At 64.5% G+C, this 112916-nt stretch carries 112 protein-coding genes, 5 pseudogenes and 1 riboswitch; of the genes and pseudogenes, 72 read left to right on the forward strand and 45 right to left on the reverse strand.

Annotated features, from left to right (window positions below; genetic code table 11):
- Together QN358_RS02655 and QN358_RS02660 are read left to right on the forward strand one after the other, a co-directional pair.
- The coding region (locus QN358_RS02655; protein ID WP_323511503.1) for a sortase at nt 1-868 on the forward strand (868 nt) is incomplete at its 5' end.
- 118 nt (nt 869-986) lie between these two features.
- The gene (locus QN358_RS02660) at nt 987-1793 is read left to right on the forward strand and encodes a phosphate ABC transporter ATP-binding protein (protein ID WP_201799265.1); all 807 of its coding nucleotides are present in this window, start codon (nt 987-989) and stop codon (nt 1791-1793) included.
- A 6-nt stretch (nt 1794-1799) separates the two neighbouring features.
- Here QN358_RS02660 and QN358_RS02665 read toward each other — a convergent pair whose 3' ends face one another.
- Nucleotides 1800-2843 carry an AI-2E family transporter gene (locus QN358_RS02665; RefSeq protein WP_323511504.1) on the reverse strand — a complete coding sequence of 348 codons (1044 nt, stop codon included), beginning with the start codon at nt 2841-2843 and terminating at the stop codon, nt 1800-1802.
- Between the two features lie 78 nt (nt 2844-2921).
- On the opposite strand from QN358_RS02665, the gene QN358_RS02670 reads away from it, so the two are divergent.
- The 6 genes from QN358_RS02670 (at nt 2922) to QN358_RS02695 (ending at nt 7247) form a co-directional block, all read left to right on the forward strand.
- Nucleotides 2922-3719: an alpha/beta hydrolase gene (locus QN358_RS02670; protein ID WP_323511505.1), complete on the forward strand. Its 798-nt coding sequence runs from the start codon at nt 2922-2924 to the stop codon at nt 3717-3719.
- 46 nt (nt 3720-3765) lie between these two features.
- Nucleotides 3766-3861, forward strand: a riboswitch (TPP riboswitch).
- Nucleotides 3853-4761 carry a hydroxyethylthiazole kinase gene (gene thiM, locus QN358_RS02675; protein WP_323511506.1) on the forward strand — a complete coding sequence of 303 codons (909 nt, stop codon included), beginning with the start codon at nt 3853-3855 and terminating at the stop codon, nt 4759-4761. It overlaps the preceding riboswitch by 9 nt.
- Complete coding sequence (gene thiE / locus QN358_RS02680) at nt 4758-5483, forward strand: thiamine phosphate synthase (protein ID WP_323511507.1); 726 nt, start codon at nt 4758-4760, stop codon at nt 5481-5483. The genes thiM and thiE overlap by 4 nt, the downstream gene beginning before the upstream one ends.
- A complete protein-coding gene (gene thiD, locus QN358_RS02685) occupies nt 5476-6384 on the forward strand; it encodes a bifunctional hydroxymethylpyrimidine kinase/phosphomethylpyrimidine kinase (protein WP_323511508.1) in 909 nt (302 codons plus the stop codon). The genes thiE and thiD overlap by 8 nt, the downstream gene beginning before the upstream one ends.
- Nucleotides 6385-6549: 165 nt before the next feature.
- On the forward strand, nt 6550-6903 hold the full coding sequence (locus tag QN358_RS02690) for a hypothetical protein (RefSeq protein ID WP_136641869.1): 354 nt from the start codon (nt 6550-6552) through the stop codon (nt 6901-6903).
- Between the two features lie 29 nt (nt 6904-6932).
- Nucleotides 6933-7247 carry an ATP-dependent DNA ligase gene (locus QN358_RS02695; protein ID WP_136641868.1) on the forward strand — a complete coding sequence of 105 codons (315 nt, stop codon included), beginning with the start codon at nt 6933-6935 and terminating at the stop codon, nt 7245-7247.
- A gap of 60 nt (nt 7248-7307) precedes the next feature.
- On the opposite strand, the gene QN358_RS02700 is transcribed toward QN358_RS02695, so the two are convergent.
- Both QN358_RS02700 and QN358_RS02705 read right to left on the reverse strand, forming a co-directional pair.
- Nucleotides 7308-7658, reverse strand: a complete 351-nt coding sequence (locus tag QN358_RS02700; RefSeq protein WP_136641867.1) for a hypothetical protein — start codon at nt 7656-7658, stop codon at nt 7308-7310.
- Between the two features lie 111 nt (nt 7659-7769).
- Nucleotides 7770-8732, reverse strand: a complete 963-nt coding sequence (locus tag QN358_RS02705; RefSeq protein WP_323511509.1) for a zinc-binding alcohol dehydrogenase family protein — start codon at nt 8730-8732, stop codon at nt 7770-7772.
- 76 nt (nt 8733-8808) lie between these two features.
- Between QN358_RS02705 and QN358_RS02710 the strand changes: the two genes are divergently transcribed.
- The gene (locus tag QN358_RS02710; RefSeq protein ID WP_323511510.1) at nt 8809-9267 is read left to right on the forward strand and encodes a MarR family winged helix-turn-helix transcriptional regulator; all 459 of its coding nucleotides are present in this window, start codon (nt 8809-8811) and stop codon (nt 9265-9267) included.
- Between the two features lie 28 nt (nt 9268-9295).
- Here QN358_RS02710 and QN358_RS02715 read toward each other — a convergent pair whose 3' ends face one another.
- Both QN358_RS02715 and QN358_RS02720 read right to left on the reverse strand, forming a co-directional pair.
- Nucleotides 9296-9838, reverse strand: coding sequence for a HEAT repeat domain-containing protein (locus tag QN358_RS02715; RefSeq protein ID WP_323511511.1), 543 nt, complete (start codon nt 9836-9838; stop codon nt 9296-9298).
- Between the two features lie 224 nt (nt 9839-10062).
- Entirely contained in the window at nt 10063-10488 is a 426-nt protein-coding gene (locus QN358_RS02720; protein ID WP_323511512.1) for a VOC family protein, read from the reverse strand.
- A 100-nt stretch (nt 10489-10588) separates the two neighbouring features.
- On the opposite strand from QN358_RS02720, the gene QN358_RS02725 reads away from it, so the two are divergent.
- From QN358_RS02725 to QN358_RS02780, 12 genes are all read left to right on the forward strand, one after another.
- Nucleotides 10589-11755, forward strand: a complete 1167-nt coding sequence (locus QN358_RS02725; protein ID WP_323511513.1) for a helix-turn-helix transcriptional regulator — start codon at nt 10589-10591, stop codon at nt 11753-11755.
- 113 nt (nt 11756-11868) lie between these two features.
- Entirely contained in the window at nt 11869-12258 is a 390-nt protein-coding gene (locus QN358_RS02730; RefSeq protein WP_323511514.1) for a VOC family protein, read from the forward strand.
- A gap of 12 nt (nt 12259-12270) precedes the next feature.
- The gene (locus QN358_RS02735) at nt 12271-12714 is read left to right on the forward strand and encodes a VOC family protein (RefSeq protein ID WP_323511515.1); all 444 of its coding nucleotides are present in this window, start codon (nt 12271-12273) and stop codon (nt 12712-12714) included.
- A gap of 130 nt (nt 12715-12844) precedes the next feature.
- A complete protein-coding gene (locus QN358_RS02740; RefSeq protein WP_323511516.1) occupies nt 12845-14182 on the forward strand; it encodes an MFS transporter in 1338 nt (445 codons plus the stop codon).
- An 11-nt stretch (nt 14183-14193) separates the two neighbouring features.
- Nucleotides 14194-15354, forward strand: coding sequence for an amidohydrolase family protein (locus QN358_RS02745; protein ID WP_323511517.1), 1161 nt, complete (start codon nt 14194-14196; stop codon nt 15352-15354).
- A complete protein-coding gene (locus tag QN358_RS02750) occupies nt 15354-16589 on the forward strand; it encodes an alpha-hydroxy acid oxidase (protein WP_323511518.1) in 1236 nt (411 codons plus the stop codon). Before QN358_RS02745 ends, QN358_RS02750 begins: the two co-directional genes overlap by 1 nt.
- Nucleotides 16590-16596: 7 nt before the next feature.
- The gene (locus QN358_RS02755) at nt 16597-17289 is read left to right on the forward strand and encodes a Rieske (2Fe-2S) protein (protein ID WP_323511519.1); all 693 of its coding nucleotides are present in this window, start codon (nt 16597-16599) and stop codon (nt 17287-17289) included.
- Nucleotides 17290-17296: 7 nt separating this feature from the next.
- Nucleotides 17297-18385, forward strand: a complete 1089-nt coding sequence (locus QN358_RS02760) for an amidohydrolase family protein (RefSeq protein WP_323511520.1) — start codon at nt 17297-17299, stop codon at nt 18383-18385.
- Nucleotides 18382-19215 (forward strand): HpcH/HpaI aldolase family protein, encoded by an 834-nt coding sequence (locus QN358_RS02765; protein WP_323511521.1) that lies wholly within the window; start codon nt 18382-18384, stop codon nt 19213-19215. The genes QN358_RS02760 and QN358_RS02765 overlap by 4 nt, the downstream gene beginning before the upstream one ends.
- Entirely contained in the window at nt 19212-20186 is a 975-nt protein-coding gene (locus QN358_RS02770; RefSeq protein ID WP_323511522.1) for a phosphotriesterase-related protein, read from the forward strand. The genes QN358_RS02765 and QN358_RS02770 overlap by 4 nt, the downstream gene beginning before the upstream one ends.
- 2 nt (nt 20187-20188) lie before the next feature.
- Nucleotides 20189-20521: a 2Fe-2S iron-sulfur cluster-binding protein gene (locus QN358_RS02775; protein WP_136641852.1), complete on the forward strand. Its 333-nt coding sequence runs from the start codon at nt 20189-20191 to the stop codon at nt 20519-20521.
- A 62-nt stretch (nt 20522-20583) separates the two neighbouring features.
- Nucleotides 20584-21819: an NAD(P)/FAD-dependent oxidoreductase gene (locus QN358_RS02780; RefSeq protein WP_323511523.1), complete on the forward strand. Its 1236-nt coding sequence runs from the start codon at nt 20584-20586 to the stop codon at nt 21817-21819.
- A gap of 61 nt (nt 21820-21880) precedes the next feature.
- Here the strand turns inward: QN358_RS02780 and QN358_RS02785 are convergent, their stop codons facing one another.
- Entirely contained in the window at nt 21881-22597 is a 717-nt protein-coding gene (locus QN358_RS02785) for a GntR family transcriptional regulator (RefSeq protein WP_161580397.1), read from the reverse strand.
- Nucleotides 22598-22769: 172 nt separating this feature from the next.
- Nucleotides 22770-24506, reverse strand: coding sequence for an L-aspartate oxidase (locus QN358_RS02790; RefSeq protein ID WP_136641849.1), 1737 nt, complete (start codon nt 24504-24506; stop codon nt 22770-22772).
- Nucleotides 24507-24582: 76 nt separating this feature from the next.
- Between QN358_RS02790 and QN358_RS02795 the strand changes: the two genes are divergently transcribed.
- Nucleotides 24583-25518, forward strand: a complete 936-nt coding sequence (locus QN358_RS02795; protein WP_136641848.1) for a LysR family transcriptional regulator — start codon at nt 24583-24585, stop codon at nt 25516-25518.
- 32 nt (nt 25519-25550) lie between these two features.
- Here QN358_RS02795 and ftsW (QN358_RS02800) read toward each other — a convergent pair whose 3' ends face one another.
- Nucleotides 25551-26774, reverse strand: a complete 1224-nt coding sequence (gene ftsW / locus QN358_RS02800; RefSeq protein ID WP_323511524.1) for a putative lipid II flippase FtsW — start codon at nt 26772-26774, stop codon at nt 25551-25553.
- Nucleotides 26775-26920: 146 nt separating this feature from the next.
- On the opposite strand from ftsW (QN358_RS02800), the gene QN358_RS02805 reads away from it, so the two are divergent.
- Nucleotides 26921-27925 (forward strand): sugar phosphate isomerase/epimerase family protein, encoded by a 1005-nt coding sequence (locus QN358_RS02805; protein WP_136641846.1) that lies wholly within the window; start codon nt 26921-26923, stop codon nt 27923-27925.
- Nucleotides 27926-28041: 116 nt separating this feature from the next.
- Complete coding sequence (gene fdhA, locus QN358_RS02810; protein ID WP_136641845.1) at nt 28042-29256, forward strand: formaldehyde dehydrogenase, glutathione-independent; 1215 nt, start codon at nt 28042-28044, stop codon at nt 29254-29256.
- A gap of 72 nt (nt 29257-29328) precedes the next feature.
- Here the strand turns inward: fdhA and QN358_RS02815 are convergent, their stop codons facing one another.
- Nucleotides 29329-29964 (reverse strand): TetR/AcrR family transcriptional regulator, encoded by a 636-nt coding sequence (locus QN358_RS02815; RefSeq protein ID WP_323511525.1) that lies wholly within the window; start codon nt 29962-29964, stop codon nt 29329-29331.
- Between the two features lie 69 nt (nt 29965-30033).
- On the opposite strand from QN358_RS02815, the gene QN358_RS02820 reads away from it, so the two are divergent.
- Nucleotides 30034-31485, forward strand: a complete 1452-nt coding sequence (locus tag QN358_RS02820) for an MDR family MFS transporter (protein WP_323511526.1) — start codon at nt 30034-30036, stop codon at nt 31483-31485.
- A gap of 55 nt (nt 31486-31540) precedes the next feature.
- Here the strand turns inward: QN358_RS02820 and QN358_RS02825 are convergent, their stop codons facing one another.
- From QN358_RS02825 to speB, 7 genes are all read right to left on the reverse strand, one after another.
- A complete protein-coding gene (locus tag QN358_RS02825) occupies nt 31541-32980 on the reverse strand; it encodes an MFS transporter (protein WP_136641842.1) in 1440 nt (479 codons plus the stop codon).
- 118 nt (nt 32981-33098) lie between these two features.
- Nucleotides 33099-33782 (reverse strand): TetR/AcrR family transcriptional regulator, encoded by a 684-nt coding sequence (locus QN358_RS02830; RefSeq protein WP_136641841.1) that lies wholly within the window; start codon nt 33780-33782, stop codon nt 33099-33101.
- A 56-nt stretch (nt 33783-33838) separates the two neighbouring features.
- Nucleotides 33839-34186: an SdpI family protein gene (locus tag QN358_RS02835; protein WP_136641840.1), complete on the reverse strand. Its 348-nt coding sequence runs from the start codon at nt 34184-34186 to the stop codon at nt 33839-33841.
- Nucleotides 34187-34242: 56 nt separating this feature from the next.
- Nucleotides 34243-35349 (reverse strand): alcohol dehydrogenase catalytic domain-containing protein, encoded by a 1107-nt coding sequence (locus tag QN358_RS02840; protein WP_323511527.1) that lies wholly within the window; start codon nt 35347-35349, stop codon nt 34243-34245.
- On the reverse strand, nt 35346-36827 hold the full coding sequence (locus QN358_RS02845; RefSeq protein WP_136641838.1) for a purine-cytosine permease family protein: 1482 nt from the start codon (nt 36825-36827) through the stop codon (nt 35346-35348). The genes QN358_RS02840 and QN358_RS02845 overlap by 4 nt, the downstream gene beginning before the upstream one ends.
- A 36-nt stretch (nt 36828-36863) precedes the next feature.
- Nucleotides 36864-37280: a nuclear transport factor 2 family protein gene (locus QN358_RS02850; RefSeq protein ID WP_237280320.1), complete on the reverse strand. Its 417-nt coding sequence runs from the start codon at nt 37278-37280 to the stop codon at nt 36864-36866.
- Nucleotides 37277-38227, reverse strand: a complete 951-nt coding sequence (gene speB, locus QN358_RS02855; protein ID WP_136641837.1) for an agmatinase — start codon at nt 38225-38227, stop codon at nt 37277-37279. Before speB ends, QN358_RS02850 begins: the two co-directional genes overlap by 4 nt.
- Before the next feature lie 142 nt (nt 38228-38369).
- Between speB and QN358_RS02860 the strand changes: the two genes are divergently transcribed.
- Nucleotides 38370-38954 carry a helix-turn-helix domain-containing protein gene (locus QN358_RS02860; RefSeq protein WP_136641836.1) on the forward strand — a complete coding sequence of 195 codons (585 nt, stop codon included), beginning with the start codon at nt 38370-38372 and terminating at the stop codon, nt 38952-38954.
- A 10-nt stretch (nt 38955-38964) separates the two neighbouring features.
- Here the strand turns inward: QN358_RS02860 and QN358_RS02865 are convergent, their stop codons facing one another.
- Both QN358_RS02865 and QN358_RS02870 read right to left on the reverse strand, forming a co-directional pair.
- Nucleotides 38965-39753 carry a nitrilase-related carbon-nitrogen hydrolase gene (locus QN358_RS02865; RefSeq protein WP_136641835.1) on the reverse strand — a complete coding sequence of 263 codons (789 nt, stop codon included), beginning with the start codon at nt 39751-39753 and terminating at the stop codon, nt 38965-38967.
- Nucleotides 39754-39979: 226 nt separating this feature from the next.
- Nucleotides 39980-41038, reverse strand: a complete 1059-nt coding sequence (locus QN358_RS02870; RefSeq protein ID WP_323511528.1) for a TDT family transporter — start codon at nt 41036-41038, stop codon at nt 39980-39982.
- An 86-nt stretch (nt 41039-41124) separates the two neighbouring features.
- Here QN358_RS02870 and QN358_RS02875 point away from each other — a divergent pair, with 86 nt between their 5' ends.
- Together QN358_RS02875 and QN358_RS02880 are read left to right on the forward strand one after the other, a co-directional pair.
- Nucleotides 41125-42045 (forward strand): LysR family transcriptional regulator, encoded by a 921-nt coding sequence (locus QN358_RS02875; RefSeq protein WP_323511529.1) that lies wholly within the window; start codon nt 41125-41127, stop codon nt 42043-42045.
- An 88-nt stretch (nt 42046-42133) separates the two neighbouring features.
- Nucleotides 42134-42274 carry a hypothetical protein gene (locus tag QN358_RS02880; RefSeq protein WP_161580396.1) on the forward strand — a complete coding sequence of 47 codons (141 nt, stop codon included), beginning with the start codon at nt 42134-42136 and terminating at the stop codon, nt 42272-42274.
- A 77-nt stretch (nt 42275-42351) separates the two neighbouring features.
- Here the strand turns inward: QN358_RS02880 and QN358_RS02885 are convergent, their stop codons facing one another.
- Nucleotides 42352-43944 (reverse strand): GMC oxidoreductase, encoded by a 1593-nt coding sequence (locus QN358_RS02885; protein ID WP_136641832.1) that lies wholly within the window; start codon nt 43942-43944, stop codon nt 42352-42354.
- Nucleotides 43941-44708, reverse strand: a complete 768-nt coding sequence (locus QN358_RS02890; protein ID WP_323511530.1) for a glucose 1-dehydrogenase — start codon at nt 44706-44708, stop codon at nt 43941-43943. Before QN358_RS02890 ends, QN358_RS02885 begins: the two co-directional genes overlap by 4 nt.
- Nucleotides 44709-44838: 130 nt before the next feature.
- On the opposite strand from QN358_RS02890, the gene ctaD reads away from it, so the two are divergent.
- Nucleotides 44839-46542, forward strand: a complete 1704-nt coding sequence (gene ctaD, locus QN358_RS02895; protein WP_136641830.1) for a cytochrome c oxidase subunit I — start codon at nt 44839-44841, stop codon at nt 46540-46542.
- Between the two features lie 23 nt (nt 46543-46565).
- Here ctaD and QN358_RS02900 read toward each other — a convergent pair whose 3' ends face one another.
- Together QN358_RS02900 and QN358_RS02905 are read right to left on the reverse strand one after the other, a co-directional pair.
- Nucleotides 46566-47747, reverse strand: a complete 1182-nt coding sequence (locus QN358_RS02900; RefSeq protein WP_323511531.1) for a permease — start codon at nt 47745-47747, stop codon at nt 46566-46568.
- Between the two features lie 2 nt (nt 47748-47749).
- Nucleotides 47750-47932 (reverse strand): hypothetical protein, encoded by a 183-nt coding sequence (locus QN358_RS02905; RefSeq protein ID WP_136641828.1) that lies wholly within the window; start codon nt 47930-47932, stop codon nt 47750-47752.
- Nucleotides 47933-48142: 210 nt separating this feature from the next.
- On the opposite strand from QN358_RS02905, the gene QN358_RS02910 reads away from it, so the two are divergent.
- The 9 genes and pseudogenes from QN358_RS02910 to lgt all read left to right on the forward strand — a co-directional run bounded on the left by QN358_RS02910 (nt 48143) and on the right by lgt (nt 52759).
- The gene (locus QN358_RS02910; RefSeq protein WP_323511589.1) at nt 48143-48415 is read left to right on the forward strand and encodes a hypothetical protein; all 273 of its coding nucleotides are present in this window, start codon (nt 48143-48145) and stop codon (nt 48413-48415) included.
- Nucleotides 48372-48533, forward strand: a complete 162-nt coding sequence (locus QN358_RS02915) for a hypothetical protein (protein WP_237280318.1) — start codon at nt 48372-48374, stop codon at nt 48531-48533. Before QN358_RS02910 ends, QN358_RS02915 begins: the two co-directional genes overlap by 44 nt.
- Nucleotides 48515-49015, forward strand: coding sequence for a 2,3-bisphosphoglycerate-dependent phosphoglycerate mutase (locus tag QN358_RS02920; RefSeq protein WP_323511532.1), 501 nt, complete (start codon nt 48515-48517; stop codon nt 49013-49015). Before QN358_RS02915 ends, QN358_RS02920 begins: the two co-directional genes overlap by 19 nt.
- Nucleotides 49008-49196, forward strand: coding sequence for a hypothetical protein (locus tag QN358_RS02925; RefSeq protein ID WP_323511533.1), 189 nt, complete (start codon nt 49008-49010; stop codon nt 49194-49196). The genes QN358_RS02920 and QN358_RS02925 overlap by 8 nt, the downstream gene beginning before the upstream one ends.
- Complete coding sequence (locus QN358_RS02930; protein ID WP_136641825.1) at nt 49196-50347, forward strand: phosphopyruvate hydratase; 1152 nt, start codon at nt 49196-49198, stop codon at nt 50345-50347. The genes QN358_RS02925 and QN358_RS02930 overlap by 1 nt, the downstream gene beginning before the upstream one ends.
- Complete coding sequence (locus QN358_RS18815) at nt 50344-50931, forward strand: fluoride efflux transporter FluC (RefSeq protein ID WP_136641824.1); 588 nt, start codon at nt 50344-50346, stop codon at nt 50929-50931. Before QN358_RS02930 ends, QN358_RS18815 begins: the two co-directional genes overlap by 4 nt.
- Nucleotides 50868-51005: pseudogene (locus QN358_RS02940) on the forward strand (chromosome condensation protein CrcB); the annotation flags it as partial. The gene QN358_RS18815 and the pseudogene QN358_RS02940, both read left to right, overlap by 64 nt.
- Nucleotides 51006-51148: 143 nt before the next feature.
- Nucleotides 51149-51607: a MarR family winged helix-turn-helix transcriptional regulator gene (locus tag QN358_RS02945; protein ID WP_161580395.1), complete on the forward strand. Its 459-nt coding sequence runs from the start codon at nt 51149-51151 to the stop codon at nt 51605-51607.
- Nucleotides 51608-51805: 198 nt separating this feature from the next.
- On the forward strand, nt 51806-52759 hold the full coding sequence (gene lgt / locus QN358_RS02950) for a prolipoprotein diacylglyceryl transferase (protein WP_136641822.1): 954 nt from the start codon (nt 51806-51808) through the stop codon (nt 52757-52759).
- Here the strand turns inward: lgt and QN358_RS02955 are convergent.
- Nucleotides 52710-53060, reverse strand: a complete 351-nt coding sequence (locus tag QN358_RS02955; protein ID WP_136641821.1) for an ArsR/SmtB family transcription factor — start codon at nt 53058-53060, stop codon at nt 52710-52712. The two genes, lgt and QN358_RS02955, sit on opposite strands and share 50 nt — an antisense overlap.
- An 86-nt stretch (nt 53061-53146) precedes the next feature.
- Here QN358_RS02955 and QN358_RS02960 point away from each other — a divergent pair, with 86 nt between their 5' ends.
- The 9 genes from QN358_RS02960 to QN358_RS03000 all read left to right on the forward strand — a co-directional run bounded on the left by QN358_RS02960 (nt 53147) and on the right by QN358_RS03000 (nt 61910).
- A complete protein-coding gene (locus QN358_RS02960; protein ID WP_136641820.1) occupies nt 53147-53572 on the forward strand; it encodes an arsenate reductase ArsC in 426 nt (141 codons plus the stop codon).
- A 2-nt stretch (nt 53573-53574) separates the two neighbouring features.
- The gene (locus QN358_RS02965; protein WP_162849201.1) at nt 53575-54876 is read left to right on the forward strand and encodes an FAD-dependent oxidoreductase; all 1302 of its coding nucleotides are present in this window, start codon (nt 53575-53577) and stop codon (nt 54874-54876) included.
- Nucleotides 54877-55349: 473 nt separating this feature from the next.
- Nucleotides 55350-57014: an FAD-dependent oxidoreductase gene (locus QN358_RS02970; RefSeq protein ID WP_323511534.1), complete on the forward strand. Its 1665-nt coding sequence runs from the start codon at nt 55350-55352 to the stop codon at nt 57012-57014.
- A complete protein-coding gene (locus QN358_RS02975) occupies nt 57011-57316 on the forward strand; it encodes a rhodanese-like domain-containing protein (RefSeq protein ID WP_323511535.1) in 306 nt (101 codons plus the stop codon). Before QN358_RS02970 ends, QN358_RS02975 begins: the two co-directional genes overlap by 4 nt.
- A complete protein-coding gene (locus QN358_RS02980) occupies nt 57313-57624 on the forward strand; it encodes a metal-sensitive transcriptional regulator (RefSeq protein ID WP_237280316.1) in 312 nt (103 codons plus the stop codon). The genes QN358_RS02975 and QN358_RS02980 overlap by 4 nt, the downstream gene beginning before the upstream one ends.
- 615 nt (nt 57625-58239) lie before the next feature.
- Complete coding sequence (locus QN358_RS02985) at nt 58240-59343, forward strand: ABC transporter substrate-binding protein (protein ID WP_416351951.1); 1104 nt, start codon at nt 58240-58242, stop codon at nt 59341-59343.
- An 80-nt stretch (nt 59344-59423) separates the two neighbouring features.
- Nucleotides 59424-60296, forward strand: coding sequence for a carbohydrate ABC transporter permease (locus tag QN358_RS02990; RefSeq protein WP_136641814.1), 873 nt, complete (start codon nt 59424-59426; stop codon nt 60294-60296).
- Entirely contained in the window at nt 60293-61198 is a 906-nt protein-coding gene (locus tag QN358_RS02995) for a carbohydrate ABC transporter permease (protein WP_323511537.1), read from the forward strand. Before QN358_RS02990 ends, QN358_RS02995 begins: the two co-directional genes overlap by 4 nt.
- A gap of 1 nt (nt 61199) precedes the next feature.
- Nucleotides 61200-61910, forward strand: a complete 711-nt coding sequence (locus tag QN358_RS03000) for an alpha/beta fold hydrolase (RefSeq protein WP_323511538.1) — start codon at nt 61200-61202, stop codon at nt 61908-61910.
- Here QN358_RS03000 and QN358_RS03005 read toward each other — a convergent pair.
- The 3 genes from QN358_RS03005 to hisD (QN358_RS03015) are packed head-to-tail and all read right to left on the reverse strand — an operon-like array spanning nt 61907 to nt 64733.
- Nucleotides 61907-62653: an HpcH/HpaI aldolase family protein gene (locus QN358_RS03005; RefSeq protein ID WP_323511539.1), complete on the reverse strand. Its 747-nt coding sequence runs from the start codon at nt 62651-62653 to the stop codon at nt 61907-61909. The two genes, QN358_RS03000 and QN358_RS03005, sit on opposite strands and share 4 nt — an antisense overlap.
- Nucleotides 62650-63408, reverse strand: coding sequence for an SDR family oxidoreductase (locus tag QN358_RS03010; RefSeq protein WP_323511540.1), 759 nt, complete (start codon nt 63406-63408; stop codon nt 62650-62652). Before QN358_RS03010 ends, QN358_RS03005 begins: the two co-directional genes overlap by 4 nt.
- Complete coding sequence (hisD, locus tag QN358_RS03015; RefSeq protein ID WP_323511541.1) at nt 63405-64733, reverse strand: histidinol dehydrogenase; 1329 nt, start codon at nt 64731-64733, stop codon at nt 63405-63407. Before hisD (QN358_RS03015) ends, QN358_RS03010 begins: the two co-directional genes overlap by 4 nt.
- A gap of 91 nt (nt 64734-64824) precedes the next feature.
- Between hisD (QN358_RS03015) and QN358_RS03020 the strand changes: the two genes are divergently transcribed.
- From QN358_RS03020 to QN358_RS03035, 4 genes are all read left to right on the forward strand, one after another.
- Nucleotides 64825-65829, forward strand: coding sequence for a LacI family DNA-binding transcriptional regulator (locus tag QN358_RS03020; protein WP_323511542.1), 1005 nt, complete (start codon nt 64825-64827; stop codon nt 65827-65829).
- A 116-nt stretch (nt 65830-65945) separates the two neighbouring features.
- Nucleotides 65946-66926 carry an ester cyclase gene (locus QN358_RS03025; RefSeq protein ID WP_323511543.1) on the forward strand — a complete coding sequence of 327 codons (981 nt, stop codon included), beginning with the start codon at nt 65946-65948 and terminating at the stop codon, nt 66924-66926.
- A 28-nt stretch (nt 66927-66954) separates the two neighbouring features.
- Nucleotides 66955-68106, forward strand: coding sequence for a hypothetical protein (locus QN358_RS03030; RefSeq protein WP_323511544.1), 1152 nt, complete (start codon nt 66955-66957; stop codon nt 68104-68106).
- A gap of 23 nt (nt 68107-68129) precedes the next feature.
- Entirely contained in the window at nt 68130-68933 is an 804-nt protein-coding gene (locus tag QN358_RS03035) for a nitrilase-related carbon-nitrogen hydrolase (protein WP_323511545.1), read from the forward strand.
- An 18-nt stretch (nt 68934-68951) separates the two neighbouring features.
- Here the strand turns inward: QN358_RS03035 and QN358_RS03040 are convergent, their stop codons facing one another.
- Nucleotides 68952-69878, reverse strand: a complete 927-nt coding sequence (locus tag QN358_RS03040) for a LysR family transcriptional regulator (protein WP_136641804.1) — start codon at nt 69876-69878, stop codon at nt 68952-68954.
- A gap of 78 nt (nt 69879-69956) precedes the next feature.
- On the opposite strand from QN358_RS03040, the gene hisD (QN358_RS03045) reads away from it, so the two are divergent.
- From hisD (QN358_RS03045) to QN358_RS03065, 5 genes and pseudogenes are all read left to right on the forward strand, one after another.
- Complete coding sequence (hisD, locus tag QN358_RS03045) at nt 69957-71288, forward strand: histidinol dehydrogenase (protein ID WP_323511546.1); 1332 nt, start codon at nt 69957-69959, stop codon at nt 71286-71288.
- Nucleotides 71289-71318: 30 nt separating this feature from the next.
- The gene (locus QN358_RS03050; RefSeq protein WP_323511587.1) at nt 71319-72992 is read left to right on the forward strand and encodes a glycoside hydrolase family 13 protein; all 1674 of its coding nucleotides are present in this window, start codon (nt 71319-71321) and stop codon (nt 72990-72992) included.
- Nucleotides 72993-73188: 196 nt separating this feature from the next.
- Nucleotides 73189-73434 (forward strand): CopG family transcriptional regulator, encoded by a 246-nt coding sequence (locus QN358_RS03055; protein ID WP_323511547.1) that lies wholly within the window; start codon nt 73189-73191, stop codon nt 73432-73434.
- On the forward strand, nt 73428-73775 hold the full coding sequence (locus QN358_RS03060; RefSeq protein ID WP_323511548.1) for a type II toxin-antitoxin system PemK/MazF family toxin: 348 nt from the start codon (nt 73428-73430) through the stop codon (nt 73773-73775). Before QN358_RS03055 ends, QN358_RS03060 begins: the two co-directional genes overlap by 7 nt.
- Nucleotides 73776-74602: 827 nt before the next feature.
- Nucleotides 74603-75118 (forward strand): annotated as a pseudogene (locus QN358_RS03065) (HupE/UreJ family protein); the annotation flags it as partial.
- Nucleotides 75119-75337: 219 nt separating this feature from the next.
- On the opposite strand, the gene QN358_RS03070 reads toward QN358_RS03065, so the two are convergent.
- The 3 genes from QN358_RS03070 to QN358_RS03080 are packed head-to-tail and all read right to left on the reverse strand — an operon-like array spanning nt 75338 to nt 77896.
- A complete protein-coding gene (locus tag QN358_RS03070) occupies nt 75338-76462 on the reverse strand; it encodes a PrpF domain-containing protein (RefSeq protein ID WP_323511549.1) in 1125 nt (374 codons plus the stop codon).
- Complete coding sequence (locus tag QN358_RS03075; protein WP_323511550.1) at nt 76459-77163, reverse strand: 4-carboxy-4-hydroxy-2-oxoadipate aldolase/oxaloacetate decarboxylase; 705 nt, start codon at nt 77161-77163, stop codon at nt 76459-76461. The genes QN358_RS03070 and QN358_RS03075 overlap by 4 nt, the downstream gene beginning before the upstream one ends.
- 1 nt (nt 77164) lies before the next feature.
- Complete coding sequence (locus QN358_RS03080) at nt 77165-77896, reverse strand: PIG-L deacetylase family protein (protein WP_323511551.1); 732 nt, start codon at nt 77894-77896, stop codon at nt 77165-77167.
- Nucleotides 77897-77988: 92 nt separating this feature from the next.
- On the opposite strand from QN358_RS03080, the gene QN358_RS03085 reads away from it, so the two are divergent.
- The 7 genes from QN358_RS03085 to QN358_RS03115 all read left to right on the forward strand — a co-directional run bounded on the left by QN358_RS03085 (nt 77989) and on the right by QN358_RS03115 (nt 85254).
- On the forward strand, nt 77989-78612 hold the full coding sequence (locus QN358_RS03085; protein ID WP_323511552.1) for a GntR family transcriptional regulator: 624 nt from the start codon (nt 77989-77991) through the stop codon (nt 78610-78612).
- Nucleotides 78613-78762: 150 nt separating this feature from the next.
- Nucleotides 78763-79545 (forward strand): NAD(P)-dependent oxidoreductase, encoded by a 783-nt coding sequence (locus QN358_RS03090; RefSeq protein ID WP_323511553.1) that lies wholly within the window; start codon nt 78763-78765, stop codon nt 79543-79545.
- The gene (locus QN358_RS03095; protein ID WP_323511554.1) at nt 79542-80669 is read left to right on the forward strand and encodes an ABC transporter ATP-binding protein; all 1128 of its coding nucleotides are present in this window, start codon (nt 79542-79544) and stop codon (nt 80667-80669) included. Before QN358_RS03090 ends, QN358_RS03095 begins: the two co-directional genes overlap by 4 nt.
- Entirely contained in the window at nt 80669-82441 is a 1773-nt protein-coding gene (locus QN358_RS03100; protein ID WP_416351950.1) for an ABC transporter permease, read from the forward strand. Before QN358_RS03095 ends, QN358_RS03100 begins: the two co-directional genes overlap by 1 nt.
- Nucleotides 82442-82464: 23 nt before the next feature.
- The gene (locus tag QN358_RS03105; protein ID WP_323511556.1) at nt 82465-83568 is read left to right on the forward strand and encodes an ABC transporter substrate-binding protein; all 1104 of its coding nucleotides are present in this window, start codon (nt 82465-82467) and stop codon (nt 83566-83568) included.
- A gap of 4 nt (nt 83569-83572) precedes the next feature.
- Nucleotides 83573-84814, forward strand: coding sequence for an MFS transporter (locus tag QN358_RS03110; protein ID WP_323511557.1), 1242 nt, complete (start codon nt 83573-83575; stop codon nt 84812-84814).
- A gap of 212 nt (nt 84815-85026) precedes the next feature.
- Nucleotides 85027-85254 (forward strand): twin-arginine translocase TatA/TatE family subunit, encoded by a 228-nt coding sequence (locus QN358_RS03115; RefSeq protein WP_323511558.1) that lies wholly within the window; start codon nt 85027-85029, stop codon nt 85252-85254.
- A 281-nt stretch (nt 85255-85535) separates the two neighbouring features.
- On the opposite strand, the gene QN358_RS03120 is transcribed toward QN358_RS03115, so the two are convergent.
- Genes QN358_RS03120 through QN358_RS03145 form a run of 6 tightly spaced genes read right to left on the reverse strand, consistent with a single transcriptional unit; the run spans nt 85536 to nt 94553 of the window.
- Complete coding sequence (locus QN358_RS03120) at nt 85536-86738, reverse strand: multidrug effflux MFS transporter (RefSeq protein WP_323511559.1); 1203 nt, start codon at nt 86736-86738, stop codon at nt 85536-85538.
- Nucleotides 86735-89152: a glycosyl hydrolase family 95 catalytic domain-containing protein gene (locus QN358_RS03125; RefSeq protein WP_323511560.1), complete on the reverse strand. Its 2418-nt coding sequence runs from the start codon at nt 89150-89152 to the stop codon at nt 86735-86737. Before QN358_RS03125 ends, QN358_RS03120 begins: the two co-directional genes overlap by 4 nt.
- Nucleotides 89145-91538: a beta-glucosidase family protein gene (locus tag QN358_RS03130; RefSeq protein ID WP_323511561.1), complete on the reverse strand. Its 2394-nt coding sequence runs from the start codon at nt 91536-91538 to the stop codon at nt 89145-89147. The genes QN358_RS03125 and QN358_RS03130 overlap by 8 nt, the downstream gene beginning before the upstream one ends.
- Nucleotides 91539-92357, reverse strand: coding sequence for a carbohydrate ABC transporter permease (locus QN358_RS03135; protein ID WP_323511562.1), 819 nt, complete (start codon nt 92355-92357; stop codon nt 91539-91541).
- Nucleotides 92354-93286: a sugar ABC transporter permease gene (locus tag QN358_RS03140; protein ID WP_323511563.1), complete on the reverse strand. Its 933-nt coding sequence runs from the start codon at nt 93284-93286 to the stop codon at nt 92354-92356. The genes QN358_RS03135 and QN358_RS03140 overlap by 4 nt, the downstream gene beginning before the upstream one ends.
- Nucleotides 93287-93302: 16 nt before the next feature.
- The gene (locus QN358_RS03145) at nt 93303-94553 is read right to left on the reverse strand and encodes an ABC transporter substrate-binding protein (protein ID WP_323511564.1); all 1251 of its coding nucleotides are present in this window, start codon (nt 94551-94553) and stop codon (nt 93303-93305) included.
- Between the two features lie 182 nt (nt 94554-94735).
- Here QN358_RS03145 and QN358_RS03150 point away from each other — a divergent pair, with 182 nt between their 5' ends.
- On the forward strand, nt 94736-95758 hold the full coding sequence (locus tag QN358_RS03150) for a LacI family DNA-binding transcriptional regulator (protein WP_323511565.1): 1023 nt from the start codon (nt 94736-94738) through the stop codon (nt 95756-95758).
- Here the strand turns inward: QN358_RS03150 and QN358_RS03155 are convergent.
- The gene (locus QN358_RS03155) at nt 95733-97448 is read right to left on the reverse strand and encodes a glycoside hydrolase family 43 protein (protein WP_323511566.1); all 1716 of its coding nucleotides are present in this window, start codon (nt 97446-97448) and stop codon (nt 95733-95735) included. The two genes, QN358_RS03150 and QN358_RS03155, sit on opposite strands and share 26 nt — an antisense overlap.
- On the opposite strand from QN358_RS03155, the gene QN358_RS03160 reads away from it, so the two are divergent.
- From QN358_RS03160 to QN358_RS03170, 3 genes are read left to right on the forward strand one after another with little or no spacing between them, the layout of a single operon-like run.
- Complete coding sequence (locus QN358_RS03160; protein ID WP_323511567.1) at nt 97351-98895, forward strand: alpha-L-fucosidase; 1545 nt, start codon at nt 97351-97353, stop codon at nt 98893-98895. The two genes, QN358_RS03155 and QN358_RS03160, sit on opposite strands and share 98 nt — an antisense overlap.
- Nucleotides 98896-98926: 31 nt before the next feature.
- On the forward strand, nt 98927-99994 hold the full coding sequence (locus tag QN358_RS03165; RefSeq protein ID WP_323511568.1) for an aldo/keto reductase: 1068 nt from the start codon (nt 98927-98929) through the stop codon (nt 99992-99994).
- Nucleotides 99991-101316 carry an L-fuconate dehydratase gene (locus tag QN358_RS03170; protein WP_323511569.1) on the forward strand — a complete coding sequence of 442 codons (1326 nt, stop codon included), beginning with the start codon at nt 99991-99993 and terminating at the stop codon, nt 101314-101316. Before QN358_RS03165 ends, QN358_RS03170 begins: the two co-directional genes overlap by 4 nt.
- On the opposite strand, the gene QN358_RS03175 is transcribed toward QN358_RS03170, so the two are convergent.
- Nucleotides 101271-102050, reverse strand: a complete 780-nt coding sequence (locus QN358_RS03175) for a FadR/GntR family transcriptional regulator (RefSeq protein WP_323511570.1) — start codon at nt 102048-102050, stop codon at nt 101271-101273. The genes QN358_RS03170 and QN358_RS03175 overlap by 46 nt on opposite strands.
- Nucleotides 102051-102154: 104 nt before the next feature.
- On the opposite strand from QN358_RS03175, the gene QN358_RS03180 reads away from it, so the two are divergent.
- The 3 genes and pseudogenes from QN358_RS03180 to QN358_RS18825 form a co-directional block, all read left to right on the forward strand.
- The gene (locus QN358_RS03180) at nt 102155-103018 is read left to right on the forward strand and encodes an amidohydrolase family protein (RefSeq protein ID WP_323511571.1); all 864 of its coding nucleotides are present in this window, start codon (nt 102155-102157) and stop codon (nt 103016-103018) included.
- Nucleotides 103019-103263: 245 nt separating this feature from the next.
- A pseudogene (locus QN358_RS18820) lies at nt 103264-103554 on the forward strand (fumarylacetoacetate hydrolase family protein); the annotation flags it as partial.
- Between the two features lie 133 nt (nt 103555-103687).
- A pseudogene (locus tag QN358_RS18825) lies at nt 103688-103927 on the forward strand (transposase); the annotation flags it as partial.
- A 184-nt stretch (nt 103928-104111) separates the two neighbouring features.
- On the opposite strand, the pseudogene QN358_RS03190 reads toward QN358_RS18825, so the two are convergent.
- Nucleotides 104112-105001: pseudogene (locus tag QN358_RS03190) on the reverse strand (IS3 family transposase); the annotation flags it as partial.
- 221 nt (nt 105002-105222) lie between these two features.
- Here QN358_RS03190 and QN358_RS03195 point away from each other — a divergent pair.
- A complete protein-coding gene (locus QN358_RS03195) occupies nt 105223-105396 on the forward strand; it encodes a CsbD family protein (RefSeq protein ID WP_323511573.1) in 174 nt (57 codons plus the stop codon).
- Nucleotides 105397-105527: 131 nt separating this feature from the next.
- Here QN358_RS03195 and QN358_RS03200 read toward each other — a convergent pair whose 3' ends face one another.
- From QN358_RS03200 to QN358_RS03215, 4 genes are all read right to left on the reverse strand, one after another.
- Nucleotides 105528-107258 (reverse strand): DUF4012 domain-containing protein, encoded by a 1731-nt coding sequence (locus tag QN358_RS03200; protein ID WP_323511574.1) that lies wholly within the window; start codon nt 107256-107258, stop codon nt 105528-105530.
- Nucleotides 107259-107661: 403 nt separating this feature from the next.
- Entirely contained in the window at nt 107662-108429 is a 768-nt protein-coding gene (locus QN358_RS03205) for a L,D-transpeptidase (protein WP_323511575.1), read from the reverse strand.
- A 25-nt stretch (nt 108430-108454) separates the two neighbouring features.
- Nucleotides 108455-109630, reverse strand: coding sequence for a hypothetical protein (locus tag QN358_RS03210; protein WP_323511576.1), 1176 nt, complete (start codon nt 109628-109630; stop codon nt 108455-108457).
- 190 nt (nt 109631-109820) lie between these two features.
- Entirely contained in the window at nt 109821-110423 is a 603-nt protein-coding gene (locus QN358_RS03215; RefSeq protein ID WP_323511577.1) for a DUF1003 domain-containing protein, read from the reverse strand.
- A 22-nt stretch (nt 110424-110445) separates the two neighbouring features.
- Between QN358_RS03215 and QN358_RS03220 the strand changes: the two genes are divergently transcribed.
- The gene (locus QN358_RS03220) at nt 110446-110832 is read left to right on the forward strand and encodes a hypothetical protein (RefSeq protein ID WP_323511578.1); all 387 of its coding nucleotides are present in this window, start codon (nt 110446-110448) and stop codon (nt 110830-110832) included.
- Here QN358_RS03220 and QN358_RS03225 read toward each other — a convergent pair whose 3' ends face one another.
- Both QN358_RS03225 and ftsW (QN358_RS03230) read right to left on the reverse strand, forming a co-directional pair.
- The gene (locus tag QN358_RS03225) at nt 110833-111672 is read right to left on the reverse strand and encodes an MIP/aquaporin family protein (RefSeq protein WP_323511579.1); all 840 of its coding nucleotides are present in this window, start codon (nt 111670-111672) and stop codon (nt 110833-110835) included.
- Complete coding sequence (gene ftsW, locus QN358_RS03230) at nt 111669-112898, reverse strand: putative lipid II flippase FtsW (RefSeq protein WP_323511588.1); 1230 nt, start codon at nt 112896-112898, stop codon at nt 111669-111671. Before ftsW (QN358_RS03230) ends, QN358_RS03225 begins: the two co-directional genes overlap by 4 nt.
- Between the last annotated feature and the right edge of the window lie 18 nt (nt 112899-112916).

Raw genomic sequence — 112916 nt, forward strand, 5'->3', positions numbered from 1 at the left:
AGATGTGTATAAGAGACAGCCGCTCACCCCCCTTCAGATCTTTCTCCGCGGTGTGCTGATTCTGGTCGCCGCCATGCTCTTCGCGTTTGCGGCCAACCTCATGGTTCTCAGCCACATTCAGCATGCCGTCTCGCAGCAGCAGGCCATGAACGAACTGAGGGTGTCGCTGGCGGCCGGTACCGCACCGGTCAGCGAGGCCACCTTCGACAACAGCCTTGTTGCTGACGCGACGCCGCTGGGCATCATCGATATTCCCTCGATCGGAGTGCACGAGGTCTTCAGCGAAGGCACCTCGGCCTCGGTGCTCGAAGGTGGCCCAGGCCACCGGCGTGACTCCGTGCTGCCCGGTCAGGCGGGAATCAGTACCGTGATGGCCCGCGCCGCGGCCTACGGCGGCCCGTTCTCGCGGATTCAAGAGCTGGCTCCGGGCGACCGGATGACCGTGCTCACCGGTCAGGGTTCGCAGACCTTTGCCGTGATCGGCGTTCGCTACGCCGGCGACCCGGTGCCCACCTACGCCCCGGGTACCAGTCGGCTGACGCTTGTGACGGCACGAGGGCCGGCCTTCATTCCCACAGCGATCGCCTATGTCGACACCCAGCTGACCAGCCTGGTGCAGCCCGCCGGCAAACGACAGACCACCTTCATCGCTCTACCGTCTGCCGAGCTGGCCATGTCGACCGACACATCAACCGCCTGGGCGCTCGTGTTCGCCCTGCAGTTTCTGCTCGTGGTCGAGATGGCGGCGGTGTGGGCATACCGCCGAATCGGTGCGCAGAAGACCTGGGTGGTATTCGTTCCGCTGTCGCTGCTCGCCGCGCTGTACGTGGCCAACCAGATGACACTGCTGCTGCCCAACCTGCTGTGACCACCGCGGGCCCACCCCGAAATGCCCCACCTCGCCGAACCGTAGAGAATCGACTGCCATGACCTCCCTGCCACCAAACGACATCACCGAGGTGCTGCCACCGCAGAGCCGGCGCAGCATGCGTGCTGCATCGGAGGCCGGGCAGCCATCGCTTGCCGCCCTCGAAGCGCGCAACATCTCTGCGTGGTTCGGCGACCACCAAGTGCTTGATCGGGTCTCGCTCACCATGCCCGCCGGCGTCATCACGTCGCTCATCGGCCCCTCCGGTTGCGGCAAGTCGACATTCCTGCGCATTCTGAACCGCATGCACGAGCTTGTGCCCTCGGCCAGCCTCGCCGGTGAAGTGCTCATCGACGGTAGTGACATCTACAACGCCGATCGAAAGTTGGTCGACGCTCGCAAGAGCATCGGCATGGTCTTTCAAAAGCCCAACCCGTTTCCGGCCATGTCGATCTACGACAACGTTCTGGCCGGGCTCAAACTCACCGGCACGCGTGCGTCGAAAGACGAACGCGACTTCCTGGTCGAGAACTGCCTCACCAAGGCGGGGCTCTGGAGGGAAGTGAACGACCGTCTCCGTTCGCCTGGTGGCGGACTGTCGGGTGGTCAACAGCAACGCCTGTGTATCGCACGTTCGCTGGCTGTGACGCCCGCCGTGCTGCTGATGGACGAGCCGTGCTCGGCACTCGATCCCACCTCGACGCGCGTGATCGAAGAGACCATGCTCGAGCTGGTGAACGACGTGACGATCGTGATCGTGACGCACAACATGCAGCAGGCGCAGCGGGTGTCGACGCAGTGTGCGTTCTTCCTCGCGGCGCAGGGGCAACCGGGGGGCATCGTCGAACACGGCGACACCGACGCGATGTTCTCCGACCCGATCGACTCGCGCACATACGACTACGTGAACGGCGTGTTCGGCTGACCCCGATCAGGCGAGCTGCTGGCGAGGAATCACGACCTGCTTGACGATGATCAGAATCGCAGCGGTGACCGGCACGGCCACCAGTGCCCCGAGTACCCCGAGCAGGGTTCCTCCGACAAGGGCCCCGATGACGACGAGGATGCCCGGAACATCCACAGCCCGGCTCATCACCTTCGGGCTGAAGTAATATGCCTCGACCTGCATATAGACCAGGAAGTAGATGCCGACGGCGAGAGCGGCCCACGGCGAGGCGGAGAGCGCGATGAGGGTGATGAGCACCGCGCTGATGATCGTGCCGATGAGCGGGATGAGCGCGAGCAGAAACGCGATCACCGCCAGCACACCGGCGAACGGTACCCCGATGATGCTCATCGCGATGAAGCCGAGCACTCCGTTCGATGCCGCGAGGATCACCTGGCCGATGGTGTACTTGCCCACCGACGAGATGATCTGCTCGGAGATGGTGATGACGCCACCGCGGCGGGAGGCCGGCACCATGAGGTAGAGCGCGTTCTTCGAGGCGTCGAGCGAACCGAGGAAGAAGAGCGAGAGAATCACGATGGTGATGGTTCCGAACACGCCGCCGATGACCGTGCTGCCCACCTTCACCAGGCCGCCGCCGAGGGTGAGCAGGTTCTGCGGATCGCTCAGAAAGGTTCCGAGCGAGGCCGAGATGGCTTTCAGGTCGATGACGCCGCCGAGTGAGGCATTCAGCGACACGAACCACGACTGCCCGGCGAGATCGGAGACCGACGTGGGCAGCGACGAGATGAGCGAGGCGCCCTCGGTGATGGCCACGGGCACGATGAGAAAGAGCATACCCACCAGCACAACGACGAAGCCCGCGAAGACGATGCTGATCGCCCAGATGCGTTTCAGACCCCGACGCTCGATGAGGCGCACGATGGGGTCGAGGCCGAGCCCGATGAACAGCGCCGCGGCGAGGTAGACGAGAACCGTCGCGATCGACGACACAGCCAGCCCCAGCACCAGGGCGATCAGACCGCCGAGTGTCGCCAGAAAACCCGCTCTGAACGCGTTCGATTTCACCGTGCATCCCCACCCCTCAGTCGAAGGAGCCTTCGACTGGTGCTGAGCCTAACGAATGCGCGCCGGTAAGTTGGTGCCATGAGTGCTCCCGTCGTGTCTGCGCGTTCGGCCGTTTCTGTGCAACTTCCCGTCACGTCGTGGGGCGACCCCCGCTCAGAGCGCCGAATTCTGCTCGTGCACGGTCTCACCTCGGCCGGGGCGGTGTGGTGGCAGGTCGCCAGCCTGCTCGCCGCCGAGGGGTTCTTCGTAGAAGCTCCAGACCTCCGCGGCCATGGGCTCGCACCGCGCACTCTCAGCTACACGCTGCCCGAATTCAGCGCCGACCTGCTGCGGTTGGCTGCTCCGGATGCCCGCCCCTACACCCTCGTCATCGGGCACTCGCTCGGCGGCGCCATCACGGGTCACACGCTCGCAGGCCACCCCGAGTGGGCCGTTGCAGCACTGCTGCTCGACCCGCTCTTCGCCGCGGCTGACGACGCGGTTCCGGGCATCGCCCACGAGATGGCGTCGGCTCTGCTCTCGGGCACTGTCGCCGACCATCTGGCCGAGAACCCCCGCTGGCACGCCGAAGACGCCCACCAGAAACTCATCGCGGCCCGCGCCATCAGCCCGTTCGTCGTCGAGCACTCCCTGCTCGACAATGTGCCGTGGAACGTCGGTGCGGTCGTCGCCAACACGACCCGGCGCATGCGGATTCTCGGCGCAGACCCGGCAATCGAACCTCCGGTGTTCTCCGAGGCCGAAGGCCTGTCACTCGCGACGGCCAACCCAGCGATCACGTTCGCCGTGGTCGAGGGCGCCGCACACTCCATTCAGCGCGACGACCCCGCCCGCGTGGTGAGCGAGGCTCTCGCCCTCATCGCCGCCACCTCCTGACCCTTCCCCGCTGAGTCGCCGGCGGGCGGTGCCCGCTAGAATCGTGCTGAGTGACACGGGGTGCCCCACACAGCGGGCTGAGATGAGACCCGTTGAACCTGATCTAGTTAGCACTAGCGAAGGGATGTCGCGAATGACCATTCGCCTGGCACCAGAAACGACCGCAGAAACGACCGCAGCGACGACCGCGCACGACATCGTCGAACGATCCATAGCGCTTCTCGACCGGGTGCGCGCGCAACCGCCGCTCGTGCAGTGCATCACCAACAGCGTGGTGGTGAACTTCACCGCAAACGTGCTGCTTGCCGTCGGGGCATCGGCCGCCATGGTCGACATCCCGGCAGAGGCCGGGCCGTTCGCCGCGGTGGCCTCCGGCCTGCTCATCAACCTTGGAACCCCGCACGCCGAACAGCGTGAAGCCATGCTCGAGGCGGCTCTGTCGGCCCTCGCGCACGGCACATCCTGGGTGCTCGACCCCGTCGCCATCGGGTCGCTGCCGGTGCGCACCGCGCTCGCCGCCGAGCTTGTTGCGCACCGGCCGACCCTCGTGCGCGGCAACCCCTCCGAGATCATTGCGCTTGCGGGCGGCGGCGCGGGTGGGCGGGGCGTCGACTCCACCGACACGGGTGACGATGCTCTGGATGCCGCACAGCACCTCGCGCGCACCTTCGGTTCGGTCGTGGCCATCTCCGGCCCCATCGACATCGTCACCGACGGCACTCGAACCCTGCGTCTGGCGAACGGAGACGCGTTGCTCACCCGCGTCACCGGTGGCGGGTGCGCGCTCGGCGCCGTCATGGCGGCGTTCCTCGGCGCGGCCGCCGACACGGCAAGTACCGATGCGGCCAGTACCGACGCGGCCGCCTCCGCAGGAAGCGCCGACGCGTTCGACGCGACGGTCGCGGCGATCACCGCGTACACGGTTGCGGCCGAGATCGCGGCGGAACGGGCATCCGGGCCCGGCTCGTTTGCGGCCGAATTCGTCGACGCTCTGGCGAAGCTGACCGGCGACCAGCTGCGCGAACGCTTCGTGCTCGCGTGACCGCTCTGAGTTCGGCTCCGCGCGGCTTCGACCCCGCGGTCTACTTCGTGACCGACACCGCGCTGTGTGGCGACCGGGGCGTCGTCGAGACCGTTCGGCAGGCCGTGCTCGGCGGGGTGCACACCGTTCAGGTGCGCGCGAAGAATGAGTCGGCCGCTGAGGCGTTCGAGCTGTTGGTTGCGGTGGGGCAGGTCTGCCAGGGGCATGCCACCGTGCTGATGAACGATCGAGTCGACGTGTATCTGGCGGCGAAGGCCGCGGGTGCGTGGGTTCAGGGGGTGCACGTGGGCCAGGGCGACCTGCCGGTGCGGTGGGTTCGCGAGCTGGTGGGCTCCGAGGCGATCGTGGGCCTGACGGCGAACACGGCGGCGCACTTCGACGCCATCGGCGCCCTGACGCCCGGCACCGTGAGCTACGCGGGCGTGGGGGTCATTCGCCCGACGAGCACGAAAGCCGATCATCCAGAACCCCTGGGAATCGACGGTTTCGCGGGCTTCGCTCTGGCCAGCTCAGTGCCGTGCGTTGCCATCGGGGGAGTGCGGCGGGATGACCTGCCGGCCATCCGTCAGGCCGGAGGCGTCGGCGCCGCGGTGGTCTCCCTTCTGTGCCTCGCCGCCGACCCTCGGCGCGAGGCCGAACTGCTCGTCGCCGCGTGGAACTCGCCCACCGCCGATACCACTGCCCCCGTCGCCCGCCGGGTCGGCGAGCGCGACGATGAGTAGCCCCACCGACCGCCCAGCCCCCTTCGCCCGAGCCGTGCCACGAGTGCTGAGCATCGCGGGCACCGACCCCACCGGTGGGGCGGGCATCCAGGCCGATCTGAAGAGCATCGCGGCGAACGGCGGCTACGGCATGGCCGTCGTGACCGCGCTCGTGGCCCAGAACACGCACGGGGTGCGTTCGGTGCACACGCCGCCGCCCGAGTTTCTGCGTGAACAGCTCGACGCGGTGAGCGACGACGTTGTCATCGACGCCGTCAAGATCGGAATGCTCGGGGAGGCCGTCACCGTGGCTGTCGTGCGAGGCTGGCTCGACACGGTGCGGCCGCCGATCGTGGTGCTCGACCCCGTGATGGTGTCGACGAGTGGTCACCGTCTGCTCGCCGCCGACGCCGAAGACGCCGTACGGCGTCTCGTGCCGTTCGCCGACCTCGTGACGCCCAACCTGCCTGAGCTTGCCGTGCTTGTCGGCGCACCCCTGGCACCCGACTGGGCCACGGCGCTCGAGCAGGCCCGGCGCCTGTCGGCCGACACCGGAGCGATCGTGCTCGCCAAAGGCGGCCACCTCGAGGGAGCCCTGAGCCCCGACGCCCTGGTCGACGCCTCGGGCAGGGTCGCCGCTGGGCTCTTCGAATCAACCGGTGAGAGGGTCGCCACGGTGAACACTCACGGCACCGGATGCTCGCTGTCGTCTGCGCTCGCAACCCGCCAGGCTCAGACCCTCGACTGGGTCCGCTCGCTGACGCTCTCGAAGCACTGGCTGCTCGACAGCCTTCGGCACGCCGACGCCCTCGAGGTGGGAACCGGCCGGGGCCCGATCAGCCACTTGCACGCGCTGTGGTCGGTCGCTGCGCAGAACTCGCCCGCACCGCCCGACCAGAAAGCGCCGCGGCCGCTCTGGTGACGGAGGCCGAGCGGTACCTCGGCGTCTGCAACTGATCTGCGCCGTATGCACAGCATGTCGCGCTCGTCAAGTGTCAAACCGATTCCGGTCGTCGGCTGAGACCCTTGGTATCGTCAAGTGTTGCCCAAGACCCTGGCAGCGATTCGCTGATCACAGGGGTAATTCATGAGCATTCACGACGCAGTAGCCGACGATCCACCTGTCTCCGGGCTGTCGTTCGCCGCCGACCTTCTGCGGCGTGTGGCGCAGGGTGATCACGACGCATTCGGTGATTTCTACGACGTCATGTCGGCCCGCGTGCACGGCATCGTGTGTGCCGGTATCGATGACAAACTTCTCGCTGAAGAACTGACAGGTGAGATCTTCCTCGAGTTCTGGCGAAGCGCACCGGCCCGTATCTCGGCCGCCGAGCCGCTGCGGTCGGTGCTGCTGTTCGCGCACCGCAGCGTCGAAGAGCGCCGGGCCTTGCTTCCTGGTGCATCCGCTTCGGTCGCCGGGCGGCACTCGTCGAGGCCGTAGCCACCAAAACGACCTGATATTCTGCTCGCATGGGCACTCTCACCTACGGTCCGGCGGCGAAGCCCATCTCGATCGACGATCGTGACCTTGCGCACCTGCAGGCCGTCATTCTCACCAAGCTGCGCCGGGGCGAAAGTTTCTCGTTCACCTGGGAACGCTCCTCCGACCTCAGCAGCGGTCACAACACGCTCTGGATGCACCCGCACATGTTCGTCGAATTCAGCTACTACGGTTCGAAGCGAATACCGCTGAACCGGGCCTGGATCGAGGCCATGATGAACCGCGCCAACAGCGCCGGCGGACTCGAACTCATCGCCGAGAAGCTGGCGCAGGCTCCGGCCTGACCCGAACGGCCGGGGCCTGGCCTGACGGTCTGGGTCGGAGCCCGCCGGGGCCCGGCCCGTTCAGTCCAGGTCGATGGTCTCGATGTCGAGTTCATGGTTCGACGCGACAAGTGGCGGGTTCTCGGCCAGTTCGGCGGTCTTTCGCGCGAGCGTCTCGATGAGCTCCGCGTCGTCGAGATCGACCGTACTGTCGGCCGCACTGACAGCAGCGCTGTCGGGTGAGGTGCAGTACAACTGCGTGGTCGGCCCGAGCAGCAGGTTTGAGAAGCCCCTCTCGCCGTCGACCAGCACGGGAACCGTGATGCGCTCGGTGCGCCCCGCATTCGCGAGTGCCACCGTGTAGTCGAACACGGCCGAGCACACGGCGAAGCTCACGGTGATGACGCCGGCGCCGTAATGTAGCTGTCTCATATTCCGAGTGAATCAGACAGGCCGACACTGACCTAGCCAGAATGTGACAGTTGGCGAAGCGGGGGTTCGGGAGGTATAAAGGGTCGGCCGTGCACGGCGCAGGCCGACCCGTCAGGGCACCAGCACGATTCGTTCACCCGAACTCTGGCTGCGCTCGCCCCATACCGCCTCGACGTCACGAAGCGGCCGGGTCACGGCATCGATCACAAAACTGCCCCGGCTGAGCTCTTCGACGAGAGCCGGCAGGCTGGCGAGGATGCCGGCGGTGCTCGCCGAGCCCTGCCCGCTGCCCAGAAAATGCACGTTGGCCTGACGCAGGGCGGCCGACGGCAGCGCAATGTCGGGGCCCGCAACCGATCCGATCTCGATCCAGGAGAGAAGGCGGCCACGGTCGCGTCGCGCTTGCAGAAGCGCGGGCAGCGCCAGCTCGGTCGGCGGCCCCCAGAGGTAGTCGAGCACCACGTCGACCTCGGCCGCTCGCGCGGCGTAGTCGGCGGCGACCTGCTCGAGGGGGCCTGCCAGGTCGATGGTTCTGTCAGCGCCGAGTGCCCTCAACAGATCGAGCCGCGCTTGGCCTCGTCCGGCCACGACGATCTCGCCGGCGCCGAGATGCTTCGCCACCTGCACGGCCAGCTGGCCGGCCGAGCCGGTGGCACCCATGATCAGCACCGACTCGCCGGTGGTGAACGAGAGGCGGTCGCGAAGAGCGATCCACGATGACATGGCGGGGTTCATCGCCGCCGCGAGTACGACCGGGTCAGAACTCGCGGGCAGGGTGACCAGGCGGCGGGCATCCACCACCGTCTGCTCTGCGAGAGCCCCCAAGTTCGTGTCGGGGAGAACGAAGTACACCAGCGTACCGTCGGCGCGGCGGCCGACGCCGTCGATGCCGGGGATGAGCGGCAGAGTGTCGGTCGAGGTGTAGTGCGAGCCCGCGGCCTGCGAACGCACGCGGGGGTGCAGGCCCGACGCCAGCACCTCGACCACCTCCTCGTGTTCGCCGAGCGTTATGGGGTCGGCGAACACTTCGTAGCGGGGCGCGGTGGCCCAGTCTCTGACAACGGCGGCGTGCATGGCGCCCTCCTTCGATTTAGTTGGTGTCGCCAATCATATACTTGGTGACACCAACTAAATCAACTATCATCGGAACATGCCCAGCGAACCCAGCGAAACGAGATCCGGCGTCGGCGAGACACCCCTGGTGGTCGACGCCTTGGTGCAACTCAGTTTCGCCGTTCAGCTCGTTCTCACGCGGGTCGCGTCGGTGCACGACCTCTCGGTCACCCAGCTGCGGCTGCTCGGAATTCTTCGCGACCGCACCCCGAGCATGGCGGCCATCGCCGACGTACTCGAACTCGACCGCTCGTCGGTCTCCGGCCTCATCGACCGGGCCGAGCGCAGAGGCCTCGTCGTGCGACGGGGTTCGCCGACGGATGCCAGGGTCACCCTCGTCGAGCTGACCGCTGCTGCGCATACCCTCGCAGCCGAGCTCGTCGAAGAGGTCTCGTTGGGCCTCGACGCGCTGCTGCGACCGTCGTCAGAGGCCGATCGTGCTGCCCTCGTGCGCCTCGCAGCCACGCTGTTCGCGGCCGTCGGCCCGGGGGCGTAGGCGGCGCGGCGGTCAGGCAGCGCTCGGGCTACGCCTCGTTCAGGCGCGTGTGCAGCGCTGTGAGCGACTGCTGTGCGGTGCGACGGGCTTCTTTGTCGTGGTCGCGCAGCATCACTTCGAGGGTACCGATGCTCGAGGCGTCGCCGATCGTCACCAGCGCACGGGCAGCGGCTTGGCGCACCCGGGACTGCTCGTCGGTCGTCAGCCGGGCAAGCTCCTTCGGTGTGCCGAGACCGTGGGCGGCACACACCTTCGCGCACATCTCGCGCACGCGCCACGACTGGTTGGCGAGATTCGCGATGACGACGGGCGTCGCAGCATCGTTCCAGATGTAGAGCAGAGCACGGGCTCCCCACAGCTCGGGCCAGTACAGGGCCGGAGCCCCGCCCAGAATGCCCTCGGCGTGCGCGCCGCCGACAACCCGCAAGAAGTCTTCACCCTCGTAACCGCCGGCGAGCAGCGCGGCGGCCCGGCGCGCAACAGTGTCGGCTCCGTCGAGTTCGACGGCGGCGTCGAGGCGTGCCTCGAGCGAGTCGGTGGGGGATACGTGTGATGCGTGGTTGTCTGCCATGAGTGACTCAAGGGTACCGTGTGCTCGGCATGCTGGTGCTGGTGCTGGTGCTGGTGCTGGTGCTGGTGCTGGTGCTGGTGCTGTCTCTTATACACATCTAAAAAAAGGGGGGGGGGGGGGGGGGGGGGGGGGGGGGGGGGGGGGGGGGGGGGGGGGGGGGGGGGGGGGGGGGGGGGGGGGGGGCGCCCCCCCCCCCCCCCCCCCCCCCCCCCGCTCTCACCGGGTCATGCGGGCTCGTACGCAACCGCCACATCGAGTACCCACACCACGCCGAAGCTGTCTTTCAGCATTCCGTAGGCAGGGGAGAAGAACGACGGCGCCAGATCTTCGATGACGGTCGACCCTGCCGAGAGCCGGCCCCAGAGTTCGATGATCTGCTCTGCCGAGGTGCCGCGCACCGACACGAAGAGCGACTTGTCGCCCTGCTCGTACGACACGCTCGCGGGAACGTCGTAGGCCATGATCTGAAAGCCGCTGTCGCCCACGACCTGGCCGAACTTGACCTGCTGGGCCTCGGCGGGCGTCTGGGTGCTGTGGGCCTGTTCGTTCGTCAGAACGACCAACTGGCCGCCGAAGACCGAGTGGTAGAACTCGAGCGCCGCACGAGCGTTGCCCCGAAAGTTGAGGTGAGGGGTGGTGGTGATCGTCATGGTTGCTCCTGCTGGGTGGTGCCGGGCTTGTCCCGACTGCGTCTACTCTCGCGCCAGTGCAGGACAGGTTCGGGCCTCTATTCGAATTAGCATGAGACCCATGATTTCGACGACCTCACGCCTGCTGCTGGTGCTCTCGCTGTTGCAGACGGGTCGCGACTGGCCGGGTCAGCTGTTGGCCGACCGGCTCGAGGTCAGCCAGCGAACCGTTCGCCGCGACGTCGATCGGTTGCGCGAGATGGGGTACCGCGTGCGCGCCACCAAGGGCCCCGGCGCAGGCTACCGACTCGAGGCGGGCAGCGAACTGCCGCCGTTGCTGTTCGATGACGAACAGGCTGTGGCGCTCGCGGTGGGGTTGCAGTCGGCGATCGTGGCGGGCGCCGGCGTGGGGGAGGCCGCGGTTCGTGCGCTGGCAACGGTGCGCCAGGTGATGCCGTCGCGGCTGCGGCACCGACTCGACGCGCTGCAGTTCACGGCGGTTCCCGAGCGGTCGACGGGGGTCGCGGCCGGCGCGGCGGCGACCACGGCGGCGGGCAGAAGCACCGGGGGAGGAGGCGGTCGCGAGACGGTGTCACCCTATGTGCTTGTGGCGCTGTCGCTGGCGATTCGAGCCCGTGAGGTGCTGCGCTTCGACTATGCGGAGGCGTCTGGGTCTTTGTATGAGCCTGGGTCTGCGTCTGTGTCTGAGTCTGAGTCTGAGTCTGGGTCTGGGTCTGCGTCTGTGCCTGAGCCGAGCGAGCAGCCCGTGCCTCGCGGGCCGCGCCGTGTCGAGCCGCACCACCTCGTCACCTCGCGGGCACGCTGGTACCTCGTGGCGTGGGATCTGGAGAAGGCCGACTGGCGCATCTTTCGCGTCGACCGCGTCGAGCCGAGGAGTGCCCCGGGGCCGCGGTTCTCTCGGCGCGAGTTGCCGGGAGGTGCCAGCGTGCAGGCGTTCGTGGCGGCGCGCTTCGCAGGGTCAGAGCAGGGTGGGGGCTGGCCGTGCGTGGCAACGGTCATCCTGAACCTGCCCGCCCGTGAGGTGCTGCCCTTCGCAGAGGGAGAGGCTGTCGAAGACCTCGGCCCCCATCGGTGCAGCCTGGTCGCCGGCTCGTGGTCGTGGGTGGCGCTCGCGGCGTCTCTGGGCCGGTTCGACACCGACATCGAGCTGGTGGGGCCGCCCGAATTGGCGGCCGCGTTCGGGGTGCTCGCCGCCCGCTATGCGGCCACAGCTGCGGCTGCGACCACTGAGCGGAGTCGGTCGGTGCCGGCCGTGATCGAACCTTAGAACAGGAGTTTCGGGGTGATGGTTGCCGTACGCACGCTGCCCAGCGAATCTCCTGTTCTCGTACGCTTCTGAGCGCGTATGATCAGGGAATTCAGTTCTGAATGGGAGGCCTGATGGCGTCGATCACCGCTTTCGGAGGCGCGTTCGTGCGCGCCCACGACCCCGAGGCCCTGTACGGCTGGTACGAGAAGCACCTCGGCCTCGGCCGGTCGGGTGGCTACTTCGCGTTTCCCGCCAGCGAGCAGCGCACCCAGGTGGTGTTCGCGCTGTTCGGCGCCGACGATGAGTACTTTCCGCGGTCGCAGAACGTGATGATCAACCTGCAGGTCGATGATCTCGATGCCATGCTAGACAGACTGGCCGAGCTCGGTGTCGAGGTCGACAACCACCGCGAGAGCTTCGACTTCGGCAGATTCGGCTGGTTCACCGACCCGGAGGGCAACCGCGTCGAGCTGTGGCAGCCCGCCGCTCACACGGAGCCCACCGCTGTCGGCGAGAGCTGAGACGATAGGGGCATGACGTCTCAGGTCTTTCAGCCGCGGGGGTTCTCGCACATCCGTCTCACGGTGACCGACATCGGCCGCAGCAAGGCCTTCTACGAGAGCCTGTTCGGCACTCCACCCGGCAACGATTTCAGCGACCAGATCGACGACCCGAGCATCCATGACGACCCCGCGCGTCTGTATGGCGGCTGCTCATTCACGTTCGCCGGCCAAATCATGGGGCTCCGCCCGGTGGCGCCGAAGGATGACCGGTTCAACCCGAACCGGGTGGGGCTCGATCATCTGAGCTTTGCCGTGGCGACGGTCGCCGAGCTGCACGCCGCGGCCGAACGGTTGACTGCCGCCGGGGTCGTTCACGGCGAGGTCACGCCGCTGCCCGACTTCAACCTTGTCATTGTGTCGTTGCAAGACCCCGACGACATCAATCTCGAGCTGGCGGCCCCGCTCGGCAGTTGACGCGCCAACGCGGGAGAGACTGATCTCGCGCCATGTTGTTCGCGTATCTTTAATATTTTATAAAAGATAAATGTGCTAGCGTAAACCCCACGCGACGACGCGGCAGTCACAGATGCGATGGAGGATCTTTGTGAACGAAACAGCAGGAACTACGACGGGTGTGATCGATCCTGAGGGAGCGACCGTCACCGTTTCGACGCCGAAGGAGATTCGACGCGTTCTCGTCTCGAGCTTCGTCGGGGCCCTCATCGAGTGGTACGACTTCTACGTCTTCGGCATTGCCTCGGCGATCGTGTTTCCGCTCGTCTTCTTTCCGGAGGTGGCCCCGGGCGTCGGCACGCTCGCCTCCTTCGCCACGCTTGCGGTGGGCTTCTTCGCCCGCCCCATCGGGGGAGCGATCTGGGGGCACTTCGGTGACCGAATCGGTCGCAAACGGATGCTCGTACTCTCGATCATCCTGATGGGAATCGGCACCACGATCATCGGCCTCCTCCCCACCTATGCCCAGATCGGCATGGGCGCACCGATCATCCTTGTCGTGCTGCGCTTTCTGCAGGGCATCGCAGCCGGCGGCGAGTGGGGCGGTGCCGTGCTGATCGCCATGGAGCACTCGCCGAAGCGGCGGGGGTTCTCGAGTAGTTTTCCCCAGATGGGGCTGACCGGGGGCATCCTGCTCGCGACGGGGGTGTTCGCGCTGGTGGCACTGCTGCCCAAAGACGAACTCCTCAGGTGGGGCTGGCGGCTGCCGTTCCTGTTCTCGGCAGTGCTGGTGATCGTCGGCCTGTGGATTCGTCTCGGCATCCACGAGAGCCCCATCTTTCTGGCGGCACAGAAGGCAGCGGTCACGGCGACTGTGAAACAGAAGGCACCGATTCTGGAGGTGCTGCGCCGCCCCAAGGCGCTGATCATCTCGATCTGTCTGGTTGTCGGGCCGTTCGCCATCAGCTCGGTGTATTCGACGTTCGCCGCCGCATACGGCCTGCAGGTGGGGTTCACCGCCTCGGAGATGTCGAATGTTGTGCTGTTCACGGCGGCCATCGGCTTTCTGGGCCAACCGATCTTCGGCACGCTCTCTGACTACTGGGGCCGAAAGCTCGTGGTCACGATCGGGCTCGTGATTCAGGCGGTGAGCGTGTTCTTCATGCTCGACCAACTGAACGCGCACGACCTCGGCGGCGTCTATGTGACCATGGGTCTCATCGGCATCGGCCACTCCATCTGCTACAGCCCGATGGCCGCGTGGCTCGGCGAGCTCTTCCCGACGCACCTGCGTTACACGGGTGCCTCGCTCGGCTACCAGATCGCCGGGTCGGTCGGCGGCCTCACCCCGCTCATCTGCGCGGCTCTGTTGCTCGCAGCGGGAGGCCCGCCGAACACCATCTACGTTGCGCTCTTCAGCGTGCTGGTGAATGTGATCGCCCTCGTGGCTGTCTTCTTCGCCAAAGAGACCTACAAAGACGTGCTCTAGAAAGGAAAGTCATGACCATCACAGAGACCACTCCCGCCGCGGTCACCTCGCCGCGCAAGCTCGGTGTTATCGACGTCGATTTTCACCCGATGCCGACGCCGACCGACAAACAGGTCGCCGAACACCTGCCGCAGAAGTGGCGTGACTACATCAGCCGCTACGGCCTCGGCGGTTTCGGCGGGGGAGTGTCGCCCGCCCAACGCGAGTTCACCCACCGGCTCGACGCCATCGACGAGAACGGCCGGGTGGGCGTCGACCCGCAGCTCGCGGTCGAGCAGGTCGTCGACATGTTCGACATGTCGGCCGTCGTGCTCACCTGCCCGCAGGCGTACATCATCACCAACGGCGGCGTGAACATGCCGCACGACATGGCGATCTCGCTCTACAGCGCGTACAACGATGCTCTCGCCTACACGTGGTGCGGCGCGGATGACCGCTTCAGGGCATCCATCTCTATCGCCCGCGACCTGCCGGGCGCCGTCGAAGAGATCGAGCGCTGCAAGGAGGGCCCGAACGGCGACAAGTTCGTTCAGGTGCTGATGTCGCCGGCGGGTGCCGACCCGATCGGAAAGCGCCGCTACTGGCCCATCTTCGAGGCCTGCGAGCGGTACAACATTCCGTTGGGCTTTCACGTGCCAGGAATGGGCCGCCAGCCCACGGGCGCCGGCCGCCAGAACTTCTACTCGGAGATGCACGCCGCGTTCGCCGTGCTGCCGCTCGCCATGGTGCCGAGCTTCGTCTTCGAGGGTGTCTTCGACCACTTTCCGAAGCTGAAGATCGCCGCGCTCGAACTCGGCTGGGACTGGGTGGTGCCCTACAGCTGGCGACTGGATGCCACGTACTCGAAGTTGCGCGACGAGGTGAGCCACCTGGCGCGAAAGCCCTCCGAGTACCTCAAGGAGCACTTCTGGTTCAGTACGCAGCCCCTCGAAGAGCCCGAGCATCCGGAACAGACCGAAGGGGTCTACCAGATGTTCGAGGAGGCCGGTTTTGCCGACCGCTTGATGTTCTCCTCTGACTACCCGCACTGGGATTTCGACTCACCGTACGAGTCGGTGCCCGAGAGCTTTCCCGAAGACCGCCGCCGCCGCATCCTGGGCGAGAACGCGTCGAAGCTCTACGGCCTGCCGCTGCTGCCAGACAGCGGGCTGCCCTCTCCGACGGAGTTCTGATGTCGCTGCTCTCCTCTTTCACTGACGCGCAGACCGACCGCCGCCTTCAGACGATCCGCAACTACACCGATGCCCGGGCGTCGGCGGCGAAGCGGCTGCCCAAGGCCATCTTCGACTACGTCGACGGCGGGGCCGAAGACGAAGTGACGCTGGGTCGCAACACAAAGGCGTTCTCCGACCTCTCGTTCGCTCCTCGCGGGGCGACGTGGGTGGCGGAGCCCGACCTCCGCACCCGCGTGCTCGGCTGTGACCTCTCGCTGCCGGTGATGACCGCGCCGTGCGGTGGCATGCGCCTGGTGCATCCCGAGGGCGATCTCGGAATCGCGCGGGCAGCCAGCCGTGCGGGCACCGTTCACGTGGCGACCTCGGCCTCGGGCTATTCGCTCGAAGAGATCGCCCAGACGCCTGGTCAGCAGTGGTTTCAGGCGTACCGGTTCTCGAACGAAGACGCGATGCAGTCGCTGGTGCGGCGGGCACAGACCGCCGGGTTCGGCGCCCTCGTCGCCACGATCGACACCGCGGTGGCCGGCAACCGCGAGAAAGACTTTCGCAACGGGTTCAGTTACAACATGCGCATCAACCTCGCCAACATCGCGCGCATGGCACCCCGCATGAGCACTCGACCCGGTTGGGTGTACCGGTTCATGCGCGACGGCATGCCGTTCGAGCTGCCCAACACCGCCGATCTCACAAGCGACGGCAAACCGATGGAGCTCACCGAGATGACGCGCACCGGCAAAGACTCGCACTCGCCCTCGTGGCAAGACATTCGCTGGATGCGTTCGAACTGGGACGGGCCGCTCGTCATCAAGGGCATTCTCACCGTGGCCGACGCCCGAAAGGCCGCCAGTCTCGGCGCCGACGGCATAATCGTGTCGAACCACGGCGGCCGCCAGCTCGACGGCGCCCCGGCCACGATGAACGTGCTCACGCGCATCGCCGACGCGGTGGGCGGCGACGTCGAGATTCTGCTCGACAGCGGCGTTCGGCGCGGCAGTGATGTCATCAAGGCCCTCTCGCTGGGCGCGAAAGCCGTGCTCGTGGGCCGTTATCCGGCCTACGGCTTGGCCGCGGGCGGCGAGGCCGGGGTCTCGCACGTGCTCGAGATTCTGCGCGCAGAGATGATTCGTACGATGCGGCTGCTCGGCTGCACCTCGGTGGGTGCACTGGATGCGTCGTGGTTGAACACCGAGGCGGCGGCTGCAGAGTTGCCCGACCTTCTGACCCGAAAGTGAGCTGCTCATGAACGCAGAAAACGCAACTCAGGCACCCGCGAAACCCTCGAAGCGCCTCCAACGCTACGTGGTCTGCCGGGTCGCCGAGTTTCCCGCCACCGGCCGGCTGATCGTCGAGATCAACGGCCGATCCATAGGCATCTTCAACATTCGCGGCGAGTTCTTCGCCATGCTGAACCGCTGCCCGCACCTGGGCGGCCCGCTCTGCGTCGGGCAGGTGCTGAACGAGATCCAGTCGACGGGTCCTGGCAACATGACCCTCAACACCGGTCAAGATCTGCTGGCATGCCCGTGGCACAACTGGGAGTTCGACATTCGCACCGGGCAGTCGTACTGGGATCCGAAGAACCTGCACGCCCGCCCGTTCGGTGTCGAGGTCGAGGCCGGCGAATCGGTCTCCGAGCAGGTGAGCGCCGGCAGTGTGGGCCGAATCGCTGGCCCCTACAAGGCCGAGACCATCGAGGTGGGAGTCGAGGCCGAGTACGTGGTGCTGTCGCTGAAAGCCCAGCCCCGGGCATCCGGAGCCGGAGTCGCAGCAGCCGGCGCCGCCTCAGGCGAAGGGACCCCAGACCACCCGGGCACCGCCGAACAGCAGGCACACGCGTGCGCCATACCCGCCGTCGTTCCCACCTCGGCCCGCACGCAGACGACCATCAACGATCGTGCGCCCCTCACGCGCGCACCCCAGACAGAGAAATGAGCCGACAATGACGACCGCACTGCTCTCAGGCACCAACCGCACCGACCTCTGGTCAGGGTCGATCATCGATTGCGACGTGCACGCCAACGTGCCCTCGATCGAATCGCTCTTCGACTACATGGAGCCGGTGTGGGTTCAGGGCACCCAGGAGAGAGGCTGGCGCGGCCCCACCGGCCCCCGCTACTCATACCCACCCGGTGCCACCACGACCGCCAGGCCCGAATGGCGTCACGACGGTGAAGAGCCCGCATCGAGGCTCCGGATGCTGCAGAGTGACATTCTCGACCCCTGGCAGGTCGACCGCGCCATCGTGAACTGCTACTACGGAATCGATTCGTTGCGGCACCCTGACTGGGCACCCGCACTGGCGCGTTCGGTCAATGACTGGATCATCGCCGAGTGGCTCGACAAAGACCCCCGACTGGCGGCGTCGCTCGTCATTCCGGCCCGTGACCCGATCGCGGCGGCGGCCGAGATCGACCGCGTGGGCTCGCACCCCGGCTTCGTGCAGGTGATGCTGCCGGTGCGGTCTGAGCGGCTCTATGGCCAGCGCATCTTCTACCCCATCTACGAGGCGGCGACCCGCAACAACCTCGTCGTGGGCCTGCAGTGGGGCGGCACCACAGAAGACGCCCCGTCGCCCACCGGCTACTCGTCGTACTACGCCGAGCAGTACGCCGCCGAGACGCAGGTGTACCTCGCCCAGCTCACGAGCATGGTGTTCGAGGGCACCTTTCAGAAGTTCCCCACCCTGCGTGTCGCCGTCATGGAGGGCGGCTTCAGCTGGGTGCCCATGTGGGGCTGGAGCATGAACAAGAAGTGGAAGGGCCTTCGCCGCGAAACCCCATGGGTCGACCGCCTGCCGCTCGAGATCGTGCGCGACCACATGCGGTTCTCGGTCGCACCGAGCGATCTCGGCACCGTTGAAGAGTCGAAGCGCATCGTCGACTGGCTCGGGTCAGAAGACCTGTTGATGTTCGCGACCGACTACCCCCACCTGCACGAAGACTCGCTCGAGAAGCTGCTCGAGGTGGTTCCCGAGTCGATGCGCCCGAAGCTGATGAGCGAGTCGGCGCGCGACTGGTACCGACTGTGAGTACCAACCATCTGCTCGAGGTGCTGGCGGCGGGCGAGACGGCCGTGGGTCTGTCGTGCATGCTGGGCAGCGCCCAGATCGCCGAAGAGTTCGCGCTCGCCGGGTTCGACTACGTGTACCTCGATCAGCAGCACGGCACCACCTCGGCCGACACTCTGCTCGAGATGCTCCGGGCGGTCGCCCGGTCGGAGACGACTCCGCTCGTACGGGTGGCGAAGAACGATGTCGCCCTCATCGGCCAGGCTCTGGATGCCGGGGCCGAAGGCGTCATCGTGCCCATGATCGAAGACGCCGCCGCGGCGGCGGGTGCAGCCGCCGCCTGCCGGTACCACCCTCTCGGCCAGCGCAGCTGGGGCCCGCTCCGGGCTGTCTACGGGCTCGGAAGCGACCCGGCCACAGTCAACGCCCAGGTCATCTGCCTGGTGATGATCGAGTCGGCGAAGGGCCTGGCGAACGTCGACGAGATACTCGCCACCCCGGGCGTCGACGGCGTGTACATCGGGCCGGCCGACCTCGCCGTGAGCCTCGGAGGCCTGCCCGTTGGCGTCGAACAGTCGGGCGACCAGATCCAGCTGGCGGCCATCGCGGCGATTCAGGATGCGTGTGCCCGCGCCGGCAAAGTCGCCGCCATTACCGGCAACGCGGCTCGCCGCTCGGCCGACGGGTTTCGCATGGTCACCGTCGCGAGCGACATAACCATGATCAGGTCGGCGCTGGCCACGGCGCGCACGTCGACTCCGCAGAGTTATGGCGTGATCATCCGGAACCCGTCTGAGAAGCGCGCCACCGATTCAGCTGAAACGAATACAACGAAAGTGTTAGTGAAATGACAACCATCGAAACCGTTCGCGGGCCTATCGCTGTCGAAGACATCGGCGTGACCCTGACGCACGAGCACATCTTCACGAAGAACCCCGAGATCGAGCAGAACTGGCCCGACCCCGAGTGGGAGGGCGAAGAGCCGATGATTCAGAAGGCTGTCGATGCGCTCACCGCGTTGAAGGCCAAAGGAATCGACACGATGGTCGACCTCACGGTGCCGGGGCTCGGGCGCTACATTCCGCGCATTCAGCAGGTCGCCGCCCGCGTCGACCTCAACATCGTGGTCGCCACGGGGTTTTACACCTTCAAAGACCTGCCGTCGTTCTTTCAGACCCACGGGCCGGGGCTGATGGTCGACGGTCCGGAGCTGATGACCGAGTTCTTCGTGCGTGACATCACCGAGGGCATCGGTGACTCGGGCGTGAAGGCCGTGTTCATCAAGATCGCCACCGACGAGTTCGGCATCACACCGGGCGTCGAGCGGGTCATGAACGCGGCGGCAGAGGCCCACAAAGCGACGGGTGCCACCATCTCGACCCACACCCATGTCGAACACTTCACCGGGCGACTGCAGCAGGAGTTCTTCAGGAAGGCCGGCGTGCCGCTGGAGAACGTGCTGATCGGGCACTGCGGCGACTCGACCGACCTCGACTACCTGAAAGAGCTGATGGACAACGGCTCGACCATCGGGCTCGACCGCTTCGGCATGGAACAGGTTCTGCACGACGATCGCCGCATCGAGATGCTCGTGCAGCTGATCGAACTGGGCTACGCCGAGAAGATCACGCTCTCGCACGACGCCGGAATCTTCAGCATCAACACACCGCCGTCGTGGCGCTCGCGGGTGTCGCCGAACTGGCACCACGCCCACATCTCCGACAACATTCTGCCGGCCATCCGGGAACGCGGGGTGTCGGAGGAGAGCATTCGCCAGATCATGGTGACGAATGCCGCCCGAGTGCTGACGGGTCGTCGATAACCATGCCCTCCATCACCTATGTTCACCCGAACGGCGACGAACAGGTCATCGAGGTTGTGCCGGGCACGTCGGTGATGCGCGCCGCCGTGACGAACGGCGTCGACGGCATCGTGGGGGAGTGCGGTGGCCAGGCCATGTGCGCCACCTGCCACGTCTACGTGCGCGACGAGTTTCTGGCCGCTCTGGCGCCGATGAACGACGACGAAGAAGAGATGCTCGAAGAGACGGCAGCGCCGCGGGATGAGGAGCGGTCGCGGCTCGGCTGCCAGCTGAAGATGGGCTCGCGGCTCGAGTCGATCGTGGTCGACCTGCCGTCGATGCAGGTCGAGGAGTGAGCGGGGTGGGTGGGGTCGGCGGAGAGCGTCGCCCGGATGGTGGGGTCGGCGGGGAGCGTCGCTTGAATGGTGGGGCGCCCGGCGTCGTCATCGTCGGAGGCGGGCAGGCGGGCATCCAGCTCGCCGACTCGCTGCGCACTGAGGGCTACAACGGGCCGATCGACGTCTTTGCGACCGAAGCTCACCTGCCCTACCAGCGGCCGCCGCTCTCGAAAGACTTCCTGGGCACGGCCGACGACCCGTCGGCGCTGCCGCTGCGGGCGGAGAAGTTCTTCGCCGAGCGTGACATCACATTTCACCGGGGCGTCTCGGTGACCGGCGTCGATGCGGCCACCCGGCTGATCACCTCATCCGCCGGCGATGCTCTGGGCTACGCCGCTCTGGTACTGGCGACCGGCGCCCGAAACCGCCAGCTCGCCATCGAGGGTGTCGAGCTCGACGGCGTGCACTACCTGCGCACGCTCGACGATGCGACGGCACTGCGCGTCGAACTCGAGCGTGCCAGAACTGCCCTCGTGGTGGGCGGCGGGTTCATCGGGCTCGAGTTCGCGGCCAGCGCCAGCCAGCGCGGCGTCGCCGTGACCGTGCTCGAGCGGGGCGAGCGCATCATGGGCCGGGTGCTCTCCGAACCCATGTCGCGGCACTTCTCGCAGTTGCACGGCGACGCCTCCGTCGCCATTCGGCTCGGCGAGGGCATCGCCCGCCTCACCGGGGTCGACGGCCACGTGACCGGGGGAGTCGGCACCAGCGGCGCCCTCTACGCCGCCGACCTGGTGGTCGTCGGAATCGGCGTCGAGCCCAACGTCGAACTCGGCCGGATGGCTGGGGTCGGTGTTTCGAACGGCATCGAAGTCGACTCGTACCTGCGCACCAGCGACCCGTTCGTCTACGCGATCGGCGACTGCTGCAGCTACCCGAACGCCCACACCGGAACAATCACCCGCCTCGAGTCGGTGCAGAACGCGGTCGACCAGGCCAAGGTTCTGGCGAAGACGCTCACAGGCCAGCCGACCGAGTACGTCGAACTACCCTGGTTCTGGTCGCAGCAGGGCGCCGACAAACTGCAGATCGCGGGCATCGTAGACGTTGCGGGCGATCCGGTGCTTCGCGGAGACCCCGCGTGCGGCAAGTTCTCGGTCTTCTGCTTTCGTGGCGACCACCTGCTCGGAGTCGAGTCGGTCAACAACACCGCCGACCACCTAGCCGCCCGCCGCATCCTGAGCCATCACCTGCCACTGACCGTGGCACAGGCCGCCGACCCCCTGTTCGACCTGAAGGCCTATTCGCGGGCGGCGTGAGGCCGGCCGTGCATTGCCGGTGATGCATCGTACGAGAACGCCGGGCGGCTCTGGTCGGTGTCTACTCGGTGGGCTGCGTCTCGAGATCGTTCTCTGAGACGGATGCCTCCCAGAAGGAGATCGCGTCGAGGCGACGCAGTAGCAGGTCGGCCGTCAGCATGAAGTGGTCGTGCATCAGCACGCGGGAGCGGGCGATATTGCCCGCTTCGATGCTGTCGATGATCGAGGTGTGACCGTATCGGTTGACCTCGGCCCAGCCCGGAACAGACGTGAAAGAATCGGCGAACCGCAGCGGCACGAGTCGTGCGGCCGCGTCGGCGAACCAGGCCAGCTTCGGGGCATCCGCGATCTGGTGCACCGAGACGTGCAGCTCGGTGTTCAGCGCGAGAGCGTCGCCCGTGTGGTGGTCTTGCATCTCGTTCAGTCGCGCGTCGATGGCGCGCAGGCGCACGATGTCGGCCGTCTCGCGGCGTGCTGCGGCGCGGGCGGCGATCTCACCCTCAGCGGTGGCCCACATCAGGTAGGTGTCGATGACATCGTCACGCCGAATTGCTGCGACACGAAACCCGCGGTGGGCTTCGTGCACGACCCAGCCGTCTTGGGCGAGCAGCAGCAGTGCCTCCCGTACGGGCGTGATGCTCATCTCCATCTTCAGCGAGAGCGGCGCCAGCGCCAGCCGTTCACCCTGGTGTATCTCGCCGCCCAGAATCTGATTGCGGATGACCGAGGCCACGGCCTGACCCAACAACTCGCGTCGGGGAACCTCCGTAAAGCTCATACCGACAGTCTCGCGCATGAACTCCTCCAGCGCCCTCTCCCACCCCGCCCTCGTCAACCCCGCCCGCGCATCCGCCATCGAGAGGGCAAAGTCTCTCCAAAATCATCCTGTTTCGGAGCGTTTCTGCCCTCTCGATGGATGGCGGCGAGGGGCCGGGCGAGGGTTGGCGGGGCTACTCGAGGAGTTTGCCGGCGGTGGTGACCTCTTCGCGCATGAAGGCGGCGATTTCGGCGGGGATGGGCGGGATGGGCTCCCGCACGATGCCGGCGGAGGGCGACCAGACGAGGTTCACCTGCAGAGCCGGGTCGAGGTCGGGGTAGTCGCTGCGGTTGTGGCAGCCCCGGGTCTCGCGGCGTTCGAGGGCGGCCTCGAGGGTGGCGCGCGCGGCGAGGGCGGCCGACTTCAGGTCGAAGGCGTGCGCCAGGTCTTGGTAGCCGGCGATGTCGGGGTGCACGCCGATCGAGGGCATGCGCGCCTCGATCGCGTCGAGTTCGGCGAGACCGGCCAACAGGCCCTCTTCGCTTCGCACGACGCCCGCGTGGTCGGTCATCGTGTTGCGGATGGCGCGCTGCAGGGCCCGCACGTTCTCGGTGCCGTCGGCCGCGAGAAGCGCGTCGATCTCCGAGCGGGCGGTCGTGACCGCCGCCGCGGAGCGTGTCTGCGCGGGCAACCCGGCAGAGTACTCCGCCGCGGCCTGGCCGACGATGCGCCCGAAGACGAGCAGTTCGATGAGGGAGTTTCCGCCGAGCCGGTTGGCACCGTGCAGCCCCGAGGAGGCCTCGCCGATGGCGTACAGGCCCGGCACATCGGTGGAATGGTCATCCGGTCGCACCCACACCCCGCCCATCGAGTAGTGGGCGGTCGGCGCGATCTCGATGGGATCGGTCGTGATGTCGAGCATCTGCAGCTCGAGCATGGTCTGGTAGACGCGGGGCAGGCGGGTCATGATGGTCTCGCGGGGCAGGTGTGAGACGTCGAGCCAGACGCCGCCGTTGGGGGTTCCGCGCCCCTCCTTGATCTCGGTGTAGCAGGCCAGCGCCACGCGGTCACGCGTCGAGAGTTCGAGGCGCTCGGGGTCGTAGTTCTGCATGAAGCGTTCGCCGAGACCGTTGCGCAAGATGCCGCCCTCGCCGCGCGCCGCCTCAGAGATGAGGGTGCCGGCCGCGTTCTCGGGCTCGATGATGCCCGACGGGTGAAACTGAACCAGCTCGGGGTCGCGCAGCCGCCCGCCCGCCTCGACCGCGAGACGGAACGAGTCGCCCGTGTTCTCGTCGCGTCTCGACGACGTGCGCCGCCAGATGCGGTTGTGGCCGCCCGCAGCGAGGATGACCGCATCAGCGTGAATCAGGTATCGAGTGCCATCTTCGAGGTCGAAGCCGTAGGCGCCGAAAACCGCTCCCTCGTCATTCACCAGGATGCGCGTGACATATACCGTGTCGAGGATGGGCACGTTCAGCTGGGCCGCCCGGTTGATGAGCGTGCGCTGAATCTCGAGGCCGGTGTAGTCGCCCGCGAAGGCGGTGCGCCGGTAGGTGTGAGCGCCGAAGAAGCGCTGCGAGATGCGGCCATCGGCCTCGCGCGCGAACGGCATTCCGTAGCGTTCGAGGTCGTCGATGCCGCGGGCCGCACCCGAGGTGACGATTTCGACCGTGTGCGGGTTGGCGAGCAGGTAACTCTCTGTGAGGGTGTCTGCCGCGTGCTGCTGCCAGCTGTCTTCTGGGTCCATCGTCGAGAGGGCAGCGTTGATGCCACCGGCGGCAAGCGAGGTGTGGGCGTCTGACTTCGGGCGCTTGCCCAGGGCCAGCACGTCGACCCCGGCCTCAGCCAGTTCGATGGCCGCGCGCAGGCCCGAACCGCCGGTGCCGATGACGAGAACAGTGGTGGAGATCTGTCGTTCTGAAGTGCTCATGAGGCAACGCTAGGCTTTGATATTTGATTACTCCAATGCATATTATTTGTCATTACGATGTAGATAAGCTATCGATATGAACCTCGAGCAGCTGGGCAGCTTTGTCGAAGTGGCGAGTCTCGGCAACTTCACACGCGCCGCCGACAAGCTGCACCTCGCCCAGCCCTCGCTCAGTCGCCAGATCTCTGCTCTCGAGCTCGACCTTGGGGCAGAGCTGTTTCATCGCGCTCGCAGCGGCAGCACTCTCACCACCGCGGGAGAGGCGCTGTTGCCCCTGGCTCGGCGCATGTTGGCCGATGCCGCGTCGGTTCGTCACGAGCTCGCCGAACTGGCGGGCCTCGGCCGGGGCCGGGTGCGCCTCGGCGCGACACCAACCCTGTGCATCAGCCTCGTAGCCGAAGTGCTCAGCGCCTTTCACGCGGCTCACCCCGCCATCGAATTGCACCTCTCTGAGCAGGGCTCCCGGCTGCTGCTCGATGAGCTGGCCGCAGGAGAACTCGATCTCGCTCTGATCACAACCTCAGATGCCGCGGCGGCCGAACGATTCACCGTGACGCCGCTGCTGGTCGAAGAGCTCGTGGTGATCTCGTCTATCGCTTCCCCGCCGGTGACTCCCCGCGCCACCATTGCGCTCGACGAAGTGGCGGCCCTGCCGCAGATCGTCTTCAGCTCGACGTACGACCTGCGCCGCACCACCGACGCAGCGTTTCGTGCGGCAGGTCTGACGCCCGACGTGGTGCTCGAGGGCGCCGAGATGGATGCCCTCCTGCGGTTCGTCGAACGCGGGCTCGGTGTCGCCATCGTGCCCGCCATGGTGCTCATCGATCGGCCGGGCCTCCGATCGGTGCGCCTCGGAGGGCCCGCCCTCACCCGCACGATCAGCCTCGCTCGCCCGGCCGATGTCGCGCCGACGGCCGCGGTCGAGGTGATGCAGCACACCATCGCTGCCACCGCCACCGCGTTCGCCGCGCGGGCGGGCACGTCGATGCGCCGGGCCAGCATCGTGCGCTGAGAGGCGTTCAGCCTGCCCGGGCCAGCGAAGCTCTAAGCGTCGACGAACTCGCGCTCACCAGGGTCTGGGGTTCGGGCATCCGTCTCCCGCGAGAAAGAAAGCACGATTCCGATGGCGATGAGCGAACTGATCAAGGCTGTGCCCCCGGCAGATATCAGCGGTAGAGGCACCCCGAGCACCGGTAGCAGGCCGAGCACAACGGCGATGTTCACGAGGGCCTGCCCCACGATCCAGACCAGGATGGCCGCGGTCACCACCCGGGCGAACGGGTCGTGCGTGGCATGAATGATTCGCAGAAACGCCACCCCGAGCACCACGATCAGCAGCAGAACGACGACGGCGCCGATCAGGCCGAGCTCTTCGCCGATCACCGCGAAGATGAAGTCGGTGTCGACGGCGGGCAGCCACGACCATTTTGCTTTCGAGTTGCCGAGCCCCACACCGAAGATGCCGCCGTCGCCGAGCGCGAAATAGCCGTTCTGAATCTGCCAGCCCGAGCCGCTGTAGTCGGTGGTGTCGGGTTGCAGAAACGAGAGGATGCGCGTGACCCGGTTGGGCCTCGAGAGAGCGGTGAGAATCGCGATGGTCGCCGACACGGCGGTGAGGAGGGCGAGGTGACGAAGGGGAATGCCGGCGAAGAACAGCGCGCCGAGAACCATTCCGATCAGGATGACGGTCGTACCGAGGTCACCGCCCAGGGCCACGAGAATGATGGCCGTGCCCGTGACGATCACGGTCGGCACCAGTGTGTACGAGATCTGGGCGATGCGGTGCTGTTTCTTCGCGAGGAACATGCCCAGCCACAGAACGACGCCCACCTTGATGAGTTCGGAGGGCTGCAGAGCGGGCAGTGGGCCGAGCTGCAGCCAGTTTCGGTTACCGTTCACAGTGACGCCGAGGGGAGTCGCGATGACGAGCAGCTGAAGCGCAGAGCCGCCGGCGAGCACCAGCCAGGCCGAGCGCTTCCAGAACGACGAGGGTAGCCGCGAGGCCAGCAGCAGCAGGGGAATACCGATGAGGGCGAAGCTGCCCTGCCGGAGGAAGACCGTGAACGAGTTGTCGGCGTCGATCTCTGATCCGACAGACGACGAGGAGAGCACCATCATCAGCCCGAAGCCCACCATGAACAGCGTCACACCGAGCAGCAGGTAGAAGTTCGATGAGAGCATCGGAGCGACTTTGGGCAGGGTGATGCGCATGAGGCGGGCGCCGCCCGAGGTAGCCGCGCCCATGGGGGTCTTCACGGCGCTGCTCATCGCCACCGCCTCGAAGAGATTCGCCGTTCCATGCCTCCGACACTACGTTTGCTGGGTCGTGCTCCGTGCGGCGGCGCGCGCAATGTCGACAGCCTGAGTAAATTACTACAAACGGCGAGAACTTCTTACAGAGATGAGTCCACGCAATGGCACGCCCGATCACCTTGTTCACTGGCCAGTGGGCCGACCTTTCCTTCGTCGAAGTTGCCAGGCTGGCGGGGGAGTGGGGGTACGACGGTCTCGAAATCGCGTGCTGGGGCGACCACCTCGACCCGGAGCGGTGGGATGACGAGGCCTACGTTCAGGGCAAGCTCGCGGTGTTGGCAGCGAACGGCTTGAAAGTCTTCGCCATTTCGAATCACCTCACGGGTCAGGCTGTCTGCGACGACCCGATCGACCAGCGGCACCATGACATGCTGCCCGCCGCGGTGTGGGGCGACGGTGACCCCGAGGGCGTGCGGCAACGCGCGGCCGATTCGCTGAAGAACACCGCGCGTCTCGCAGCGAAGCTCGGGGTGAAGACAGTGACCGGCTTCACCGGGTCATCGATCTGGAAGTACGTGGCCATGTTCCCGCCCGTCACCGAGCAGATGATCGACGCCGGCTACCACGATTTCGCCGAGCGCTGGAACCCGATTCTCGACGTCTTCGACGAGGTGGGGGTTCGTTTCGCCCACGAAGTTCACCCCTCAGAGATCGCCTACGACTACTGGACCACCGTTCGAACCCTCGAGGCGATCGGCCATCGCGAGGCGTTCGGCCTGAACTGGGATCCGAGTCACATGGTCTGGCAAGACATCGACCCGGTCGGGTTCTTGTGGGACTTCAAAGACCGTATCTACAACGTGCACTGCAAAGACACGAAGAAACGTCTCGTCGACGGCCGAAACGGTCGCCTGTCGTCGCACCTGGCCTGGGCCGACCCGCGACGCGGTTGGGATTTCATCTCGACCGGCCACGGTGACGTGCCGTGGGAAGACGCGTTTCGCATGCTGAACGCCATTCACTACACCGGGCCGCTCTCGATCGAGTGGGAAGACGCCGGCATGGATCGCCTCGTCGGTGCTCCGGAGGCCCTGGGCTTCGTGCGCCAACTCTCGTCGTACGAACCCTCGGCGGCCGCCTTCGATGCGGCCTTCCAGGCGCGCTGACCCGGTCTGCCTCCACGGCGGAGATGGGCGGCGCGGGCTGGACACCGGCGACGGGCCGACTTACCGTTGACACAGAGACCCCCACAACGGGGCCCGCAGGATCAAGGAGGATCCGAATGTCAGGAAACAGAGCAGTTGCCTACAAAGAGCCCGGCAAAGTCGAAGTCATCGACACCGACTACCCCACGTTCGAGCTGAAAGACGGGCCCGGCGTCAACCCCGCCAACATCGGCCGCAAGGTGCCGCACGGCGCGATCATCCGCACCGTCGCAACGAATATCTGCGGTTCGGATCAGCACATGGTTCGAGGTCGCACCACGGCCCCCGCCAATCTTGTGCTCGGGCACGAGATCACCGGGGAGGTCATCGAGGTCGGCCCGGGTGTCGAGTTCGTGAAGATCGGCGACATCGTCTCTGTTCCCTTCAATATCTCCTGCGGTCGCTGTCGCAACTGCAAAGAGCGTAAGACGGGCATCTGCCTGAACGTCAACCCCGATCGACCCGGCAGTGCATACGGCTATGTGGATATGGGTGGCTGGGTGGGTGGCCAGGCCGAATTCGTTCTCGTGCCCTACGCAGACTGGAACCTGCTCGTTTTTCCTGACCGTGATCACGCGCTCGAGAAGATCATGGATCTGACGATGCTGTCAGACATCTTTCCCACAGGGTTTCACGGTGCCGTGACCGCGGGGGTCGGTGTCGGTTCCACCGTCTATGTCGCCGGCGCCGGCCCGGTGGGGCTCGCTGCTGCGACGTCTGCCATGCTGCTCGGCGCGGCGGCCGTCATCGTCGGTGACATGAACGCCGATCGACTGGCCCAGGCCCGCAGTTTCGGCTGCGAGACGATCGATCTGTCTTCGGGCGAGATCGCCGACCAGATCGAGCAGATTCTCGGAGTTCCCGAGGTTGATTGCGGAATCGATGCCGTCGGTTTTGAGGCGAAGGGTCTGCACGGCGGTGGTGAGGCTCCGGCAACGGTACTCAACTCCCTGATGGACATCACGGCGGCGGGCGGTGCCCTCGGCATCCCCGGGCTCTACGTGACCGGTGATCCGGGCGGGGTCGACGAGGCGGCCCAGAAGGGTTCGCTCTCCCTCAGCCTCGGTACCGGCTGGGCGAAGTCTCTCTCGTTCACGACCGGCCAGTGCCCGGTGATGAAGTACAACCGTGGGCTCATGATGGCGATCCTGCACGACAGGGTACACATCGGTAAGAACGTGAACGCCAAGGCGATCTCCCTCGACGACGCGCCACGCGGCTACGCCGAGTTCGACGCCGGGGCTGCAACGAAGTACGTTCTGAACCCGAACGGCTACCTCGACGCGGCCTGACTCCGCTAGTACGCCGAACCACCCGCGGGGCGTGGTCGTCGGAGCGGCCACGTTTCACACGCCAGAGAGAATTCAGAATGGCCGATATGCGCGGAGGAACGCCCTCACTCCCTCGACGATGACGCGGTGTTCGTCGACTTCGGCACCGACGACCCCGAGACTCGACGTGAGCGGGGAGATCGTCAGCGCCACGAAGTGGTCCGCAGCCAGCCGAGGGTCGGGGGCGTGCAGCAGGCCGTCCCGGTCGAAGGCGGCGAAGCGGGTGGCTACCGCGTCTTCGGGCTCCTCGGCGTTCCAGGCCATCGACCGGGTCTCGGGAAGGTTCGTTGCCTCTGTGTAGAGCAGGCGCATGAGAGCCGCATAGTCAGAGGATCCGATGGCCGACACAGTGATGCTCTCGGCGAAGGAAACGAGGGCGTGCTCGAGCTGGGCCGCATTCGGAACCACGACGAGGTTCTCGTCGATCGCTCGCTGAACCGCAGTGCTCAGCGCTTCGACCGTGTGGTCGACGACGGCCGCTAGCAGCGTGCGCTTGTCTCCGTAGTAGTCGTAGACGGTGCGCTTGGAGACACCGGCCTCGGCAGCGACGAGATCCATGCTGGTGCGATCGAATCCGTCAGACAGAAACAGTGCTCGAGCAGCCAGCAGGATGGCCGAGCGCTTCTGCGCCGAACCCTCCCGAATGCTCTTACCCGCCGGCGCTGCCATCCGTTCATCCATTCGTCGGATTCAGCTTACGGCCTTCGTAACTACACTGCACGGTGTAGTGTAGCGACCATGACTACGACACTTGCTCCCGCCCCGGTCTCCGCCCGCCGACTGAATCTCATCAGCCTTGTGCTGATTCTCGGCGCGATCGCGACCATCCTCGACGCCACTATCGTGAACATCGCCCTCGACACCCTCCACGATGTCTTCCATGCCTCTGTTGCTGAATCGCAGTGGGTGGTCACCGGCTATCTGCTCGCCTACGTCGCCGTCGTCCCCGTCTCCGGCTGGGCCTCCGAGCGCTTCGGCGCACGCCGGGTCTGGATGCTCGCGGTCGCCGTCTTCCTGGTGGGTTCTGTTCTCTGCGGCCTGGCCTGGAACCTGCCCTCGCTGATCGGCTTCCGCGTTCTGCAGGGCATCGGCGGCGGAATGGTGCTGCCGGTGACCATCACGCTGCTCACCCGCGCGGCAGGCCGTGACCGGATCGGCCGAGCCATCGCGACCATCGGCATCGTCGGCCAGCTCGGTCCGATCCTCGGGCCCATCATCGGAGGGTCACTGATCACCTCGGTGGGCTGGCACTGGCTGTTCTTCATCAACATCCCCATCTGCCTCGCAGCCCTCGTTTTCGCGCCGATGTTCCTGCCCGCGGGCGAGAAAGACAGCGCACGCCGTCTCGACCTCATCGGGTTCCTGCTGCTGACACCCGGCGTGATCGCGCTGGCCTACGGCATCAGCCAGATTCCGGATGCTGCGGGGTTCGGCGCTGTCGAAGTGTGGTTGCCCATCGCTGCTGGCGTCATCCTGCTTGCGGTCTTCGTGCTGCGATCGTTGCGCGCAACCCGGCCAGCCCTCATCGACGTACGCGTGTTCGGCCGCCGCAGTTTCGGCATCAGCAGCATCATTACTCTGCTGGCAGGGTTCTCGATCTACGCCATCATGTTCCTGCTGCCGCTCTTCTACCAGCAGGTTCGGGGCGACTCGGTATTCACCACGGGGTTCCTGCTCATTCCGCAGGGCGTCGGCACCATCGTCTTCATTCTGGTCAACCGTCGCCTGGCGGGCCGCGTCGACACCCGCTTCGTGATCGCAGGGGGCGTCATCCTGAGCATGCTGGGAACACTCCCGTTCGCCCTCGCGGGGGCGTCGGGCGGAGACGCCCTGCTGCTGGCCGGGCAGTTCTTGCAGGGATTCGGCATGGCCGCCGTCTCGCTGCCCGTCATGACCTTGGCCTTTGTGAGCCTCAGCCATGCCGAAACCCCGCGGGGCAGCGCCGCATACAACCTGGTGAAGCAGGTGGGAGCGCCGTTCGGTGTCACGGTCATCGCCGTGATACTGCAGCACTTCAGCGAGGGCGGGGCATCGGCTGCCGCGCTGTCGGCAGCCTTCAACGCCACATTCTGGTGGGTGCTCGCCTTCAGCGCGGTGCCGCTGGCGCTGGCGTTCCTCCTCCCGAAGGAGCCGCAGCGGCTGACTGCGAAAACCGATCGGAACGCCGACGCTGTCGTGGCTCCCGCGTGACTCGGCGATTCCGTTGTCGGTCAGGCTGCTGCTGCCCCCGCACTCGCTGATGCGTTCAGATCGCGACGGGCTCGAGCTCGGCGGCCTCCGTTGCGGTGGCCGAGTCGACCGTCACCGACGGCGAGAGCAGCGCAATCACGATGTTCACGGCGGCGAAGATCGCGGCGATCAGCAGCCCGAACTGAAACCCGCCGACGGCCGCGGCCAGCGGCGCCGTGCCCCCCGTCATTGCGTCGGTGATGTGGGCCGTTGCGAGTGTCGTGATCACAGCGAGCCCCAGCGCGCCGCCCACCTGGTAACCGGCATTCAGCACTCCGGATGCCGCACCAGCGTCATCCGTTCGCACCTTCGACTGCGCCGCAACTTGCGCGGGCACCCCCATGGCCGTGATTCCCAGGCCGAACAGAATGAGCCCCGGCAGCAGGCTGCTGGCGTACGGTGAGCTCGCATCGGCTGTCGACAGCAACAACAGTCCGATCACGCTGATCACAGCGGCAACGACCTGCACGGCGCGAGTGCCGAACATCGTCACGAAGCGTGACGCCACGACTGCCCCCACGATCGCAGCGATACCCATCGGCAGAAAGGCCAGGCCGGTGTCGAACGCCGACAGTCCGCGTACCTGCTGGAGGAAGATCGCGGTGAGAAAGAACATCGCGAGAAAACCGGCACTGTTCAGCCCCAGTGCGACGACCGACAGCGACAGACTGCGTGTGCGAAAAAGGCGCAGCGGAATCAGGGGCGCCGCCGAACGGGATTCGACCAGAACGAACGCCGCAAGCAGCAGAACGCCGCCGGCCAGCAGGCCGATGACCTCGATCGACCCCCAGCCGAGAGGTTCGGCCCGGATGACACCGAGCATGATGGCCAGTAGCCCGGTGGTGCTGAGCACGGCTCCCGCCACGTCGAACGTGCGTCGGCCGGAGATGATCGCGCGGCTCTCTCTGATGATGAAGAAGGTGGCCGCGATCACGACGATGCCGATGGGCACGTTCACCAGGAACACCCAGCGCCAGCTGAGGTTGTCGACCAGCACGCCGCCGACGATGGCGCCCATAGTACCGCCGAGGCCGGCCAGCCCACCCCACACGCCCAAGGCGATGGTGCGGCGGCGCCCGTGCTCAAAGGTCACCATCAGCAACGTCAGTGCCGATGCCGAAAGCATCGCGCCGCCGAGGCCCTGCACGCCGCGAAAGAGAATCAGTTCGAGGGGTGAGGTCGCGACTCCGGCGGCCAGTGACGACAGCGCGAAGACCACGAGCCCTGCGACGAAGATGCGCCGCCGACCGACGAGGTCGGCCGAGCGGCCCCCGAGCAGCAGAAAACCACCGAAGATCAACGTGTACGCGCTGATAACCCACTGCAGGTCATCCGGAGCAAAGCCCAGGTCTGTCTGCATGCGGGGGAGGGCCACGTTGACGATGGTCACGTCGAGCACCACCATGAACTGCGCTATCGCGAGCACGACCAGGGTGCTCCAGGGGCTGCGTCTCATTGCTCTTCCTTAATTTGGCGTTCGGGCCAGCGCGTATATACGCCGTACGTGTACACCGTACATGTGCAATGTATAGGAAGGCAAGTGCGAAAAAAACACCGGAACCAGCTGGCGGCTCTCAGGCGGGCAGCGTGCCCTGGGCGCCAGCCACCAGAAAGTCGATTCCCCGGCTGAAATACTCGTCTTCGCTCGGGCAGAACAAGAAGAACTCGGCTGTCTCGAGCACGCTCGCGAAGCGTTTCGGGTCGAGCGACTCGAGCTGAGCCCGCTTCGACCGCAGGTGGGCGGCTTGCGTGTCGGAGTCGAGCCTGCGGTCGCTGCCCGGCTCGATGTCGACCAGGTTCACGAGCGAGCAGAGGAGGAACATGCCGGTCTGCGCGGCGCTCGCGGCCGAGAACCCCGCCGCTCTCAGCAGGCCGATGGTTCGCTCGGCAAGCTCGAGCCCCGCCTCGGATTTCATAATGGCCGGGGCGACGATCATGACGGCGAGTGGATGTGCGCGCAGAGCGTCGAGCGCAGCCGTGAGTACCGCGTGCAGGTCTTCGTGCCACGCCAGTCCGCCTGCCTCGGGTAGCGCAGGTAGCGTGATCTCGGCATAGATGCGTTCGGCGATGGCATCGAACAGGGCGTCTTTGTCGCTGAAGTGCCAGTACAACGCCATCGGCGTGACCATGTTGTCGGCTGCGAGCCGTCTGATCGTCACCGCCTCCAGCCCTTCGCGGTCGGCGAGGGCGAGGGCGCCGGCTGCGAGATCGTCTCGCTTCAGGCGCTCCCGCGGTTTGGTCTGGCGTGGGGCGGGCATGGTTCTACTGTACCGCGTACAGTTCGGGCGGTGGCCTCTACGGGAGAGTTGCGAGATCAGCGGTGGTCGGATTTTGAGGCAGCGTGTGATGCGCGAACCGCCACCCAGACGAATCCGCCGACAAACGCCGCGATGGCCCCCCAATACGCTGGGAGGGCTGTTGTGCCGATCGCGCTGCAGACGAGAGCGGCACCCCACGAGACGACGGCTGGCATCACGGCAGCGGCGTGACCCGCCCGCCATGCAGAGTCGCTTCGCATCAGGCTGGGAAAGCGTATTCCGACGAACCTGTTCATGCCGAGCTGCCCGCGCCCCGCCATGATGCAGACCACGACCAGTAGAAGGAGAAGAGCGGTGAATATCCACGCCACAACAGGTACGGGGTGCATTCTCTGTCCGATCACGAAGCGTCGTAGCCTGACCGCCCATTCTCTCGCCGGAAGGCTCGGCTACCAGCACACTAGCGCTGCGAGCGCTTCGGTGGCACGAGAATCGTTCTGAGCCCGACGCCCTGACCGAGTTCGGTGAGCGCCTCTGAGGCCTCGGCGAGGGGACGGATGCGCCCGATGAGCTGGTCGAGCGGGAGCCGCCCCGCCAGATACAGCTTTGCGAGTCTCGGTATGTCGACCCGCGCAACGCTGGAGCCATAGTTGCAGCCCAGAATGTTCTTCCCCTGGTCGGCGAGGTCGAACGGGTCTATCGAGGCACGAAGACCGATGGGAGTCATGCCGACAAGTACGGCTGTACCCCCTCGCGCGAGAAGGCCCGGCAGGCTCTCGATGGTGGCGACCCGCCCGATGGCCTCGAAAGCGAAGTCGACTCCGCCGAGCGAGCTCTGAATCTCCGCGGTCGTATCAACCAGATCGCCGCGCAGCAGGGTGGTCGCACCAAGCGCACGTGCCGCTTCCAGTTTCTCGTCTGACACGTCGATGGCGATGATCGGGTTCGCGCCGATGAGTTTGAGGCCCATGATGATCGAAAGACCGACGCCGCCGCAGCCGATCACGGCGGCCGATGCCCCCATGGGAACGGACGCGGTGTTGACCACGGCACCGACTCCCGTTGTGACTGAGCAGCCCAGAAGGGCGCCTATCTCGAACGGCAGTTCTGGCGGAACGACCACGACCGCTGACTCTGGAATGACCACGCGTTCGCTGAAGGCCCCCAGTCCGAGATAGGGCCAGACGTCTGCCCCTCGTGCGTCGGTGTAGGCGGTGGTGCCATCGGGCAACGTATTGTCGAGCGCCGTTGTGCCGGTGCAGAGCCATCCCTTGCCGGCGGCGCAGTTCGTGCAACGGCCACAGGGGGCGAACCAAGACAAGACGACGTGGTCGCCCAGTCGGGCATCCAGCACCCCGGCTCCGATGGCGGTCACGATTCCTGCGGCCTCGTGCCCGAGCACAAGCGGCCTTTCTGCCGGCCAGTCGCCGTTGACGACGTGCAGGTCTGAATGGCACACGCCGCTTGCTCTGATCTCGACTTCGACCTGGCCCGGCCCGGGTGCAGCGAGGGCAATCGTCTCGGTCTGCACCCCGGATCCCGGGCGAAGGGTGATGGCGAGCGTCACGAGTTCACGGCCTCTCGCTCGTCGATTTCGGCGAGTTCTCTGTCGCTTCGCAGTTCGGCTGCCCGTTCACGATCGAGGTCGAGCGAGCGAGACAAGACCAGATACGCAACAGAAGCCGCCACGAGGCCGACGAGCCAAGACACGTCGAGCCCGCCTAGCGCGGCCGCGATCGGGCCGGTGAACGACCAGTCGCCGAGCGGAGGGATGACCATGAACGGTATTTCGAAAGCGAATCCGATCGCGAAGGCGGCCAGCCCTCGCCAGGCCCAGGTTCCGTAGACACCGTTCGGGGTGAAGAGGTCGGTGATCGCGTAGCGGCCTTTGCGGACGACGAAATAGTCGACGAGGTTCGTCGCGGTCCAGGGCACGAGGAGGTAGAGCATGAGGGTCAGCGCTGCAAAGACCGTGCCGACAGAGTCGGTGGTGATGATGCTGGCAATAGAGAACCAGACAACGGTGAGAACGATGATCGTGATGACACGGGCGGCTCTGGTGGGCTTGATCGACTTGAACGAGTCGATGCCGGTGAGGATGGTCAGCATGCCGCCATAGGCGTTCATGCCCATCGTCGCCGCCAGGGCGAGGGCGGAGAGCAATGCGACGGCGTCGCCGAGGTGGAAGAAGACGTTGTTGCCGGCGAGCTGAAGGCCGCCGAGACCGTCGGTTGCGCGCAATTCGATCGCGAGCCAGGCGCCGAGAATGATGAGCCAGATCGCCGACGATGATGCGCCGAAGAATACGGCGGCGATCACCTTCCGCGGTGCGGTGGTCGAGGGCAGGTACCGGGAGTAGTCAGAAACGTAGGGGGCGTAGGTGATGTTGTAAGCGGCCGCTGCGGTGAGTTGTGCCATGAAGGCAACGATCGAGAAGCCGTAGTCGATTTCGGGTGGGGTTCCGCCGGCGCCGCCGAAGATCACGCCGAGCGTCAGAAGCACGGTGAGGGGAAACGAGACGTAGAGCAGGATGCGAAAGATCTTGTGCACCCAGTCGTGGCCGAAAATAGCAAGCAGGGCGGCGGCTATCGCGACGGTCACGGCGACGACGGTGGGGTTCCAGCCGAATGCGCTGTTCAAGCCTTCCCCCAGCAGCACGGTATCGGCGATGTTGAACGCGAGGTACGTGAACAGGGTCGCGAGCAGGGGTATCAGTACTCCGCGAAACCCGAACTGGGCGCGAGACTGGATCATTTGGGGAAGCCCCATGTGCGGTCCTTGAGAAGCGTGGAACGCCATGAACAGCGTGCCGATCCCGATTCCGATGATGCTGGCAACCGCCGTCCAGATCAGGGAGAGGCCGAGGGAGGGGCCGATGAAGCCGATCGGGATGGAGAAATACTGGAAGTTGCCGAGAAACCACAGCGGCGCTTGGTGCCACAGCTTTCCGTGCCGTTCGCTGTTCGGAACCCAGTCGATCGATCGTTTCTCGACGAGGGGCACCCGCGACGTGGATGCGGTCTGCGGGCTTGTCTGATTTGTCATGATTGTGACTCCATTGTCAGATGTTGTGAGGCAGTTCTAAAGGTGTGAGGCAGGGGAGAGGTGTTCGTGGATGGCAAGCCAAACGCCGGCGTGTCGCTGGAGCACGATCGTCTCGCGCTCGCGACCGATTTCGCGTTGCCCGTCCATCGTCGACTCAGTGACTACGTCGTGGGTGAAGATCGCGACGGTGTCGACGAGTTGCACGCGCCTGTTCGTCGACACGCAGTTGTGTACGCGAAACCCATGAAGGTCTTCCCACTCATGCCAGAGCTGTTCGTACTCTGCTCGGCACTCCAGACGGGCGGGATGCGTGTGGAACACGAACGTCGCATCCGGAGCGAAACCTCTGAAGTATTCGTCTCGTCGGTGGTTGCCGAAGGCGGCGACGATGGCGTCTGCTGCAGCAAGCGCTTCTGTCTCCGCAGAATCGGCCGGCTCCGAGATGCCGATCACGAGCGGGGCGCCATCGCTGAGATCAGTTCGTACGCTACGTGGGATGCCGCGACAGCGGTGACCTGAGCGTGATCGTAGGCGGGGGCCACTTCGACCACATCGGCGCCCACCAGATTGACTGTGGAGAGCGACCGGATGATCGCCAGCAGCTCTCGACTTGTCAGCCCTCCCGCCTCGGGGGTGCCCGTGCCCGGAGCGTGCGCAGGGTCGAGCACATCGATGTCGACGCTCACATACACAGGCTTTCCCGCAATGCGCGCGTGCAGCCGCGCAATGATGCTGGCGAGGCTCTCCGTCTCGAATTCGTGCGACCCGATAATGGCGAAGCCGAGCCGTTCGTCGTCGCGGAGGTCTTCGCGGCCGTAGAGGGGCCCCCTGGTTCCGATGTGCCAGCTGGCGGTGAGGTCGATGAGCCCCTCCTCTGACGCCCGACGAAACGGGGTGCCGTGCGTCACGGGTGCGCCGAAGTAGGTGTCCCAGGTGTCAAGGTGCGCATCGAAGTGGATGACCGCCACTGGCCCGTGCGTGCGGGCGACGTTCCGCAGCAGCGGAAGAGCAATGGTGTGGTCGCCGCCCAGAGTCACCAATCGTGCACCTGTCTCGGTGAGATGGCGAGCTCCGTCTTCTATCTGGGCCACGGCCTCATCGATGTTGAAGGGGTTCGCTGAGATGTCTCCGGCATCGACGACCTGTTGCGTCGCAAACGGTTCGATGTCCTGAACCGGGTTGTACGGTCGCAGTAGCCGCGACGCCTCGCGAATGTGCGCGGGCCCGAACCGTGCGCCGGGGCGGTAGCTGACTCCCGCGTCGAACGGAACACCGACGACGACGACGTCGGCGTGCGGCACGTCGCGCAACTGCGGCAGCAGTGCGAATGTCGCGATCCCCGCGAAGCGTGGTGTCTTGCTCGAGTCGGTGGGGCCGACAAAGTTCGATGCGGCGTTCACGGTTCAGACTTCCTCGTCGAGGTGTGATGGACTGTATGAAATATACCTATACGCACCGTAAAGTGCTTATAAGGCAACTTGCGGTTTACAATATGATGGGCTGTCTGACCGTAGTTGTCAACTGTTCACTGAGGAGTGTTGCGTGAGAGCCGTTCATCCCGCGCCCGCGCCTTTGCCGACGTTGATTGGGGCGAAGTTGAGGGCCAGCCGCTTGGCGCAGGGCCTCACCATTGCGAATCTCGCCGGCGCCACACAGCTGACATCGGGGTTCATCAGCCGTATCGAACGCAATGAGACGTCTCCGAGCGTGGCCACGCTGGTGACGATCTGCCAGGTTCTTTCGTTGCCGATCGGGTCTCTTTTCGAGCCGTCCTCAAACGAGGTCATCAGTCTTGCAGACGCGCCTCTGATCAATATGGGCGGTGACAACGCGATCGAGCGACTCCTCACTCCTCGCAATGAGTCGCGCGTGCAGATGCTGCGCTCGACGCTCTCCCCGGGCGCTACGGGAGGTGCGGAGCTGTACACGATCAACTGTGACGTTGAGGTGGTTCATGTGATCCGCAATTGCATCGAGCTGCGTTTCGCCGGCTCTTCCGTTTCGCTGGGCGAGGGAGACACGATGACCGTGCCAGGCCGTGAACCGCATTCGTGGAGCAACCCCACAGAACGGGAGAGCGAAGTCGTTTGGACTATCGTTCCCGCGGCCTGGAGCGGTTCTTCCTGAGCGACCGATTCTATCGGGGCAGGGCCGACCACGAAGCGTACAACTCAGGCTTCAGTTCGGTGAGATAGTCGACCTCGGGTCGTCGCGCCTCAACGTCGGCGAACATCACAGAAGGAGCTTTTCCGGCTTGCGCGACGATGGTGCCGTCTGAATCGACGATGACGCTCGTGCCGGAGAACGCGAACCCGTTCTCGACTCCCGCGTGGTTTGCATAAGCGATCACCATTGAGTTCTCCAACGCCCTGGCCGGTACCAGAACCAGGCTCACGCTTTCGAAACCCTCACCCACGGCGGTTGGCACGAGCAGAATGTCTGCCCCGCGAACCGCAGCCGCACGTGCAACCTCCGGAAACTCCACGTCGAAGCAGATGGCCAGCCCCACCCTGACGCCCGCGAACGAGACAACCGTTGGCGGCAACAGTCCCGGCTGGAAGGCGGCCGCTTCATGCTCGCCGAAGAGGTGTGACTTCGTGTAGGTGCCGAGCCTGACCCCTTCGCTGTCGACAAAGGTGGAGGTGATGCCGCGGAGTGTGGCATCGCCGCGCCCTGGCGTGCTGAAAACGAGGGCAATGCGATGCCGCCGTGCCATGTCGCAGAGTGAACGCTCAATGACGTCGACATCGTCGGCCGTCACTTCTCGTGCAATCGCGTCGGGCGCGTACCCCACCGCAAAGAGCTCTGGAGTGATCAGAATGTCGGCCCGGCCCTCGGCCGCTTCGATCGCCGCAGCTTCAAGCAGGGCGAGGTTGTGGGGGAAATCAAGCGCAATCGCCTGGCCCTGAAAAACTGCCAATCTCACGACAGCTCCCTTCTCCTCTGGCAATGAGCCAGTCTTCCGACACCTCCGATCACACGAGAAACTGTCGTAGCTTCTCGATGTGCTGGCATCGACTGTCTCCAATCTATCCGGGTGGCCGGGGGATGCTCGCACACCGGTTCGGCCGCAGCCGCCAGCGCCGACGCACTCCCAGGTGGGGATCCTCGATGTTGCTGAGCCAGAGGCCGAGGAGGTGGTGCGTGGTGGTTCAGCCGATCTTTGCTGCCGGGGGTACGAAGAGGGTGCCGGTGAGGGCGCTGCCGCGGAAGGTGCGGATGGCGACGACTGCCCACGCGCCGAGGAGGGCGGCGAAGGCGAGTACGGCGGCGGCCTGGAACGCGACGGATCCGGTGTGTAGGGCGACTCCGGTGAGTCCGGTGACGCAAGTGCCGACAGGGAAGGTGAATGACCACCAGGTCAAGGAGAACGGGAGGTGTTCGCGCGCGGTTCGCAGGGTGATGGCGAGGGCGAGTGCTGCCCAGAGGGCCGCGAATCCGAGCACGGGTACCCCGTAGATCACGCCGAAGGCCTGCAGGGCTTCGGCAAGGGGTGCGGTGGTGGCGAGGTGGGCGTTGCCGCCGAGGAGGTTCACGGCGGTGACGGATTGGCCGAGGGGGCCGAGCACGATCCAGAGCGTGGGCACCATCGCTGCGACACCGATCTTGTGTGTGGTGAGCCTGGACCAGATGAGGGTGATGACGATGAGGGAGGCGACTAGGCTGAGGCCGAACATGGCGTAGCAGGCCAGCAGCATCGTGAGGCGCGCTTGGCCGTCGGGTAGGTACGGAATGAGCAGGGCGCCTGTCGAGGCGGAGACCATGGGTGGCACGATGGGCATCAGCCAGCCGCCGAATGCGCTGTCGGCGGCGACCGTGAACTTCGTGAAGGTCAGGTAGGGCACCGCGACAGCAGTTGCCAGGCCCATGATCGTGCCGAGGGTCCACAGGACGGCGTCGACGGCGACGGCGGTCTGTTCGCCGAGGACGTCCCGGCCGAGCAGGATCGTGCCGGCCCCGACCGTGAGCAGGGCCATCGCGGGTGCGCCGTAGAAGTGCGCCATGACGGGGTTCAGGTGATGGGTTCGGGCTGTCTGCCGATTCGTGACCCAGTGGATGACCGTGGCTGCAGCGTTGGCCACGATTCCCGTTCCCATGACCGACGCATACCAGTTCGGGGTGATGTTCCGGAACATGTGCATCGGGCGTTCGAGCTCACGCAGGAACATCCGTGACGGGGCGGCGGGTCGGAGGGCCTGGGCTGTTGACATACTTCAATCCTGCGTTCCGCGGGGTGATCGCAGAAGAGCGTTCGGGTTGTGAGGTCACAAGCTGAGTTTGTGGGGGAGGGTTAGTGATGATCCGCAGCGACCCGCCTGACCTGAAGAGCCTGCAGACGCTCGCAGTGGTGGCCGAGCTTGGCAGCCTGACGTCGGCCAGCACCGCGCTCGGCGTGACCCAACAGGCAGTCTCGTCGCGTATCCGGGCTCGTGAAGTTCGCACCGGATCTCCGCTCGTGACGAGGTCTGCCCGCGGATCGCAGCTGACCGAGGCGGGCCTGCTAGTGGCAGGCTGGGCGAAGGACGTGCTGGATGCCGCCGAACGGTTCGAGGTCGCGGTCGCCGCACTCCGAGACAAAAGTCATTCGCAGCTTCGGGTCGGCGCGAGCCTCACGATCGCCGAGCATCTGATGCCGGAGTGGTTGATCGCATTCCAGACGGGGAGCGGAAATCCTGCTGCCGTCGACCTGGTCGTGGCGAACAGTCGCGCGGTGATCGAGCAGTTGCGCGCGGGTGCCCGCGACATTGGGTTCATCGAGACACCCGATGTGCCATCCGACCTCGAGTCGCGTGTCATCGCATTCGATGAACTCGTTGTCGTGGTCGGTGTGAACCATCCGTGGGCGCGGCGGCGGCGTGCGCTCAGCGCCGCCGAGCTCGCCTCGACCGCCCTGGTGGTTCGTGAGGAGGGTTCCGGTACGAGGCGCACGCTCGAACTCGCGCTCGACACACTCGAACCGAAGATTGTCCTGGCTGCTCCAGCTTCGATATTGCCGACGACGACCGCGATCCGTTCGACCGTCGCATCGGGTAGGGCGCCCGCCGTCCTGAGCTCGCTCGCCATCCGCGACGACTTTACGCTCGGTCGCCTCGCGCGGGTTCGTGTTGCGGGGCTGACGTTGAAGCGTCCGCTCACGGGGGTGTGGGTGCGCAATTCGACCGGCCTGCCGGAGAACGCTGAACGGCTGCTCTCCATCGCTCTGACGCATGCGCGCTGAGACCACAGGGGGCGCAGGGATGACATCGAGGCCGGTATGTCGCGGAGCGACTGCTTCCGGTGGAACGTGGTTTCCTGGCCGTTGTTCGATGCAGCCGGCATACACCCTGCACGATCATCCGATAATCGTGCCGGTGCTGGCGGCGCCGCACCCGTCTCCCGCGAACGGGCACCGGCGCAGCGCGAATCACGTGCGCGCGGTCAACGCGCTGCTCCGCTCACTTCGCTGAGTCGACGCAGTTGGTACTCCGGCTCGGGTCTGCCAAGCGGCACTTCCTGCAGTGGCAGCGCTGTTGCGTGGGCGTCGTCAGTTCAGCCTGCCCGTGATGTGTTCGCTGACTCGGAGTGCGTTGGCGATGATGGTGAGTGTGGGATTCACAGCGCCGATGGAGGGCATGAATGAGCCGTCGATCACGTAGAGATTGTCGAGGTCGTGCATTTTGCAGTTCGTGTCGAGGGCGGAGGTGCTTGAGTCGGTTCCAAATCGTGCGGTTCCGGCTTGGTGTGCGGTGGCTGAGACATCCATCGCTTTACTGAGGTAGAGGTTTCTTTCGAACGATTGTGAGTGCATGCCGAGATCGGTGAGCATGCTGTCGAAGGTGTGGCGGAGCCGTTTGAGCCCCTCAGAATTGTTGTCGGGTTGCACGGTGAGGTTGATGTGGCCGTCGGTTCGGAGAGTGACGCGGCTGGTGGGGAGAGGCAGGTCTTCGCTGGCGAGCCAGAAGTCCATCGAATGCTTGCCGACGATTCCGTACGCTGCTGGTGGTGCCCAGCCGAGCCCCTTCGGCGCCTGGCCTTTGACCTGCCAGTCGTCGGATTTGCCGAGCATCTGAATGTTGCCCATCGGGTATTCCCACGCGCTGCTCGGCCCGTAGTAGTCGTTCAGGGTCAGTGTTTTTTGGAAGACGGTGTCGTTGCGGTCTTTGGAGAACGCAATGAGCGCGAGGTTGTTGTGCCGCATGTAGTGGCGCCCGACGGTATCGGAGCTGTTGCCGAGGCCGCCCGGGTGGGTATCCGTTGCTGAGGCGAGCAGCAGCGCCGAGGAGAGAATCGACCCGGCCGAGAGAACGATGATGTCGGCGCTGAATGTGGTGTGCTCTCCTGCAGTGTTCACAGTCGCCACCCCGGTGACCGTGCGGCCGGTTGTGTCGGTGAGCAGCTTCGTGACCGTGGTGTTGGTCAGCAGGCGCAGGTTGGGGTTCGCGCGAAGCGCGGGGCGTACGACGACCGACTCGGAATCCGCTTTCGCTTCGACAAGGCAGGGAAAACCATCGACCCGGTCGCAGCGGATGCACGCTGATCCGTGGGCAGCGGTGCCGTCGTCATTCTGCACGAGATTCACACCGACCGGCAGATGAAACGGGTGCAGCCCGAGCTTCGTCAGGCCGTCGGAGAGTTCTTGGATCCGCGGTGCGTGTTTGACCGGGGGAAAGGCGTAGTCCTGACTGGATGCTCCAGCGAAAGGGTCTTCGCCGTGTTTGCCATGAACCCAGTACAGGTGCTCTGCCTTTACGTAGTACGGTTCGAGGTCGTCGTAGCTGATCGGCCATTCCGGCGATACACCGCCGGGGTGCTGAACACCGGTGAAGTCGGTGGGGTGCAGGCGGAACAGAGCTGCGCCGTACACTTTCGAATTGCCTCCGACGTAGAAGTGCAGCTCGGGCCGGAATGGTTTGTCGTTGAGATCGTAGAACGTCTCTTCGGCAACGTATCGGTTCTCGGCGAACACCGATTTCGAGTCCCAGTTCTCCCGTTCACGTCGGAGGTAGTCGCCTCGTTCGATCAGCAGAACCCGCTTTCCGGTCTTGGCCACCTCTGCGGCGGTGGTGCCACCGCCTGGGCCGCTGCCGATGACAATCACGTCGTAGTGATCACTCGGTGAGGTGTGTGGTTCGCTCACAGTCCGACGCTTCCCTGCATGATCCCACCGTCGAGGAACAGGGTTGTGGCAGTGAAATACGAGGACTGGCCCGAGGCCAGGAAAACGGCGACATCCGCGATCTCGCTGGGTTTAGCCATCCGGCCGAGAGGGATAGCCGCATCGAGTGCTTTCAGCTGTGCAGGATTCGCTTCGGTGCTGGCGTTGATGGGCGTGTCGACGGCGCCCGGTGCCAGGTTGACGACCCGGATGCCGTGCGTGCCGAGCTCGACGCCCGCGGTTCGTGTGAGCATCCGGGTGCCGCCTTTGGAGACGCAGTAGGCGATGTTTCCCGGCATCGGCCAGTCTTCGTGCACCGATGAGATGTTGATGACGAGCCCGCCGCCGCCCTGTTCGATGAACCGTTTCGCGGCGAACTGTGTGCCGAAGAATGCACTTTTGAGGTTCACATCGATGACCTTCTCGAAGTCCGCTTCGGTCGTGTCGAGGATGGAGGTGCGTGTCTCAATGCCGGCGTTGTTGATGATCACATCGAGCCTGCCGTAGGTGTCGACAGCCGTCGTGATCATCTTGTGGAGGTCGGAGGCCCGACTGACGTCCGCTTGCACACCGACGGCGTGGCCACCGGCCTTCTCGATGCGGTCGATGATGTCGGATGTTTCCTCTGGGTGGGTGAGGTAGTCGATCACGATGTTCGCCCCCTCGGCGGCCGCGGCGATCACGATCGCTTCTCCGATGCCGCTGTTGCCTCCCGTGACGACAATGGTTTTTCCCTCGAGTAGCACGCGCGCTCCGATCAGCAGATGTTCGAGAAAACATACACGGGCGCCTTCAGAAATGATGCCCCTGTCAAACTAGAACGTACGAGTGTATAAACATGAAGACGGGTGTGACCGGCCGCCGGAGGGGAATGTCATGACCACGCTCAGTGACCATGCCGATGTCGCTGTCAGCGCTTCGGCCCTGCGCAAAGGAAATGTGTTTGTGCGATGGGTGACATCGACCGATCACAAGATCATCGGGTACATGTACCTGATCGAATCGTTTCTCTACTTCTGTTTCGGTGGCGTGCTCGCTCTGGTGATCCGTGCTCAGCTCTTCGAACCCGGGGCGCAGCTCCTCGCGACGAAGGACCAATACAACCAGCTGTTCACGATGCATGGCACGATCATGCTGCTGATGTTCGCAACACCACTCTTCGCGGGGTTCGCGAACGTGCTGATGCCGTTACAGATCGGTGCCCCCGACGTCGCATTTCCGCGGCTGAACGGGCTCGCGTTCTGGCTGTACACGTTCGGAAGCGCAATTGTCGTCGGCGGGTTCCTCACCCCCCAGGGCGCCGCATCGTTCGGCTGGTTCGCGTACGCACCGCTCTCGAGCCAGACATTCACCCCGGGAGACGGCGGAAACCTCTGGGTGTTCGGACTCGTGCTCTCCGGGTTCGGCACCATCCTCGGCGCCGTGAACTTCATCACCACCATCATCACCATGCGGGCACCCGGTATGACGATGTTCCGTATGCCGTTGTTCAGCTGGACTACCCTGGTCACGGCCATCCTCATCCTGATGGCGTTCCCCGTGCTCGCAGCAGCACTGTCAGCGCTCGGTATCGACCGCGTCTTCGGTGCGCACATCTACGACCCAGCCAACGGCGGACCCCTGCTCTGGCAGCACATGTTCTGGTTCTTCGGGCATCCGGAGGTCTACATCATCGCGCTGCCGTTCTTCGGCATCATCAGCGAAGTACTCCCCGTCTTCAGCCGGAAACCCTTGTTCGGGTATAAGACGTTGATCTATGCGACCATAGCGATCGCGGCACTCTCGATCACCGTGTGGGCACATCACATGTACGTGACGGGCTCCGTTCTGCTTCCTTTCTTTTCCCTGATGACGATGCTGATCGCCGTTCCCACCGGGGTCAAGATCTTCAACTGGGTGGGCACGATGTGGCGAGGCTCGGTCACGTTCGAGACACCCATGGTGTGGGCGATCGGCTTTCTCATCACCTTCACGTTCGGCGGGCTCACGGGCGTCATCCTCGCCTCCCCGCCGCTTGACTTCCATGTCTCCGACAGCTACTTCGTCGTCGCCCACTTCCACTACGTGGTCTTCGGAACCGTGGTGTTCGCCATGTTCTCCGGCTTCTACTTCTGGTGGCCCAAATGGACCGGCAAGATGCTGAACGAGAAGCTGGGCCAGTGGCATTTCTGGCTGCTGTTCATCGGGTTCCACACCACGTTCCTCATCCAGCACTGGCTCGGAGTGGTGGGCATGCCCCGTCGCTACGCGTCGTATTCACCCGACGACGGTTTCACCTGGATGAACCAGATCTCCACCGTGGGCGCCTTCCTGCTGGCCTCGTCGATGATCCCGTTCTTCTTGAACGTGTACATCACGGCCCGAAACGCTCCGAAGGTCACCGTGAACGACCCGTGGGGCTACGGTCGCTCGCTCGAATGGGCTACCTCCTGTCCGCCTCCTCGGCACAATTTCACCACCATTCCGCGCATTCGTAGCGAGTCGCCAGCTTTCGACCTGAACCATCCTGAAGCGGGAATACCGGTGGGTGTCGGCCCGATGGAGGATGCCCCCGACGCCCCCCATCAGAAGATCACCTGAGTGGCTCCGGCGACCCCTCAGGGCTAGTGTCCTGCGTGATTGTGGACCGCGTGGTCGGCCCCCCCGTCGGGGTTGCCGCCCATCATCTTCAGCATGGGCCCGCTGCCGCTTCGGTAGAACACGACCAGCAGCAGAGCTCCGATCAGCAGGAAGACGATGTTGAGCCACGTGGTGTAGTTCCAGCTGATTCCATCGTCGACGATCGTGAGGTTGCGATTCGTGGGGATGAGGCCGAGCGGGGTGAAGATCAGTTCGACGGCGTACCCAGCGAGCACCATGGCGCCGTAGAAGATGACAGTAATGCGGATGGCTGCCTTTGTGCCGTAGTACTTCCGGTAGATCAGGATGATCGGAATGATGATGAGGTCGGCGAAGATGAAGCTGATCACCCCGCCGAAACTGATGCCGCCGTTCCAGAGCACCGCGGCCAGTGGTACGTTGCCGACCGAGCAGACGAAGCTGATCATCGCGAGCAGCGGGCCGATGATCGGGCCGAGGAGGAACGCCACGGTCGGATCGTTGACGAAGAAAGCGGCTTGCAGCCAGGCTTTCGGAACCCACGCAGCGAACGCGCCGGCGATCAGTAGGCCGATGACGATGTCTTTGAGTACCGCGGCCCAGTCCATGACGAAGTACTGAGACACCGAGGTGATGCCGGGGCGGGAAAAGAGGCGCTGCCAGAACGTGCCGCCCTGCTGCACCGACATGTCCATGCCGGCGTGGCCCTCCATCGAGCCGGCCAGGCCCTTCTCTGCCTGCTCGCGGGCTTTGTCGATGATCTTGCCACGCATCCAGAGTCGGAAGCCGAGGGCTACCAGGATGATCATGATGGGGCCGCCGACGAACTCGGCGAGAGTGAACTGCCAGCCCATCACGAAGGCCAGAATCAGGCCGAGCTCGACCACCAGGTTGGTCGACGCGATCTCGAAGGCCATGGCAGCAGAGAAGCTGGCTCCCTTTCGAAAGAGGGCCCGCGCCAGTGCCACGGCGGCATACGAGCATGAAGAGGATGCCGCACCAAGGCCACTCGCGATGACCAGCGAGCGCGGCGAGTCGGTTCGCATCAGCCGAGTGATCTGCTCGCGCCTGATCAGTGCCTGGATGACGCCGGAGAGGGTGAAACCGAGTATCAGCGGCCAGAGAATCTGCCAGGCCATCGACCCGGCGGTGGCGAGAGCGTCGCCGACGGCCTGAATGATGAACATGATCAGAGCCCCGCGAGCAGAGTGTGAATGGTGGTGATCTCAGCCGTCTGCGAGGTCATGATGCTCTGGCTCATCATGCCGCTCATGTCCATGCCCGGCATGCGGCGGGAACTCGCGCCCCATTCGACGAGCCAGGCGTTCATCGTCGTGATCTCTGGGGTGAATCCTGCACTTCGAACATTCATCGTCAACTCCTCTATTGGATACCCCCCTAGGGTACGCTTGCGACCGTGGAATCACCAGCCGTCTCGGTCGTAGCGCTACCCAGTCATCTGTGGCATGTTTAGAGAGCACCTTGGTGCGACGGCGGTGGGGCTCACCGTAACCAACCTCGACCCAGGTCGACAACAGTCCCTATCTCAGCACTTTGGTGCGCCACGAGATAGGAGCCCACCGTGTCACAGTCACCCACCGCATCGTCACTGCCCGAACCTTTGGCGGTAGTGAGCACGCCAGTCATTGTCGTCGGCGTGTTCCCGGGCATGCCCGACGTCGTGGTCTCGCAGGCGGTCGTCTTCGCGGAACGGTTCGGCGCGCGGTTGGTGTTCGTGTACGTCGATACCGGCTGGCGACGCGGCCGCTGCTCTCGCGCAACTCGCGGGGGAGTGGGATGCGACGGCGATCGTGGTCGGAACCCGCCGCGCCAGCGGGCGTTCCACTGTCGGTGAGTTCTTGAACGGCTCCGTTGCCGCGCATCTGGCCCACCGTCAACACCGGCCGGTGATTGTCATCCCGGTGGCACCGGTCGCATCAGACGATGCCCTCCCGTGGGCGGTGACTTCATGACGGGCGACGCCGGAGTATCCCGGCTGGTGCTGCTGCGGCACGGCCAAAACACCGCAAACGCCGAGGGCCTCTTCACCGGGCTGCTCGACGTCGGTCTTTCGCAGACAGGCGTCGCCGAAGCGCACTGTGCTGCCGCGCAGCTTTCCGCCGCGCACATCGCGCCCGACGCCGTGTTCGCTTCGGAACTGAGGCGTGTGACGATCACGGCGCAGACGGTCGTCGATGACCTGCGCCTGTGGCCGGCTCGTGTCCTTCGCGACTGGCGCCTCGACGAACGCAATTACGGCTCCCTGACCGGCTTGTCGAAGGCCGAAGTTCGCGCCGAATACGGTGATGCACAGTTTCTGCGATGGCGACGATCGGTTTCCGATGCCCCACCACCGATGACAGATGCCCAATACGAAACGCTGGCAGGCAGCCGTCTGTTCGGCCGACTGCCCGCCGAGGCGCTGACCCGCTCGGAGTCCCTTACCGATGTGTAAGTCAGGGTGCGGGCCTTCTTCGCCGAGCACCGAGCTCGAACGGCTGAACATTCCCACCGGGCATCCGCTCGTGTATTCGTTCGACAAAACATTGCGGGTGCGCACCCGCACCGGCACATACCTGAACACAGAAAGCGCCCACGCCGCCGCCGAGCTGCTGGCACACGAAGGAGGAACCTGATGAACGACTACACCGGACACCACAACCGCACTATTGCCTACGACGCGGGCGAATACGTCAGCCACCCGACAGGACACGCGCTCACCATCAGTACGGTCACCGCCGAGCAGATTCTCGACTCGCGCGGCAACCCGACCGTTCGTGTGTCGCTTCGTCTCGACGACGGTTTCGAGGCGGTCGCATCAGCACCCGCGGGAGCCTCGACGGGAGCGTTCGAGGCCGTCGAACTCCGCGACGGTGGCCCCGCATACGGAGGCCTCGGCGTGCAGGGCGCGGTCACCGCAGTACGAACCGAGATCGGCACGCTTCTGACACACCATTCGTACAACACGATCAGTGACCTCGACCGGGCACTCCGTGACCTCGACGGCACCCGGGCAGAGCTGCCGCTTCACCGCTGGTTGTCGCTCGTGACGGGTTCGGCAGAGCGGATGCCGGTGCCGCACTTCAACGTGCTGAACGGCGGCGCCCATGCGACGAACGCACTCGACTTCCAGGAATTCATGATCGCACCCGTGCAGGCGGCCACCGAAGCCGAGGCAGTACGGACGGGAGCGGAGATTTACCATGCTCTCGCCCGGCGCATCAGTACGAAGTATTCCGCCGCGGGCCTCGGTGACGAGGGAGGATTCGCGCCACCGATCGACTCCGCCGAGGAAGCGCTTGATCTGCTGGTGGCCGCGATCACCGATGCCGGCTACACGCCCGGAGTCGACAGTGTCGCGATCGCGATGGACCCTGCCGCCAACGGCTTCTCCCTCGGCGGCGGCCGCTACCGGCTGGCGGGCCGGGAACTGGCCCGCGACGAGCTCGTCGACTACTACGAGAACCTTGTCGACTCGTACCCGATCCGGAGCATCGAGGACGGCTTCGCCGAAGACGACCACGAAGGGTGGATCGCGCTCTCCGGGCGCCTCGCCGACCGGATCCAGCTCGTCGGTGACGACCTCTACGTCACCGACGCCGCTCGCATCCTCGACGGCGCGCACGAGCACTACTCGACGGCGGCTCTCATCAAACCGAACCAGATCGGAACCGTCAGCCAGACCCTCGACGCCATCACGGCCGCCCGCAGAGAACGCGTGGCGAAATACAACCGGCTCACCCAGATCGAAGCACAGAACCCCACGATCTCCTACGGACTCGCATGAGCGGCGATCAACTCCCGGTCGACAGCGACATCGAAACCGACCAGGCCAGAGGGGCGGCCCCTCGGCCGGTACACATCCGGCCCGCCTACCTCGCGCTGGTCGCAGTGGGCGGCGTGGTCGGCACCGCGATCCGGGAGCTGCTCGCGCTCGGCGCACCCCAGATCGATGACATCGCCGTCGTGATCATCGCGATCAACGTCATCGGCGCTCTCGCACTCGGCGTGCTGCTGGAAACCCTCGCGAGTGCCGGGCCTGACCACGGACGCCGACGCATCGTGCGTCTGCTGGTCGGCACCGGTGTGCTCGGGGGGTTCACGACCTACAGCACGCTTGCCACCGACACGGGCATCCTGCTCACCCACGGCCGCACCAGTGTCGCGATCGTCTACGCCGTCATGACAGTGCTGCTGGGCGCCGCAGCAACTTTCTGCGGTATCGCACTGGTGCGACCCTCAGCCATGCGGTCGCGGAGTCGTGGCACCTCATCATCGGAACCGGGCCGATGGGCGGCTTCACCACGTTCAGCACAGCCAGCTTCGAGACCGTTCGCCTGCTGCAGGAACGCCGATGGGGCGCCGCACTGATGAACGGGTTCGGGATGCTCGTGCTCGCCATTCTGGCAGCGCTCGCCGGCCTCACGATCGGCGGGTCACTGTGACCTGACCGCATCCACTCACTCACCGCCCACCCTGGAACCGACAGTCGACCCCGAAGCCACAAAGGCTCCCACTGGGTACACTCAATTCATATGCGCTAACGCATATGTCTGTGACTTATCACAGGATTGGCGGTGGTCAGCGGGTGGGTGAAATTGCCCTGGTCGACGCGACTTTGCTCGCATCGAGAGCGCTTCTGGGCGTTGTGGCCCGGTCGATGATCGAGGCGTTGACCGAGGTCACGCTGCCGCAGTTCCGGGTTCTGGTCGTCGTTTCAGGTGCCGGTCAGATCCGGATCGGTGATCTGGCCGCGCGGATGGGTGCGGTGCAGTCCACGTTCAGCCGCAGTGTTCAGCGCATGGTGTCGGCGGGGTGGCTGAATCGCACACCGAGCCCCGACAGCCGTCGGGAGATCGTCATCACCATCACAGCGAAGGGACAGGCGCTTGTCGACCAGGTCACGGCATCGCGGCGCACCGAACTGGCCCGGATCCTCTCGGCCCTCAGCGAAGAGGAGCAGGTCGCGTTGACCGTCGCGTTCGACACCTTCACGCACGCAGCCGGGGAGATTCCACTCCACGACCTTCTGACGATCGGGCTGTGACGGGATGACGGGTACTGCCCCGACTCTCGTTCCGGCAATCACTGCGCCCCCGATAGTGCAGCCCCTTCACGATGACCTGCAGCCCCTATCCGAAGGCCTGGTGCCCAGGCCTTCGGACCTCAGCCAGAGCAGCACCGAACAGCTGCAGAACGCCCAACACGCCATCGATTCGGTGCGAGACGACCTCGCCCAACTGAAATGAGCACTGTGCACGAAAGCATTCCCAGCCCCCCGATCAGCTCCTTCGATATCGGACCGTTCACGATCCATTTCTACGCCCTCTGCATCCTCACCGGCATCCTCATTGCAGTCGCGCTCACCCAACGCCGACTCAGCCGCCAAGGAGCAGAGAAGGGCATCGTGCTCGACGTCGCACTCTGGACCGTCCCGCTCGGAATCGTCGGAGGGCGGCTTTATCACGTCGTCACACACCCGAACGACTACTTCTTCCCCGGCGCCGACCTCTGGAAAGTACTGTTCGTCTGGGAAGGCGGGCTTGCGATCTTCGGCGCCATCATCGCGGGGAGCATCGGCGCATACATCGCCTGTCGAAGGAGGGGCCTTCGGTTCTGGGCGTTCACCGACGCCCTCGTCCCGGGTCTTCTCTTCGCCCAGGCGTTCGGCCGGTTCGGCAACTACTTCAACCACGAGCTCTACGGCGGGCCAACCACGCTGCCCTGGGGTCTTCAGATCGAGGCGACAAACGCCGCATTCCCCCCCGGCCTGCCACCGGGCACCCTGTTCCACCCCCTGTTCCTCTACGAGATGATCTGGAACATCGCCGGCGCGTTCCTGATCATCTATCTCGAACGCCGCCTCCGACTGCACTCCGGCCGAACCGTCGCGCTGTACTTCATCTGGTACGGAATCGGGCGAGCGTTCTTCGAATCCCTTCGCCTCGACCCGACCGAATTTGTCTTCGCCGGCCTGAAAGCCAACGTGATCGCCGCCCTCCTCTTGGCAGTGGTCGGTGTCGTGCTGTTCACTGTCCAGACCAGGCGGCACCTGCCGAACCCCGGAAGCCCCTACGTTTCAGGCAGGGCCTCGAAACTGTCGCAGCTTCTCTCCGGCAACGAGGCGAACGGTGACGCAGACCTGTCGATCAGGGAGTTGTCAGGGCGGCCGCCAGAGCGTCCAGGGCCCCAGGAATGATGGCGTAATAGGCCCACACGCCGCGTTTGTCGCGGCTGAGAATGCCCGCGTCGACGAGGACCTTCAGGTGATGCGATACGGTCGGCTGGCTGAGGCCGAGGGGTTCGATGAGGTCGCAGACGCAGGCTTCCTGACCATCGTGTGCGGCCACCATCGAGACCAGGCGGAGCCGGGCCGGATCGGCGAGAGCCTTCAGGGTCTTCGCGAGCGTTTCCGCGTCGTGGGCGCCGAGCGGTTCCCGGGTGATGGGCGCGCAGCAGGCCGTGACATCGGTAAGGGGGAGCAGTGTGGCGACGGGCATGGCACCAGTCTGACAAAGACATTGACAGTTGTCGATGTCTTGATCCAGAATCTAGGCATCGATGTTCGTCTATGTCTGGAGTGGTGATGGCCGAGAAGCCGACGGTGTTGTTCGTGTGTGTCCATAACGCTGGTAGGTCCCAGATGGCTGCGGGGTTCATGAAGGAGCTCTCCGGGGGGCGGGTCGAGGTGCTTTCCGGTGGCTCGGAACCGGGAGACCAGATCAATCCGGTCGCGGTTGCCGTGATGGCCGAGGAGGGCATCGATATCACGGGCAATGTGCCCCAGCTGCTGACGACGGGCCAGGTGCGCGAATCCGATGTCGTGATCACGATGGGCTGTGGTGATGTCTGCCCGATCTTCCCCGGCAAGCGCTATGAGGACTGGGAACTCACCGATCCGGCCGGGAAGAGCATCGATGAGGTACGGCCGATCCGTGACGACATCCGGGCCCGTATCGAAGCGCTCCTGTCGGAGTTGCTCCCCGCCGAGACCGAGGAGATGCTTTCGTGACGATGGCACTGACGGTGCCGGCGAGACGCGAAGCGTCCCGCCTCGCCGGACTCCCCGTGGTCGTGATCGGCGCGGGGCCGGTGGGCCTTGCTGCAGCCGCGCACCTGCTCGAGAGGGGCGTGGAGGTCCTGATTCTGGAAGCCGGCGAAGCCGCTGGTGCCGGAGTGTCGTCCTGGGGTCATGTGCGACTTTTTTCGCCGTGGTCTGAGGTGGTCGATCCGGCCGCCGCCCGGCTCCTCGATGCGGCAGGCTGGGATGCCCCCGAAGCGAGGAGGCTGCCGTTGGGGTCTGAGGTCGTGCGCGACTACCTGCTTCCCCTCGCCGGAACACCCGCGCTCTCCCCGGTGCTGCGATATTCATCGAGAGTGACAGCGGTGTCCCGGCAGGGTATGGACAAAACTCGCTCCATGGGCCGCGCCGATACTCCTTTCCTCCTTCGAATCTCCACGCCAACTGCTGACGAGACCCTTTTGGCGCGAGCGGTCATCGATACGTCGGGAACCCTCTCGAACGCGAATGGGCTCCTCGCCTCCGGCTGGAACCCCACCGCAGACGGGGCACTGTGGTTGGCGAACGCGATGCCTGATGTGCTCGGTACGGAACGGGCCAGGTTCGCGGGGCGCCGTGTCGTGGTCGTCGGCGCAGGGCATTCGGCCGCGAATACCCTCCTGGCTCTGGCGAAGTTGAAAGAAACGGAGCCAGAAACCGAGATCGTGTGGGTGATCCGAAATGCGACCCCCGTGCGGGTCTTCGGAGAGGCAACAGACGAATTGGCCGCCCGCGGGCAACTCGGTGACAACACTCATTCTCTTGTTCGTCGCGGCGTTGTTGAACTCGTCGATCTGTTCGAGATCGACGACGCCCACCCCGACGAGGAGGGTGTTCGGCTGACAGGGCGCCGATACGGGAACCCGTTCGAGCTTCGTGGCGACATCGTCGTAGCAGCGACCGGGTTCCGGCCGGACCTTTCGATCTTGCGCGAGATACGCCTGTCGCTGGATGACATCGTCGAAGCTCCTCGCCAGTTGGCGCCGTTGATCGACCCCAACCTTCATTCCTGTGGAACTGTTCCTCCGCACGGGGTCGCAGAGCTGACGCAACCGGAGCCGAACTTCTTCATTGCAGGGATGAAGTCGTACGGGCGCGCCCCGACTTTCTTGATGCTGACCGGCTACGAGCAGGTTCGATCCATTGCCGACGAACTCGCAGGCGACCCTGATGCGGCTCGTGTCGTGCAGCTCATCCTCCCCGAGACCGGTGTCTGCTCCTCCGGGCCCGGTGACGGAGGGTCCTGTTGCTCATGAGAAATGTCAGATCCGGATGTAGGCCCATCTGTTGAATTGTCGTTCGGCCAGGAATGCCACAGCAGACGGCACCGTTTCGATACCGGGTTGCAGTTCGTTTGGGCGAACGGGTGCGCTGGCCATGAAGAGGTGCTGGGGGGGATGGCGGCGTTGAGCTGGGCTGTGGTGGGCGCTGGATGGAAGCCCTCCGGCGTGTCTGTCGCCGTGAATGTTCAGATGCGGGGCGTCGATCTATTTCGTCAGGAGTCGCCCGAAGAAGCCTTTCGATTTCGACGGTTCCTTCTCGTGCCCGGGGCACCGATCCGCTCGTGGAACAGCGCGCATAACCTGATCGACGTGTTGACCGCAGCCCGCCCAAGTCGTCTTCCCGCAGACACGGCACTTCACAGCTCTACACATGAACGCTCCTTCGATCTCAGGTCCACGGAGTGAACCTTTCAAAATAAATATACCCCAGGGGGTATTATGTTGTTATGAGAACAATCATTGTCGGGGGAGTCGCCGGAGGAATGTCCGCGGCGACCCGCCTCCGCCGGCTCGACGAGCAGCGACACATCATGGTGCTCGAGCGTGGCAGCTATGTGTCATTCGCCAACTGCGGCCTGCCCTACCACGTCGGCGGCGTCATCGAGGATCGCTCGGCACTTCTGTTACAGACACCAAAATCCCTCGCCGCGCGGTTCGCCCTCGACGTGCGGGTGCGTCACGAAGTCATCGCCATTGATCCTGCCACTCAGACCGTCACGATTCGCGATCTCGATGCGGGAATGGAGTTCGAGGCCAGTTACGACACGCTGGTTCTTGCCGGCGGGTCGTCAGCCGGTGTCGGTCCGACAGCGGGCATACTCCCCACGCACACCCTCCGAAGCGTCGACGACGTCGATCGTGTGCTTGAGATCCTAGGTTCCGTCGACGGGCCCGCGCGGGTCACGGTGATCGGTGCCGGCTACATCGGTCTTGAGGCGGTCGAAAATCTCCTTGCACGGGGAGCGCTCGTGACCCTCGTGCAACGCGGCCCCCAGATCCTGTCGCCCCTCGACCCCGAGATGGTGACACCCGTCGAACGGGTCCTCCGCGACCACGGCGTCGACCTCCGACTGAACACCACGGTGACGGGCGCCCGACCGGGCATCGCCGTGCTGTCCGACGGAACCGAGGTACCCACCGATCTGGTGATTGAGGCAAGCGGCGTTCATCCAGAGTCCGGCTTAGCCCGCGGTGCGGGGCTCACGATCGGGCCGACTGGTGGAATCTCAGTCGACGCACGCCAGCGCACGAGCGACGCATCGATCTACGCGGTGGGCGACGGCGTCGAGAAGATCGATGCTCTCGACCACACTCCCGCCCTGATCACCATGGCCGGGCTAGCGAACCGGCACGGCCGTGCGGCAGCCGACGCGATCGCCGGCGTCCTCGACGCAGAGGCGGCGTCGGCTCTCGGCACAGGGATCGTCGGTGTTCTCGGGTTGACGATCGCGACTGTCGGCTGGAGCGAGAAGCGTCTCCGCGCGGCCGGTCGAGAGCGCACAGTGATCCACACGCATCCCTCATCCCATGCCGGTTACTACCCGGGCGCGAAGCAGATGGCGGTTAAGCTCCTCGTCGACCCGGCAGACGACCGTATCCTCGGGGCCCAGATTGTCGGAGAAGACGGCGTCGACAAGAGAATCGACGTCATCGCGACCGCCATGACCGGCGGCATCACCGCCTCGGGGCTCTCGCGCCTCGAGTTGGCCTACGCACCCCAATACGGATCAGCGAAAGACCCCATCAATCTCGCCGGATACGTCGCTGACAACGTGCGTGCGGGCACCACCCGCACTACCCAATGGCACAAGCTCCGCGCACGCCAGGAATCCGGGGACACCCTGATCGACGTTCGGAGCGCAACCGAATTCGCGTCAGGAGCGATTCCGGGCGCCATCAACATTCCCCTCGACGAGCTCCGCGCCCGTCACGCCGAACTTCCTGACGGCCCGCTCATCGTGCACTGCCAGGTGGGCCAACGCGGCCACACCGCCTCTCGCCTCCTCACCCAGCTCGGTCACGACGTCACCAATCTCGATGGCGGATACCTGACCTGGAAAGCCGGAACCACCTCAACCAGCCCTGCTTGCCTCACGAAAGAAACACGATGAACCAGATCACCGTCGACCAACTCGCCAGACTAAGAGCCCCCATGCTCCTCGACGTTCGAGAGCCCGACGAATACGCGACCGGGCACGCACCGGGCGCCGTGAATATTCCCCTCTCGGAGCTCATCGACCACGTCGGCGACATCCCCGTCGGTAGACCCGTGCACGTCATCTGCCAATCCGGTCGGCGCAGCGCCCAAGCAACGGCGCTTCTCACTGACCTTGGCATCGATGCGATCAACGTCGAAGGCGGCACCACGGCATGGATTCAGAACGGCCACAACGTAGAAACGAACCAGTCGTGACCCCAGATCCGAAAGACACGAACGGCGGCCACCGCGACGACGTCGCCGTGCGGAAGATCGCCAACCGTCTCAAGCGGGCGCAGGGCCAACTCGCTGCCGTCATCACAGCCGTAGAAACTGGCGCAGACTGCCGCGACGTCGTCACCCAACTCGCCGCCGTTTCCAGCGCCCTCGACCGAGCCGGTTTCGCGATCGTCTCTACCGCGATGCGCCAGTGCATCACTGACGAACCGGCCGACCGGAAGGACGCCGCCCGCAGCTCGCTGACGGTAGAAGAACTCGAAAAGCTCTTTCTCACCCTCGCCTGACAGTCGCTACGCGAGCTCGCCGACGACGCCGAGTTCGTGAGTTGTGGTCGCGACGGGTTTGCCGGCTCAGACAAGCGTGACAGTACGCATTCGGAATTCCACAGGGAATGGTCGTGGCATGGATGAAGCCTCTCAGCGAAGGCTCGATCCTCACACCAGTTCAGGCAACCAAACCGTGGGGCACGTCGCCCAGCCATCCACACCTTCAACAGTCCCATGTGGGCCGTGATCGAGGCGTGTTCGACTGGTCTTACCGAGCGGTTGCACGTGCGCACCAGTCCCGGCGGTGCATCCCGATTGCCCCGTGCGAAGCACCGGGTGTGAGTATGCGTATGCATTCTGTTGCTGAGCGGGAAACGAGGGGAAAAGTAAGGCTTTCCTTAGTGGCATGCATACGTATACGGTAAGCGCATGTCAACTTTTAGAAAGCGTGTTTTAGCCTTCATAGTAATGGGCACCGTTGGCGCACTCGCCATCACCGGATGCAGCGCGGGCAGCCGCACCGGCAATGCGAATGCGACCAAGGTCACTTGTGACTACACAACACCCAGTTCGGCCACGACAGTCAACGTTCTGGCGTACAACTCGTCCGCTATCGACCCCTTCACGAACACCATGGTGTCCAGTTGCACCAAAGGCAATGTCACAGTGAAACACGATCCCATCGACTTCGGCGGCCAAGTCACCAAGACGACTGCGACCCTCGCGGGCGATTCGGGCTCCTATGACATCATCGAGACGTACGGCTTCGTGATTCCCAGCCTGGCGACCGACAAGAAACTCATGCCGCTCGACGATCTCTACAAGAAGTACGCGAGCGACTACGGTCTCGACAAGATCAGTGCGTCCCTGCAAAAAGGCATGTCCTTCGACGGAAAGCTCTATGCCCTCCCGATGCAGACACAGATGTATGTGATGGCCTACCGCAAAGACATCTTCGCGAAGCTCGGCCTGAAGATTCCGACAACGTTTGCCGAGATGATCACGGCAGCCGACGCGATCAAGGCCGCCGGCCTCATGCAGTATCCGATCGCCCTCCCGTGGCTCGCGACGGCAGACGTCTCGACGAGTTACGAAGCTGCCATGAACTCCCTGGGCTCCGACTTCGTCACCTCTGACGGAAAAGTCACCCTGAACACTCCTGAGGGCAAACAGGCTCTGGAGGCATTGAAGTCGCTTCAGCCATACATGGATCCGCAGGTGACCACCTTCGACCAGCCCAAGGTGCAGCAGCAGATGTACAACAACACTGCCGCGATGTCGATCATGTTCTCGGGTCGTATGAACGACCTCACCCTCGACAAGAACAGCACGTTGTCGACGTCGTTTGCCTTTGCGTCTCCGCCCAAGGTCACCGACAGTTCCAAATATGCCTACGACCGCCTGTCGATCGACGGATGGTCGATTCCTGCCAACACCAAACTCGACCCCGACATGCTCTTCGTGATGATGGCATCGTCCGTCAATGAGGATGCGTCGAAGGCGTCGGTACCGGCGGCCTACCCGGCGCGCGAAGGGATGGTGACGGCCGACAATTCTCCTTACGGTCAGGCCGCGAACGATTCGATTGCGGCCGCGATGCCGCCTGTCGTTGCGGCGGACCTGGCCGCGGTGACCACCAAGATCCGTCCGATCCTGGTGCAGGTGTTGACGGGCGCTGTTTCCGTCGATGACGGTCTGACGCAGATGCAAGCCGCCGGCGAGTCTGCCGCCGGCTGAATTTCCGCAGCACTATCCAACAATCCATCGCCGCGGCCTGGACCCAGTCCAGGCCGCGGCCTGTCAGTGGAGATGAACAGATGAAGAGGCGTGAATTCTGGTTGCTCTTTGCACCGAGTTTCTTGGTGATGGGCGGGCTTCTCGTCATCCCGCTTATCCGCACGATCCAGTGGAGCGTCGAGAACGTGCGCTACGGCACACCCGGCACTTTTGTCGGGTTCGACAACTACGTCACGGCGCTCACCGACCCGAGGTTCGGCAGGGCAGTTCTCTTCACGGTCACGGTGACCGTGATTACGACAGCGATTCTGCTGGTGCTGGGCTACGTCATCGCGACCGGGATCGACAGGCTCACGAAGTCGCGCCCGATCGTACTGGGGCTGCTGCTTGTCTCGTACGTGCTACCCAACCTCGTTGGCGCCGTCGCCTTCTCCTGGCTGTTCGATGACAACTTCGGCGGTCTGGTCAACCGATTCATCGGTCTGATGGGCGGAGGGGAGGTGCTGTGGTTCACCGACCAGGTGCCCAATGCGATCCTCATCATCGCGAACACCGTGTGGCACATGCTTCCGTTCGCGATGCTCATCATTCTCGCCGGCCTACAGGGCGTGCCGCTTGAGCTGCGGGAGTCGGCGAACATCGATGGGGCGTCGCCCCTGCAGACTCACATCAGTGTGATCATCCCGACGATCCGAGGTGTGCTCGGTTTCGTGACGCTCATCTCGATCATGGACGTGTTGCGCATGTTCGACAACCTGATCCCCCTCTCGCCGCAGGCGGAAGCCATCGGAAACGAGTCGATCATGCTCTATGTCTACTCTGTGGCGTTCGCCAATGGCGCGCAGGAGCTCGGCCTGGGAAGCGCGATCAACGTACTCACCATCATCCTCATCCTCATCATGTTGATTCCCTTCATCAGGGGGATCTTCAAGGAAGCGAAGGCTCTACGATGACGCTCAACTCCAGAACACTCCCTGCGCGAACGATTGCTCCCGCGCCCGGGAGAGGCGCAGCGAGGAGGCCGAAGAACCGGGCCAGGCGCAGGCCGCCGATCATCACGGGCACCTTGCTCGGCCTGTTCTGTCTGCTGACCCTGAGTCCGATCATCTGGATGACGCTCTCCGTCACGAAACCGACCAACGTCGCGTTCGCGAACCCGCCCGTCTTCGGGGGCTACCAGCCCACCCTGCAGGCCTTCGTTGACCTGTGGGAGACCACCTACTTCGCCGACTACCTCACCAACACGCTTGTCGTGGCTGTCGTCTCGACGGTCATCGCTCTGGTGATCGGCATCCCTGCCGCCTACGCTCTGTCGCGGTTCCCGAACTACGTGTCAGCCTTGCTCCTCGTACTCGCACTCATTTTTCGGGCGCTGCCGCGCTTCGCCGTGGTGCTGCCGATGTACGACATCAGCCGGTCGCTTGGCATCTACGACACCACCTTCGCGTTGGCCATAGCGCTGGTCGCGATTAACCAGCCGTTCACGATCTGGCTTCTCCGAAACTTCTTCGCGGACATTCCGCGAGAGCTCGACGAGGCCGCGATGCTCGATGGTTGTACGCGCATCGGAGTCCTGCGCCGCGTCATGATTCCGCTGATGGGCCCCGGCATCATCACGGCCGGTATCTTCGTGTTCCTCTTCGCCTTTCAGGAATACCTCACCGCCCTGGTGCTCACAGACACCTCCTCGAAGACCGTTCCCGTATTCATCGCTACGCAACTCGGACAAACCCTCCCGATGCTGCAACAGTCGGGTGCGGCCGCACTACTGTTGACGATCCCGGTGATCTTCATCGCGCTCGTCGCCCAGAAATACCTCGTCGCAGGGCTCAGCGATGGTGCAGTCAAGGGGTGAGATGAGGCCGCTCGTTCTTCTGCCGGGCATGAACTGCACGGATGATCTCTGGGCTGATTGCGGGCTCGGTGATGTTCTGGCACCCGCGCTCGACGAGCGATCCGTCAGTGCACAAGTCGATCGACTGCTCGCCGAGCTTCCGCCGATTTTCGTCCTCTGCGGGTTGTCCCTGGGCGCCATCGTCGCCATGGCGCTTGCTGCGGAGGCACCCGGGCGCGTCGAGCGTCTGTGCCTTATATCGACCAACGCGAAGGCTCCGACGCCAGCGCAACACGAGTCTTGGAGGGCCTGGGCAGAGAGAATCAGCGCTGGCGAGACTCCCGCAGAACTTCAGGATGAAATCTTGCCCGCGCTCCTGTCGGCCGATGCGCTCGCCCATCACCCCGACCTCGTTCGGAGGACTCGTCAGATGGGAGCGGCAACGAGTGCATCTACTCTCGACGCTCAGCTCGCGATGCAGGGCACGCGCGTCGACCTGCGGCCGACATTGCGAGGAATTCGGATCCCGACGCTCGTCATCTCAGGAATTCGCGACGCGATCTGTCCACCCGAATTCCATCATGAGATTGTGGCCGAGATGCCGAATGCACGGCTCGCGAACGTCGACGGTGGACACCTCCTGCCCCTCGAACGAGCGAATGTGATTGGCGAGGCCATACGGGCATGGCACACAAGCGAGCCCTGGCTCACGAACGCGCCGCGCCGCACCTAGTTTCTCGGAGTCAGCAGACCGATCAGATGCGTCATTAGCGAGGCCGCGAGGTTGTACACGACCAGCTGCGCTCCTTGCTCAAAAGCGGCATTCGCGGCCTCGACGCTGCTCACGATATCCATTCGGAGAACACCGCCTGATGAAATGGCCGTGTTCACGCATTTGATAGCCTCGGCGACGGGGAGGTCATGGGTACCGGATGATGCAGCCAGGTCTGCAGGGCCGATCATCACGCCGTCGAGTCCCGACGTTGCCACGATGGCGTCTGCCTCGGCTACCGCGGCGGGCGATTCGATCATGCCGATGACGAGTGTGTTCGCGTGGTACCAGTCACGGTGGCCGGTCGGGTCGGTTTCACCGAACCGACCGGCACGACTGTACGTCGCGAAGCCCCGCGTGCCGATCGGGGGGTAGTGGGCAGCAGCGACCAGCGCCTCAGCGTCCGCGGCATTGTCGACATGGGGTCCGACGATGCCTTCGGCGCCCTGGTCGAGCGCGCGCAGAATCATGCCGGGATCGTTTTCGCCGACTCGGACCACAACCGGAACACGGTGGATGGCGGCCACAGCAATGTGTTGACGCAGCGCTACGACGTCGGCGGGCCCGTGCTCACAGTCGACGAGCACAAAGTCGAACCCGGCGACTGCTGCCATCTCGACGAGTTCCTCCGCGGGAATCCTCACCAGCACTCCGAGAAGACGCTCGCCCGACTCGGCTCGCGCTCGAAGAGACCCCGATGTCATGCGACCATTCCCGCTGAGAGGTCGATGTCAGCGCCGGACAGCCCGGGCATACCGAGCATGGCGACCACGGCGCGGCCGACTTCTTCCTCCGTCACCATCCGACCGAGCGCCGATCGCGAGACGAACGACGCTTCTGCCTCGGCGATCGACGTTCCGGCACGGTCGGCTTCGAGCCGGAAGTTGCGTTGCATGCGCGGCCCCTCCACGGGCCCGGGCGACAACGTATTCACGTTGACGCCGGCCGGTCCCATTTCAAAGGCGAGTGTAGATGTCAGCCCGATCACGGCCATCTTGGAGGCGCAGTAGGGAGTGCGGAACGGGAGAGGCCGCTTGCCCGAGACCGAGGCGAGATTGATGACGTCTCCGGCACCCCGTTCGACCATGGGAGGGAGGAACGCCTTGCAGAGCAAGAAGATCCCGCGCACATTGGCAGCGAAGACTGCATCCCACTCTTCGACCGAGATGTCGATGAGTGAGGCCACGGGCCCGGGCACGCCGGCGTTGTTGACCAGGATCGACACGGGCGTGTCGGCAAGACTCATCGCCAGCTGGTCGACCGACTCGGAATCCGTCACGTCACACGAGAGGGCTCGGGTGCGGTCTCCGAGCCGGTCGACGACGCTGACAAGCTTCGCGGTGTCACGGCCGACGACGACGACGTCAGCGCCAGCAGAGTGCAAGGCGGTGGCGATGGCTGCACCGAGGCCGCTTCCGCCTCCGGTCACAAGGGCTGTTCGGCCAGCGAGCGCGCTCACTGTACGCGCTCTCGTGAAGCGAGGTTCTCCTCGATCCATGGGAAGGTCCGGCCGTTATGGATCCAGGCTCGTGCGTCTCCCGACCGGGCGTGGCCCTCGAACAGTTCAACCCGCGCGGCACGGCCGCACACTTCGCCGAGCATCCCTGACGAGGCGGGGTCGGTGATCTGCTGGTACGTGACCGTGCGAAGGTATTTGCCTACCCACAACCCGCCGGTGTAGCGGGCCGCGCCGAGGGTCGGCAGCACATGATTCGTGCCGATGACTTTGTCTCCGTATGACACACAGGTGTTCTCGCCGAGGAACAGAGCCCCGTAGTCATGCATCTTCGCCAAGGCGAGCCGCGGCTCCTCCGTGAAGATCTGCACGTGCTCGAAGGCGAACGAGTCAGCAAGAGCGTAGGCCTCGTCGATGTCGTCGACGACAATGACCTGGCCCCAATCGCGCCAGGCCGGCTCGGCATAGTCCCTCGTCGACATGCTTGGCAGCAACTGCTCGATGTGCGCCATCACCTGTTCGCCGAGAGTCTGTGACGTCGTGATCAGAACGGCCGGTGACTCCGGGCCATGCTCCGCTTGCGAAAGCAGGTCGACGGCGGTGAGGAAGGGATCTGCCTCACCGTCAGCCACGATCATGATCTCGGTCGGGCCGGCGAACAGATCGATGCCGACCTCACCGAACAACTGGCGCTTGGCCTCGGCCACGTACGCGTTCCCTGGGCCGGCGATCATATTGACGGGCTGCATCGTTTCGGTTCCGACGGCCATCGCCGTCACCGCTTGCACGCCGCCGAGCACGTAGATCTCGTCGGCACCGGCGAGCTTCATCGCGGCGACAGTGGCGGCGGGAATCTCCCCGCGGATGGGCGGAGTGCAAGCGACCACACGGGGCACGCCAGCGATCTTCGCGGTGATGATCGTCATGTGCGCAGAAGCAGTGAGCGGGTATTTGCCGCCGGGGATGTATGCGCCGACGGCCTGGACGGGCACGTGCTTCTGCCCGAGGAAGACGCCCGGGAGCGTCTCGACCTCGATGTCGACCAGCGAGTCTCGCTGAGCCTGCGCGAAGGCACTCACCTGCTTCTGAACGAATTCGATGTCGGCTATCACCTGGGGATCGAGACTGGCGATTATCGCCTCGATGTGAGCATCGTCGAGGCGGAACGCCTCTGGCGACCACGAGTCGAACTGTTGCGAGTACCGACGAACGGCGTCGTCGCCGTCTTCGCGAATGGTGGCGATGATGGATTTCACCCGCTCAGCCACGTCGCTCTGAGCACTGTCGGTGAACAATTTCGTCGGAGCGCTCTTCAGGTACACAACCATTGCTGATTTCCTTTCGCCATGCATACGTATGCTGCCATTATGCTTTCGTATGCACGGAGGGTCAACCCTCCATCGACTTTGAGGGAAAGAAATGGCCATCACCAGCCGGGATGTTGCGCGACTAGCCGGCGTTTCGCAGCCCACGGTCTCCCGGGCTCTTCGTGACGACCCTCGTGTCTCCGAGGCGACGAAGGCCAAGGTACGGGCTGCAGCCGAACAGCTGGGCTATGTACCCAGCGAAGCGGGCCGAGCCCTCTCCTCCGGCCGTACCCGTCGCATCGGCCTTCTCATCACCGATATCGAGAATCAGTTCTACACTCACATCATTGCGCCGGTTCACCTCCAGCTGGAACGGCTCGGCTATCAGCTCATGCTTCACACGGAGACGGCAGATAACGACACGATCGTCGAGCGGCTGATCGCAAACGGCCTCGACGGGGTGATCCTCGCAACGACGACCGTGGATTCCGTCGTACCGCTGCGCCTGCGCGACCATGGTCTGCCGTTTGTCTATTTCAACCGGACGACATCCTTCGTCGACGCCGACGCGACCGTAGTGGAGCCAACGGCCGGGTTCGAAGCGGCCGCCTCTCGGGCTGTCGCTCTCGGGCACACTCGAATCGGTGCTGTACTCGGCCCGAGCAACACGAGCACGGCGCAGTCCCGTGAGGTGGCCCTTCGCGCGGCCCTGGCGACAAACGGCCTCAGTCTCAGTCCGGATGACATCAGGCGCGGGCCATTCGATACACGCACGGGAGACGAGGCGACAACCTCGCTGCTCAGCCAGCCGTCGCCCCCCACTCTCCTCTTCTGCGCCAACGACGTCGTGGCCTACGGGGCACTGAACGCTGCGAGCCGACGGGGCGTTTCGGTTCCCGGTGACCTGTCAATCGTCGGCTTCGATGATCTGCCAGCGGCCTCCTGGCCGATCATCGAGCTCTCGACAATCGCCTACGATCTCACCGCAATGGCTGGCGAGGCAGCTCGGCTGATCACCCGCCGCATCGAACAGCCCGATGCCTCCGTGCTCCATGTCGAATATGAGACGTCCTTTGTCGAACGTCGAACGCTCTCGTCGGCCCCACTCTCGGACTGATCTCCGGTTGCCGAGCTGGTCTCCTTGCATTCACTCGTGCATACGTATACGCTGCCAAATATCCACGGCCCGTGACGCATCAGTGCAACGGGCCACGACAAAGAAGGAGCGCAAGCGTGCCTCTCGATCCGGTCGCTTATCAACCGTATGCCGACCCCGACGATTTCATCCGCGAGGTCACAGACCTCATCTGGGTTGATCGCTCGATCAGCTTCATCCGTGAAAACTACGAACCCGACTCCATCGTGCATGGGGGCTATGGAACGATCGATAATCGCGCAGAGGTCATTTACGGCACTCTGATGCGCATCTCGGCCACGCCCGACCGAACAGGCCAAGCCGAAGATGTGATCTGGGAAGCCCGGGGCGACGATGCCTTTCTCAGCTCACATCTCGTTCTCTCCGGCCACCTGCAAGCTCCTGAAGTCAGCCGCACCATCGCGAACTGCCTCTATCGTCGAGGGCGCATGGTCGAGGAGTGGGTCGTGCGTGACACACTGGCCGGCGCCCTGGAACGGGGGGACGACCTCGACGCGCTCGCCCGCGCTCAGGCGTTCCGGGGTTACGCGGGATCCTGGCTGGAACCGGCCCCCATCGACCCGATCGTCTGTGGCGATTCCGGCCCTCGACCGGATGATTTCCGTTCCGAAGTGCAATCGGTACTCGAAATGATCCAGACTGTCTGGAACGAACGCGACCTTCAGAGGGTCGAGTCGTTCTTCAACCGCGACCTGGTGCTGCAGACCGTCGGCAACCGAACGATCATCCGCCCCGAAGGATACCGGCGCGCACTGCTTCGCTTCCTCGAGGCATTCCCGGCGGGAGAGTTCGAAGTCCGCGACATACAGACGAACTACGACGTGCGCTACGCCGGTCTCCGGGTCGCCGTCACCTGGAAGTTCGTCGGTGCCTACAACGGTCAGCCGAACTACGGGCCGACCACCAACAAATCCGTCGACGTTCTGGGCATGTCGCAGTTCACCTTCCACAAAGGCGCCCTCGCTAAAGAGGTGCGCCTCTGGGATGACATCGCACTAAGGGCCCAGATCGCTGGAATGCGCGGCGACGAGCCTACCGGGCCCACCAACATCTACTGACAGTCTCAGCACGGAAAGAAGCAAACTCATGAGCATCGACGTCATCATCGATCACGCAGAAGTGGAACGACGCACCATCCGCAAGAGCGACTGGGTTGCCTGCAACTCAGCGTTCATCGACTGCCGCACACCGGGGTCGGACCGAAAGGAGAATTACGCCTTCATCGGGGCCGGCGTCTCCCAGAACGCAAGTCAGGTCGTCAACCTGACCGAGAACCACGGCTTCAACACCGGCGCGGCCGGAATGCCCAACGGAATCTCCAACAATCTCCACCTCCACTTCACCGCCGAGGTCTTCATCAATCTGGGGGGCACGTTCCGTCTGCGCTGGGGTGTAGACGGCAAGCAGGGCGAGTATGTCAGCACTGACGGCGACATCGTCTCGATCCCCACCTGGATCTTTCGCGGTTTCACCAACGAGGGACCTGATGAGGCGATCCTCTATACCGTGCTCGGTCGCGATGCTCCCGGCGGCATCATCTGGGGCCCGTCTGTGCTCAAGGAGGCGGAGTCATATGGCCTGCACCTCACCGCCGACAACCGGCTGATCGATACCGTCGCCGGCGATGTCGTGCCTGAGAACGTTCCGCTGATCACGCCGATGCAGCAGCGTTACATCGACGAGCTGTCCACCTATTCAGTGGACGAACTGCGCACGCGCGTCGTGCAGCCGGGCGATCGCGTCTACAGCCGCAACGCCCTGCTGTGCGCGGCGCTTCCCGGCGGCGGTGCTGAACTCAGCCTGGCGATCGGCTACGGTATGACGCAAGACCGTCGCCAGGTGCCGCGCATTCACGAACCACACTCTTTCAACGTCGCTTGGATTCGCGCCGCCGCGGGCGAAGGGCTCCTGCGACACCGCCATGACAAGACCCAGGCGCTGCTCGTGAAATCGGGCCGGTGGGAGATCACGTTGAATGGCGACCCGACAACGACCGTGGAGCTCGGGTCGTCGGACTCGTTCTCGGTACCGGAAGGCAGCTGGCGCGAGTTCCGCTGCGTCGAAGGTGGCGATTCGGGCTTCGGCGAACTGCTCGTCATCAACGGCGGCGACGACCGCGTCTACCTGGACTGGGCACCGGAGGTCGTCGAGGCCGCCCGGCGCGCAGACTGGATGATCGATCCGAATGGATATCTCGCTCCGGTTGGAGTGATGGTGACCGCGACGGAAGACGACTGAGTCGAGAGGCTCTCACGCCTATTATGGTTTGGTCCCTCCGCGTTGCCGCGACCTCGCCCCAGATACGTCTGGGCGAGGTCGCGAGCAACGCTGAGAGTATCCGGGTCGCGTTGAAGGATGCCGTCGCCGCCGGCGCAGAACTCATCGTGCTCCCCGAACTTGCTACAAGCGGATACGTCTTCACCGATCGCGATGAGGCTGCCGAGGCCTCCATCACTCGAGACGATCCCCTCTGGTCCGAGCTCGCCGCGGTTCTGGCGCCGGGTGTCACTGCGGTCGTGGGCTATGCCGAACGCGCCGAACACCACCTCTACAACTCCGCCGCGGTGTTCACCAGCGATCAATGGATCGGTGACTACCGCAAATCGCACCTGTGGGGTGCGGAGGCCGGGCTTTTCGAGAAGGGAAGCATTGCCGGGGCGCTCTTCGAGGTGCCCTTCGGTCGGTTGGGTGTTGCGATCTGCTACGACAATGAATTTCCGGAGGTGCCTCGCAGGCTCGCGTTGGGCGGGGCCGACGTGCTGGCGCTTCCGGTGAACTGGCCGCGAGTGCCGCGGCCGAACGGTGAGCGGCCTCCGGAGATCATCCAGGCGATGGCTGCCGCGCGTTCCTCGCGGCTCGCCACGGTCATCGCAGACAGGGTCGGTACGGAGCGCGGCGTGGAGTGGACTGAGGGAACTGCGGTCATTGACAGCGGAGGCTGGGTGTCCGCCGTACCCGACGCATCCGGCTGCGCTGTGCAGACGCTCGTTCTTGGTGTTCGAGGCGACAAGTCCCTCCCTCCTCATAACGATCTCTTTGGAGACCGTCGACCTCACTTGTACTGAGATGTTGGAGCCGAGCGGTCAGCCTGCTTGAGAGCGCCCCACATGTTCGCCCACCGCAGTAAGCAACGTCGATTCGGCGAGCTCGGCAAGACGCTGGGTCGCGGGGGAGAGGTAGGCCCCCTCGCGCTGGGCCAGAGCGATGGTGTCGAAAAGCGGATCTGTGAACGGCGTCACCAGGATGCCTGGCGGGAATGTCGACGACTCGGCGATCGTTCGCGACACGATGGTATCCGCCGCACCCGCTGCGACCAGGCTCAAGGCGGTCTCGACGTGCTCGACCTCGATGGCGGGATCGATCGTGATGCCCTGAAGTCGGGCACGCTCGAGCAGCTGCCGACGAGTGGGATCCCTCCACCCCGCGTACGCGTCGTAGAGAACGAGCTTGGCTCGGGCCAGCTCCGCTATGTGCACGGGGCCATCGTTCGGTGAGCGCAGTGTTGAGGCGTAGAGCACCTCGTCGCGAAACAGGGGAGTGATGCGCAGGCCTGCCTCGTCGACCGGCAGCACGATCAAGCCCGCCTCGATCTCGTTTGCCGCAATCGACTCGGCTACGAGCGCCGAGTTGAGACCGACGAGTCGCACCTTCACGTTCGGGTACAGGAGGTGGAACCGCTGCACCAGGTCGGCCAGATCGTAGTAGGCGGCGTTGCGCAACACTCCGAAGGTGCAAATGCCGCCTTCAAGGGAATTGATGGCAGCGATGGTCTCCACGCCGTTCGATATAGCGCTGAGGGCCAGCTCGGCGTGCGACTGCAGGGCAATCGCCGCATCGGTGGGGGTGAGTCGGCGTGCACCTCGGGTGAAAAGTCGAACTCCCAGCTCTCGCTCGAGGCGGGCTATGAGCTCCGATACCGACGCTTGAGTCGAGTCGAGTTCGAGGGCAGCGGCGGTGAACGAGCCACACCGAATGGCGGCAAGAAAGGCAGTGAGCTGCGCGATCGTCATAACCAATGGTAAACCCGATGGCAAACATCGGATCCACCAGGCTTGTGCTGTAGCAGCAACGAAGCTTAGCTATTGGTCATGCGATACAGCCCCGCCCTCCTGCAGAGCCTCGAAGGCTCCTTTCATCACCTGAAGACTCCCCTCATCGACGCACCTGCCGCGCAGCGCGACCCCGCTGTCATCGCCACCGTCTCGTCGATGTTGGCCGACATCCAGAACCGCGGCATCGACGCGATCCTCGACTATGCTCGCAAGCTCGACAACTATCACGGCACTGACATCGAGCTCACCGCCGCGCACATCGCGACGAGCGGAGACCGGCTGCCTGCAGACCTCCGCGAGGCCATTGAGCTCGGATCCACGCGCACACAGGCCTTCGCGGCTGCACAACGATCTCATCTCTCCGATTTCGAGACCGAGCTCGTGCCGGGCCTTGTCACCGGCGCCCGCTACGTACCCGTCGCCCGAGTCGGCGCCTACCTTCCCGCCGGCCGCTTCCCCCTGACGGCCAGTGCCTTCATGACCGTCGGAGTCGCCAAGGCGGCTGGCGTGCCCACCGTGATCGCCTGTACGCCACCGCAACCGAACGGGGGCGCGAACGACGCTGTGGTGTACGCAGCGTACCTGTCGGGCGTCGACCGGGTGTTCGTGCTCGGCGGCGTCCAGGCGCTGGCGGCCATGGCCTACGGTCTGCTCGGGGAACTGCCCGTCGACATGCTGGTGGGGGCAGGCAACGCCTTCGTCGCGGAGGCGAAACGTCAGCTCTTCGGGTCTGTTGCGATCGATCTGCTGGCGGGCCCCTCCGAGGTCGCCGTCATCTCGGACGAGACGGCCGATCCCGAGATTGTTGCTGCTGACCTTCTGGGTCAGGCTGAGCATGGCCCGAATTCGCCAGCTGCCCTGGTCACCACCTCTGACAGTCACGGCCGGGCCGTGATCGACGCCGTCGACCGCCAGCTCGCCACGCTCGCCACGGAGCCGATAGCCGGCCCGGCGTGGCGCGACTACGGGGTTGTCACCGTGGCAGACAACCGCGAAACTGCGGTCGCCCTGATGGATGATCTCGCCCCGGAACACCTCGAAGTCCTGACCGCTGAAGACGACTGGTACCACGATGCCCTCCGCAACTACGGGTCGCTCTTTCTGGGTCACTGGAGCACCGTCGCATATTCTGACAAAGGCATGGCGGGGACGAATCACGTGCTTCCCACCGCTGGCGGCGCCAAGCACAGCGCCGGACTGTCGGTAGGGCGCTTTCTGAAACCTCTCACCTACCAGCGCGTCTCACGGGGGGCCACGCCTGATCTCGCCAACGCGGTACAGATCATCTCGGATTCTGAGGGCATGGCGGCGCACAGTGCCACGGCCACCATGCGTCTTGCCACGTACGGTGCCGAGGCAGCGCATTAGGACGGGGCACTTGGGGTGACCGAGAACAACATGATCATCCGTGAGACGATCGAGCCCGGCGCTCCGTTCCGCCCGAACAGAGATGCCTGGTGGCGTCAGGCGGCGGTCTATCAGGTCTATCCGCGCTCATTCGCCGATTCGAACGGTGACGGCATCGGTGACCTCGCCGGAGTGACCGAAAGGGTGCCCTATCTGAAGGCGCTGGGAATTGACGCCGTGTGGCTGAGCCCGTTCTACCCGTCGGCGCTCATCGATGGCGGGTACGACGTCGACGATCACCGCGCTGTCGACGCCAACCTCGGTACACTCAGCGACTTCGATGACATGGTGGCTGCGCTGCGTTCGAGTGGAATCCGCATCATCATCGACATCGTGCCGAATCACACCTCGAACCGACACAAGTGGTTTCGAGAGGCACTGGATTCGCCCCCGGGCTCCCTCGCGCGCGAGCGATATCTGTTCCGTGACGGTCTCGGCGAGCACGGACGGTTGCCTCCTGCCGACTGGACCTCCATTTTCGGCGGATCCGCGTGGACAGCCGCAGGTGATGGCCAATGGTACTTGCACTACTTCGCAGCGGAACAGCCCGACCTCAATTGGAAGAATCGTGAGGTTCGCGATGACTTCCTGCGCACTCTGAGGTTCTGGGCTGATCGGGGTGTCAATGGCTTTCGAATCGACGTCGCCCACGGCCTCGCGAAGGAACTGCCGTTAGAACTACCCTCTCAGGCCGAACTCGACGTCATGCCGAGGGACGGAACGCACCCCCTGTGGGATCGCGATGAAGTTCACGACATCTATGCAGAATGGCGCACAGTCTTCAACACGTACGACCCGCCGCGTACCGCTGTCGCGGAGGCATGGGTGGATCCATCGCGGCGTGTTCGTTACGCCCGTGCCGAGGGTCTCGGCCAAGCCTTCAACTTCGATCTTCTCGAGGCGGACTTCGAAGCCGAATCGTTCCGACGTATAGTGACATTCAATCTCGATCTTGCCGCCCAATCAGGTTCCTCTACGACCTGGGTGCTGTCGAACCACGACGTGGTGCGACACGCGACCCGTTATGGCCTCCCCCCGCTCGCGGGGCGGCCAGACAAACAGGGTCGCGAATGGCTGCTCAGCGGTGGGGAGGTACCCATTCTCGATTCCGAACTGGGCCTGCGGCGGGCCCTCGCCGCCACATTGTTCGAGCTCGCTCTGCCGGGCTCGTCGTACCTCTTTCAAGGTGAAGAGCTTGGTCTGCACGAAGTCGCCAGCCTGCCACCCGCGAGTCGGCAGGACCCCGTCTTCTATCGGAATCCGGGTGTCGATATCGGTCGCGACGGATGTCGGATACCGATGCCCTGGACTAGGTCAGGCCCGTCCTTCGGATTCAGTAGCCAGGCGGCTCACCTGCCGCAACCGGCGTCGTTCGGTCGGCTTTCGGTCGAAGTGCAGGGGAGTGACGCGGGTTCTACTCTTTCGCTCTACCGAAGTGCGCTTGCGCTACGGCAGCGGTTGCAGTGTGACGAGTCCCTCGAATGGCTGCAGACGAGCGCCGACGCAGTTCTGATGTTCCGGAGACAGAACGGCTGGACATCGGTCACGAACTTCGGTTCGTCGCCTGTGGTTCTGCCGGTGGGGGAGGTGCTCATTTCGAGCGCACCACTCGAACATGGCTTCCTCCCAGGCTCGACCACGGCCTGGCTGATCACGTCACTCTGAGTGAACAATTTGGGGTGGGCCCCGTCGGGCTCGAACCGACGAAGGCCCCTGAATTCGATGGGTCTTTCCAGTGATGGTGCGGAAGTCGCGTCTTAGGTGATCACCTGAGATGTGCATCGTTCATGCACGTTTGCGGGCATTTCGTGGGCGCGCCTATTTACTCCCGCCATCTGGTATGAATGGTTATACTCTAAGTATGAAGACGGCGATATCAGTTCCCAACGGTGACTTCGAGCGTTTCGAGCGTGTGGCCGACAAGCATGGTATGAACCGGTCGGAGTTCTACCGACTTGCTGCGCAACGGCTCGCCGACGAGTTGGAGGGCGCGTCGGAACTCTCTGCGATTGCGAATGCGGTCCTGGCTCGCACGGGGCAACCATCGGGTGACGGCTTGTTCCTGCGTGAGTCGCAGCGTGTGATGCGTGGTGGAACCGAATGGTGACGGCGCGCGGCGATGTCGTCTGGGTCGACTTCAGCACGCCGAGGGGGTCGGAACCGGCGAAAGTTCGGCCGGCGGTCGTGATTCAGGAAGACTGGCTCTTGGCAACGAGCATCGCCTCGGTGCAGGTCGTTCCACTGACCTCGAACATCGGACTTGAGGCGTTTCCCGGCAACGTTCTGCTTCCTGCAGAGGCGTCGGGGCTCGAGAAGGACTCCGTCGCCGTCGTCTCTCAGGTCGGGCCAGTCAGCCGCGAGTTCCTCGATCCCTATCCGGCGGGCCACGTTCCCTCATATTTACTCTCCGAGATCAGTTCAGGAATTCGACTCGTTCTTGGACTGTAGACCGGGCAGCGAAGCAGGGGTCGAAAGGATGTCGGTAGTTCTGGAACGGCCCTTCCCTGTCATCCCCAAGCTCCCACAGCCGTCCTGTCTTAGAAACCCCTAGAAACAGGAGGGAGACAGGCGTGATTGTAAGATGAATTTTTGAGACAAACCGCAACTGCGGATTCTCTGGACATTTCTCCACTGGTCACCGGCGGCGCAATATGCCTCGTTAAGGTTTACCTTTCTGGAACATTCGTCAGGACTGCTCTTGGCCCGAGCTCAATTGCCGGCGAGGAACGCGTAGCGGGCTTGGATGGCATCTTCGGTTTTCGGGAAGAATGTGGCGACACCGAAGTCGACGGCTTCAGCTTGAATCTTTTCAACGACGGGTCTGAAGCTGCGCTCGTACTCAGCAAAGTGGTCTGGATCTCGGATCGGGTTCAGCCGCCGACGTGGCCGCGCGCGAAGACGAACTGCGGGCGTACATCCTCGCCGATTTCACTCCCACGACGAGTGACGGCCAGGCTTGGACGGTGACCGTCGACACCTTGGGAAGCGGCTCGACCGAGGAACTGGGCACGGGCGTCTTCGGCTACATCACCGCCGTGGCGCACCTGGTGCCGCCGTCCGGTGCGGACGCGCGAACATCCGACCTCGGCAATACCGTCGTGGTCGACAAGGAGATCACGCACATCGTGCTGGTCTCTGTTCGGTCGGACTGGGCATCCGAAAGCCTGGGGAGCACGCGCGAGATCGGCACGATCCGCCTCGGCACTTTAACGGGTGTGGTCTCGTCGCTCACCGTGGATCTCGGTGACGGCAGCGCGTTCGCCGGGTTCGCAGGGATGGTGACGCTCGGAATCGACCATATTCGCGAGGGCGTTGACCACCAGCTGTTCCTGCTGACCCTGCTGCTGCCGGCGCCGCTGCTCGCTCTGGGCTCGGGCGACCCTCTGAGTCGCCTCGCCGGTCACCGCCCGGGTGGCCTGCGCTGGTCGGGTGTCGCTCCGCCTCGCCGTGCAGTGCGCCGGATCGCTGCCATCACGCTCTCGTTCACGGTCGGGCACTCGGTCACGCTCGCGCTCGGTGCTCTCGGCTTGCCGGTGCCGCAGCAGGCGGTCGAGGCGCCGATCGCGGTGAGCATCCTGGTCGCGGCGGCGCACGCGGTCCGCCCGATCTTCCCTAGGCGCGAGGCGCTCGTCGCCGGCGTCTTCGGGATGGTGCACGGCATGACGTTCTCGGCGACGCTCACTGAACTCGACCTCTCCGGTGGTCAGCTCGCGCTCAGCCTGCTCGGCTTCAACCTGGGAATCGAGCTGATGCAGCTCACCGTCGTGGCGCTCGTGCTGCCGCCGCTCATCCTGCTCGCCCGCACCCGCGCGTACCCGCCGCTCCGCGTCGCGGCCGCCTCCTTCGCCGGCATCGCCGCAGCGGGCTGGCTGCTCGCCCGGATCGGCCTGCCGAACGCCGTCGCAGATGTCGCGGAAGAGCTCGAGGGGGCCGCACCGTTCGTCGTGGTCGCACTGTCGCTGGCGGCGGTCGCGCTCACGCTCCTGGCCGTGCGACGCCGGAGGGGCGCTTCAGCTACGCGGCCAGGCCGTGCCGTCGAAGAGTTTGCGGGCCGTTCGCACGACGGTGCTCTGCACGACCTCGGCGAGCCTGCCGTCGTCGGCGACCTCCAGGCCCACCTCGAGACTGCCGGTTGGATGCCCGACTCGGTAGCGCCCGCCCCTCGCCGCCGAATCTCCTGAACCGTCCGCCACGAAGATGACGGTGCCCTCGGTGAGGGCGCCAGCGGCCACCGACATCGCGCCGAGCACGCCGATGGCCTCGTGCACGCGATGAGGGATGAAGGTTCGGGTGGACACCAGTTCGCCGTCCCGGCCTTCGGAGACGATGCTCATCTTCGGTACGGTACTCTCCGAGACGTCGCCGAGGCCCATGGCCGGCCCCGCCTCGAGCCGCACTGCCTCGATCCTCTGGCGCAACTGCTCGTCGGCCTCGAGTTCGGCCGGGGTCTCGTCGCCCACGACACCGAGATCGGAGGCCGCCAGCAGCACCACCGGCATCCCGGCATCGACGCAGCTGACCCGCAGGCCGCCGAACACGTCGGTGCGGTTGCCGGTGGGGAAGATCGATGAGCCGTCGCCCGGAAAGCCGAGGGCCACGGGCGCCGCGGGGAACGGGGCGCCCGACATCTCTTCGTCGCCGTCATAGGTGACTCTCCCATCCGGGGTCTGCACCTCGGCCACGACGATGTTCGGTGCGGGGTTCAGGCTCCGGATGCGCACGGTTGTCGTTTCGCCGGCCGCTTCGACGAGACCTCGTTCGAGGGCGAACGGACCCACTCCCGCGAGCAGGTTGCCGCAGGTCTGTGCGTCGCTCACGATCGGTCGGTCGGGAACGACCTGCAGAAAGAGGTACTCCACGTCGGCCTCTTCGTCGTCTTCGGCAGTCGGTGAGACAACGGCGACTTTGCTGGTGAGTGGATGCCCGCCGCCGAGCCCATCGATCTGACGGGCATCCGGTGAACCGAGCAGGCGAAGCAGCAGGTCATCGCGCTCACCCGGATCGGCCGGCAGGTCTTCGGCGAGGAAGTAGACGCCCTTCGACGAGCCGCCACGCAACAGCATGGCGCGCACGCCGTCGGAGCCCGCACTGTTGGATTTCACGCCGTCGGAGCCCGCGCGAGTGGCGGCGGTCACGGCGTCGACTCGCCGGGGAGCCGGTCGACGTACTCGACGCCGAGATCGGCGAGGAGGGTTCGGAGGCCATAGAGGTCGACACCCAGGGTGCCCGCGGCGAGCACGGAGCGCTTCTCCTCTTCGTTGGCCAGGCGGCGCCTGCTCGCCTCGGCGACGGTCGGGGCGGTCGACCGGGGCAGAATGAGTACCCCGTCATCGTCTGCGACGACGACGTCGCCGGGGTTGACGATGGCGCCGTCGACTACGACCGGCACGTTCACCGATCCGGGACTGGCCTTCACGGTGCCCTGTGAGTGCACGGCGCGCGACCAGACCGGAAAGCCCATCTCGCGGAGGGTTGCGATGTCGCGCACCCCGGCATCCATCACGAGGCCGACCACTCCCCGCGCACGGAGCGAGGTCGCCAGGAGGTCCCCGAACATCCCATCGGTCGAAACGGAGGTCGTGGTCACCACCAGAATGTCTCCCGGCTGGCAAATCTCGACCGCCGCATGGATCATCAGGTTGTCACCCGGCTGGCAGGAGACGGTGACCGCTGAGCCCGCCACGGCGCTTCCCGCCTGGCGGGCGACGACGTTCGGGCCGATCAGGCCGACGCGACCGGCTGCTTCGTGTGCGGTCGCGACTCCTGCGCCGGCGAGTTCGGCGATGACCGGGGGGTCGGCGCGGTCGATGGTTCGAACGATATAATTCTTCGCCATGTCAGTTCAGCTCCCCGGTCACCTGGGGGTAGATGCGCTGGTATGCCTCGGCGAAGGTGTGCACGGGCAGACCGAGGTTCGGCCCGCTGTTGCGCTTCGCCTGCACTCCGCGGCGTTTTCCGAGGTCGGTGTAGTAGTCGACGAGGTGACCCTGGGCGCCCAGTGAGTTCATCGCTGCGACCTTGGTCTCCCAGACCTCCGTGATGTCGAGCAGTACGTTCGGCACGAAGCCGCAGACCTCGCTCTGGTGCGGTTCGAAGGAGAACACCGGGGGAGCGCCGATGACCTCGCCCGGCCCGGTCACGCCAGGGGCCTGCGCCAGAACCCTGGCCGCGAGGGCGATCTCCGCTGCCTTAGGGTGGTCCATGTTGTAGGGGTCGGCCGCGGCATGGGTCAGCACGACGTCGGGCTGCACCGACCGGTAGAGATCGATCAGCTGCTGCATGAGTTCGTCGGTCTCGCGGAGGGGATAGTCGTTCGCATCGAAGAACTGCACCTCGGCACCGAGCAGGTCTGCGGCCTTCTGACCCTCTGCGCGGCGGATCTCCTTGATCTCCTCGAGGTTCTTACCGGCACGCCAGGCGCTGGCGGATTCGCCTCGCTCGCCGAAGCTCAAGCAGGCGATGACGGCGCGCTGGCCTCGAGAGTGTGCCAGTGCGATCGCGCCTCCAGCGCGCCAGACGAAGTCGCCCGGATGCGCGGTGACGACCAGAAGAGTGGATGGATTCGACATTGAGCCTCCTATCAGGTGGCACCACTGTGACATATTGTTTGCAGAATTGTCAACAATTATGACGCCGAACCAATGACCAAGAGAATGGCAGCATGAGTGAGCTCTCCGAAGTACACCAGAAGTTGCGCGGTGCGATCCTCCGGGGCGACTTCGCCCCCCGGCAGCGTCTCATTGAGGCCGAACTCACCGAAGACTTCGGCGCGAGCCGGTTCGTCATCCGTACCGCGCTGATCCAACTCGCCTCGGATGGCCTGGTCGAACTGCAACCCAATCGCGGAGCCCGGGTGCGCGAGATCTCGGCGCAAGAGGCGATCGAGATCACGGAGATCCGCAAGTCGGTCGAGGGGCTGGTCGCCGGGCGGGCGGCCCAAAACATCACCGATGAGGAGATCGTGGAACTGCGCCTCCTGGGCGAACAGATGTCGGAAGCGGTGGCGCACGGCGAACTGATGACCTACTCAGATCTGAACGCGATCATGCACGCCCGCGTGCGGGAACTCGGCCACCATGCGACCGCGAACAGAATCATCGAGCAACTCAACGGCCAGATGGTGCGGCACCAGTTCCGTCTGTCGCTGCTGCCGGGCCGGCCGTCGGTCTCGCTCCCGGAGCACCTCGCGATCATCGACGCGGTCTGCGCGCGGGATGCTGCTCGGGCTGAAGTGGTCATGGCGGATCACGTGGGCAGTATCATCCGCACCCTCCGCGCACTCTGACGGTGTAATAAATGGCCCCCCTCTGTGGCGACCCGCCGGTATAATTGGATTGGTAACAATCCCGTCAACGTAATTGACAACCATCGCCGTGAGCCCGTACAGTCCTGCAGATACGAACTCGGATTGCGCAACGGAGCGAAAGGACGGTCGATGACGACTGCAGCGATAATCGGTCTCGGTGAGGCCGGTGCGATCTACGCCAGGGGCCTGCGAGACAAGGGCTTCACCGTGCAGGGCTATGACCCGTTCCTCACGCTCGACGAGCCGGGAATCGCACAGAGTGCCGAGCTGGCCGAGGCCCTCCGGAACGCCGACGTCGTCGTGAGCCTGGTGGGGGCAAGGGCAGCGCTCAGCGTCGCTGAGCTCGCTGTCGAGGTCATGGCTCCGGATGCCGTCTTCGCCGACTTCAACACGGGCTCACCTGCGCTCAAGACGACGATCGGTGAACTCTGCACGGCCCGGGGCATCGCGTTCGCCGACGTCGCCGTGCTCGCTCCCGTTCCCCGGCACGGTGCGGAGACGCCGCTGATGGCCAGTGGAAGCGGGGCGGATCGCTTTCTCGAACTGCTCCGCCCAGTCGGTGCGCCACTGGAGTCCATCGCCGGCGCACCCGGCGATGCGGCGGCCCGCAAGCTCATCCGAAGCGTCTTCATGAAGGGTCTGGCGGCCGTCGTTCTCGAGTCTGTGAACGCCGCACGCCACGCAGGCTGCGAGGAGTGGCTGCGGGGTCAGATCATCGAGGAGCTCTCCGGCGACAATTCAGAACTCATCGATCGGCTGCTCACCGGCTCGGTGCAGCACGCCGGTCGGCGCGTGCACGAAGTGGAAGACGCCCACGACTATCTGGTCGCGCTCGGCCAGCCCAGCTGGGCCACCGATGCGGCACACGAATGGCTCAGCAGTTTTCTGAAAGAAGAGGTGACCGCAGCATGAAGATCTCGGTGGAGAACCTGACCCTGAGCTACGGCGACTCGGTCGCCGTGCGCGATCTGAATGTCGAGATCGAGGAAGGCGAAGCCCTGGTGCTGCTCGGACAGTCGGGTTGTGGCAAGACGAGCACGATGCGCTGCATTGCGGGCCTCGAGACTCCCGATACCGGCGTCATCCGCGTCGGCGACCAGGTGCTCTTCGACAGCGAGAGGCGCATCAACAAGCCGTCGCACAAGCGCAACATCGGCATGGTGTTCCAGTCTTACGCGATCTGGCCGCACATGACCGTTTTCGAGAACGTGGCCTTCCCGCTCAGCATGCAGCGGCTCGGCAAGACGGAGATCAACCGGCGGGTGAGCGAGACCCTCGAACTCGTCGGCCTCGAGGGGTTCGCCGATCGCGGTGCCAGCATGCTCTCCGGTGGGCAGATGCAGCGCGTCGCCCTTGCGCGGAGTGTCGTCATGCAGCCGTCGGTCATGCTGCTCGACGAGCCGCTCTCGAACCTCGACGCGAGACTGCGTCACCGTCTGCGGGGTGACCTCCGGGAGCTGCAGACGCGGCTCGGCCTGACCTCGATCTACGTCACGCACGACCAGGAGGAGGCGCTCGCGCTGGCCGATCACATCGCGATGATGCAATTCGGCCGCATCGTGCAGGTCGGCACCCCCGACGAGATCTACTCCCGCCCGCTCAGCGCTTCGATCGCCGACTTCCTCGGAGTCGGCAACATCCTCCCCGTCGACGCGGTCGACCCCGACACGGTGCGGCTCACGGGAACGGATGTTCTGCTGCAGGTGCCCGCATACGCCCACGGAGTCGACCTCCGGGCGTGCATCCGCGGCGAAGACATCCTCATCGGTGTCGACGCCGAGAGCTCCTCGCCGAACGCGATCACCGGGCAGGTGATCACCAAGGAGTTCCAGGGCGCGACCGCGACGTACCGCATCCGCCTTGGCAATTCTGTAGAAGTGACCGTTCTCGGAAGCAAGCACCGCCGACTCCATCAAGAGATGGGTGACGACGTACGCATCCTCATTCCTCTGGAAGCGATCCAGGTGCTGCCCATTGAAGTCGGTGGCGGGCCGCAGAGAACCGAACCCACCTCGCTGATCCAGGCGGTGGCGTGATGGTCACGGTGAACCTCGAACGTCCGACCCCGGCGACGCCCCCCGTCGTGCCACCGAGCAATCGACAGAAGAAGAGCCGATCCGGTCTTGGCCGAGGGCTCGGCCCCGGCGTGCTCTACGCCATTCTGGCTGTGCTCATTCTGCTGCCGGTGGGCCTGGTCGTGCTTTCCGCTTTCACGAGCACGACACCGAGGCCTGGCAACATTGACCTGACCGGACTTACGCTGAAGAACTTCGCCACCGTGTTCGGACCCGGTGCCGGGGGAGCTGCGCTGAATTCGCTCCTCGTCGGGATCGGTTCATCGATCGTCGCTCTGATCATCGGCGGCTTCCTCGCGTTCGTCACGGCACGCACCAACGTGCAGGCGAAACGATTCCTGTTCTTCGTCGGCTTAGTGCCGATGTTCCTTCCCTCCTACGTCGGCGCCCTCGCGTGGTCGGTGCTCGGCGGGCCGAATGCCGGGCTGCTGAACATCCTCGCCAAGGATGTCGGGCTTTCGCCGTTCCTGAACATCTTCAACACGCCGGGCCTCGTCTTCGTTCTGGGGATCTACTACGCTCCGTACGCGTTCCTCCTCATCCACGCCAGCTTCAGCCTGATGAACCCCGACCTCGAAGAAGCAGCACGCATCCACGGCGCGACGCCCCGCACCGTTCTCCGCAAGGTGACGCTCCCGCTCGCATTGCCGGCGATTCTCGGCGCGGCCATCCTCATCTTCGTGCTAACCGTCGAGAACTTCCCTGTCGCGCAGATCATCGGCAGCGCCGGCGGCCTCGACACCCTCCCGACGTACATATACCGCCTGATGAACTCGGCCCCGGCGCGGGGCAACGAAGCAGCGGCCGTGGCGATCACCCTTGTCGTCATCGTCGTGATCGTGACCGTGCTGCAACGACGCGTACTGGCGAAACGCAATTACACGACCGTCTCCGGAAAGGGATTGAAGCTCGGAGTCGTCGACCTCGGGCGGTTCCGCACCCCCGCTCTCGCGCTTGGCGTGGTGTACTTCATCCTCGCCACGGTGCTGCCGCTTCTCGCGCTGCTCTTCGTCACCGTGCACGACAAGCCCTACATCAGCACCATCCTCGGATCGTTCACCGGGAAACAGCTCTCGCTTGACGCCTTTGCGGAAGCCATCGGCGACAGCGTCGTGCACCGGGCAACCATCAACTCGGTGATCGTCGCGATCGCCGCTGCGTTGGTGGGCACGATCCTCTCCTTTATCGTCTCGTATGTCGTCAATCGCAGTACCCTGCCGGGACGGGCCGGTCTCGGCTACATCAGTATGCTGCCGCTGGCGGTGCCGTCGATCGTGCTCGGCCTCGGCTTGCTCTGGACCTGGCTGATCCTCCCTGTCCCGGTTTACGGAACGCTGCTGGTGATGATCATCGCCTTCACCGCCGCGCAGATGCCACAGGGATACCAAGGTGCCAGCTCGTCGATTCTGCAGGTGCACGCCGACCTCGAAGACAGCGCCGTGATGCACGGTGCCAGTCGGGTGCGCGCCATCTGGCGCATCACCGTTCCGCTGCTGCGTGTGCCGCTCACGTCGACGTTCCTGCTGCTGCTCATGCTCTCGATGCGTGAGCTGACGGTGCCGCTGTTCCTGTTCACCACCGACACGAGGCTGCTCTCGATCGTCATCTTCGACGACTTCGAGAACGGCGTTCTGCAGCAGAGCGCGGCGACCAGCCTCGTCTATTGCGTCGTGATCTTCATTCTCGCCTACCTCGCGCGCCGGTTCGGCGCCGACTCCAGCTCAACCCGTTGAACCCATTTCAGAGAGGAAATGACATGAAAAGAATCATCCCCGCCGTGGCCGCACTGGCCATCGTCGGTCTCGCCCTCACGGGCTGCTCCGCCGGCAGCTCCGGAGGGAGCGTGCAGACGGCCGACAACGGCGACCTCGTCATCGACGGAGAGGTCGTTGCCACTGCAGACGTCTACAAAGCAGCGAAGGACGAAGGCTCGCTGGTGTTCTACACCGGCGGCAGCGAAACCTCCGAGCAGCAGGTCGCTGACGCGTTCACCGACGCCACCGGAATAGACGTCGAGATTGTGCGCCTCGCGCCGAACAAGCTCCAAGAGCGCATCCTGAGTGAGCTCTCCGCCGGCCAGCTCGGCGCAGACCTGATCCGCATCTCCGGTGAAGACCTCATCGCCCAGCTCGCCGACCAGAAAGCATTCCAGAAAACCGAGCTCAGCCCAGATATCAGCAAGGCCCTCATCCCGGAAGCTATCTACGACGACGGCCTGTACTTCAACAGCTTCGACCGCGTGTACAGCTTCGCCTACAACAACCAAGTGGTCTCATCAGACACGGCGCCCAAGAACTGGGCCGATCTGATCAAGCCGGAGTACGCCGGCAAACTCGGCATTGTCCAGGTCGGCGCGGGCGGCAGCACCGCGGCCCTTACGCGATTCCAGCTCGACACCCTCGGGCAGGACTGGCTCGAGAGCTACGCCGCCGCGAAACCCCGCATCTTCGACTCCTCAGCGTCACTCACCGATGCACTCTCCCGCGGCGAGATTGGCATCGGGCCAGTTCCGATCGCGACCGCCTACTCGGCTGTTCTCGACGGTGCACCGCTCACCATCGCGACACCGGAAGAGGGCGCCGCGGCATACCCCTTCTACCTCGGCGAGACGTCGAGCACCAAGCGGCCGAACGCCAGCACGGTCTTCATCAACTGGCTGCTCTCCTCAGCAGGCCAGGAACTGGCCGCATCCATCGGCGACTACCCGGTGCACACCGGCCTGCCAAACCCGACCATCGGAGACATCGGGCTCCCGGCCGCAGACGACGGCTTCGTGCACCGCGCCACACTGCAGGAGTCTCTCGACAACCTGCAGCCCGATGCCTCCCTGTGGTCGCAGATCTTCGGCTACACCGGCTGATCGAGTGAACTCTCGCACCGGCACGGCGTCACTGGGCATTCTGCTCGGTCACGCCGTGCGGGTGCAGGTCATCAGCTACGGGATGCGCCCAGCGATCTCCTACGCGATCCTCGATCAGGGCTACGACCCGGTCTGGTTGGGAACCGCAACAGCGGCGTTTGCGGTTCCGCCCCTGCTGCTCGCACTCCCCTCGGGGAGCTTCATCGACCGGTTCGGTGAACGCCGAATGCTCGTGGCGGGAGCTGTCGCGTTCGTGCTGGCCGCCCTCAGCGCATTGTTTGCCGGCGCTACGCTCTTCGGGCTGATCGCCGCCACAGCCTTCCTCGGGCTCGGGGTGCTGTTCTCTGTCGTCGGGGAGCAGGCCTGGGTGATGCGCGGGGCGCAGGCAGGCCGCCTCGACTCAGCGTTCGGCCTCTACACCTTCGCGACCTCCAGCGGCCAGATGCTCGGACCACTATTGCTGCTACTGCTGCACTCCGGAACGGCGAATTTTCCAGCGTTCGAGGGCGTGACCCTCAATGTTCTCTGCGCCGCGGTCGCCTGTCTCCTTCTGTCCGCCCTGATCCGGTCTCGAACCACGCAAGGACCGGACGATCCGGCCCCGTTCCACACTCCCCCCACCGCGCAAAAGCGCAGTCAGGGAAGCCCCGGGTCGCTCCGCACACTGCTTCGGCGCCGCGGGGTGGTACCCGCGCTGGTGGCGAGTAGTCTCGCTCTCTCGTCTCTCGACATTTTGATCGCGTATCTTCCGCTGCTGGCCCAAGAACGCGGTCTCGCCCCGGCATGGCTCAGCGCAATGCTGGTAGCCCGAGGCGCTGCGACAATGCTCTCCCGGATTTGTCTCGGAATGCTCACCCGCCGACTCGGCCGCCGCCGGGTACTCGTCATCGCCGGTATCGCGTCCGCCGGTAGTCTCATACTTCTCGCAACGCCAAGCCCACCCCTCGCGCTAGTCGCCGGAATGGTCGTCTACGGCCTCACAATCGGAATCGTGCAGCCTCTCACCATGTCGTGGATCACCCTGGTGACCCCGGTACGCGACCTGGGAGTGGCGGCGTCTCTCCGCCTGCTCGCAAACCGCGCCGGGCAGACCCTGCTCCCCATTGCAATAGCCGGAGTGACGGTCGGCGGCGGCGCCACCCTCGCCTTCGGAGTCACCGGTGCCACTCTCGTCACGACGGCCTGGCTCTCACGCTGGGCACCAAACACGGACGATTCACCACACGCAGGAGACCCGGGGCCGTAATAACGTCGCAACAGAACAGCCCGATCACGAGCGTCCGACCTTACAGACCTCGTTACCATTAACAACGCTGTCATAGACGACCCCAAGCCGATCGCTTGAGTCGGCAACCACGATGGGAACTTCTTTACCAGAACGCCGGCACACCATCCGGCGCCGCGGCGACGAACGCATGCACTCTCATCGAATCATCTTGACGACAGGAACGAACCATCATGGGACTACTCCAAAACCTCAACGGCTGGCACGGCCTCATTGTGCTCGGCGTCATCCTGCTGTTCTTCGGCGCAGCGAAGCTGCCTGCTCTCGCGGCAAGTGTCGGCCAATCAGCTCGCATCCTGAAATCCGAAGCCAGAGAAGCTGCCGACACCCCGTCCGCCGCAGGAATCGACACAGCGGCAGGCGATACTGCGCCAGTTCGCCTAGACCAGGTTGCTCGCTAAGTCGACTCCGTACGGGTGTCTCATAAACTCTGGTGACTCTAGGCCCTGAAGAGTGCAAAGGAACTCGTTGGCCAGTATTGGCGGACCACAACCCAGCCCTAACAACTAGTCTGAGACGTCTCAATATTCTTTAGGTTTCCAAGGCATGAGTCGAGTCCGTTGCAACGGACTCAACGACGGGCAGCGTCCTCAGGTTCTTCTTCGCACGACGGCCAACCATCGTTTTTACCCTGGTATAGATGTCAGATGTTCAGCGCGAAATGAGAGGCAGAGAGTTTGCATCAGTCATCCCGCAGACTTCCCCGCCCCAACAGTAGCCGGGTTGCAAGAGCCACCCCGGCCGCTGTTGCGATGATCGCGGCGAGAGGCAGCGGTGTGCTGACTCCGAGCAGGCCGACGAGCGGTGTAACGAGACCGGCGACACAGAAGTTGATGCCGCCGAGTACCGAGGCGGCAGTGCCGGCCTGTTCGCCCTGGTGCTGCAGCCCCAAAATCTGCAGGCACGGCATCGCGCTGCCGCAGCAGGCCACGACCGCCATCATCGATACGATGAATGCCGATAGGCTGCCTGTCACGGTTGCCGACAGAGCGACCGCGCCGGCGGCTGCAACGAGACCCGTAATGGCCGCGGTCAGCACCCGCCCGGTTCCCCACCGCGGGATGAGCAGTCGCGATGTGATCTGCCCGGCAGCGAGCCCCAGCACTGCATTGCCCGCGAACACGAGACCGAACTGCTGGGCATCCAGAGCGTAGACATTCTGAAACAGGAAGGTCGATGCAGCGAGGTAGCTGAACAGCACCGACCAGACCAACGCCCCGACAATGGCGACGCCGGCGAACCCCGGGTCTTGACCGAGCGCCCGGTACCGCGCCAGAATCACCGCGAGCCGAAGGCGCGAACGATGTGGGGCCGCCAAGGTTTCAGGCACAAGAAAAATGACTGCGAGAAGTGCCACCGCCGCGTACCCGCAGATCACCAGGAAGATGCCGCGCCAATCGGTGATCCGGAGCAGTTGTGACCCGAACACCGGGGCGGCGATGGGGGCGACCCCGCTGATCACCGCCACATTCGCCAGCGTCTGCACCAGCCGCTGACCCGAGAAGAGGTCGCGCGCGACGGCGATGACCACGACCCCGGTCGCTGTCACGCCCATTCCCTGCGCAACACGGAACACGGTGAGCCACGCGACGGACCCGGCACCCGCCGCCCCAGCGGTCGCCACGATGTGGAGGGAGATCGAGGCGATCAGCGGAACCCTGCGCCCGACCGAGTCGCTGAGCGGCCCCACAATGAGCTGCCCGACACCGAACCCGAGCGTTGCCCCGGTGAGCGTGAAGGCAATCGCTGCTGTCGACGCGTCGAGATCGTGCTGCATCGCGGGAAAGGCGGGCAGGTAGAGGTCGATCGTGAAGGGCCCGAGCGCCACGAGCATTCCGAGCACGATCATGAGAAGGCGTTGGTGCCGAACCTGCACCTCGGTCACCAGCGCAGGTGCCCGGATGCTCTTCCTGAGCTCAGGTCGAGACGAAACTCTCGCGGCGAGACCTGCTCGAGCAACTCTGAGCTGTCGATCACCGCATCGACCACGGTCTGAACCAGCAGAACCTCTGAGGTGCGACTGGCCGCGCTGCCGGGCGCGGTGCTGAGCACGAACTCTGCACCGCTCGGCGTCCATGCCAGTCGGTCGATGCGAATGCCACCCCGGCCTGTGAACCCGCGAACCTCACCCGTGTTCCAACTCGCTGGCAGCGCGGGGAGGAGCCCGAGAGTGCCGGGCTGAGACCGGATGATCATGCTCGCGACGACCGCAGGAAGACCCCCGCTCGCGTCGACGTTGAAGATCACCCCGGCGTCGTGGGTCGAGACCATGTTCGACTTCCAGTGGTCTCGAGCAAGCAGCACGACACAGGTCAGAGCGAGCTCGGATTCTCCCAGGGCGCTGGCGGCGAGCCCGAGTTGAACGAGGCCGAATGCCATCTCCATGCGCCCGGGCGGCGCTGTCGGGTCTGCCATGCGCCAGGCGAGCTTGCGCTCGATGGTGCGTCGGGCGGCCTCCTTCAGCTCGGGTGTGTCGAACGCGTCGTCGACTCTGTACCAGAGCGGGTACAGCTGCGACGAGTGCCGGTGTTCGAGGCGGTCGGGGTAGTGCGGGTCGATCCATTCGGCCAGAGCCCCGTCAGGCGCCACCCGGTAGGGCGGCAGCGAATTGCGCAGAGCTGACCAGCCCACGCTGAACCGGTCGTCGTCGAGCACGCGTCCTATCTCGAGTCCCACGGCCACGGCGTCGCGGATGATCGCGATATCGCAGGTGGCGTCGACGGCCAGCGGGCTCGTGTGATCGCCGGGAATGTTCTCGGGCGAGTATGACGGAACGATGTGCAGGGCGCCGTCGCGCTCGACGAGCGCCGTCTCATAGAACCGCAGCACCTTCTGCGCGAACGGCCAGGCCCACTCGCGCAGAAACGCGACGTCGCCCGTCGTGCTGAAGTAGTCGAAGGCGAACCGCAGGGCCCACCCACCGGCGCCCACCCAGAACAGGTGCGGGTAGTCGGCGACGAAGTGGTTGGCGTGGCCGTGCGTCGTGACGCGGGCATTAATCAGGTAGCCCTCGGCTGCGTACAGGCGGGCCGCGTTGTCGACGTAGTCATGGGTGAAGGAGCCGATGAGGTCGAAGAAGGGAAGCAGCAGTTCGGGGTTGCCGGTTGATGCCAGTGCCGCGATCGCGCCGTTCTGTACGTTGCCGTTCAGAGTGTAGTCGGCAGACCAGGCTGGCGTCCACGTGCCCTGCCACACTCCTTGCAGTGTCGGTGGCAGGCGGCCGGTCGACGAGATGATGGTGTGTCGGCCAGCGGCGAAAGCGGCTTCGATGATCGCGTTGACCGCACCGACCGGGGCATCCTCGGCTCGTACCGCCGCCCAAAGCTGCTCAGAGGTGGCAGTGCCGTGCACCGTGTTCTCTTCGATTCGGCCGAGCAAGAACGAGCTCGCGGCCATAAGTGAGCCGTGTCGTTCTCGTTGCATCTTTTGGGCTTCTTCGGCCGTGCCCGGGCCCGGTGAGACGTCCGCAAGCACGGGTGGCAGTTCTCGCCCGGTGAGGGGGTAGGGCCGAATGTCCACCACGATGACCAGCGGATGTTCGGGGTCGACCGTGAGGCGCACCGCCCCTTCGTCACCGGCGGCGGTGACGACGCTGCCGGGCGAACTGAAGCGAACCGTGGTCAGCGCCCCGACGGCCGTTCCCGGTTCGCGCCCCGGCGCACGCAGATCGAGCCAGAGCGCATCGTTCGTGGCTCCGGCGGCAGAGCTCACTAACGAGAGGTAGTCCACCGCTCCGACGCCCACCCCGCTCGGCTCGACCACGTTCTGGTTCGAAATGCTCAGGATGCCTGTCGCCGCACGCTCGGAACGGATGGTGATGACGACCCGCGACGTCGATCGAAGGGCCAGGGTCGCGATCGACTGGCGACTGCCGCGTTCGCCCCAGGCGACCGTTGCCTCCCCTGTCGTGTAGTCGACGGTGCGCAGGTACTGCTCGGCGGCACCGGCCGCATCGGGGCTCCACGACACCGAAGCGCAGGGCACCAGAGGGTCTGTCCAGATCAGTTCGCCGGGGTCGCCTGATTCCTCCGCCGCTTCGAGCATCACAGCTGATGCGGTGGTCGAATCGCCGGCGAACAGCGCCTCACGCAGCTCGCCCAGGCGTGGAGTCATGTTCGGCGCAGGTGACCGCAGGTTGGCCGGCAGAAAGAACTCTTCGTGCGCGAACGTGATGGTGTGCCGCTCGGGCGTGCCGTAGACCACGGCCCCGACGGTGCCGCTACCGGCGACGACTCCGTCGGCCCACGAGTGCGCCTGTGTGGTGCTGGTGAACCCCTGCGGGCCCATCGGGTCAGTCAACGCTCACCGGGCAGAGCATGGTTCGGGTGTGGTCGACCACCCGCTGGGCGCCGCTGAGGGTGATTGCGAGCGAGGAGGCCGTGTCGCTGCTCGAATGGCCGATGCGCAGCTCGATCTCGCCGGGCTGAATTACTCGCGTCTTCGCGAGACCGGTGAAGGAGGTAAGGTCGGCGGACACATCGAAGGTAACTGTGCGGGTCTCGCCGGGTTCGAGTTCGACGCGCGAATAACCGAGCAGGCGGCTGCTCGGTTGGACCACCTGCGCATGGTCGCGGTGCAGGTACAGCTGCACGACGTCGGCGCCGGCGACAGACCCGGAGTTCGTCACCGAGACGCTCACGGTGAGCGATGAATCCGTCGCGACGCTGGTGTGTCCACTCGGCACCGCCGAATCGACGAGCGGGCTGCCCCACTCGAACGTGGTGTACCCGAGCCCGTGTCCGAACGCGAAGAGCGGCGTCGGGTCGATGTTCGACACGTCGCTCGGCCCGGCCAGGGGGGCCTGCAGGTACGTCGAGGGTTGCGACCCTGGCAGTGCCGGAATGCTCACGGGAAGTCGGCCCGACGGGTTCACCCGCCCGCTGATGACGCCCGCTATCGCCCCAGCGCCTTCTTCACCGGGAAAGAATGTCTGCAGCATGGCCGCCGCACCCTTGATCACCGCGCCGAGTGCGTAGGGCCGGCCCGCGATCGAGACGAGTACGAGGGGGGTGCCCGCCGCGCTGAGTGCTTCGACGAGCGCCTCCTGAACTCCCGGCAGCCGCAACGATTCGGCGTCGCAGCCCTCACCGGAGGTTCCGCGACCGAATAGGCCGGCGCGGTCACCCACGACGGCGATCACCAGGTCTGCCGACTGTGCCACCTCGACGGCCGCGCCGATATGGGAGCGGTCGCTTCCGTCGATCGAGCAGCCTTGGGCGACGACGATCTCACTGCCGGGGAACTCGGCGCGAACCGCCTCAGAGAGCGTCTGGATTTCGATGCCGAGGGCCACCTCGGGTTGGTGCGAGCCGACGTGCGCAGGAAACGAGTAGCAGCCGAGCATCGTCAGCGCATCGGAGGCGCTCGGGCCGATCACCGCGATGCGACGGGGAGCTGACGGCGTGACCGCTACAGGCAGAAGGCCATCGTTCTTCACGAGAACGACACCCTGCTCGGCGATCGTTCGCGCAAGCGCCCTCTGCTCGGGGCCATCGAGGTCGATGCGCCCCGTACTGGTACCCGGGTCGAGCAGATCGCTCTCAGTGAAACCCTCAGGAATGCCCGTCCATCCCTCATCGAGCAGCCCGAGTTCGACCTTCTGGCGCAGCACCCGCTCGAGAGCGCGGTCGACATACGACTCGTCGAGAAGGCCGTCGGTGACGGCCGAGAGCAGGGGCTGCCCGAAGGCTTTGCGCGTCGGCAGTTCGACATCGACGCCGGCGACGAGGGCCAGTGCTGCGGCGTCGCCGAGGGTCTCGGCCACATGGTGCAGCGTGTGCAGGAATGCCACGCCGAAGTAGTCGGCTACGACGGTTCCGTCGAAGCCCCACGTGTCACGAAGCAATCCAGTCAGCAAGCCCTCATCGGCGGCAGTGGGTACGCCATCGATGTCGGTGTACGCATGCATGACCGAACGCACTCCGCTATGCCGAACAGCCATCTCGAAGGGGGCGAGCAGCACGTCCTGCAACTCGCGATGTCCCACCGAAACCGGGGCCAGGTTGCGCGCGGCCTTCGACGCCGAATACCCGACGAAATGCTTCAGGGTGGCAATGATGCCAGCCGATTCCAGGCCGGTGATGTAGGCGGTCGCGATGGTGCCGACGAGATACGGGTCTTCGCCGATCGTCTCCTCGGTTCTGCCCCAGCGCGGGTCACGTGTCACATCAAGCACGGGGGCGAGGCCCTGGTGCACGCCCACTGCGCGCATGCTTGCGCCGATCTGGCCGGCCATCTGTGACACGAGCGGCGGGTTGAAGGTCGCTCCCCATGTCAGCGGCACGGGGTAGGCGGTGGCTCCCCAGGCGGTGAAACCGGCGAGGCACTCTTCGTGGGCCAGAGCCGGAATGCCGAATCGGTTCGCGCCAGCAATCCTGCGCTGGCTCTTCGCCAGGGAGAGGGCTCCTAATGCAGCGTCGACCGGAGCCGTGCCGAAGGGCCTGGTCAATTGCCCCAGCCCGTCTGAAAGCAGCTCGTCGAGATCGATGGGCTCTTCCATGTCGTGCTGGTACGGCGCCACGTCGCCGCCGTCTGACGACGCGCCGACCCAGACTCCGTACAGTTGGGCCACTTTCTCTTCGAGCGTCATGCTCTCGATCAGCGATGACACGCGCACTGCGGTAGGCAGTGCCGCATCCCGCCAGCGCGGAATGGTGGCGAGGTCGGTTTCGGTGTCGAGAGTCATCTACTTGCCACCCACGCCCATCAGGCCGGCGACGAGAGCGCGGCGGGCGAACAGGTAGACGATCAGAATCGGAAGGGCGGAGAGAATGACTGCCGCGAGCAGACCGGGCACATTGGCTCCGTACTGGTTGATGAAGCTGTAGAGCCCGAGGGTGACCACCTTGGTGCTCTGCGACTGGGTGAGGATGAGGGGGAACAGAAAGCCGTTCCACGCCTGCAGGGCGGTGAACACGGCGATCGTCGAGATGCCCGACTTCGACAACGGCAGCACGAGTGTGAAGAAGATGCGCGTCGGGCTTGCCCCATCGAGCGTCATCGCCTCATACAGCTCGTTCGAAATGTCGCGCATGCTGCCGGTCAGAATCAGCACACTGACCGGCAGTGCGAAAGCGGCGGTCGGAAGGATGATCGCCCACAGGGTGTCGTAGAGCCCCAGCTGATTGATCAGCAGGAAGATCGGAATGATCACCGCCTGCGAGGGGATCGCGAGGCCGAGCAGGAACAGGCGGAACGAGCCGGTGTTCACCCAGCCTCTTCCGCGCACGATGCCATAGGCGAGCGGCAGAACAAGCACCAGCACGAGTGCCACGACGCCCACTCCGACGAGAATCGTGTTGAAGAGGTAAAGCAGAAAGCCGTTTGCGAAGACCGACGCGTAATTGTCGAGCGTCAGGCTCGTGGGAATCGAGATCGGGCCGCCCTTCAGGTACGAAGCGCGAGGCTGTAACGAAGCCGAGAGAACAACATAGAGCGGAAGACCGACAACGAGAAGCCAGGCGAAGCTTCCGAGGCCGGCGAAGACGTTTGCGCGGGGTTTCATAGCCCCTCCTGGGTGCTGGTCATCTTGTCGTAGCCGCTGAACTTCACCATGGCGATCGAAACCGCCGTGGCCACAATCACGAGCAGAAGGGCGATCGCGCTGCCGTAGCCCATGTCGAAGCTCTTGAACGCGTCTTTGTACATGAGGTAGGGCAGCGTCGTCGTGTCTGTTCCCGGCCCGCCCTGGGTGAGGATCAGCACGAGGTCGAACGCGGTCAGGCCGCCGACGACCATGAGCACCGTCGACGTCACCATGGTGTTCTTCAATTGCGGCAGGGTGATCGAGAAGAACGACCTGACGAGCCCCGCACCATCGATCGAGGCGGCCTGGTAGAGCGTGGGAGAGATGGCCCGCGCCGCGCCCTGGTAGATCAACGTGTGAAAAGGAATGAACTGCCAGCTCGACACGATGATGAGCGCCGCGATCGCACCCGTCGGTGTGCCGAGAAAGCTTCCGTCTCCGCCGAAGATCTTCGCAAGCTGGCCAGGTACCCCGAAGTTGGGGTCGAGCAGTTGCTTCCACATGATCGCGGCGGCGGCAGACGACAGCAACAGCGGCAGGAAGTAGATCGCCGACAGGATGGCGCGGTTGCGCTGCAACCCCGCCGCCCAGACGCCGAGCAGCAGGCTGAGCGGAGCCTGCACCACGATGGTGCCGACGAGCAGCACGAGGGTGATACCGATCGCCTGCGGCATGACCGGATCGGCGAACAGCCTGGTCCAGTTGTCGAGGCCGGTGAACTGAGGTGTGCCGAGCCCATTCCACGAGGTGAACGAGAGGTAGGCGACCCCGATGAGCGGCACGACAGCGAAGAGGCCGAAGAATATGGTTCCCGGCACGATCCACAGCGAGCTCGGCCGGCCGACAGAATGGCCGGCCGAGCTCTTTGCGGCGCGCCGTGACGGTAGTGCAACGGTGCGGGTACTCACGGTGCGCTTCCTCGTGCTACTTGAGTGCGAGAACGGCAGAGATGAACTGTTCCGGCGTGTCCTGGCCATTGAACAGTTTCTGCAGCTCGGTCAGGAGGGGGCCGGAGATTGTCGGGCTGATCGCCTGATCCCACGAGAGCTGGAAGCTCGGCGCGTTCTTCACCAGATCGAACTGGAACTGAGCGAAGTCAGGATTGGGGGTGGTGGCGAGCTTGCCAGCGGTGGCCGTCGTGGTCGGCACCTCGCCGCCCTTGAGCAGAGCATCCGTGTAGTCGGCAGACGAGAGGGTCTTCAGGAAGGCGATCGCGGTGTCGGGGTACTTCGTGGCAGAGTTCACCGAGAAGTAGTTCGACGGGTTGCCGACCACGTTGGTCGGGTCGCCGGCGCCGCCGGACACAGAAGGGAACGCCGCGTACCCCAGGTCGTTGTTCGCGAAGTCAGGGTTCTCCCCGAGCTGGGTGGCAAATTCCCAAGTGCCCATGAGCTGCATACCGGCGCGGCCCTCAGCGAGCAGCGTCGACGATCCACCCGAACCGTAGTTGACCGAGGCGAAGTTGGTGCCGAATGCACCGGCGTCGACGAGGGTCTTGATCTCGGTCGCTGCTTTCAGAATCGCCGGGTCAGACCATCCGGAGGTGTCGCCGCCTTCGATCTTCTTGAAGACGTCGGGGCCACCGATGCGATCGACGAGGTACTCAAGCCACATCAGCTCGGTCCAAGAACCCGCCCCTGCCAGGGCGAACGGCGTGACGCCCGACGCGGTGAGCTTGGGGATGTCGCTCATCACGTCGTCCATCGTCTTCGGCGCGTCGGCGATGCCAGCGGCAGAGAGAACGGTCTTGTTGTAGAACATCACGACGGGCTGCGTGCCGCGCATCGGAATCGCGTACTGCTTGCCGTCAATCTGGCCGACATTGAAGATCGAGGGAACGAAGGCATCCTTGAACGAGGAGTCTTTCGAGACGGCGTCGTCGAGGTCGAGCAGTTTGCCAGCATCGACGTAGTCGCGAATGCTGCCGCCCGACCAGTTGAAGAAGATGTCAGGCGCCTGGTTCGAACCCATCGCCGTGCGCACCTTGTCCTGGTAGCCGTCATAGGCGATCTCGTTGAACACGACCTTGACATCTGATGTGGCGTTGAAGGCATCGACCGCACTCTTTTGCGCTGAGTCGAGCTGGTCCTGCAGCATCCACAGCTGGATCTGCTTGTCGCCGGAGCCTCCGGCGGAGGAGGAGCACGCGCCGAGGCCGATGGCGAGAGACGCCACGAGACCAACCGACGCAAGGACTTTGACACGTTTCCTATTGATGTTCAACGCTGAACCTTTCGAAAGTTTCGACAAGCTAGGCGAAATCCGACTAGACTCTCGAACTATAGATCAGATGAATTGGGTCGTCAAACGCGGCCTTCGCATTTACGGTCACATCTCGGAAAGAACTGATACGACTCATGGCGAGAACTGGCAATGAAGCCCGCAACTCCACTCGGCTCGATACCGTCGCGCGGGAGGCTGGCGTGTCAGTCGCCACTGTATCGAAGGTGCTCAACGGCCGGGCCGACGTGGCACAAACCACACGCGACCGGGTCGAAGCTCTATTGGCGCACCAGGGGTACGAGCCGCGCACCGTGCGCAAAGGCTCGAAGCTGATCGAGCTGGTGTTTCACGAACTCGACTCCGCATGGGCGATCGAAGTCATTCGAGGTGTGGAACGGGTCGCCCGCAAGATGGGGCTCAGCCTGATCCTCACCGAGAGCGGAGACCGCCACTCGCCAGGCTCGCAGTGGATCGCCGGCGTGCTCGAACGCCGGCCGCTCGGTGTCGTGCTCGTCTTCTCCGACCTGACCATCGATGAGAAGAGCATGCTCCGCACCCGCAATATCCCTTTCGTCATCGTCGACCCCGCTGGCGACCCCGCGCCAGACGTTCCGGCCATAGGTTCGGCCAATTGGGCGGGCGGCCTGACAGCAACGCGCCATCTGATCTCTCTCGGGCACACCCGAATCGGCATGATCAGCGGCCCCGACGACATCCTCTGTTCGCAGGCGCGGGTCGCCGGCTACAGGGCAGCGTTACAGGGAGCGGACATTGCGTTCGATGCTTCCCTTGTTCGGGAGGGTGATTTCCACGTCGAGGGAGGTGCGGCTCGGGCTCGTGAGCTGCTCGACATGCCAGGCGCTCCGACGGCGATCTTCGCGGGAAGTGACCTTCAGGCGATGGGTGTCTATGAGGCGGCACGCGAGCGGGGCCTCACGATTCCCCATGATCTTTCGGTCGTCGGTTATGACGATCTGCAGTCGTCGGCGTGGCTCGGGCCGCCACTGACGACGATCAGGCAGCCCCTCGCCGAGATGGCGGAGCAGGCGACTCTTCTCGTTGTTCGACTGGCGAGCGGGGAGAGGGTCGAGACGGTGCGCCTCGACCTCGCGACCAGCCTGGTTGAGCGGCTCAGCTCGGCACCCCCTCGTAGCTGAACGAGGTCAGCACGACAGATGCGCTACGACGCGCCGACAGGTAGGGGCCCACGACCGTACCGACAAAACCGCCCGCGGTCTCCGTGCTCAAGACAGTCGCGTCGACGGAACCAACAGTTAGCTGCTCGCCGCCGAATTCGGCAGAGAATTCCAGGCGCGTGCCGGTGATGGCGCCTGTGATTCGGATCTCGCCGGGGGCTGTCTCGGCAGGCGACAGCAACAGATGCGCGTCAGTACTTAAGACCCCATCCCGGCAGGTCACCGCGGAGAGCATGATGCCACCTTCACGCAGCTGCGTGCTGAGGCGCAGATTGAAGGTCGAGCTCTGCCGCCATAACAGCCCGAATTCGATGTCGGAGACGCTGTCTCGATGGTAGACGAAAGTCACACTGATCTCGGCAGAGTGGTGTTGCAGGCGGCGACCGAGAAATCCCGACGTCGCCTGGCCGCTGAGACCCGGAGTATTGACCAGTTCGAGACCCGAGGCCGAGTGTGCGCCGATCACGGCGGAGCTTCGGGGGGCCAGCCACTCGTTATCGAGTGTGCGCTCCGCCGCCAGGTCGATCCGGTAGCTGGCAGTCAGGTCTGATCGAGCGCCGGTGTTCCACTCGCGCAGCGTGTCGCTCAGGCGCCCCACTCCCGGGTTGAATACGGGCCAGTCTTCCTCCCAGACCACGGGAACTGCAAATGTCTCGCGCCCGAGAACGGTGTAGCCCTCCTCCGGTCTCGTGCCGAGCATCACGGCAAACCAGTCCCCGTGCTCGCTCTCGACCAAGTCTGCGTGGCCCACGCACTGCACCGGGTAGTCCTCGCCGAGGGTGCGGTGGGTGAAGACCGGATTTCGCGGTGATCCGGTGTAGGGGCCGGTGACATCATGGGCGCGGGCGACGGAGACTGCATGGTTCCGCTCCGTTCCACCCTCAGCTGTCAGGAGGTAGTACCACTCTCCACGCTTGTAGAGATGGGGGCCCTCGGACCACACGGCGCCCTTCACCGCACCTTTCCAGAGAATGAATTCCTCGCCGATGAGGCGCTCCGCGGCTAGGTCGAGACGGCGCAGCCAAATCTCGGTCTGGCCGTCGTACTCGCCGTCGACCACCAGCCGGCAGCCGGCCCACCAGGCGTCATCGCCGTCGAAGAACAGGGTCGGGTCGATGCCCTGGGCGTCAGAAAGGAACACGGGAGGCGACCAGGGGCCGGTGGGCTGAACGGCCGTCGTGTAGAACGAACCCGATCCGGTCTCAGACCCCACCACGGTGCAGGCGAGATAGAACAGCCCCTTGTGATACCGGATCGTCGGGGCGTACAGCCCACCGGAATCAGGAGCACCTGAGAGGTCGATGAAGTCGTCGGTTACAACAGAGCCCACGGCCTGCCAGGAGACCAAGTCCCGACTGGCATGGATGGGAAGGCCCGGTTGATATTCGAACGTCGAAGTCACGAGGTAATACATTTCGCCGACGCGGCAGACGGACGGGTCCGGGTAGAACCCGGGAAGTACGGGCTGGGCCGGGCGTGATGTTTGGGCGGGGTTCACGGAGACCCTTTCAGTGGACTTCTCGTAAATTGATCTGATGTATAGGGTAGTGCTTATGTCCTCCAACGCACTCCCGAACAATCTGCCCGAAAGCCTTCCGGTTGTGAGTGTCTCCGACAACAGCACTGAACTCGCCGAGGTGCAGGCGGTCATCGCCTGTGGCCCGTTCACGGATACCTGGGAATCGCTCGTGTCCTACCAAGCGCCGTTGTGGTACCGGGATGCGAAGTTCGGCGTCTTCCTCCACTGGGGTGTGTTCTCGGTTCCGGCGTTCGGCAACGAGTGGTATTCCCGCAATATGTACCTCGAGGGCTCTCCCGAATTCGACCATCACGTCGAGACGTACGGGCCCCAGCGCGAATTCGGTTATAAGGATTTCATCCCCAGCTTCACGATGCAGAACTTCGACCCCAACGAGTGGGCAGCGCTCTTTCGGCGAGCAGGTGCGCAGTTCGTCGTGCCGGTCGCGGAGCACCACGACGGCTTCGCGATGTACGACACCGCCCGTTCGCGATGGAGTGCGGCGAAGATGGGCCCCCAGCGGGATGTCTTCGGCGACCTCGGGGCGGCTGTCGGGGAGGCCTGGATGGTCTTCGGGGCTTCCACCCACCGAGCCGAGCACTGGTTCTTCATGAACGGGGGCGCCCGATTCGACTCCGACGTGCTGAACCCTGCCACCATCGATTTCTACGGCCCTGCCCAACGAGAGGAGACCGCCCCCAACGAACGTTTTCTCGAGGACTGGCTGCTGCGCTGCCTCGAGATCATCGACCTCTATCGGCCGCAGATTCTGTATTTCGACTGGTGGATCGAGACCCGAGCTTTCCAACCATACGTTCGAAAGCCCGCGGCGTACTACTACAACCGTGCTGCTGAGTGGGGTCGCGAGGTCGTGATCAACTACAAGTGGAAGGCATTCGCCGAAGGCAGCGCTGTGTACGACATCGAGCGAGGTTCCATGGGCGGAATCCGCTCTGACGCGTGGCAGAACGACACCTCTGTCTCACGGTCTTCGTGGAGCTGGGTCGAAGGGCACGAGTACAAGAGCATCGACGAACTCGTCGCGGAACTGATCGACACCGTCTCGAAGAACGGCACCCTGATGCTCAATGTCGGACCCAAACCGGATGGAACGATCCCCGCCGAAGAACAAGCCCTCCTGGAAGGAGTCGGCCAGTGGTTGTCCCGCAACGGCGAAGCCATCTTCGGCACCAGACCGTGGTCCGCCGCCGCCGAGGGGCCTACCGAGCTGGTCGTGGGGTCGTTCGTCGACGCAGCCTCACCCGACTACACCTCAGAAGACATGCGCTTCACCACCCGAACAGACGTGACCGGCGACTTTGTCTACGCCATTCTGCTCGCTGAACCCGCTGACGGCGTCGCGCGGGTGAAATCGTTCAGCTCCGGGTTCAGTCTGCTGGGCCGACCCATCCGCGAAGTCACCGTGCTCGGCGTCAGAGGCCCCGTCGAGTGGTCGCGAAGCGCCGCCTCGCTCGACGTCGTGCTGCCCGAACGCAGACCCCTAGCGTGCGGGCCGGTCATCAAAATCTTCCTCGAGCCCGAGCCCCTCCGACCCCGCACCGACTTCCTGCACGGCTGATGATCTGCGCAGTTCAGAGAAAGGTTCAGCGATGAAGAAGACTCCGTTGCGCACCGGCGTCACGGTGACAGAGCTGGGTTTCGGTGCCGCGCAGTTCGGCAACCTCTACCGCGAGACCACGCGGGCCGACGCAGACGGCGCCTTCGCCGAGGCCTGGGCCGGCGGCATCCGATACTTCGACACAGCCCCACACTACGGCCTCGGCCTCTCTGAGCGCCGGCTTGGTGCCCTGCTGCAGACGGTGCCGCATGACGAATTCACTCTCTCGACAAAGGTCGGCCGACTGATCGTCGACAACCCCGGGGGCGAGGGGCTCGACGACGAGGGCTTCGTCGTGCCGGCCACCCTTCGCCGGCAGTGGGATTTCAGCGCCGACGGCGTGAGGCGATCGCTCGACGAGAGCCTTGAACGACTCGGGCTCGACCGTATCGACATTGTCTACCTGCACGACCCCGACGACTTCTTCGACCAGGCGCTTACCGAGGCCATTCCCGCGCTGATCGCGCTGCGCGAGCAGGGCGTGATCGGTGCGGTCGGTGCGGGCATGAACCAGTCGCACCTGCTGACCGAATTCGTTCGCCGTGCCGACATCGATGTGGTCATGCTGGCTGGCCGCTACACCCTGCTCGAGCAGGGCGCGCAGGCCGACCTGCTTCCGCTCGCCCTCGAGCGCGGCGTGTCAGTTGTTGCCGCCGGTGTCTACAACTCGGGGCTGCTCTCGTCGCCCCGGCCCGCGGCCGACGCCATGTACAACTACGAACCCGCGCCGCCCGAGCTGCTCGCCCGCACGAATGCCATCGCCGACGTCTGCGAGCGTCACGGCGTGAGTCTTCCGGTCGCCGCCATCGCCTTCGCGCTGGGGCACCCCGCGGTGGTCTCGGCGGTGCTCGGTGTGCGCACGGTATCGCAGGTCGATGACACCCTCGCCCGCTTCGAGACCCCGGTTCCGGATGCCCTGTGGAGCGACCTCGAACAGGCCGGCCTTGTGGCGGCTCTCCCCGCGGCCACGCCCGGCGCCCGCCCCGCCGCAACTCCGGCCGCCCCCGCCGACCCTTCTGAACCCTCCGCCCAGCCCGACCGAAGGACTGCCTCGCTATGACCACCATCACTGCCGTCGACACGTACGACGTGCGCTTTCCGACCTCGCTCACCGCCGACGGGTCGGACGCCATGAACAAAGACGGCGACTACTCTGCCGCCTACGTCGTGATCAGAACCGACGACCCGGCCCTCAGCGGGTTCGGCTTCACCTTCACCATCGGGCGTGGCAACGATATCTGCGTGATGGCTGCGGCCCAGCGCGCCCTGCCGCTCATCGGCCGCAACGTCGAAGAGCTCACGAGTGATCTCGGCGGCATCTACCGCGAGTTGCAGGGCGACTCGCAGCTGCGCTGGCTGGGCCCCGAGAAGGGCGTGATCCACCTCGCCCTCGCCGCCGTGATGAACGCGGTGTGGGACATGGCGGCGCGCGCGGCTGGCAAGCCGCTCTGGCGCCTGCTCGCCGACATGACCCCCGAAGAACTCGTCGAGGTCGCCGACATGCGCTACCTCTCCGACGCCCTCACCAAGACCGAGGCCATCGCCCGGCTCACCGAGCTCGCCCCCACCCGCGAGAAACGCATCGCCGAACTCGCGGAGACCGGCTACCCCTGCTACACCACCAGCGCCGGGTGGCTGGGCTACTCCGATGAGAAGCTGCGTCGCCTCTGCCAGGAGGCCGTCGACTCGGGCTACAAGCACATCAAACTGAAGGTGGGTGCGAACCGCGACGACGACTACCGTCGCCTGCAGATCGCCCGAGAGGTGATCGGCCCCGACGCCAACCTGATGATCGACGCCAACCAGGTATGGGATGTTCCCGAGGCCATCGAGTGGGTCAACTCCCTCGCCGAGTTCAAGCCGCTCTGGATCGAGGAGCCGACCAGCCCCGACGACATCCTCGGCCACGCGGCCGTGCGCAAAGCGGTGGCGCCCATCGGTGTAGCCACCGGCGAGCACGGCATGAACCGGGTGCTGTTCAAGCAGATGTTCCAGGCCGAGGCCATCGACTTCTGCCAGCTCGACTCCGCCCGACTCGGCAGCATCAACGAGATTCTCGCCGTGTACTTCATGGCGAAGAAGTTCGGTGTTCCGGTGTGCCCGCACGCCGGGGGTGTGGGTCTCTGCGAGCTCGTGCAGCACCTGTCAATCTTCGACTACGTCGCCGTCTCGGGGTCGCTGGAGGGCCGCGTCACCGAGTACGTCGACCACCTGCACGAGCACTTCGTCGAGCCCTGCATCGTCGAAGACGGCGCCTACCAGCTGCCTCTGGCCGCCGGCTACAGTGCCGAGATGTTCGGCGCCTCGGTTGAGGAGTTCAGCTTTCCGAACGGAACCTACTGGGCGTCGAGGCTGCTCGAGACCGCCCCCGCGATGGGGTGAGTGACGATGTAGTCCTCGACCTCGAGCAGGTGACTCGCCATGCGCAGTCGCGCCCGCTCAGAGTCGTGGGCTGCCAGCGCGCTCAGGATGGCGAGGTGTTCGCGGTGTGTGGTGTGCACCGCGCCTTCATCACTGATGGCGCGCCACATGCGCCCGCGAACGGTACGGCTGGCCAGAGCGTCGATCAGCGCTTCGAGCGCGGGGTTGCCCGAGGCGTGCGCGATGATGCGGTGAAAGGCGATGTCGGCCTCCATGATCGTGTCATGGTCGGCATTGGAGGGATGCTGCACGAGATTCTCGATCGATGCCAGAACCCCCGAGGCTTCCTTCACAGCATGGTCGCCGATGCGCTGCGCCGCAAGGGCCGCCGCCTCGGTCTCGAGCACCCGGCGCACGGATTGGAGGTGACCGCTCTCGGCGGGTGTCTGCAGGTCGACCACGAAACCCATCGGCGCGAGCAACAGGGATGCGTCGAGTGACGTGACGTAGGTGCCGTCTCCTTGGCGTGTCTCCAGCACACCCATCAGCGCCAGTGCCCGCACCCCTTCGCGAAGCGAACTCCGGGAGACGCCGAGCTGTTCGGCGAGAACCTTTTCGATCGGAAGCCGTGACCCGGCACTCAGCTGCCCCGTCGTGATCATCTCTTTGACCCCGTGCACCACCACATCGGTCTGTGAGCGGAGTGGCGAGACGACAGCGAGTGGCGCTGTAGGGGAGGTCATTGGGGTCGTCATGGAGCAACTTTACGCCCGCGACTTCCGGTGCCGCGCAAGTTGACGTTCCTTGACCTGATGAATAGTCTCGATTAGCCCGTTATAGCGAACCGAATGAGGTGACCGTGGTCGTCATCGACTCCCACCAGCACGTCTGGAACCCGCACCTCGTGACCTACGACTGGCTCGAAACGGGAATGCCGTTGCTGAACCGCCTGATCGACTTCGCCGAGCTTCGCCCGTCGTTAGCGGATGCCGGCATCGATGCCACGGTGCTGGTGCAATCCGCCGACAACGACGTTGACACCGACTACATGCTCGCGGTCGCGGCGCAGAACCCCGAGGTGGCGGGTGTTGTCGCCTACATTCCACTCGACCGCCCCGACGAAGCGGCTGCGCGACTCGAAGTGCTGGCCAAGAATCCACTCGTCGTGGGGGTGCGCAACCTTATTCACGACCAGCCCGATCCCGACTGGATGCTCCAGCCGCAGGTCGAGGAGAGCCTCACCCTCTTGGATAGAGCTGGCCTGCCGTTCGACTATGTGGCCGTGCTTCCCCGTCACCTCGAGAATCTCGCCGGTATCGGCGAGCGGCACCCCAACCTCACCATCGTGATCGACCATCTGGCGAAGCCACCGATCGGAGGCCGCGGCCGGGAGCCATGGTGGAGTCTGATCGCCCGCGCAGCTGAGAACCCGCGGGTCGTGGCGAAGATCTCGGGTCTCTATTCGAGTGTCGGTGACGTCTCGGATTGGAGCGCCGAGGGCATCCGTCCGTTCATCGACCATGCGATCGAGTCGTTCGGCGCTGCTCGGTTGATGTATGGAGGCGACTGGCCGGTGTGCCAGCTGGCAGGGGGCTATGCCCGCGTCTGGGAGGGGCTGGCCGAGGTGCTGGCAAGTGCGGTCACACACGAAGAGCAGTCCGCCATTTACGGCCACACTGCCCAATCGGTGTATTCGCTCGACCTCGCTTGCCTAAGGTTATGAATTCATCTGATCTTTCGATACGATTGCGACGTGATCCGGAGTTGTAGAGGAGTGATCGAATGAGTTTTCAACGTCTCGGCGAGGCCGGTTCGGAGATACCCGTGTACGAAGCCGGCAGCACGGTCTTCGATCTGCGCGGTATCGCGACAGACATCGACGCAGCCTTCTTCAGTGGCGGTGGTGTGGCGCGTGCCCGGGCGGCACGCTCCGCAGACGAACTGATCGAACTCGACGGCGCTAACACCATGCGCATCGGGCCGCCGATCGCTAGGCCGGCGAAGATCGTCTGCATCGGCCTGAATTACAGCGATCATGCAGAAGAGACGGGTACCGCCCTCCCGGCCGAACCTGTGGTCTTCTTGAAAGACCCGCTCACTGTCGTGGGCCCCTTCGACGACGTTCTGATCCCGCGCTCGTCGGTGAAGACCGATTGGGAAGTCGAGCTCGGCATCGTCGTCGGACAGACGGCCCGCTACCTCGAATCACCCGACGACGCTGACGCTGTCATAGCGGGATATGTGCTCTCGCACGACGTCTCGGAGCGCGATGGCCTTGACCCGGTTTGGTGGACACCTCACAAGAGAGAATGTCCATTATGGGAAAGTCGCGTCGGGAGTTCACTCCTGAGTTCAAAGACGAGGCCGTGAAGCTTGTCATCAATACGGGCAGGCCGGTCGCTCGGTCGCTCGGGAGCTCGGTATCAACGAGGCGTCGCTGGGTCGGTGGGTTCTGCTTTTCAAGGCCCGCAGCGACGAGGGCACGGCGGTGGTCACGGAGTCCGAGCGGTCCGAGCTGGCGAGGCTTCGGAAAGAGAACGCGGACCTGAAACTTGATCGGGCGTTTCTAAAAAAAGCATCCATCTTCTTAGCCCAGGAAGCGTCGGATTCGAACGGGAAGCGTTCGAGCTGATGCGGGTGGAGAAGAGCAACTTCAGTATCGTCCGGATGGTTCGCCTGCTCCACGTCTCCCGGTCCGGGTATTACGCCTGGCTGGATCGTCTGCCGTCGAAAAGGGCGATCCGGCGGGAAGTCGTGAAGGCGAAAGTGGGCTGGTTCCACGGCGATTCCGACGAGGTTTACGGGTCGCCCCGGATCCTCGCCGAGTGCCAGATCGCGTCCGGCTCGATCACCGTGGTCGATGCGGCGTTGCGCAGCGCGTCTTCGACGAGCTCGGTGCGCATGTGATCAGCGATCGACCACCCGACGACCTTCTTCGAGTAGCAATCGATGACCGTGGCCAGATAGATGAAGCCCTGCCAGGTGTGAATGTAGGTGATATCGCCGACGAACTTCATCCCGGGCCGTTCTGCGGTGAAGTCCCGCTTCACCAGATCGGGCATGAGTGCCGCGGCTTCGGCGTCGGCTTCGGTCGTGACCCGGAACGGGCGTGGCTGGCACGGCACGAGGTGCTCGTGCCGCATGATCTGGCGCACCAGCTCAGGCGAACACTCCACGCCCTCGTCCATCAGATCGGCGTGGATCCGCCGATACCCGTAGGTGCCATCAGAGGTGGTGAAGAAGTGGTGGACCCATCCAGCCAGAACCTCCCGGCGCGCGGCAGTCGCCGATTGCGGGCGCTTCAGCCAGTCATAGAATCCCGACGTTGACACCGCCAACCAGAGGCACATCTTCCACACCGCGTTGATCTCGGCAGGGTCGTTTCGGAGGGAATCGATGTATTCGTACTTGCCCACTATCGCTGTTCCCTCGCGAAGTAGGCGGTGGCTTTTTTTAGGAACGCGGTCTCCGCCCGGAGCTCCTGATTCTCCCGCTCGAGCTCCTTCAGCCGGGCTCGCTCGGTGATCGTCAGCTCGGTCTCGGTGCCCCCGCGCGCGTCTCGGTATCTGACCAACCAGTTACGCAGCGTCTCGGGACCGACACCATAGGCCTCAGCGACTTCCCGGATCGGTTTCGAGGTCGAGATCACCTCCTGGCACAGCTCGTCCTTGAACTCCTGGCTGAATCGCCGTCGTGATGCGGTCATCCTGCAGATCTCTCTTTCAGTAGCGCCCTCAGTTTAAGAGGGCCCACCGTCCGAAATCCCTAGGCCGCCCACACAGCACCCCATTCCGCTTTTTGCCGTATCGCCGGTCCGCGATCTTATTCCTTTTTTTGCGGTCCTTTGCCAAGCTGGGTTGGCTCGTTCACACTGGATTTGAAATTTTGCGCGCAAACCTTATCCCGCGCATAGCTGAGGAGGACACGATGGGTGCTGGAGATAAAATCAGTAACGCCGCTGAAGACGCGGCGGGCAAGGTCAAAGAAGGTGCCGGTAAAGTGACCGGTAATGACAGTCTTGAAGCCGAGGGCAAAGGCGATCAGGCCAAAGCTGACCTGAAAAAGGCTGGCGAGAAAGTCAAAGACACCTTCAAACACTGACGTATCTGACGTCACCAGAACGTGCCGCTTGCGAACAACCACGGGCGGCACGTTCTGATGCGTGGCACAACGTCCATCCTGACCAGAGACGTGCGGACGCGGTCCAGAAAAACTGCCTGATGCTGTGGTTCTTATTTGCTGGGGCAGCTGGGTGCGGTGAGTGTTTGTGTGGTGGTGTTCATCATTGGGGTGCCTTGCGTGACGGGTGTGCCGTAGCTGCCGGGGCTGCCGGTGAAGGTCGCGGTGATGGTGTTGGTTTCGCCGGGTGCGAGGTCGACGAGGAACCGGGAGACGGGTCGGCCAAGATCGGACGCGTTGGTGCGCACGTCGGCTTCCACGCTGGTAGTCCCGGCTGTGGCGCTTGTCAGGGTCGCACCGACGGGGCCGTAGACGTATACTTCTGTGCTGAATTTTTTGCCGCGGAAGTTTCCACCGACCACGAAGTACGGCAGCGTGTTGGCCTCTTCAGGGGTGATGCTGGAGTGCAGGGTGACGGTTTCAGCGAACGTCGGGTTTTGATGGTTTGTGCACACGTCTGTGGTCAGGGCCGTGTTGGTGTGCAGCCAGTAATCGGTTTTAGACACGGACACGTCACGAAAGTAGGTGCCGACGAGGGTGCTCTTGGTGTTGTCGGTCGGCAGCACGCCTTGCAGACGAGATCCGGTCATCAGGTTCTCTTCGTCAGTATTAGCGCTCCAGGCCAGCAGGTCACCGGACTGGATGGCCTTGTTCACGGCGGTGAGCAGCTGACCGGGGTCCGCGGTGGTCCTGGTCAGGCCGGCGAAAACGGTTTTCGCCGTATCGGTGAAGAACGGGTTGGTTTCTTTTTCAATGTCTGCTTCGGGGTAGCGCAGGTAGATGTCGTGAAGGAGCAGGGTGACCGCGTTTTGGGTGTTGAGGACATCGCCGGAGGCTAACGTCATCGGTCCGGTCGCGGTGAGGAGGTCAGACAGGGCGATCGGGTCGATGGTGATGACACCGTCGACGGTGCCGCCTTCGTATTTTTCCCAGAACGCTTTCATGGTCAATGCTGCGGTCGGGAAGTCGGGGCGGCTGGTTGACCAGTTCAGGGTCGACGCGATTCCTGGTGAGTAGATGTTCAGCAGGTTCTGGTCCATGGCGCGCGCGGGGCCGTCGTTCAGCGGGAAGTCTCCGCTGGTCGCGGACGCCGTCATACTGACCGTCCCGTTATCGACGGTGACCATTGAGAGCGCGGCGGGGCCGCCGCCGAGGGCTGTGGTCTCTGCGTTGTTCAAAAAGCCGAGGAGGTAGTGCCTGGGCCCGTTCACGCCGAGAAGATCCTGCGCGAGGACGATACTGCTTTGAGCTTTTCCGAGCTGCCCGGTCGCCTTGCTGAGCACGTTCACGAGTTGGCTTCGGGCGGTCCCGATCTCTGGCACCGTGCTGCTGGTATCGATCTGCTCTGCAGACGCAGTGGCTGCGGTCAGCGCGCTCTGCACCGTCCCGATTGTGCTGCTCGCCTGGGCGAGAACAGCGACGTTCAGTTTCCCGTTCACGGGGCGTAACGAGTTCACGCTGAGGGTGTTCGCGAACGCCAGTGCGGGGGCCACAGCGTTGGTGCTGAGGCCGTCTAACGTCGCTGATACTTGCTGGAGCGCTTTCAGGTTCGGGCCGACAAAGGGTACGTTTTCTGCGGCCACGAACAAGGGGTCCGACGTGTCTTCGTCAGCCTGACGGGTATCCGTTTCGAACTGGGTCGCAGCGTCGGACGCTGCTGTAACGTTCAGCGACGTCGCGGCGGTTTGCAAGGCGAGCGCGGACGTTTGTGCACTCTCGAGGGCCGATTTCGCCTGCAACCCCTGAAACGCGACCCACCCGGAGCATCCCAGTACGGCAAGCACACCCAACGAAAGCGTCCCGATGACCAGGGCTCGGCGGCGTCTGCGGTGCGTGCGTGCGTCACGGTGGTGCCCGGCCGCGTGTTGAGGGGTGCCCGCCGGCCATCGGTGACTCATGCTGAGCTGCTCCTCGTCGACATAGGAAGATTCTCCTGAGCTTTGATCGTTTCGTATTGAACGATGAAAGGCGTGATCTCGTGACGAGAGTACCGGTAGTCCAAGCTTCAAGCTTGGCAGATTGCTGTGCGCCATGGACTTCCGTGGGGGTACGACGGATTTTCACCGAAGACCAGACGATCGAGCGGCAACGCGGGGGCAATACCAGTAACGTGTCGCTGCGGCGTGGCTGCAACTAACGATGTCGGGGAAGGCCACCGCGGCCGGTTCTGGTTGACGCCGGGAGGGGTTATTGGATGGTGATGGGTGTGCCGAGGGGGAGGAGGGTGGCGAGGGTGGTGATGTCGGTGTTGGTCATCCGGATGCAGCCGTGGCTGACGGGGTGGCCGATGCTGGCGGCGTCGTCGGTGCCGTGTAAGCCGATTTGGCCGGGGCCGCCGCCGAAGCTGGTGAGAGCGTCGGAGAACGCAGATAGCCCGAACGCGTAGGGACCGTATCCGGTGTTCGTGGGTGCGAGGAGTTCGAGTAGGTAGAACGAGCCGTGCGGGGTGGGCGTGCCGCCGGTGCCGGTGGCCACCGGGTAGGTGTTCAGGATTGTGTCGTTCTGGTAAACGGTCAGGATGTTCTGCTCGGTGGACACGAGCACTCGGTAGGTGAGGTTCGTGAGGGTGGCACTGTTGGCGGTGATCCAGCCGGTGCTTCCGTTGGGTCTGATCGGGAGGTCGACTTTCAGCCAGCCCGGCTCGGTTCCGTCGACGAGGTAGGTCAGCGGGGCGCCGGAGGGTTGCGGGTTCGTCATCGTCAAGGTCACCGTGCCGCCGGGCGTGTCATAGATATCGACGGTGGGACCGGTTGCGATCGCAGCGGTCCCCACTGACGCTTCCGGAGTCGGAGTCGGAGTCGGAGTCGGGTTAGGGCTGAACGTTGCTGACGCGCTGGGCGGGGTTGTTGTTGGTGGGGTTTCCGCTGTGCACCCGGTGATCGTTGCGGCGGCGAGCCCGGCGAGTATCAGCATCCCTGCCAGCCGGGTCGGAGTGGCGTTCAGGTTCACCTTCACTGTGGAGCGGTCTCGGTGGGCTGGTTCAACCGGTGAACGATGCCGTGCCGGTCACTGCTTTCGCTGGTGCCGCCGCTGGCACCGTGGTCGGCGCCGGGGTGGTAGTGGCCGTTGGAGTTGGAGTGGCGGTAGGTGTGGTTGTTGCTGCGGCGGTGAAGATCATTCCCTTGGGCTGGATTGCGGCGAGTTCGGTGATCGGGGTCAGGGTGCCGTCGGTCAAGCTGAGGGTGGCGAGGGAATTCGGCCCGCTGTCCGGGGTGAGGGCTGAGACGGCTTGTCCGGATGCGAACGGGCCGGTGACCAGGTCGACACTGTTATTGCTGGGGTCGGTCAACCAGAGGGCCTGGTCCGTGGCAGTCGCGAACGCGGTGTCATCGATCGGAGTCGGGATCGACAGCACCCGGAGGCTTTGAGCGGCAGTACCGATGTTGTGGGCGAACACGAGTTGCATATCAGCTTGAGCGGTGAGCATGAAGTCACCGCCGAATGAGGTGCTCGATGCGGGTACGACGGCGTTGGAGTCCGGGTCGGTCAGTGCCAGCGTCACACTCGTGCCAGCCTGAGGGCCGTTCACGGCGGTCGCGGCTGCATCGTCCGTGAACACGGGGGTGAGAGCGGCGGTAGTGTCGGTCAACGTGACGGAGTAGACGGCGGGTTTCCCGGTCACGGTCGGGTTAGAACCGCTGACCAGGATCACACCGCTATCGATCGAGATCGCATCGGTGCCCCCGCCGTGCGTCAGACCCGTGTACGCGTATTTAACCAGCGGGGAGGCTGCGTCAGGGGTGAGGGTGGAGAAGCTGGAGTTTCCGTCTTCGTTAGCGGTCAGGAGCAGCCGTGAGTTGGCGGGATCCGCGGTGAGCCCATCGACGCGGCCGGTCACGTCCCAAGACTTCCCAGCTGTCCCGTCCAGGGCGTACTGCTGGATCGTGCTCGCGGCGACACCCGTTTTGGATGCTTCACCGAGCGGGCCGACACCGTTTTGGAAGGTCACATAAATGCTGTCACCGAGCCGGGTGATGTCATCGGGTTTGGACTCCTTCCCGACCGCGGGGAACGTTTTCACCGTGTACGCACCCGTACCCGCGGTAACAGTCGGTGACGCCTGCGCGGGCAACGCTGAAAAGGTAGTCAGCCCAAGAATGACGACACCGCCAGCGGTGAGGATGATCGTGCGATTCTGCGGGCGCGGACGGGTCATCAGGTTCTCATTTCGGTACAGGTAACAGTCGACTTTACGACGCTACGAACCGTGCACGGCGCGCAGCTGAGCAGAACAAAGCCAATACCTGTACAACAGGTAACCGGACGGTGAACGGCACTCAGAACGGTTTGTCAGAAGGTCGGCTGCGACGCAGTCGTGACCGACGTCGGGCGTTCTGCTGGCTTTTTTAGTTCTTCACGGTCGCAGCCTGGTCGTGGAGTTGGCGGCGGAGTTCTTCAACGATTTTGAGTGTGGCTGCTGACGTGAGGCGTACTGCGGCGAGTTCTCTGGCGAGATATTCGACGTCGGCGAGGTTGCGCTCTGCGTTCTGCCGGTCTTGTTCGAATTGGACCCGGTCCCGGTCCGCTTGACGGTACTGCGCTAGCAGGATCAGCGGGGATGAAAACGATGCCTGAATCGAGAGCAGAAGTGTCAGGAAAGTGAACGTGTACGGGTCGAATTGCCACGGGGTGAGCGTGTTGATGATCAACCAGCCGGCAACGAACGCAGCCATGATGCCAAGAAACCTGGGGGTTCCGAAGAACTCAGCGGTCGCTTCGGCCACCCGGCCGAGTAGATCTCCGCGCCGGTTCAGGTTCCGGGGCAAACGCCGTTGACTCACTGGCACGGACAAGTCGTAACTGGTGTCTGCGCCGAAATAATTTCCGAGCATGCTTCCCCGTTCAAGTGGACTGTGATCACCGTGCCACAAACAGTGATGCTTCGTCGACGGCCAAGGTCTCGGTTCAGCGGTTGCGCGTCGTCTACGTGCACAGCCCGGGAGTATCATCGAGAGCGAGAGTGGGTGCGGAATGAAGGTTCGTTGGGCGAAAGATCCGCAGCCGCATGACTATCCAGCGGCAGCGTCGTATCTGACCTTGTTGGGCAGTCGTGTCGATGCCGAGGGTTTGGTTGATGCGTTGGCGGGAACGCCGATCGTTTACCATCCGGCGAAGGATCTCCTTCGCGCCTCACGGCTCGGCCTGCTGGCGGTTGATGACCCGTCCGTTGCGAAAGACCTCAAACGAATAAGTAAGGGCAAACAGCTCAGTCCTGTGCTGTTGCTCCGCGGCAACTTGCTTGGTGTGCCATTGGAGATTCTTGACGGTTACCACCGGGTATGTGCGTCGTACCATCTCAGCGAGAACACCCTCGTTTCGGCTCAGATCATCTCTCTTGACGACGTCCCGACGGTCTAGTCAGGGCGCTGTCGGGCGGTCCGGTTTCGGGGGTTGGCTGAGTGTTCCTTGAGCAGCTTTTCGGCCCGATGCGCCGCCGCCTTTACCGCGCAGAATGAACGCGATACCCGCCGCTAGGGCTGCGCCGAGGAGCGGGCCGGCGGTGTACAGCCACAAGGTGTCGAAGTTCAGGCTGATCAGGTCGGGGCCGAATGTTCGGGCCGGGTTCATCGAGGCGCCACTGACCGGTCCGGCCCAGAGGCCGGCGAGAAGAATGTAGGAGCCGACCGCGAATGCTGACAGAGACCCGACGTTCTGTGCCCCGGATGCTGCGCCCAGAATGGTGCTGACCAGTCCGCAGGTCAGCACGATTTCGATCGCGAATGCTTGCAGGTCGGTGAACCCGCCGCCTGGGTGCGGTCCCCCGAAGCCGCCGGCACGCCCGAACATGCTCAATAGCAGCAGTGAGGCGGCCGTTGCGCCGACAAATTGGGCGAGGATATAGGCGGGCACTCGTCGCCAGCTGAAGTCGCGGCGCAAGGCGAAAGCGATACTGACCACCGGGTTCAAGTGCGCACCCGATACTGCGCCCATGAACAAGATGACTGCGATCACGGTCAGGGCCGGTGCGGTGACCGTGGCGATCCGGCCCACGGAGCCTTGGGTGAGGGTGTTGACGATGTCTGAACCGGCTGCCGCGATGACGAGCAGGAACGTGCCGAGCACCTCAGCGAAGAGTCGCCGCCATTCCAACGACGATTTGTCGAAGTCGCGAATCAGGCGTTGGTCTTGAACCGATAAACCGACGTGCGCCTGCCGCAATGCAACCGGCGCTTCCGAAGCCCGGCCTGTGACGGTCACGTTCTGGCCCGCTTCTTCGGTGCCGCGAACCGGCCGTCTCCCATTTCGGGGGTGTCGTTGGCTGGCGGGTTTGTGCCAGTTTCTCGGCTGAGGGAGAGCACGATTCCGATCGCGAGGAGTGAGCTGATCAGTGCGGTGCCGCCAGCGGAGATGAGGGGCAGCGGTACGCCGAGTACGGGGAGCATGCCGAGTACCACGGCGATGTTCACTAACGCTTGGCCCACGATCCAGACCATGATCGCCGCGGTGACGACGCGGGCGAACGGGTCCGGCGACGCGCGGATGATGCGGAGGAAAGCGACGCCGAGCACGATGATCAGCGCGAGTACGAGGCAGCCGCCGATCAGGCCGAGTTCTTCGCCGATGACGGCGAAGATGAAGTCGGTATCCACCGCCGGTAGCCATGACCATTTTGCTTTCGAGTTGCCAAGGCCCACGCCGAAGATGCCGCCGTCGCCGAGTGCGAAGTAGCCGTTCTGGATCTGCCAGCCGGTGCCGCTGTAGTCCGCAGTCCCTGGCTGCAGAAACGCCAGGATTCGGGTCACCCGGTTGGGCCGGGACAGTGCGGTGAGAATGGCGATGGTTGCTGATACAGCGGTGAGCATCGCCAGGTGCCGGATCGGTATGCCGGCGAAGAACAGTGCGCCGAGCACCATACCGATCAGGATCACGGTCGTTCCCAGGTCACCGCCCAGAGCGACAAGCACGATCGCTGCACCTGTCACGATCACGGTCGGCACGAGTGTGTAAGAAAACTGGGTGATGCGGTGTTGTTTTTTCGCCAGGAACATGCCGAGCCAGAGCACAACACCCACTTTGATCAGTTCCGATGGTTGCAACGCCGGCAGCGGGCCCAGCTGCAACCAGTTCCGGTTCCCGTTCACTGTCACACCGAGCGGGCTCCCGATCACGAGCAGCTGCAGGAGGCAGCCGCCTGCGAGAACGATCCACGCCGACCCTTTCCAGAACGTCGACGGCAGGCGGGACGCAACAAGTAGGAGAGGGATGCCGATCAGCGCGTAGGTACCCTGCCGGAGGAAAACTGAAAAGGAGCTGCTGCTGTCGATCTCGGAGCCGACCGAGGAGGAAGAGAGCACCATCATCAACCCGAATGCGACCATGAACACCGTCACACCGAACAGCAGGTAGAAGTTCGACGACACCATCGGGGCGACTTTAGCCAGAGTGATCCGCACAGACCGGGCACCCGTCTCGACCGCAGTCATTGGCACGGCTGGGGGACG

The sequence above is a fragment of the Subtercola sp. RTI3 genome, from assembly GCF_035018625.1.
Taxonomy (GTDB): Bacteria; Actinomycetota; Actinomycetes; order Actinomycetales; family Microbacteriaceae; genus Subtercola; species Subtercola vilae.

What these genes read in the sequence shown, in the direction of transcription:
- QN358_RS02660 (WP_201799265.1), top strand. Translation starts at nt 987, where the DNA reads ATGCGTGCTGCATCGGAGGCCGGGCAGCCATCGCTTGCCGCCCTCGAA.
- QN358_RS02670 (WP_323511505.1), top strand. Translation starts at nt 2,922, where the DNA reads ATGAGTGCTCCCGTCGTGTCTGCGCGTTCGGCCGTTTCTGTGCAACTT.
- thiM (WP_323511506.1), top strand. Translation starts at nt 3,853, where the DNA reads ATGACCATTCGCCTGGCACCAGAAACGACCGCAGAAACGACCGCAGCG.
- thiD (WP_323511508.1), top strand. Translation starts at nt 5,476, where the DNA reads ATGAGTAGCCCCACCGACCGCCCAGCCCCCTTCGCCCGAGCCGTGCCA.
- QN358_RS02690 (WP_136641869.1), top strand. Translation starts at nt 6,550, where the DNA reads ATGAGCATTCACGACGCAGTAGCCGACGATCCACCTGTCTCCGGGCTG.
- QN358_RS02695 (WP_136641868.1), top strand. Translation starts at nt 6,933, where the DNA reads ATGGGCACTCTCACCTACGGTCCGGCGGCGAAGCCCATCTCGATCGAC.
- QN358_RS02700 (WP_136641867.1), bottom strand. Translation starts at nt 7,658, where the DNA reads ATGAGACAGCTACATTACGGCGCCGGCGTCATCACCGTGAGCTTCGCC.
- QN358_RS02705 (WP_323511509.1), bottom strand. Translation starts at nt 8,732, where the DNA reads ATGCACGCCGCCGTTGTCAGAGACTGGGCCACCGCGCCCCGCTACGAA.
- QN358_RS02710 (WP_323511510.1), top strand. Translation starts at nt 8,809, where the DNA reads ATGCCCAGCGAACCCAGCGAAACGAGATCCGGCGTCGGCGAGACACCC.
- QN358_RS02715 (WP_323511511.1), bottom strand. Translation starts at nt 9,838, where the DNA reads ATGGCAGACAACCACGCATCACACGTATCCCCCACCGACTCGCTCGAG.
- QN358_RS02720 (WP_323511512.1), bottom strand. Translation starts at nt 10,488, where the DNA reads ATGACGATCACCACCACCCCTCACCTCAACTTTCGGGGCAACGCTCGT.
- QN358_RS02725 (WP_323511513.1), top strand. Translation starts at nt 10,589, where the DNA reads ATGATTTCGACGACCTCACGCCTGCTGCTGGTGCTCTCGCTGTTGCAG.
- QN358_RS02730 (WP_323511514.1), top strand. Translation starts at nt 11,869, where the DNA reads ATGGCGTCGATCACCGCTTTCGGAGGCGCGTTCGTGCGCGCCCACGAC.
- QN358_RS02735 (WP_323511515.1), top strand. Translation starts at nt 12,271, where the DNA reads ATGACGTCTCAGGTCTTTCAGCCGCGGGGGTTCTCGCACATCCGTCTC.
- QN358_RS02745 (WP_323511517.1), top strand. Translation starts at nt 14,194, where the DNA reads ATGACCATCACAGAGACCACTCCCGCCGCGGTCACCTCGCCGCGCAAG.
- QN358_RS02750 (WP_323511518.1), top strand. Translation starts at nt 15,354, where the DNA reads ATGTCGCTGCTCTCCTCTTTCACTGACGCGCAGACCGACCGCCGCCTT.
- QN358_RS02755 (WP_323511519.1), top strand. Translation starts at nt 16,597, where the DNA reads ATGAACGCAGAAAACGCAACTCAGGCACCCGCGAAACCCTCGAAGCGC.
- QN358_RS02760 (WP_323511520.1), top strand. Translation starts at nt 17,297, where the DNA reads ATGACGACCGCACTGCTCTCAGGCACCAACCGCACCGACCTCTGGTCA.
- QN358_RS02770 (WP_323511522.1), top strand. Translation starts at nt 19,212, where the DNA reads ATGACAACCATCGAAACCGTTCGCGGGCCTATCGCTGTCGAAGACATC.
- QN358_RS02775 (WP_136641852.1), top strand. Translation starts at nt 20,189, where the DNA reads ATGCCCTCCATCACCTATGTTCACCCGAACGGCGACGAACAGGTCATC.
- QN358_RS02785 (WP_161580397.1), bottom strand. Translation starts at nt 22,597, where the DNA reads ATGAGCTTTACGGAGGTTCCCCGACGCGAGTTGTTGGGTCAGGCCGTG.
- QN358_RS02790 (WP_136641849.1), bottom strand. Translation starts at nt 24,506, where the DNA reads ATGAGCACTTCAGAACGACAGATCTCCACCACTGTTCTCGTCATCGGC.
- QN358_RS02795 (WP_136641848.1), top strand. Translation starts at nt 24,583, where the DNA reads ATGAACCTCGAGCAGCTGGGCAGCTTTGTCGAAGTGGCGAGTCTCGGC.
- ftsW (WP_323511524.1), bottom strand. Translation starts at nt 26,774, where the DNA reads ATGAGCAGCGCCGTGAAGACCCCCATGGGCGCGGCTACCTCGGGCGGC.
- QN358_RS02805 (WP_136641846.1), top strand. Translation starts at nt 26,921, where the DNA reads ATGGCACGCCCGATCACCTTGTTCACTGGCCAGTGGGCCGACCTTTCC.
- fdhA (WP_136641845.1), top strand. Translation starts at nt 28,042, where the DNA reads ATGTCAGGAAACAGAGCAGTTGCCTACAAAGAGCCCGGCAAAGTCGAA.
- QN358_RS02815 (WP_323511525.1), bottom strand. Translation starts at nt 29,964, where the DNA reads ATGGCAGCGCCGGCGGGTAAGAGCATTCGGGAGGGTTCGGCGCAGAAG.
- QN358_RS02820 (WP_323511526.1), top strand. Translation starts at nt 30,034, where the DNA reads ATGACTACGACACTTGCTCCCGCCCCGGTCTCCGCCCGCCGACTGAAT.
- QN358_RS02825 (WP_136641842.1), bottom strand. Translation starts at nt 32,980, where the DNA reads ATGAGACGCAGCCCCTGGAGCACCCTGGTCGTGCTCGCGATAGCGCAG.
- QN358_RS02830 (WP_136641841.1), bottom strand. Translation starts at nt 33,782, where the DNA reads ATGCCCGCCCCACGCCAGACCAAACCGCGGGAGCGCCTGAAGCGAGAC.
- QN358_RS02845 (WP_136641838.1), bottom strand. Translation starts at nt 36,827, where the DNA reads ATGACAAATCAGACAAGCCCGCAGACCGCATCCACGTCGCGGGTGCCC.
- QN358_RS02870 (WP_323511528.1), bottom strand. Translation starts at nt 41,038, where the DNA reads ATGTCAACAGCCCAGGCCCTCCGACCCGCCGCCCCGTCACGGATGTTC.
- QN358_RS02875 (WP_323511529.1), top strand. Translation starts at nt 41,125, where the DNA reads ATGATCCGCAGCGACCCGCCTGACCTGAAGAGCCTGCAGACGCTCGCA.
- QN358_RS02880 (WP_161580396.1), top strand. Translation starts at nt 42,134, where the DNA reads ATGCAGCCGGCATACACCCTGCACGATCATCCGATAATCGTGCCGGTG.
- ctaD (WP_136641830.1), top strand. Translation starts at nt 44,839, where the DNA reads ATGACCACGCTCAGTGACCATGCCGATGTCGCTGTCAGCGCTTCGGCC.
- QN358_RS02900 (WP_323511531.1), bottom strand. Translation starts at nt 47,747, where the DNA reads ATGTTCATCATTCAGGCCGTCGGCGACGCTCTCGCCACCGCCGGGTCG.
- QN358_RS02905 (WP_136641828.1), bottom strand. Translation starts at nt 47,932, where the DNA reads ATGAATGTTCGAAGTGCAGGATTCACCCCAGAGATCACGACGATGAAC.
- QN358_RS02925 (WP_323511533.1), top strand. Translation starts at nt 49,008, where the DNA reads ATGTGTAAGTCAGGGTGCGGGCCTTCTTCGCCGAGCACCGAGCTCGAA.
- QN358_RS02930 (WP_136641825.1), top strand. Translation starts at nt 49,196, where the DNA reads ATGAACGACTACACCGGACACCACAACCGCACTATTGCCTACGACGCG.
- QN358_RS18815 (WP_136641824.1), top strand. Translation starts at nt 50,344, where the DNA reads ATGAGCGGCGATCAACTCCCGGTCGACAGCGACATCGAAACCGACCAG.
- lgt (WP_136641822.1), top strand. Translation starts at nt 51,806, where the DNA reads ATGAGCACTGTGCACGAAAGCATTCCCAGCCCCCCGATCAGCTCCTTC.
- QN358_RS02955 (WP_136641821.1), bottom strand. Translation starts at nt 53,060, where the DNA reads ATGCCCGTCGCCACACTGCTCCCCCTTACCGATGTCACGGCCTGCTGC.
- QN358_RS02960 (WP_136641820.1), top strand. Translation starts at nt 53,147, where the DNA reads ATGGCCGAGAAGCCGACGGTGTTGTTCGTGTGTGTCCATAACGCTGGT.
- QN358_RS02965 (WP_162849201.1), top strand. Translation starts at nt 53,575, where the DNA reads ATGGCACTGACGGTGCCGGCGAGACGCGAAGCGTCCCGCCTCGCCGGA.
- QN358_RS02970 (WP_323511534.1), top strand. Translation starts at nt 55,350, where the DNA reads ATGAGAACAATCATTGTCGGGGGAGTCGCCGGAGGAATGTCCGCGGCG.
- QN358_RS02975 (WP_323511535.1), top strand. Translation starts at nt 57,011, where the DNA reads ATGAACCAGATCACCGTCGACCAACTCGCCAGACTAAGAGCCCCCATG.
- QN358_RS02985 (WP_416351951.1), top strand. Translation starts at nt 58,240, where the DNA reads ATGGTGTCCAGTTGCACCAAAGGCAATGTCACAGTGAAACACGATCCC.
- QN358_RS02990 (WP_136641814.1), top strand. Translation starts at nt 59,424, where the DNA reads ATGAAGAGGCGTGAATTCTGGTTGCTCTTTGCACCGAGTTTCTTGGTG.
- QN358_RS02995 (WP_323511537.1), top strand. Translation starts at nt 60,293, where the DNA reads ATGACGCTCAACTCCAGAACACTCCCTGCGCGAACGATTGCTCCCGCG.
- QN358_RS03000 (WP_323511538.1), top strand. Translation starts at nt 61,200, where the DNA reads ATGAGGCCGCTCGTTCTTCTGCCGGGCATGAACTGCACGGATGATCTC.
- QN358_RS03005 (WP_323511539.1), bottom strand. Translation starts at nt 62,653, where the DNA reads ATGACATCGGGGTCTCTTCGAGCGCGAGCCGAGTCGGGCGAGCGTCTT.
- hisD (WP_323511541.1), bottom strand. Translation starts at nt 64,733, where the DNA reads ATGGTTGTGTACCTGAAGAGCGCTCCGACGAAATTGTTCACCGACAGT.
- QN358_RS03020 (WP_323511542.1), top strand. Translation starts at nt 64,825, where the DNA reads ATGGCCATCACCAGCCGGGATGTTGCGCGACTAGCCGGCGTTTCGCAG.
- QN358_RS03030 (WP_323511544.1), top strand. Translation starts at nt 66,955, where the DNA reads ATGAGCATCGACGTCATCATCGATCACGCAGAAGTGGAACGACGCACC.
- QN358_RS03035 (WP_323511545.1), top strand. Translation starts at nt 68,130, where the DNA reads ATGGTTTGGTCCCTCCGCGTTGCCGCGACCTCGCCCCAGATACGTCTG.
- QN358_RS03040 (WP_136641804.1), bottom strand. Translation starts at nt 69,878, where the DNA reads ATGACGATCGCGCAGCTCACTGCCTTTCTTGCCGCCATTCGGTGTGGC.
- hisD (WP_323511546.1), top strand. Translation starts at nt 69,957, where the DNA reads ATGCGATACAGCCCCGCCCTCCTGCAGAGCCTCGAAGGCTCCTTTCAT.
- QN358_RS03050 (WP_323511587.1), top strand. Translation starts at nt 71,319, where the DNA reads ATGATCATCCGTGAGACGATCGAGCCCGGCGCTCCGTTCCGCCCGAAC.
- QN358_RS03055 (WP_323511547.1), top strand. Translation starts at nt 73,189, where the DNA reads ATGAAGACGGCGATATCAGTTCCCAACGGTGACTTCGAGCGTTTCGAG.
- QN358_RS03060 (WP_323511548.1), top strand. Translation starts at nt 73,428, where the DNA reads ATGGTGACGGCGCGCGGCGATGTCGTCTGGGTCGACTTCAGCACGCCG.
- QN358_RS03075 (WP_323511550.1), bottom strand. Translation starts at nt 77,163, where the DNA reads ATGGCGAAGAATTATATCGTTCGAACCATCGACCGCGCCGACCCCCCG.
- QN358_RS03080 (WP_323511551.1), bottom strand. Translation starts at nt 77,896, where the DNA reads ATGTCGAATCCATCCACTCTTCTGGTCGTCACCGCGCATCCGGGCGAC.
- QN358_RS03085 (WP_323511552.1), top strand. Translation starts at nt 77,989, where the DNA reads ATGAGTGAGCTCTCCGAAGTACACCAGAAGTTGCGCGGTGCGATCCTC.
- QN358_RS03090 (WP_323511553.1), top strand. Translation starts at nt 78,763, where the DNA reads ATGACGACTGCAGCGATAATCGGTCTCGGTGAGGCCGGTGCGATCTAC.
- QN358_RS03095 (WP_323511554.1), top strand. Translation starts at nt 79,542, where the DNA reads ATGAAGATCTCGGTGGAGAACCTGACCCTGAGCTACGGCGACTCGGTC.
- QN358_RS03100 (WP_416351950.1), top strand. Translation starts at nt 80,669, where the DNA reads ATGGTCACGGTGAACCTCGAACGTCCGACCCCGGCGACGCCCCCCGTC.
- QN358_RS03105 (WP_323511556.1), top strand. Translation starts at nt 82,465, where the DNA reads ATGAAAAGAATCATCCCCGCCGTGGCCGCACTGGCCATCGTCGGTCTC.
- QN358_RS03115 (WP_323511558.1), top strand. Translation starts at nt 85,027, where the DNA reads ATGGGACTACTCCAAAACCTCAACGGCTGGCACGGCCTCATTGTGCTC.
- QN358_RS03130 (WP_323511561.1), bottom strand. Translation starts at nt 91,538, where the DNA reads ATGACTCTCGACACCGAAACCGACCTCGCCACCATTCCGCGCTGGCGG.
- QN358_RS03135 (WP_323511562.1), bottom strand. Translation starts at nt 92,357, where the DNA reads ATGAAACCCCGCGCAAACGTCTTCGCCGGCCTCGGAAGCTTCGCCTGG.
- QN358_RS03150 (WP_323511565.1), top strand. Translation starts at nt 94,736, where the DNA reads ATGGCGAGAACTGGCAATGAAGCCCGCAACTCCACTCGGCTCGATACC.
- QN358_RS03160 (WP_323511567.1), top strand. Translation starts at nt 97,351, where the DNA reads ATGTCCTCCAACGCACTCCCGAACAATCTGCCCGAAAGCCTTCCGGTT.
- QN358_RS03155 (WP_323511566.1), bottom strand. Translation starts at nt 97,448, where the DNA reads ATGACCGCCTGCACCTCGGCGAGTTCAGTGCTGTTGTCGGAGACACTC.
- QN358_RS03165 (WP_323511568.1), top strand. Translation starts at nt 98,927, where the DNA reads ATGAAGAAGACTCCGTTGCGCACCGGCGTCACGGTGACAGAGCTGGGT.
- QN358_RS03170 (WP_323511569.1), top strand. Translation starts at nt 99,991, where the DNA reads ATGACCACCATCACTGCCGTCGACACGTACGACGTGCGCTTTCCGACC.
- QN358_RS03175 (WP_323511570.1), bottom strand. Translation starts at nt 102,050, where the DNA reads ATGACGACCCCAATGACCTCCCCTACAGCGCCACTCGCTGTCGTCTCG.
- QN358_RS03195 (WP_323511573.1), top strand. Translation starts at nt 105,223, where the DNA reads ATGGGTGCTGGAGATAAAATCAGTAACGCCGCTGAAGACGCGGCGGGC.
- QN358_RS03210 (WP_323511576.1), bottom strand. Translation starts at nt 109,630, where the DNA reads ATGACCCGTCCGCGCCCGCAGAATCGCACGATCATCCTCACCGCTGGC.
- QN358_RS03215 (WP_323511577.1), bottom strand. Translation starts at nt 110,423, where the DNA reads ATGATACTCCCGGGCTGTGCACGTAGACGACGCGCAACCGCTGAACCG.
- QN358_RS03220 (WP_323511578.1), top strand. Translation starts at nt 110,446, where the DNA reads ATGAAGGTTCGTTGGGCGAAAGATCCGCAGCCGCATGACTATCCAGCG.
- ftsW (WP_323511588.1), bottom strand. Translation starts at nt 112,898, where the DNA reads ATGACTGCGGTCGAGACGGGTGCCCGGTCTGTGCGGATCACTCTGGCT.